Source organism: Bacillus sp. GC_Bacil_1 (genome assembly GCF_026540675.1).
Taxonomy (GTDB): Bacteria; Bacillota; Bacilli; order Bacillales; family Bacillaceae_G; genus Bacillus_A; species Bacillus_A cereus.
Window position 1 is genome coordinate 1 of record NZ_JALNUG010000007.1, and the last position, 115,343, is coordinate 115,343.

Consider the following 115,343-nt stretch of genomic DNA (forward strand, 5'->3'; position numbering starts at 1 on the left):
AAAATAAGGAGGGGAAATCCCCTCCTTATTGCGCTTTAATTTTTTCAAGAAGCCCTTCATCAAAAGTACCGTTTTTCAGCATTTCGATTTCCAATTTGTATGGTGGCTTCTTATCTTTTTTATCTTCCCCTACATACGGTGTTTCAAGAATTTTTGGTACATGCATTAACTGTGGATGATGTACAATGTGATGCAACGCTTTATACCCAATGTGACCAAATCCGATGTTTTCATGACGGTCTTTTCCTGCTCCGCGTACATTTTTACTATCATTAATATGAAGTACTTGTAAACGATCTATACCAACGATCTTATCAAATTCGTTTAATACACCGTCAAAGTCATTTACAATATCATATCCTGCATCGTGCGTATGACACGTATCAAAGCATACAGATAGCTTTTCATTATATTTTACGCCATCAATGATTTTTGCAATTTCTTCAAAGCTACGACCACATTCTGTTCCTTTTCCTGCCATCGTCTCTAACGCAATGTTAACCGTCTGTTCTGGCGTTAGTACTTCATTAAGCCCTTTAATAATTTGTTGAATACCAGCATCTGCTCCAGCCCCAACGTGCGCTCCTGGGTGAAGAACAATTTGTTTCGCTACACCTAATGCCGATGTTCTTTCAATTTCCATACGAAGGAAGTCTACACCTAATTGGAATGTTTCTGGCTTCGTCGTATTCCCAACATTAATAATATACGGCGCATGGACGATAATTTCCTCAATACCATTCAGCTCCATATGTTTTCTTCCTGCTTCTATGTTCAATTCTTCAATTGGTTTTCTTCGTGTATTTTGCGGTGCACCTGTATAAATCATAAACGTTGTTGCACCGTATGAAACAGCCTCTTCACTTGCTGCTAATAACATGTTCTTACCACTCATGGAAACATGAGATCCAATCTTTAACATACAATCACCTCTTCAATATACAATAGATATAATGATAGCATAATTTGTAGAAATATGTAGTGAATTGTTTGTTCACAAAAGACGCACTACACAAATTTATATGAGTATTTAAACAGACTATACTCTTCATTTAAATTAGCGGGATTAAAAAAAGATAAGGGAAACCCCTTATCTTTTTTTATTGCTATATTTTCTCTTCACTTTGTCACGTTCTGTTGCAAGTTTACGTTTATAGTTTGGTTTTACTTTTTTCGGTTTTTTAATAACTTTCGTTGCCATAACATCAAGTTCGTCATTTGGTTTTTTACGGCTCTTACGACGACGACGCTCACCTAAATCCGCCCACTCATCTCCGCGTAAATCTACATGTTTAAACTCGATATGACGTTGTTTTTCTAAGCTATCTAATGCTTCTTCGTTTGCTGGATCATAAATCGTCACTGCAATACCAGAATGCCCCGCACGTGCTGTTCTTCCAACGCGGTGAACGAAGAAATCTAAATCTGATGGTAGCTCATAGTTAATAACATGGCTAATTCCTTCAATATCAATACCACGTGCTGCTAAATCAGTCGCAACAATATATTGGAATTCAAGGTCACGAATTTGTTTCATCATTTTTTTACGATCACGTGGTGATAAATCCCCGTGAATTCGTCCAACTTTTAAGCCGCGTTCCATTAATCCATCAGCAACTTGATCTGCCATTTTTTTCGTATTCGTGAAAACAACTGCTAAATACGGTTTAAATTGAAGTAGCATTTTATTCACTAAATCAATTTTATTACGATGTTTAGAAGGCACTAAATAGTGTTCAATGTTTCCAGCTGCAACTTGTTTTGGATTGATATGAATATGCTCTGGATTCTCCATATATTTCTTCAGAAACGGTTTTAGTTTTTGAGGAATTGTTGCAGAGAAAACTAGCATTTGCAAGTTTTTAGGCATGCGTGCTGCAATTTTATCTACATCGTGAATGAATCCCATATCAAGCATTAAGTCAGCTTCATCGACAATAATCGTATTTGCTTTATGAACAAATAATGCTTGTTCTTCTACTAAGTCTTTAATACGTCCTGGTGTCCCGACTACGATATGAGGTTGTTTTTTCAACTTTTCAATTGAACGTTGTTTATCAGTTCCACCAATTAAACAACGCGCTGTAATCATTTGATCTTCCGCACAGAATTTTGTTAATTTCACAATCTCTTCGTAAATTTGTTGTGCTAACTCACGAGTAGGTGCTGTAATAACAAGTTGTACTTCTTCACGGCTTGCATTAATTCTGTTCAATGTAGGAAGTAAGTATGCATGTGTTTTCCCAGAACCTGTTTGGGATTGTCCAATTACACTTACACCTTTTTTCACGACCGGGAAAATTTTCTGCTGAATTCCTGTCGGCTCTGTAAAGCGTAGTTCACGAACTGCATCTATTAAAAATGGTTTAAAATCATACTGTGTAAAAGTTTGTTGTGTCATAAGTTACACCTTCTTTCTAAATTTCTACTGCGCGCACAAATCAGTCAAGTCTACATTATATCGAAATCTACAAGTAAAATCCATCTTTAGTTTAGGTTTTCCCTTCAAAAACTAACCTTCTTCCCCCTTATTGCATATTGTATGTGTATATACCTAACTGAAGAAAGGAGGATTTCTCACATGTTTCCAAAATCCCCCACAAGACAAATGTATCCAAATCAAGGGCAGCAACCTTATACACCATATCCAATTCCACAACTACCACCGATGGCACAAAAAAAGAAAGGGTTCCTTGCTAAACTCTTTAAAAAACACGATCCAACCGAACCTTACATGCAAATGGTTCCGCCTTATCGACAAATGGAAGGACCGCCACCAATGATGCACCAGCACCAGCACCAGCACCAGCAACCGCCACCTCAATATCGGCAACAATATCAACCCCAATATCAACAGCAATACCCACAGCAGTACTCACAGCAGTACTCACAGCAATATCAACCATACATGCAGCAGCATCCAGAGCAAATGATTCCCCCTCAAATGTACGAATCAAACGAAACGCGCGGCGGTGCAACAACTACAGCAGCATCCAGTAGCGGCATCGGCAGTTTTTTTGTGAATTTAATTTCGAATCCAACTAATATGATAAACAATATAGAAAAAGTATCCCAAGTCGTTCAATCTGTAAGCCCTGTCGTCGAACAGTACGGCCCTATTATGCGTAACCTACCAAGCATTGTTAAAATCCTCACCTCTGGAAAAAGTACGGAAGAAGATTCAACTAAAAATCAGGCTGAAGACATAACAGAAAAGGTTGAGGTAGCAACTCCACCTCCTCCACAAAAAAAAAGAAAAAGAAAAAAAATAGTGATTGAGCCAGTCATAGAAAAAGAATTACGAGAGGAGCCTGTTCAAAAAACAGCAACAAAACCAAAACTATATGTGTAACAATCCTTTGTTTTCTATCCACTCCTCCTTTATAATGTAAAAGACTATGCACAAAAGTATCCCTTGTTTAGAAGGAGAGGATTACTCATATGAAAATTGTTAAAATTTCCCCTCGTGGTTATTGCTACGGTGTTGTCGATGCAATGGTAATTGCACGTAACGCCGCATTAGATAAATCATTGCCGAGACCCATTTATATTTTAGGTATGATTGTTCACAATAAACATGTTACAGACGCTTTCGAAGAAGATGGAATCATCACATTAGACGGTCCAAGTCGCTTAGAAATTTTAGATAAAATTGATTCTGGTACTGTTATTTTCACTGCACACGGTGTTTCTCCAGAAGTTAAACAACGCGCAAAAGAAAAAGGTTTAACAACAATTGATGCCACTTGTCCAGATGTTACCAAGACACATGACCTTATCGAAGCTAAGAAAGCGGAAGGGTATCATGTCATTTATATCGGTAAAAAAAATCATCCAGAGCCAGAAGGCGCAGTTGGTATTGCACCTGACATCGTTCACCTTATCGAAAAAGCCGATGATTTAAAAACATTAGAAATCCCAACAGATAAAATTTTAGTAACGAATCAAACAACGATGAGTCAATGGGATGTTCAACATTTAATGGAGGACATTCAAAAAAAATTCCCAACAGCAGAATTCCATAAAGAAATTTGTTTAGCAACTCAAGTTCGCCAAGAAGCTGTCGCTAAACAAGCTGATGTTGCAGACTTAACAATTGTTGTCGGTGATCCGAAAAGTAACAACTCAAACCGTTTAGCACAAGTGTCACAAGAAATTGCTGGTACGAAAGCATACCGCGTTGCAGACGTAAGTGAGATTAAATTAGAGTGGCTACAAGGTGTAGAAAACGTAGCTGTTACAGCAGGTGCTTCTACTCCAACTCCAATTACAAAAGAAGTTATCGCTTTCTTAGATCAATATAACCCAATGAATCCCGCTACATGGGAGAGAGTTCGAAAAGTACCGTTACAAAAAATATTACCTCGTGTAAAAGTGAAAAAAGAACAATAATAAAAACCGTTGCCTATATGAGCAACGGTTTTTATTTTTCTTATACAAATGTAAATGGATCTGTATGTAATTGCGAAGCATGAATGTGTACATTGAGTTTCTTTGCATCCACTTTTTCTTGTAATTGCTTTTGCACACCTTGCTTCATTACTTTTTCAACGTTATGTCCTGGGTCAACTATATTTAAACCGAGCATCATCGCATCATGAGCAACATGATAATACATGTCACCTGTTACATATACATCTGCTCCTTTAAATTTAGCTTGATTGATGTATTTGTTACCATCACCACCAAGTACAGCTACTTTGCGCACTTTATCATCTAATTTCCCAACAACTCGTGCACCCTTTACATCTAATGATTGCTTTACATGTTCTGCAAACTGTCCAAGTGTCATTTCTTCTTTTAAGCATCCTATTTTCCCAAGCCCTAATGTTTCGCCTTTGTTATCAAGTGGATACACATCATACGCTACTTCTTCATATGGATGTGCCGTTACCATTGCTTTAATCACTTTTCGTTGTAGTGAAACTGGAATAATCGTTTCGATCCGCACTTCTTCTACGCGCTCTAACTGTCCAGTTTCCCCTACATAAGGATTTGTCCCCTCTTGAGGTACAAACGTACCTGTACCCTCGCTACTAAACGTACAGTGGCTATAATTGCCGATATGACCAGCACCTGCGTCTCCTAATGCTTTTCGTACTTCCTCTGCATGAGTTACTGGCACAAACACAACAACTTTTTTCATTTCTTCTGCATATGTCGGTGCCAAAACTTCTGTATTTTGCAACCCCAACGCCTCAGCAAGTAAATCATTTACCCCGCCCTTGGCAACATCCACATTTGTATGCGCTGCATAAATGGCAATATCATTTTTAATACACGTTTCAATAATTCTTCCGTACGCTTTATCTGTATGAATCGCTTTTAACGGATTAAAAATTAAAGGATGATGCGCGATAATGACATTCGCCCCTAATTGAATCGCTTCCTCCACAACTTCCTCCGTTACATCTAATGCAATTAATACGTGTTGTACAGATTTATTAAGCGCTCCAATCTGCAGACCAATTTTATCTCCTTCCATCGCCAGATGCTTCGGATACATACTTTCAAATAAAGAAATAATTTCATGGCCGTTTGGAATTTTACTCATGATAAAATCTCCCCTATCATTTTCATTTTCGCTTCTACTTCTGCACGTTTCGCTTTTGTTTCTTCAGAATTAGCCGCACGTTCTAACTGTTTTAAAATATTTTGGAAGTTTTTCAATTCCCCTTCCCATTTTTCAACGAAAGCTTCACTTTTTTCTTTTATTAAAAATGGCCCCATAAACAATCCCGCTTGTTTATTTTCCGAGTAAGGTGCTTCGACATTTCCTCGCTCTCCTACTAAAATCTCATAAATTTTCCCATCTTCTTTTACGATTTTTTCATGGATAAGCTCCCAACCATTTTCAACAAACCATTCACGAATATGATGTGCTGCAATATTCGGCTGTAAAATTAAACGTGTTACACCTTCTAATTTTTCTTTACCACTTTCTAAAATGTCACGAATTAACGCTCCGCCCATTCCAGCAACCGTAATTACATCTACTTCTCCTGGCGCTATAACAGCTAATCCATTCCCTTTACGCACATCTACTTTATCTTGCAAGCCACTTTCAGCTACAGTTGCTTGTGCAGAGCGAAACGGTCCATCTACAACCTCTCCAGCAACTGCTTTTGTAGCAATATTATTTATAATTGTATAACACGGTAAATACGCATGATCCGATCCAATATCAGCAACTGTAGATCCTACCGGTATTTCACGCACAACTTCTTCTAATCGTTTTGAAAGCCTTACTTCATTCATGTATTTCCATTACTCCTTCTCTTGTCAGTCTGTCTCCATGATAATGAATTTATAGTAGTTGTTGCAAGCCTATAACAACAATTCACTTCTCTATCATTCATCGTATTTTAGAAAATATAGAAAAACAAGCCCTTTGCATAAGCAAAAGACTTGTCATACGGAACTTTATTTTTTCTTCGATAACCAATCAGCTACTTTAGTGGCTTGATCAGCTGGAACTATATTAGCAGGCATATTGCCCTTTCCTTTCGAAAGAATTTCTTTAATTTCATCCTTTGAAAGTTTCCCACCAATTTTTTGTAAGTTAGGTCCTACTGCCCCTTGTAACTGATCACCGTGGCAGCTCGTACAGCTTTGCTTCACAATATCCTCTGGTTTTGATGCTGTTTGTGCTGGCTTCCCGCCATTTTTTGCATCAGCTAACTCTTTAGATTTATTTAGCCCCTGAAATGAAAATACAAACATAACGATAATACCCAATGCTGCAATAAGAGCGAACGGAATCAGCGGATTACGTTTCATATCTCTTCTCCCCCCTCTATACCCCTAAATAGTTAGATGATTCAGTCATTTCCATTGTACTTGAAAACGCTCTATCAGAAAAGAGAAAACTACTACTTGTTAAAAATATTCCATAAATTCAGTTTATTGTTTTTTATTGTCATATAGCTTATTATTTCGATAATTATTAACGTTTCTCATCATATTTTTCGCTTTTCTACATATATTTTTGTATAGAATAAACAAAATTAATCGAAAAATCGAAAAATGAGCATTTGCAAATCAAAAGACAATTCTGTAAAATAAATTACAAGAAATTGTAATCGTTGCCGATAGCTAAATTTTAACAAAAATTAACAAAATAAAAAAGTTTACTTCACAAAGGTGAAGTAAACTTAAAAAATAACCTATTCTAAGAAATCCTTAAGACGCTTACTACGACTTGGATGTCTTAATTTGCGAAGTGCTTTTGCTTCAATTTGACGGATACGCTCTCTCGTTACGCCGAATACTTTCCCAACTTCTTCAAGCGTACGAGTTCGTCCATCATCTAAACCGAAACGAAGACGCAGAACATTTTCTTCACGATCTGTTAGTGTATCTAACACATCTTCTAATTGTTCTTTTAGCAATTCATAGGCTGCATGGTCCGCAGGCGATGTTGCTTCTTGGTCTTCAATAAAGTCACCTAAATGGGAGTCATCTTCTTCACCAATTGGTGTTTCAAGAGAAACTGGCTCCTGTGCAATTTTTAAGATTTCACGTACTTTTTCTGGAGCAAGATCCATTTCTTCACCAATCTCTTCAGGAGACGGTTCGCGACCTAAATCTTGTAATAATTGACGTTGTACACGAATTAACTTATTAATCGTTTCAACCATATGAACTGGAATACGAATTGTTCGCGCTTGGTCCGCAATCGCACGTGTAATAGCTTGGCGAATCCACCAAGTTGCATACGTACTAAATTTGAAACCTTTACGATAATCGAACTTTTCAACAGCTTTAATTAGACCCATATTACCTTCTTGAATTAAGTCTAAGAAAAGCATACCACGGCCTACGTAGCGCTTTGCAATACTTACTACAAGACGTAAGTTTGCTTCTGCAAGACGACGTTTCGCTTCTTCATCGCCTTCTTCAATACGCGTTGCAAGTCGAATTTCTTCTTCTGCAGATAGTAAGTCTACACGACCAATTTCTTTTAAATACATACGAACAGGATCGTTGATTTTAACCCCAGGTGGTACACTTAAATCATTGAGGTCAAACTCTTCTTCTGTTTTTGTAATTTGGCGATTATTAGGGCCTTCTTCGTTGTCATTATCACCAACTAAGTCAATGCCTTGTTCACCTAAATATTCATAGTATTCATCCATTTGATCGGATTCAATTTCAAATCCATTCATGCGTTCTGCAATCTCTTCATATGTAAGAACGCCACGTTTTTTTCCGAGCTCAGTGAGTTGTTCTTTCACTTGCTCAAGGGTCATTTCAGTTTCAATTTGTTTAGAACGAGCTGGTTTGTCAGCCATCTGTTCCCCTCCTTACGCGAGATACAAACATTCATTATACTAAAACTTTATCAAAAAAGCTATTTTCTCGCTTTTTGATTTTGTAAATATGCTACATAATATTTAGCAGCCTCTACAGGATCTGTTTTTTCCATTTGTTTCACTTTAAAGATGATCTCCATCTTTTCAAGTTTTTCCTGATGCCGTCTAAGCGTCTCCAAATGGCCTTGCAACACTTCTTCTGTGTATTCTGGATTAATAAATTCATCCGTCGAAATATCAGTGATAATATTTTTCAACTTTTCATCAGAGAGCCAACTTAAAAATGTTCCGACTGAAGGTTCATTTCCCTTTTCATAATATGCGTATAGTTCATATAAAATCCCTTTATGTTCTTCTGTATGAAAATCTTCTATATGGGATTCCATACGAACAGCTACTTCTGCACTTTGCAACATATGGTAAATAATTTCTCTTTCCGCTCTTTCAAAACCTGTTAACTTCGGTTTTGTTTGAACGACTTGAGACGGTTTAGCAACCTGCTTTATTTGTTTTTGCTGTACCTTTTGTTCTTTGCGATATTGGTGCAATTGATTCAAAAGTGTTTCCATTGAATACGAAAATTCTTGCGATAATGACTTCAAATATGACTCTGCCTGCATCGCATCTTGTAACAACGATAACTCTTTTAAAACACTTTTCACATATTCTTCTTTGCCAGACTCATCTTGCAAATTTTTCCCTAAACGCAAATAATTTATTTTAAAACCAACAAAACTCACACTTGATTTCACAAGATTTTCAAAAGCGGTAGTCCCATATTGTTGCACATATTCATCAGGATCAAGCTTATCTGGCAAGGATGTGACTTTCACTTGGCAACCAACTTTTAGCAATAATTGCCCTGCTTTCATCGTCGCTTCTCGCCCTGCTTTATCACCATCATAGCAAAGAACAACAGTTTCAACGTTACGTCGCAGAAGTTTTGCTTGTTCTTCAGTTAAAGCTGTTCCCATTGTCGCAACAGCTTCTTCCACACCACTTTTTACCGCAGCTAGTACATCGGCATATCCTTCAAAAAGAACCACTTGCCCACGCTTTCTAATAAACGGTCTTGCTTGGTGGAAGTTATACAACAATTTACTTTTGTGAAAAATCGGTGTTTCAGGGCTATTTAAATATTTCGGAGTGTCATCTCCTAACGCCCTTCCACTAAACGCTATCACCTTACCTTGTAACGTATAGATCGGGAACATAACTCTTCCACGGAAGCGATCGTAATGACTACCATCCTTCTCACTTCTTATTAGAAGGCCAGCTTGTTCCATACTAGACAGCGATAAACCTCTTTTTTGTAAAATTTTCGTCGCTGCATCCCAAGCAGGTGATGCATAACCAATTTCAAACTTCTCAATCATCTCTTTCGTAATACCACGGTTTAATAAATATGAAAGTGCTTCATTTCCCTCTTCCGTATTTACTAATAAATGATGATAATACTTTTTCAATAATTCATGAGCTTGTTGCATGATGACAGTGTCATCAGATATGTCTTCTTGTTGTCCTTGTCCTGATGTGTACTCTGCAACCGCAATTCCATTTCTTTCGCCTAGCTTTTGAACAGCCTCGGTAAAAGCCAGTCCTTCCATTTTCATTAGAAAGGAAAATACATTTCCACCTTCTCCACATCCGAAGCAATGAAAAATTTGCTTATCAGATGAAACAGAGAATGAAGGAGAATTCTCACCATGAAATGGACAAAGGCCGAAATAGTTACGCCCCTGTTTTCTAAGTTGAACGTATTCACCAATGACTTCTACAATATCGGATGATGTCCGAATCTGTTCAACAACTTCTTCGGGAATTCTGTTCCCCATAACTCCATCTCCGTGTCGTATTTTGTATTCGATATAAATTAAAAAATTCCTTTATAATTCGACAATATTTTTCTAAACTTGTTAGAAAGTGTTGCCGATTACATTGTATAAACGATTTTGAACCTTTCCTATAGGTCCTTTATCTGCATAAATCGCATATACATACTTGCTATATAAAATTGTATACATTTGCTCATCTGTTACAAATGTATCTCTTAGAAACAATACATATACACCTTTTTACAAGAAGAGTAGCAAGCCACATATACTGTTTGATCTTGAGATCTGTAACTTTTCCATGTTGATCCATATAACAATCAACTCCATTTTGTTCAGTATCTACAATGATCCAATTGCCTTGCTATTTCCTTAAAGGATGAGCATATGATGCGACAAACAAAATTCCGACATGAAATTCCGCTCCAACTTGCACAATTTCAGCCTTCACGGGATATACATCTACACCAACTAATATGTTGTTGATGTTTTGCATATTTCTGTATTCTACATCCCTTCTGTGAATCCTTCCATAATGTGCGTTTTCTTGTATAGATTTTGTCGATTTAACGTAATTACATGTCTTTTTCGTAAATCCTATCCCTAGTTTATTCTGAAAAATTAAAGTCTAAACGTAAAATATAGGTTTTTATCACAATTTTTTATTATAATATATTTTCTTCAACTACGCTACATATCCCTTTATTTTTTCAGCTTACATTTCAGGATGACAAACTCACACCTTGAATATACTAAAAGACAAAGGAGTATAAGTATAACCATTACACTACAATCTATTACAAAATCCATAGGTATCATATTTCACACGAGCGAAAAAAGCACATTCACCTTTGGTAAATGTGCTAAAACATTTTTTGGTTTTGCACTGCATTCACAATAATATTTGCTGTTTCTTCAATCGCTTTATTCGATACATCGATTACTTGGCAATTTATTTTACTAATTACTTCCTCAAAGTGATCAATTTCTTCTTGAATACGATTAATATTTGCATATGTTGCTCCATCACTTAATCCAAGTGATTTTAATCGTTCTTTTCGAATATGATTTAACTTATCTGGCGTAATTTTCAAACCGAAACATTTTTCTTTTGCCACTTGATATAGTTCTTCAGGTGGGTCAACTTCTGGCACGAGTGGTACATTCGCAACTTTCAAGCGTTTGTTATGAGCTAAATATTGGGAAAGTGGTGTTTTTGATGTACGCGAAACACCAATCAACACGATATCTGCTTTTAAGATACCTCGTGCATCTCTGCCGTCATCATACTTCACAGCAAATTCAATCGCTTCAATCTTTTTAAAGTATTCTTCATCTAACCTACGGACAACACCTGGCTCATATCTCGGCACTTGCCCCGTAATTTCTTCAATTTGATCAATAAGAGGGCCGATAATATCGTATGCCTCTACCCCTTCTTTTGCAGCCTCTGTTACTAAATACTGGCGCATATCAGGCTTAACTAACGTAAAACATATAAGTGCTTGATTACTCTTAGCAATCGAAATCACTTCTTTTAATGTCCCTGTATCTTCTACATACGGTACACGTCTAATATCAGGAGCAAACGGGAATTGCCCCATTGCTGCTCGAACAACCAAATCAGCCGTTTCCCCTACAGAGTCAGATACGACATATACGATTTTATTATCCATTACATTACCTCACTTTAAACAAATTACACTTATTCGTTATTTACTAAATTTACAAACGCACGTGTAATATTTGTTTTTGTAATTCGCCCAATCACTTCTAAACCTTGTTTCGTATCTTTTACAACTGGCATTGCATCAATCTGTCTTTCTATTAATTCCATCGCAATATCATATAAAGAATCCTCTCTACGACACATCGCAATGTTTGGCATCCTTGTCATGATAATATTAACCGGAAGAGAGGTTAAATCCTGCTTTCCTAAGCTCGCTCTTAATAAATCTTTACGAGACACAACACCAACTAATAGAGTCATCTGATCTACAACGAACAATGTACCAACGTCCTCTAAAAACATCGTACAAATTGCATCGTATACGGAAACATTTTTATCAATTACAACCGGTCTAGATTGATAATCTTGTACTTTAATTTTCTTAACAGCTTCAGATAATAGCTGCCCCCCAGTTTTACCCGTATAAAAATAACCTACGCGTGGACGTGCTTCTAAATAACCAGCCATCGTTAAAATTGCTAAGTCTGGTCTTAGCGTCGCACGTGTTAGACCCAATTGCGCTGCAATTGATTCCCCTGTAATAGGACCGTGATCTTTTACAATCTGAATGATATGTTCTTGCCGTTTATTCAGCTCTATGATAATCACCACCTTTAATGCACAACGAAAAAAGTTATACTATCTCTTAAATATTATATACTAAATATGCTATTCGAAAAAGAAAGTATGTAAAAAGGACCGTATACGGCCCAAAATTATATTTGAAACTTATCAAGTTGTTCTAAAAAACGTCTTGATTTCAAATAAATTCCGCAATATTCATCATAATATGTATTCAATACTAAACGCATTTGTTTTTTTGTGCTATCCTTTACCGATACATTTCCGAGCCTATGTAAATCGAAATGGAAGAAAAGACGTAATAATTTATGAACAGCTTCTCCTACCGGTATACGATATGGGTCTTGCTCTGCATGACGTGAGCACAGAAAACCGCCTTCCCTTACGGAGAAGGCGACAAAGTCTGTTTCTTGATGACAAATCGCACATGTATCAAAGTACGGGCGCATCCCTAATACCGGAAGCATTTTCGTTTGATAAATTAATGATAATACTTCTGGATCAACACCCTCACACATATAATGCAACGTTTGATATAACATTTCAAATAAATACGGATTATGTTTTTTATCTTCTGTTGCTTTATCAGTTAACTCAACAATAAATGATGCATAAGCAGTTAAAAATATATCCTCGCGAATTTCTTTCATAGTTGAAATAATCTCGCCTTGTTGCAATGTTCCAAGCCCAGATCCCATTTGAATAAGAAAATGGCCATGTGTCATTAATTGCGACACAGATGCTAATCGGCTTTTCGGTTTTTTTGCCCCTCTTGCCATTGCACTTACCTTACCAAGTTCTCTTGAGAATATTGTAACAATCTTGTTCGTTTCTCCGTAATCTGTCGTACGGATAACGATGCCCTCAACTTTTTGAAACATGTTCGTCACCATCCAAGGTTTGAACAAAACGGGTCAAGAAATTGGAGAGTCTAGATGCGCTAGCTCCTCTTCATGTTGATCCATCTCATCGTTTACGTCTTTTTCCATTTCTTTCAAAAGCAAGTACGTTTCAATGCTTCCTGTTTTGGAGAAAAACTTCCAGGTAAAATCTAGCATAAGAATCCACCTTTCTCAATAAGCGTAGCCTATAAACCAATTTCCTTTGTTGTTATTAAATTGACCCATTTTGTCCATTTTCATGTGAGAAAAATTTTTCCTAATTTATCAAAGTTCATAAAAACCAATAATCAGTGGATGAACCAACCATCCACTGATTACAACTTTACTCTATTTTAGTACTCATCCTCGCGGAAACCTAGGTCACGAAGCTGAGACATTTTATTACGCCAATCTTTTTGCACTTTTACCCATACTTCTAAAAATACTTTAGAACCAAGTAGCGCTTCAATATCAAAACGAGCTCGCTTACCAACTTCTTTTAACATTTTTCCTTGTTTTCCGATGATGATTCCTTTTTGTGATGCACGTTCAACAACAATCGTTGCATTTATATAAACTGCCCCGCCCTCACGCTTTTGAATCGCATCGATAACAACAGCCACAGAATGCGGCACTTCTTCACGTGTTAAATGTAGTACTTTCTCACGAATAAGCTCTGCAATAATAAATCTCTCCGGATGATCCGTTACTTGATTCTCTGGATAGTATTGTGGTCCTTCTGGTAAATACTTTTTAATTGTTCCAATTAAAGCGTCCACATTATTACCGTCTAACGCAGAAATTGGTACAATCTCTGCAAACTCATGTAGTTTACGATATTGATCAATTAACTCTAGTAATTGCTCTGGATGAAGTTGGTCAATTTTATTAATGACTAAAAATACTGGTTGTTTCGTTTCTTTTAATTTCTCAATGATGAATTCCTCACCACGACCAAATCCTTCAACTGCATTAACCATAAACAGAACAATATCAACTTCTTTTAATGTCGTTTGCGCCATCTTTACCATGAAGTCGCCTAATTTATGTTTAGGTTTATGTATTCCTGGTGTATCAATGAAAATAACTTGTGCATCATTTTCTGTATATACACCTTGAATTTTATTACGAGTCGTTTGTGGCTTATCACTCATAATAGCAATTTTCTGGCCGATAATACGGTTTAAAAATGTAGATTTTCCAACATTCGGTCTGCCAATAATAGAGACAAAACCTGATTTATAACCTTTTCTATTCATGTAAATCCTCCGCTAAAAATGCTCCTGGTAACAATTCTCCGACTGTCGTCTCTTGAACGTCACCATGTAAGTTTGATAAGTATACTTTCGTATCCTGTTTACATAATTCTACCATAACTTGTCGACATGCTCCACAAGGAGGTACTGGGCGCTTTGTATCTGCTACAACCGCAATGGCTACAAATTCTTTATCTCCTTCAGAAACCGCCTTAAATAAAGCTGTTCTTTCAGCACAATTACATAAGCCATATGATGCATTCTCAACATTACATCCACGATATACTTTTCCACCGCGCGTTAATAATGCTGCACCTACTTGAAATTTAGAATATGGTACGTACGCTTGTTTACGCGCTTCGATTGCTTCTAGAATTAATTGTTTACTATTCATATTCCCGCATCCTTCCTGTTCACAGCTATGAAGAGATACACTCTCTCATTAAAGGCCCTTACAGCACTTCCAAAGCTTAATAAAAGCTTCGGAATGCAACTATACCATATACGGTAAAAAGATAATAGCACCAATTATAACAGCTATAATTGCAAACAATAAAACCGCTCCTGCCGCAACATCCTTTGCAATTTTTGCAAACGGATGAATATCGGCAGTCGCTAAATCTACCGTTTTTTCCACAGCCGTATTTACCATCTCTAAACTCATTACACTCCCTATTACAATAAGTAATATCATCCACTCTATTTTCGTAATATGGAAATAAAAGCCGCAGCATATAACAATGACTGCGGCTAAATAATGGATTTTCATATTTCGTTCATGACGAAAACAAAAGAATATACCAGCTATAGCATATCCAAAACTATCTATAAGTTTTCCTTTTTTCATCGTCCTAATCCAAAAGCTTCTAAAATTTCTTTTTGTCTTCCGAACATTTCTTTTTCATCTTCTTCTGTCATGTGATCATAACCAAGTAAATGTAAAAAGCCATGTAACGCCAAAAATCCAAGTTCACGATCGAAAGAATGTCCGTACTCTTCAGCTTGCTCTTTCGCTCTTGGAATAGAGATAATAAGATCCCCTAACATGCGCGGCATCTCTGCACCAACAATCTCCATTTCTCCTTCTCCCATCTCTTCCATGGCAAAGGATATTACATCTGTAGGTTGATCTTTATCTCGGTAATCACGATTAATTTCTCTAATGCGCTCATTATCTACAAATGTCACCGATACCTCCGCACCATCCTCGATATTTTCCATTTGAGCTGCTTTTTCTAACACTTCACGAATTAAACTCATATACTCTTCTTTTACTTCTTCTGTTTCATCAATAAAATCAATTAACAAACTCATTCTTTCTCCTTTTCTTCCGGAGGTTCCGGATATGTAATACGCGAATGGAAAATACCATTTAACGTTTCACACAACGTTTTTCCAACGATTTGTAGTTCCTTAAACGTCAAATCACATTCACTAAATTGACCGTCTTGCAGTCGATCTTTAATAATACTTTGCACCAAATTATTAATTTGTTCTGGCGTTGGGTGATTCATAGAACGTACCGCAGCTTCTACACTATCAGCAATACCAACAATTGCCGATTCTTTCGAAGTTGCTTTTGAACCTGGATAACGGAACATCTCTTCTGTATATTTTTCTTTATCTTCTTTAATAGCTTTATAATAAAAATATTTCAGTAACGTCGTACCGTGATGTTGCCCAGCGATATCAATAATTTCTTGTGGAATATGATATTCTTCGAGCATTCTTACTCCATCCGTTACGTGAGCAATTATAATATCTTTACTCGTTACAGGATCTAATTTATCATGCGGGTTTTTAATTCCCATTTGGTTTTCAATAAAGAATTGCGGTTGTACTGTTTTTCCTACATCATGATAATATGCCCCTACACGCGCTAATACACCATTTGCCCCAACTGCTTCACAAGCAGCCTCAGAAAGATTCGCTACCATTACACTATGATGATATGTCCCTGGCGCTTCTAACAAAATTCTGCGTAAAAGCGGATGATTTGGACTTGATAGTTCCATAAGCTTCATACTTGATACGATTCCAAGTCCACTTTCTAAATATGGTAAAATCCCCATAGCCAAAACGGATGATATAATCCCTGAAAGTGAAGCCATTAATAATTGCGTACCAATTTCAAGAGGCGAAAAATTCCCATTACGTAATAATAAGAGCGCCGCTAATACGACTACATTTAATACAGAAACGAGTATACCAGCTTGTAAAATCATTGTACGACGATTTTTTTCTCGCAAGAAAATACTAACCGATAATGAACTTAACAATACGTAAATCCCTACACTATAATTTAATGTACTCGTTACTCCTTCATTAAACATAATACTTCCGCATACAGAAAAAATCATACTCGTTAAAAAGACAAATCGATCACCAATCATTAGTTTTACAAGTATTGTTCCCATCGCAACTGGGACAACATATGCAATCCCTGCGTATTCAAGTTTTTGAAACAAACTAATGATTTTCATTAAGACGATTGTGATAGACAAAATTGTAATATACGCTAAAACATACGGTCTATCTTCTCTTTTTCTCTTTAAAAATAATTCAAATTGTTTATGCATAAAGTATAGTAATACACCAATGAGTACCGCTAATCCAACATAAGGTTGAAAGCCGTTCCCTTTTTCTAACAAACCAACTAATTTCAACTGATTATACACATCACTTGAAATCGTTTCACCTTCTCTAACAAGAACTTGTCCTTGAAGAATATAAACAGGTGGAACTAAATCTTCCTCTGCTTTTCTCTTCTCTTTCGTTAAGATCGGGTCATAAAAATAGTTCGCTGAAATTGCATATCTTCCTAGCGCCTTAATTGATTCTTTTAAACCATTATCAACATTAACACTATTCATCTCACTTACATATCGTTCTTTCGCATCTTTCAATTCGTCCATTTTAATATGCTCAGTCATGATACTATTAATCGCTGTGACCGCAGCATCTTTCGCTAATACTAATTGGCTCGAATCTGCATTAATCAAATTTAGTAAGTTTGAATCAGATAATTCTTTCGTTAAGTCAGCGGGTAGTTTCTTTTTTAACTTATCCACTTTCTCAGCATCAGTCATCTTTTTTTGATCATCCGGTCCAACAGCTTTAATCTCTTGCACCACTTCATCCACTTTAGCAAAGACGTCATTCACAATATCAACTTTGTTTTGTTTATACTCACTTTTATATGTATATTGATCTTCAACTTTTGTAGCGGCTTCTTTTTTCTTTTTATCCGTTGTAACTTTATCTTCAATTTTTATAGGAGAATGGATTGTCTTTTTCGCAATAGAATACATATTAACATCTAATTGTTCTGGTTTTACATTATTCATAAGCGCAAAAAACAGCACTGCTCCTAACACAACGTAAGAAATCCAACTTAGTTTTTTCGAATGTTGTAAATTACGAAACCACTTAGAAATTTCTTGAGATCTTGACATGATTTCAATACCTTCTCCTCTCCAGAAATAAAGTGAAACTATTTATAGCTTTCATTTCTTCTACCCAACGATACTTTGAGGCAACATTTTACACACCAGTACCTATAGTTTATTTTCCTTATCTTTCATGATAGTAAAAAATATGACATTCGCCAACCTTATCATACAAAAAGAAATGATCCTGACAAATAGGATCATTCCATTTTATCATATGCCTCAATAATACGTTGCACCAATGGATGTCTCACAACGTCCGTTTGTTCTAATGTAATAAATGACAGACCTGATACACCAGATAAAATATTAGCAGCTATAGATAGCCCTGATTTTACCCCTTTTGGCAAGTCTACTTGTGAAGGGTCCCCTGTAATAACCATTTTAGAGCTAAAACCTAATCTTGTTAAAAACATTTTTATTTGAGCACCCGTTGTATTTTGAGCCTCATCTAAAATAACAAATGAATCATCAAGCGTACGCCCCCTCATATAAGCAAGCGGAGCTATTTCAATTACTCCTCGCTCCATCATACGCTGCGTATATTCTTGTCCAAGAATATCATGTAAGGCATCATATAATGGACGTAAGTATGGATCTACCTTCTCTTTCAAATCCCCTGGTAAAAAACCTAAATTTTCTCCAGCTTCTACAGCAGGTCTTGTTAAAATAATTTTCTTTACATATCCTTGTTTTAAAGCTCTCACAGCCATTACTACAGCTAAGTATGTTTTTCCAGTTCCTGCAGGCCCTATCCCAAAGACAATATCATTCTTCTTCATCGCATGAATATATCTTCTTTGCCCCATTGTTTTTACACGAATGGATTTACCTTTTGCAGTCTTGAAAATTTCTTCTTCATATAACTCTTCAAATTGAGCAATTTTCCCTTGTTGCGCGAGCTGAATTGCATACGCAACATCTCTCTCTGAAATTGATATACTTTTACGAATTACAACAAGTAATTGCTGTAAGATTTTTTCTACGAGTGTCACCGTTTCAACTGCTCCAGATACATGAACAGTTTCTCCTCTAGTTACGATCGATACATTCAGTTCTCGTTCAATTACTTTTAAATGTGCATCATTGACTCCAAAAAGAGCGATTGCTTCGTTAGTATTTTCCAATTGTTGGTTCATTTCTACTAATTGTTCTGCCATTACTCAGTCTCCTTGAATATCGGATTCGGATATTGGTTGTGGCTCTGCAATATTTTCAACCACAGTATAATGCAATGTGACTTTTAGTTGATCCGCCTCAACCTCTTTACTCAAAATCTTATCACTTACAATCATAGCATGTTCATCCAATTTTTTCTTTAGTTCTTTTTCGGCCATCTCCTTCGCTACTTTCAGCGCTTGCTTTTCTGTATATTCTCGATTCGCTTCTTCCTCTTCTCTCACAACATCTTTTTCATATGCAATCGGCAGTGTAAAACCAAATAATTTCACATCATGCTTTACACTTTCAGTACGAGAGCGTTTATACTTATCATGCTGAAATCCCCATATTTTTATTTTCGTATCCCCGAATTTAAGAAAATGTTCATTGTATACATTACCAGTATACACTTGGAATTGCGTCTTTAGCGGAACATCTACCTTAGATGTATACCACGTTTCGCCATACACAATACCTTTCGCTGAAACAATCGTCGGACTTTCCTCATTACCATATATTCCCGATACGAGAATCTGCCCTTTTTCTACATGATCATTCTTCAGTACAACCGGCTTTCCAACTTCTACAAACGTTTTTGTAATAATCGCTTCTTTTTTTGCTACTAAATTTTGCGGCCTTTGTTCCTTTTCTTTTTTTGGTTCGTTTTTTTCAACAATTTTAAAATGATACGTCGTTCCTCTTACTTCTAGTCCCGCCCAAGTAATGGCATTAATATTATCTGTCAAATGGCGTTGTACATCTTCTACATTCGGCATTTGAAATTGTAGTTTCCCTTTTTTAATACCCATTTTATCCAATTCTTTCATCAATATATATTCTGTTTCGGGTTTTGCTCCTGTAATTTCAATTTTCCAAACCATATTTGACATTGCAATCACGCCAAAAAAGAAAATTAAAAACCCAATTAAAAATCCACTATTTTTAATTAAACGCTTATTCCAAAAAGGAAAACCATAACGTCCAATAAAATATAATTTACATTCATTTTTTCTATAAATTGGTTTTATTTTTTTCACATCGCGTAACAACATACAAAAAACTAACGTTTCATCAGCTATTTTCTTAACATCCCAAACTAACAAATTCCTCCGTACACATTCATTAACAAACCGTTCCGCTCCTCTACCTTCAATCCGCACTTTTACATATCCAAGCCACTTTATAAACCATTTATTTTTCATTTACCACCTTCACTGCCTTTCTAAAAGTAGATATACTACTTTTTATTTGAAGCATTAAAATAGCTCGTACTAAAATGAAACAAATTAAAACTGTAATCGGTCTCTATCAACGAAACTTTTACAGGATAAAGAAGAAAAACTTCACAAATGGAAGTTTCACTTCAATCACCTTTTTTTTCATTTTCTAAAAATGTTACTTGCTCAATTATCCCTTCGAGCAAAAGCTCTTCTGGAAGAATCGTTTTAATAACAAAGGATTGTCCTTTAATTAGTAATTGACCATGTTTTAAAAGCAATCGCACTTCTTTATCTGAAAACACTAATAGCCCCCGATGATTTTCTATATAAATATGTATTTGCCCAACAAGAGTAATCCGAGGCAGATCCATTAATACATCCACTGGTAGGTCTACTTGTTTTGTTAACCAATTTTTCATTTGTTCTAATTTCTTCATCTCGAAAGACCCCCTCCTCATCCCATATATATGTATTTCTTCACAAGTGCCTATCGTGTTATAACGACTTCACTAACATAACTATATTCTGTAAGAGTTCATCTCATGTTAATTAAAACAGTCGCTATATGAAATCATATTTATCAAGACAATGATGGATCAGAGAATGCTACCCATAATAATAGAAGTATTAATACAAGAATATGCGCCCTCAGGGGATATCAGTACAAGTTAAATTAAGAAATTGAGTCTAGCAAGAAGTTGGAAACTTGAAAAAACCTGTTACAATTCGTTCTGGACGTGACATACTGACCATAGAATAAGTAGTTGTCATTCATTAGACAAATGAGATAAAATCCGAAAAAGGAAATTGCTCCACTCTGAATTTTGCGGTGTAAGTAAGAATATTTTATAGGTGGTTGTTATATGAATTTCAAAAAAATATTAGGATTCATTAAAAAACAAAAAAATGAATTAATAAGCGAGGAAATACGAAAGGAAATTGGATTTAGTCAAGAAATTTTGAATGTTATAAAACAAGTTACTAACAGCAGCATCCAGCCCTTTTATGCAACTGATTCAAAATCTAAAATAGCCGGAGTCTCTTTCGTTACCTTTGAGGATTCTGCTGAACAGCAAGTTATAAAACTTCAATCTGAGGTTCAGAAACTTGGATACTTAGCTTTTATTTGCGAAAGAAGTTTTAGTCAAGGAAGTAAGAGTGAGTGTAGAATTGCAATTACACAAGGAAATGACCAATTTGATATCCTTACAATCCAACAAACAAATGGCGTTAATTACGAAGTTAGCAATATAGATGTTATTTTTAAACTAAGAAAATGGAATGATCGCTATCCTTTTATCATAATCGGTGCCGATCATGACTGGGTTGATGCCATTTTTAGCGCGTTACCTACAGACGAAGAAATGCAATCTTTCGCGCAAGAAATGTATGAATTTTGTCCAGATATAGTGGAACAAGGAACAGAAAGCATTGAGGAGTTAGTCGAAGAAATTAAGAAAACGAAAAAGCTTTTTTTATGGTGGGATTAATCATAACTAAGGCCGTTACCTTTTTTTACATACCAGAGGCGTTTCTATCACTTACAGAAACGCTTTTTAAGCAATATAGCGTTTTTCCTTAATAAGAACAATAAAAAAACGTCTCATACGAAATGAGACGTTTTTTTATGCTAATAGCTGGATAACCAACTTATTCACAAGTGATCCGTCTGTTTTACCTTTTACTTTCGGCATAACAGCAGTCATCACCTTACCCATATCTGCTTTAGAAGTCGCACCAACTTCAGAAATAACTTGCTTGATTACATCAACTAGTTCTTCTTCAGTTAATTGCTCTGGCAAATATGCGCTTAAAATCTGAATTTCACTTTGCAGTTTATTAACAAGGTCTTCACGACCAGCTTTTTTAAATTCAAGGAGGGAGTCCTTATACTGTTTTACTTCACGAGCTAAAACTGTTACTTCCTCTTCTTCAGTAAGAGTATGTTGCAGTTTAATACCTTCATTTTGTAAAGCAGCCTTAACCATACGAATAACGGTTAATTTTTCTTTTTGTTTATTCTTCATCGCTTGTTTCATATCATCGTTTAAACGACCGAGAAGACTCATAACTTACACCCTCTCTTAGAATTTACGCTTTCTTGCCGCTTCAGATTTCTTCTTACGTTTTACACTTGGTTTTTCATAAAACTCGCGCTTTCTTGCTTCAGCAAGTGTACCAGTTTTAGAAACCGATCTTTTAAAACGGCGAAGTGCATCCTCCAAAGACTCGTTTTTACGAACGACTGTTTTTGACATTCTCTTTCCCTCCCTCCGAAACATCACACTTACATACTAACTTCAGCATGCAAAAAGAAACACTTCTTCAGCATGTCTTTTACGATTATAATACATTTTATCACTTCAGGTCAACTATTTGGCAGAATAAAAGAAGAATAGAAGCATTTCCTTTTCAAAAGTTATACAAATAGCTAGTATCCTTCTTTCATGAAGACAACTATATTTTTATCATTTCAACTTTTTTCATACAGGGATGCACGAAACGCCTCCCCACCTTCTAGTACTTAACCGCTTCAAATAAAGAAAGCATGCAAACCGTTTCCGGTTGCACGCTCTTTTTTATGCGCTTGCTGATTCATTTTTCACATCATCTTCAAGAACACGAACAAATTGCGCTTCGTTATATGGATAGCCAGCTTTCGTAATTTTCACTTTCACTAGCTTACCAATTAATTCTTCTGATCCTTCAAATACAATTTTCAAGTAGTTATCTGTATACCCTACATATAACCCTTCACGGTCGCCGTCTTTAAATTGCTCTTCTGGAATAATTTCAAGCACTTCACCTTCAAACGCTGATGCATATTCTTTCGCTAATTGATTAGATAGCTCAATTAAACGATGAACACGATCGTTCTTCACATCTTCAGGAACTTGATCTTCCATGCGTGCTGCAGGTGTTCCTGTACGTTTTGAATAAGGGAACACGTGTAACTCAGAGAAGCGGTTCTCTTTAATGAAATTGTATGTTTCCATGAATTCTTCTTCTGTTTCACCTGGGAAACCAACGATTACGTCAGATGTAATCGCAAGGCCTGGTAACGCTTCTTTCAAACGATCTAAACGCTCTTGGAAGAATTCCATCGTATATTTACGACGCATACGTTTTAATACAGTATTAGAACCAGATTGCAACGGAATATGCAAGTGACGTACAACTACTTCAGATTTATCTAACACTTCAATTACTTCATCTGAAATTTGACTCGCTTCAATAGAAGAAATACGAAGACGTTTTAATCCGCCTACTTCCGCTTCCATATCACGAAGTAATCCAGCTAAGTTATAATCTTTTATATCTTCGCCGTATCCACCTGTATGAATACCCGTTAATACGATTTCTTTATAGCCTGCATCCACTAATTGTTGTGCTTGTTTAATAACCTCTTTTCCATCACGAGAACGCATTAAACCACGCGCCCAAGGAATGATACAGAATGTACAGAAGTTATTGCAACCCTCTTGTATTTTTAAAGACGCACGTGTACGATCCGTGAAATAAGGTACATCAAGTTCTTCGTACACACGTGTTTTCATAATATTGCGGACAGCATTAATTGGTTGACGCTCTTTACGGAATTCTTCGATGTAACCTAACATCTTTTCACGATCCTGTGTACCAACTACAATATCTACACCTGGAATCGCCATAATTTCAGCTGGAGATGTTTGTGCATAACATCCCGTTACGCAAATAACTGCATCTGGATTTTGACGCACAGCACGTCTGATTACTTGACGGCTTTTTTTGTCCCCAGTATTCGTTACTGTACATGTGTTAATAACATATACATCAGCTTTCTTTTCATATTCTGTTCTTTCATAACCACCTTGTTTAAACAATTGCCAAATGGCTTCTGTTTCATAGTGGTTTACTTTACAACCTAACGTATGGAACGCAACAGTTGACATTGATCATCACCCCATCAATTCAAAATGATACGAAGCAGCACTTAACGCGTATAACGGCGCCGTTTCTGTTCTTAAAATTCTTGGTCCTAAACTACATGGTACAAATTTATGTTCACGAAGCGCTGTAATCTCTTCCTCAGCTAAACCGCCTTCTGGGCCAAATACAATCAATAGCTTTTGACCTGGTTTCATTGTCGTTAAAGCTTTCGCAAAATTAGATTTCTCGCCTTGTTTCGCTTCCTCTTCGTAAGCAACAAGACAAACATCATACTCACCACTCATTGTAAGCAGTTGCTTAAATGATGCCGGAGCATGTACTTCCGGAATTTCACTTCTATGTGATTGTTCCGCAGCTTCTTTCACAATTTTTCTTAAACGCTCAACTTTTTTATCAGCTTTTTTCGCATCCCATTTTACGATAGAGCGAGATGCTTGAAATGGTAAGAATGCAGCTGCCCCAAGCTCAGTTCCTTTTTGAAAAATCAACTCTAGCTTGTCTCCTTTTGGCAGTCCACTTGCAATCGTCACGAAAACAGGAAGTTCACTTGACGCCTCTACCCATTCTACAATAGCCGTATTAATAAATTCACTGGTAATTTCATCAATTGAACATACTGCTGTTTTTCCGTTTACACAGCAATAAATTTGATCGCCAGCTGTCATACGCATTACTCTCGCAATGTGATGTACATCATCACCTACAATGCGAATCTTTGCTTCACTTACATGTTTTTCTTCTACAAAATAACGTTGCATATAATCACCTTAGTAGAGTTTCGTTCCTTTCGTAAGTCAACACTTACGAAAAGAACGAAACATTATCATTTTTCATATAACAAACGGCAAGTCCCTCACCTTATAGTGAGAGACTCCCCTTTTCATTATAGACTAAAATCTATATTACGCATTTCGTGCAATAATTGCTACCCAATCTTCCATTCGTAACACTTCTTCAATTGTAAATCCAGCTTGTTCTAACGCCTCAGAAATTACTTTTTCCTTCGCAGCAATAATGCCCGATGTAATAAATAATCCACCTGACTTCACAACTCTCGCTGCATCTTCAGGGAATAAAAGAATAATTTCTGCTAATAAGTTAGCTACGATTAAATCAACAGGACCTTCAATACCTTCTAAAAGACTATTTTGCCCAACAGACACGATATCATCTGTTTTATTTAAACGCACATTCATTTCTGCACTTTCAACTGCAACCGGATCTAAATCATATGCTTGAACAGAAGACGCACCTAATTTTGCCGCTGCAATACTAAGCACACCAGAACCTGTTCCTACATCAATGATAGTGTCACCTGGCTGTACTGTTTTTTCTAAAGCACGAATACACATCGTTGTTGTTGGATGAGTTCCTGTACCAAACGCCATACCTGGGTCTAATTCAATGATTTTTTCATCAGGAGAAGATGGTGTATATTCTTCCCACGTCGGTACGATTGTGAATGTATCAGAAATTTGTACTGGATGGTAATATTTTTTCCAAGCAGTAGCCCAATCTTCTTCATTGACTTCGTTAACGGTAATATTTCCAGTACCAATTTCAATGTCGTAAGATGGAAGCACATCAATAGATGATTTTACACCTGCAATCGTTTCATGTAAAGAATCCGTTTGCGGGAAATATGCTTTTATTAATACACCTTCCGCCGGATATTCATCTGGATTCAATGCATAAATTTCACCATATTGTTGCTCGCGCTCTTTCGTTAACTCCGCTGGATCCTCAATCGCAACTCCGCTAGCACCAGCTTCATGTAAAATATGAGAGACAGCTTCTACTGCTTCTTCTGTTGTATGAATACTAATTTCTGACCATTTCACAATTTACCAACTCCATTTTTTATTTCCATTATTCCCCTTTGAAAGCACGTTTAAGCTTTCCGAATAAACTATCATCCTGCTCTTCTTGTCCTGCAAATTCACGTAATAAATCTTTTTGCTGTGAAGTCAATTTCGTCGGTACAACAACACGAACGACTACATATTGATCTCCTTGGCCGTATCCACGTACGTTCGGAGCACCTTTTCCTTTTAAGCGGAATTCTGTTCCAGTTTGTGTTCCTGCTGGAATTTTCAGCTTCACTTTACCATGAACAGTAGGAACTTCCACTTCATCACCAAGCGCCATTTGCGCAAATGTTAATGGCATTTCGCAAATAATGTGATCTCCTTCACGCTCGAAGAATTCATGATTTCTTACATGAACGACAACATATAAGTCTCCTGCTGGTCCGCCATTTACGCCGGCTTCACCTTTTCCAGACACACGAATTTGTTGACCATTATCGATACCCGCTGGAATTTTAACATTGATTTTTTTACGCTTACGAACTTTACCTGAACCGTGACATGTCGTACATTTTTCTTTAATAATTTGTCCAGTTCCTGAACAATGACCACAAGCTTGACGGTTTACGATACGACCAAACGGTGTGTTTTGTTCTACACTCACTTGACCAGAGCCTGAACAATGTTTACATGTTTCTTTTGAAGTTCCTGGTTTTGCTCCACTACCTTTACAAGTATCACATGGATCTTCTACTGGAATTTCCACATTTAATTCCTTACCAAAAATAGCTTCTTCAAAATCTAAAGTGACTTGATATTGTAAGTCAGCACCTTGGCGCGGAGCATTTGGATCACGACGTCTGCCGCCGCCACCGCCAAAGAAAGAACTAAATATATCTTCAAAACCGAAGCCACCGCCGAAGTCTCCTCCGCCGCCAAATCCACCGAATCCTTGATTTGCACCAGCATGACCAAATTGATCGTACTGCGCACGCTTTTGATCATCACTTAACACTTCGTATGCTTCTTGTACTTCTTTAAACTTTTCAATTGCATTTTCTTCTTTGCTTACGTCTGGATGGTATTTTTTAGCCAAACGACGATACGCTTTTTTTATTTCATCTGTTGAAGCGCCCTTGCTAAGTCCAAGGACCTCATAATAGTCTCGTTTACTCATAAATTTACAACCCCCGAATCTTTCACATAAACGTAATTTTAACACCGAAAGAAAGTGCTTTGCAACAAAGTTTCCTCACTTACAGTATGCAAAGCGAAAAACTTAAGATCCTCACACATCGCTTCTCATTCGTGAAAAAAGCCAAAGTCAAGGCACGCTTGACTTTGACTTTTTGTCATCTTACTTATTATGTTTACAGTTGAATTACTTGTCTTCTTTTACTTCTTCAAACTCAGCGTCAACTACATTGTCTTTCTTCGTGCCAGCGTCTTGTGCACCTTGCGCACCTTCTGCTTGACCAGCAGCTGCTTGAGCTTGCTCGTATAATTTAACAGTTAATTGTTGTACGATTTCTTGTAAAGCATCTTTTTTCGCACGAATTTCTTCAAGCTCGTTTTTCTCAATTGCAGCTTGTAATGCTTCTTTCGCTTCTGTTGCTTTTGCAACTTCAGCTGCATCTACTTTACCTTCTAAATCTTTTACAACTTTGTCTGTTTGGAATACAAGTTGGTCAGCTTCGTTACGAAGTTCAACTTCTTCCTTACGTTTTTGGTCAGCGTCAGCATTTGCTTCCGCTTCTTGTACCATACGTTCTACTTCTTCATCAGAAAGACCTGAAGAAGATTGGATTGTAATAGCTTGCTCTTTGCTTGTTCCTAAGTCTTTCGCACGTACGTTAACGATACCGTTCGCATCAATATCGAATGTTACTTCGATTTGTGGAATACCACGTGGTGCTGGTGGAAGGTCAGTTAATTGGAAACGACCTAACGTTTTGTTGTCAGCTGACATTGGACGCTCACCTTGTAATACGTGAATGTCTACTGCTGGTTGATTATCAGCAGCTGTCGAGAATACTTGTGACTTACTTGTTGGAATTGTAGTGTTACGCTCGATTAATTTCGTGAACACGCCCCCCATAGTTTCAATACCTAAAGAAAGTGGAGTTACGTCTAATAATAGAACGCCTTCTACATCACCAGTAAGTACGCCACCTTGAACTGCAGCACCTAATGCTACAACTTCATCAGGGTTTACACCTTTATATGGCTCTTTACCAGTTTCACGTTTAATAGCTTCTTGTACAGCTGGGATACGAGTAGATCCACCAACAAGAATAACTTTATCTAATTCGCTTGGAGCAAAACCAGCGTCTTTTAATGCACGACGAGTTGGCTCTAATGTTCTTTCAACAAGACCTGCTGAAAGCTCTTCGAATTTCGCTCTTGTTAACGTTAATTCTAGGTGTAATGGACCAGCAGCTCCAGCACTAATGAATGGTAATGAAATTTGAGTTTGTGTTACACCAGAAAGATCTTTTTTCGCTTTTTCAGCTGCATCTTTCAAGCGTTGAAGCGCCATTTTATCTTGGCTTAAATCAATGTTATTTTCTTTTTTGAACTCAGCTACTAAGTGATCGATGATAACTTGGTCAAAGTCATCGCCACCAAGACGGTTGTCACCAGCAGTTGAAATAACTTCGAATGTGCCGTCTGCTAACTCAAGGATAGATACGTCAAATGTACCGCCACCTAAGTCATATACTAAGATTTTTTGTTCTTCGTCTTGTTTTTCTAAACCGTAAGCAAGTGCTGCTGCTGTTGGCTCGTTAATGATACGCTCAACTTCTAAACCAGCGATACGACCAGCATCTTTCGTTGCTTGACGCTCTGCATCGTTGAAGTATGCAGGTACTGTAATAACAGCTTTCGTTACTGTTTCACCTAAGTATGCTTCAGCAGAAGCTTTTAAGTTTTGTAAAATGATTGCAGAAATTTCTTGAGGTGTATAATCTTTACCTTCAACTTCTACTTTGTAGTCTGTACCCATATGACGTTTAACAGACATGATTGTATTTGGGTTTGTAATTGCTTGGCGCTTTGCAACTTCCCCAACTTGACGTTCTTCATTTTTGAAAGCTACAACAGAAGGTGTTGTACGGTTTCCTTCTGGATTTGGGATAACCTTTGGTTCTCCACCTTCCATAACAGCTACACAAGAGTTTGTTGTACCTAAGTCAATACCGATAATTTTACTCATGGCGAATCCTCCTAGTTTTATGTAAATTATTGATTTACTTTTACCATTGATGGGCGAATCACACGGTCTTTTAATTTATAACCTTTTTGGAATTCTTCCACAACCGCGTTTGATTCAAATTCACTATCTTCCACTTGCATAATAGCTTGGTGTTCATTAGGATCAAACTGTTTACCAACAGCTTCAATCACTTCCACACCTTCTTTAGTCAGCGCTTCTAACAATTGACGATGCACCATTTCCATGCCTTGTAACAAGGATTTCGTTTGCTCATCAGTCGCTTCCACTTGCATTGCTCTTTCAAAATTATCAAGAGCTGGCAAGATGTCTGAAACTAGACTTTGTGCTCTATATTTTTCAGCAGCCTGTTTATCCATTTGGACACGGCGCTTATAATTTTCAAAATCAGCTTGTAGACGTAATGTGCGACCTTCCGTTTCCGTTAGTTTCGCTTGTAACTCATCTACTTTTTCTTGTAAAAGAGCAGCCTCACTTTTTTCTTCTACAGTTTCTTCACTGTTTTCTGGCGTGACAGCTTCTTCAACTTGCGCTTCTTTTACTTCTTCTACCACTTGTTCGTTACGCTCTTCCACAATATTCACCTCCTTAAAAGGTATTAGGTATCATGCATAGCATGATTACCTAAGCATTATATATTACACACAGCAATGAAAATTTCATCACTTGAGCGAATGTATTACTCTCATTTACTTTTTAAGTCCATCAGTAAATTGTCTCGTAAATAACTGTAACAAACTAATTACACGAGAATATTGCATTCTCGTAGGACCTAAAATAGCAATTGTTCCAAGTTGCTCTTCGCCGATCGAATATGTTGCAGAAATTAAACTGCAATCCTCCATAGCCGTCGAAGTGTTTTCCCTACCAATTTTCACTTGAATCCCGACTTGTTTATGACGCAAAATGTCATAAAATTCGGCTTCATTATCAATCATGGTAAGCAAAGATCTAACCTTTTGAATGTCATGGAACTCTGGCTGCGAAAGCATATTTGCTTTTCCTCCAAAGTATATCTTTTCCGATAACGGAACTTGAAATGTACCATCTAACATTTTTATTGCACTATCGTAATTATGAACATACCCACGTAAAACTGTAACAATCTCCTTAAAGATTTTATTATGAAGTTCTTCCATCGGTACGCCAGATAGCTTTTCATTTAAAACATTAACCATTTTTTCTAAATCTGATAAATCAACAGATTCCGGAACGGTAATCGTTTTACTTTGTACATGCCCTGTATCAGTTACAATAATAGCGACTGCAGTTTGACGATCAAGCGGCACAATTTGTACATTTTTAAGTTTATTTGTACTTAACTTCGGTCCAAGAACAATGGCCGTATAATTCGTAAGTTCTGATAAAATTTGAGCAGATTGCTGTGCAATTTTTTCCGCTTCAAAAATTCTTTCAGCAAATAAATCTTTAATTTGTACAATTTCAGCGTTCGGTAAGTTTTGCGGCGCTAAAAGATGGTCTACATAAAATCGGTAGCCTTTCTCAGAAGGAACACGTCCAGAAGAACTGTGCGTTTTTTCAATAAAACCTAATTCTTCTAAGTCCGCCATTTCATTTCGAATAGTAGCTGAACTAAATGTAATTTCATCTTTTTTAGCCAACGTTCTAGACCCAACAGGCTGCGCTGATCCAATAAAGTCATCAATAATTGTTTGTAAAATTAAGAGCTGACGTTCCGTAAGCATCTCATCATCACCTCTGTTAGCACTCTTTGTCTTTGAGTGCTAAATCTATTAATAACTTACCAAAATTGACATTCAATTGTCAACGGAAACGTCACGAAATAATGAAACTTTTTCACGCCTATGGAACATTTAATTAGTCAATCAAAAATGATTGGAATACTTCATTCCCTAATAATTTTCCTTTTCGCGTTAAACGCACATGTCCATTTTCCTCTTCAAGTAATCCTTGTTCTTGATTGCTTTGTAACTGCTTCGCGAAAACTTGATCCATCTCCACATTAAATTTATTGCGGAATGCCGTTTTAGAAACACCTTTTGTTTTTCGAAGTCCTAAGAACAGTTCTTCTTCCATTCTTTCTTTCTCCGTCACCTTATGAACATCTAAATACGGAAATCCTGTTTCATCAATTTTATTAAAATATTGCTTCAGCGGCCCTACATTTTGAATACGTTCCCCATTCACATAACTATGAGCTCCAGCTCCAAAGCCATAATACTCTTCATTATTCCAGTATGTGAGATTATGTCTACTTTTATTGTCACCTTTTGAGAAATTACTAATTTCATACTGGTTATAACCGTGTTTCTCCATTTCATACATTACCATTTCATACATTTTAGCTTCATGGTCTTCACCCGGAAGACGCAATTTCCCTTTATTCATTAAGTTATAAAACACTGTTTTAGGTTCCACAATTAATGAATATGCCGAGAAATGTTGTACACCAAGCGTAAAAGCAATGTCTAATGTTTCCTTCACATCTTCTATCGTTTGTCCTGGCAAAGCATAAATAATATCTACATTAATATTTTTAAAGCCTACTTCCTGAGCTTCTCGAATCGCTAGGAATGCATCTTCCCTCGTATGCTTGCGCCCGATTTTCTCAAGCAGTTCATCACGGAACGTTTGCACACCAAAACTAATTCGATTCACTCCACCTTCTAGTAGTACATTCAACTTCTCTTTCGGTAGATCTCCTGGATTCGCTTCAAATGTCAATTCACAATTCGGAGCAAACGGACGCAAATGACGATTAATAATCTCGAGTAATTTTTTTGTCTGTTCCATATTTAACGCTGTCGGAGTTCCACCGCCCACAAAAATCGTTTTCATACTATCAAACGGAACTTTTTGAACCGTATTTATTATTTCCTTCTCTAAATAATCTAAATATTGATCAACCGGTTGGCGTTCAATAAACACTTTATTAAAATCACAATAGTGACAAATGTGCTGACAAAACGGAATATGAATATATGCAGCTTGTACCAAATATAACTCCTACCTTTCTAAAAAGAAAACCTCCGCACTCCGGAGGATTCTCTACTTCTCTAACGTATTACGAATTTGTTCCATTCGCATTTTTCCCCAATCATACATCATTTCAACGATCGGTAAAAGTGACATGCCTAGTTCCGTCATATAATACTCAACACGAGGAGGAATTTCGGGATATACTGTTCGATCAACAATCCCATCTTCCATTAACTCTTTTAATTGGTTCGACAAAACTTTATGAGAAATGCTTGGGAATAACCGTTGTAATTCACTAAAACGATGAGGCCCTTCCACACCAAGATGCCACAGTATCACAACTTTCCACTTTCCATTAATAATAGAAAGCGTCAATTCCTTTTCACAATTAAAATTGCCATTTTGTATTTTATCTTGAATATCTTTTCGAATATTTTCGGACATTAACAATCTCCTAACTCTATATGAACTAAAAAGCTCTCTCATTATTGTAAATGAGAGCTGCTCAGATGTCTAAAAAGTAATTATACAGAAAAAAGAAGCCGCACAAACGACTTCTTTTTTATTTCAAATATTAGTTGTCATCCATTTTCAGTACAGCCATGAATGCCTCTTGTGGCACTTCTACAGAACCAACAGACTTCATACGTTTTTTACCTTCTTTTTGCTTATCAAGAAGTTTACGCTTACGAGAAATGTCACCGCCGTAACATTTTGCAAGTACGTTTTTACGCATCGCCTTAATTGTAGAACGTGCTACAACTTTATTTCCGATAGTCGCCTGAATTGGTACTTCGAACTGTTGTCTCGGAATTAATTCTTTTAATTTCTCTACAATTACTTTACCACGGTCATACGCTGAATCACGGTGTACGATAAATGATAAAGCATCCACTTGTTCATTATTTAAAAGAATATCCATTTTCACAAGTTTAGATGGTTTATAACCAATTAACTCGTAGTCAAATGATGCATACCCTTTCGTATTTGATTTCAATTGATCGAAGAAGTCATATACGATTTCTGATAACGGGATTTCATATGTTAATGTAACACGCGTTTCATCTAAATATTGCATATCAATAAACGTTCCACGTTTACCTTGGCAAATTTCCATTACAGCTCCAACATAGTCATTCGGAACCATAATTGAAGCCTTCACAAACGGCTCTTCTACACGATCGATAGACTGTGGATCTGGCATATTAGATGGATTATCAACAATAACATCTTCACCGTTTGTTAAATAAACTTTATAAATAACGCTTGGCGCTGTTGTAATTAAGTCAATCTTAAATTCACGTTCAATACGTTCTTGAATGATTTCCATGTGAAGAAGTCCTAAGAATCCACAACGGAAACCAAATCCTAACGCTTGAGATGTTTCTGGTTCAAACTCAAGAGCAGAATCGTTTAACTCTAATTTTTCTAACGCATCACGTAAATCGTTATAACGAGCAGAATCAATTGGATACAGCCCACAGAATACCATCGGGTTTAATTTACGGTAACCTGGTAACGCCTCTGCAGCTGGACGTTTCGCATGTGTAATCGTATCACCAACACGTGTATCACCTACGTTTTTAATAGATGCTGCTAAGAAACCTACATCACCTACTGTTAACTCGTCACGTTGCGTAGTTTTCGGTGTAAATACACCTACTTCTGTTACTTCAAATTCTTTACCCGTTGCCATCATACGTACTTTATCGCCAACTTTTACCGTTCCATTTACAACACGGATATAAGCAATTACACCACGGTACGGATCATATAAAGAGTCGAAAATCATACATTGTAACGGCTCTTCTGAATCACCTGCCGGAGCTGGTACTTTTTCAACAATTTGTTCTAAAATTTCTTCAATACCAATTCCAGCTTTCGCAGAAGCAAGTACCGCTTCTGATGCATCTAAACCAATTACATCTTCTACCTCTTGACGTACACGTTCTGGATCCGCACTTGGTAAGTCGATTTTATTGATAACTGGTAAAATTTCTAAGTTGTTATCGAGCGCTAAGTATACGTTCGCTAACGTTTGAGCTTCAATACCTTGCGCTGCATCTACTACAAGAATCGCGCCTTCACAAGCCGCTAAACTACGAGATACTTCGTACGTAAAGTCGACGTGTCCTGGTGTATCAATTAAATGAAGAATATACTCTTCACCATCTTTTGCTTTATAGTTTAATTGAACTGCGTTTAATTTGATTGTAATACCACGCTCACGCTCTAAATCCATAGAGTCAAGCAACTGAGCTTTCATTTCGCGTTGTGTTAACGCATTTGTTTTCTCTAAAATACGGTCTGCTAACGTTGATTTTCCGTGGTCAATATGAGCAATAATAGAGAAATTACGAATTTTGGACTGTCTTTTTGCTCTTTCTTCTTTGTTCATCTATGTTCTCAACTCCTAATAGTCTCGCCAATATACACTAGCACTGATTATATCAATAGAGCAACAAAGATTCAATGAAAACTCGTGCTGCTTACGATACAAATCATTCTATCTATATCTTATGCGAATAAACCATAAGAGACAAACCCTTTTCAAATTTTAAAACGGTTGTCTTACAAATCAGTAAAACAACCATCTCCCATGCTACTCTTAGCTAAAAATCCCCTTTATTTTCCCAACAACTATATCCGTTCCGAACTTCGTCATTTCATAAGCTACACTTGCTACCGCCATCCCAATTCCTTCTACAACATTAAAACTTCTTAAACGTTCTAATTGTTGTTGTTTTTCTGAAGCTGAAAACGAACTACCCAAAATTTCTGATTCAGCACCTGTACTCTCTGTCCCTGTCATATGAGCTATTTGTTCATACGACAATTGCCGATAACCTTTCATACTTTTCAAACCATGATTAGCAAGTGACACTCCTGCTATCATCATAAGTAAACATAAAGCTACACTACATATACACAAAAGCGCAAAACGACTCAAACTATTATCATCTTTCTCCCTCAATGTGTATACGCTCCCGTATTATCTTGATCAATTTGATGATGCAGCGCTGCATTTAAACCACTCGCTATTACATTCGCCATATCCTCAATAAAAGTATCTACTTCTTTTGGGGTCACCATTAAGTTATGACCAAGGGGCGATAGCACTTCATAAATCAACCTTCTTTTTTCTTCTTCTTCTAACGTACCAACAGCACCTAAAAACATATTTCGGCTCTTTTCATCTGGCATATCTTCTTCTGTTAATTTTTTCTTTTCTCCAAATGAAAATCCCGCTGGTAACAAAGATCTTGAAGGTTTGTTTCCTTCTTTCATCTCTCGACCAAAATGTTTCAAAATAAAATCAATTGTATCACTTGTAATCGAAACGGCATCGACCACAGTCGGAACACCAATTGCGATAACAGGGATACCTAATGTCTCTTTACTTAGTTCCTTACGTTTATTCCCAACCCCTGATCCAGGATGGATTCCAGTATCAGAAATTTGTATCGTGCTATTTACTCGTTCAATAGAACGGGCAGCTAATGCGTCAATCGCAATTACAAAGTCTGGATTTGTCTTCTCAATAATCCCATAAATAACATCGCTCGTTTCGATGCCTGTAATCCCCATTACCCCCGGCCGAATTGCACTAACAGGCCTGAATCCTTCTTCTACACTTTCAGGCTGCAATTGAAACAAATGTCTCGTTACTAATACATTTTCTACAACTATTGGCCCAAGAGCATCCGGTGTTACATTCCAATTCCCAAGGCCTACAATTAAACAGCTCGCTTCTTTGGTAACACCAACCTCTTCTAAGAAATAAGAAAATTCTTTTGCAAAAATACGCTCCACTTTTTGTTGAAGTTCTGTATCTTGCTGACGTATACCTTGTACTTCAAGCGTTAAATAATTTCCAGGTTTTTTACCCATCGCTTCAGAGGCAGCTTCATCAATTGTTACTTTTGTAATTATAGTACCTTCTTCTTCCCTCTCTTTTACAATTACCCCCTGTACCCCTTTTTGTTCTTCTTGGCTTTCTTGCAACATTTGATGAGCTTCTACAGCAAGGTCAGTTCTAACGCTATATTTACTTAAATCCAATGGTTCTTTCATCGTATCTCCTCCGTAATTCATAGTAAATATCGTTAGATTTCCCAAAGTTATATAAGGTCATTCTTTCCTTTACGTGAAATTTCATGGATATACTATTGCAATTCTCTTCACCGTTTGATAGAATATCACTTGTTCTATGTAAGAATCGAGTCATTCGATTGCACCAGGGAGGTGAAAAGTATGGCAAACATCAAATCTGCTATCAAACGCGCTAAACTTAGCGAAGAGCGTCGTGCACATAACGCTTCTATCAAGTCTGACATGCGTTCTGCTGTTAAAACTGTAGAAGCTTTAGTTACTAATAACGATCTTGAAAATGCTAAAGAAGCTTTCAAAACTGCTTCTAAAAAACTTGACAAAGCAGCTCGTAAAGGTCTTATCCACCAAAACGCTGCATCTCGTCAAAAATCTCGCTTAGCGAAACAAGTAAACGCGTAAGGCGTTTAAAAAACGATCCATTTGGATCGTTTTTTTATATACAAAAAAAGTTCATGCACTAGGTACATGAACTTTTTTTGTGTCATCACATATGATTTAATCGCATTAAGAAAAACTCGAGCACAAGTTTCTTATCCATCTTTCCCGTCTTCATACTATAATCAGCTTCCGCTAATTCTATAATCACTTTTTTTAATTCTTCAAAAGAGAAAAATTTCGTTTGATTCATCGCCAATTTTACACGATACGGATGTACACCAATATGAGATGCAATTTGATTTTGCCCATAACCACGTTGCTGTAACTCTTTCACTTGATACAACAAACGGAATTGACTCACTAATAACGCAAGCAATTTAATCGGTTCTTCCTGCTGCGTAAATAATCCATCCAAAATTTGCATTGCACCTGCAATATCTTTTTTCACCACTTTTTCTGTCAAAGCAAATACATTTTGCTCAACTGATTTTGGCACAAGCTCTGCAACAAGTTTCGTCGTAATCTCTCCGCCCATACCAACGTATAACGTTAACTTGTCCATTTCCTTCGCCAACATCGTTACATTACTTCCCACAAGCTCTAGCAACAAACTAACAGCCGCGTTATCAATGTGCACATGCACTTCATCTGCACGAGCAATAATCCACTTCTGAACATCCTGCACTTGCATCGCATTCGCTTCTACTACATCTGCTGTTTTCTTTAATAGTTTTGTAATTTTTTTTCGCTCATCAAGTTTTTCGTAAGGCGCAACAAAAACAAGAATAGAAAATGGAGAAGGTTCACCAATGTATTCTTCTAAAATTTTTATATTTTGCTCTAACTTTTCTTTTTGCGAAGTCAGAAATAGCGGTGATTTTATTAACAGTACTTTCCGTTCTCCAAAGAAAGGAAGCGTACGCGCATCCTCAACCACATCTTCTAAATATGCTTCTTCCAAATCGTATGTCACAACATTAAACTCTCGATCTTCTTCTTCAAGTGCTTCTGTCGTAATAAGCTTTATCGTTTCATTTATAAAAAAAGCTTCCGTTCCATATAGTAAATATAACGAAGCAAACTGTTTCTTTTTAATTTTTTTATGTATATCACTCATACTTTTTCCTACTCCCTAACTTGGCAATATATATTTATACTAATGCCCTAGCTTTTGTTTTACAAGTACAAAGGAACAGGCTTTATAACCCGTTCCTTTATTTATATTAAACGCCACGCAATAAGCCCCGGGTTTCTTATTGGTGTGCGGTAATCACCTTCCCTTTATTATTCACAATAAAAATTCGAGTATAAGTGCCAACTGTTAACATGCTTGGAAACAAAAAACTCACGTTACTTCATGATCTAAAAGTAACAAAAAAGCTCATTTTCTCTTCATATGGAAATTGTAGATTTTTTTCTGACAATATTTTATACTAAAGTGGAATGTTGGGGAGGGATTCTAAATGAATGATTTTGAACAAAACGTTCAAAGTAAACGCAATGACGCTATTGATTCAGGGGTAGGATTTATCGTCTCATTTGGTTTTTTCGCAACACTTTTCATCATTGCAACTGTTATTAAATTTATCGGTTCTTAAAGACTGCCACTTCATGGCAGTCTTCTCTTTTTCATCTATTATGTGTTTTATCATATGTGATTTTACTTTTAAAGGTTCCATTTTCCCCTTTAAAAACATAGGAAATAGCACCTTGCTTGTCCGTGCGCCATATCACACTCCCCATCTTCTCCAAACGCTCTATCACTTCTTTATGTGGGTGTCCATATCTATTCTGCTTACCAACAGATATAATCGCTACACGGGGCTGTATAACGTTCAAAAAAGCCTCTATAGATGACGTGTTACTTCCATGATGAGCAACTTTTAAAACATCTACTCGCAAATCTGGATACGCAGATACTAAAAACTGCTCTCCTTCTTCTTCTAAATCGCCTGTAAATAGCCACGTCAATCCTCCAAATTTTGCCCATATTACAATTGAAGCATTATTTTCACTTTTTTCTTTTCCTTTTGGAGCTAAAACGAAAAATTCAGCTTCATTTACACTCCAACTTTCCCCTTCCCCCACTTCAGTTATTTTCATTTCCTTTTCTAATGCCTGTTTCTTTACTACTTTTTCTAATACTGCATCTTTTCCCTTCCGGCCAAACACAACTTCTTTTACAGGTATATATGATAATAATTCTTGCGCAGCACCTATATGATCTGCATCTCCATGCGTTACGATTAATTTATTAATTGTTTTAATACCTTCTTTTTGTAAATAGGGTATTAAAACATCATTTCCAACAGAAAATTCATGCTTTTTTTGTTGCCACTCTTCCTTATTGACACGAAGCGTTCCACCTGTATCAATAAGATAAACCCCTTTATCATACGGAAGGCGAATTAATATTGCATCACCTTGTCCAACATCAATAAATGTTACACTTCCACTTCCTCTAAAATATGGATATACATAATGACACGTGCTAATAAAAAGAAATATACTCACAACTATACAAACCATTTTTTTCGGCGCTCTCCTTTCCCAAACCATCAATATACTGACAATACTCGCGCAATATACAGCTACAAGATTGAAGGACGTTTTCCCGAAAATAAGCTGGTTAAATGGTAAACTTTCACAATAACTTAGAAAAACATTAGACATACTCAAGCCTATTGATAACACATCCGCAAATCCTTTTGCGAGAAACGGGACAATTGGCATACACAGTAAAATAATAATGCTACATGGTAATACAATGATAGATAAAAACGGAACGTATAAAAGATTGAGGAAAATGCTATATGGAGAAAAATAACCAAAGTGATATAACAAAATCGGAGTACTAACGAGCTGTGAAATGATAGAAATATAAATAGAATTTCGGATTACTCCGTTGCTACTCACTAACAATAACGGAGCAGACAAAAGTAAAGCGAAGCTACCTACAAAAGAAAACTGAAATCCAATATTAAAAACAAGATAAGGGTCATATATAAGCATACATATAGCTGTTACACTTAAAGCATCTAAACTAGATAAACGAATCGAGCACATAAAAGCAATCAACGTCAAAACTCCTGTTATAGAAGCCCTTATAACAGAGGGTGACGCCCCTGCTAAAACCATATACAAAGGAATACAAATGATAAGGCAAATTGTTGCTACCTCCCTCGTCGCACCACTTCTTAGCAAAATAAAATATACTATCACCATTAACAATACAATGTGCGAACCTGAAATTGCTAACAAATGTACAAGACCAAACTGTTGATATTGCTCTTCCACTTCAAACGTCATTTGTTGTCTATCACCAAATAGTAACGCATTCATAAAAGCACCTGATTGCTCTGGAAACATCTCTGTAACTTTCGAGATTACTTGTTGCCTCAAAAGGAGAATCCGTTGCATGAGCGACAGTGATGTTTTATAGCATTCAGAAATATATGTAGCCTCAAATGTGAAATGAATATATTGCTTGTATAAATAATCACGGTAATTAAAACCATGAAAATTCCGAGCTGTTTGCGGTTCTTTCCTCTCACCCTCGAATACACATGATATCCCTGCGTATAATTGTTGCATTTTTTCCTTTTCCAAGGCTGATTTTATTCTATAACTTAACTGCACTATATTTTTATTGTGATCTTCAAACTGAAAAGATAGGCGATCTCCATTAACAAGCGGTGTATTTTGTATAACCCCTCTTGTAACTCCATAGGACTCTCCTAGAGACTTATTCCACCCTTGAACATAGGAAGTGTATATAGCGCCACTAAAGCACACTACAATGCAAAAAAAGAAGGTTTTACGCGAAGTGCGATATAAACAGAAGAAAACATTTAAAAAGAGGCAAAAAACTATTAATAAAAGTGACGAGGAAAAGGCAATTGCAATCCCTATTATAAACGAGATTGCAACATACCCCCATTGTTCCTGCAACTTATACTCACTCCTTATAGCATCATTTTTGCTTTCGTGAATACATGCTGTAATTCTTCCATTGATAAATTATCTTTTTCTAAAGACGCAAATAATTCTTTTAACTCCGTATAACGTTTTTGCTCCTCTAATGCAGCGATATCATATTCTAGCGGAACGTGCTTCACTGTTACATTCGCTTGTTCAAATAACTCTATGGCGTATGGATGATTTTTATAATCCTGCGCATAATAAACCGCTGTAATACCACTTTGAATAATTGCCTTACAACATTGTAAACAAGGGAAATGCGTAACGTAAATTTCTGCTTCCTCTGTTTTCGCACCAAACTTGGCACATTGTAATAAAGCATTCATTTCGGCATGAATTGTCCGAACACAATGATTATCGATTACGTAACAACCATCATCTATACAATGTACGCCACCTTTAATCGAACCATTATATCCACCAGCAATAATTCGTTTATCGCGAACGATTGTCGCTCCTACCGCAAGCCTTGTACATGTACTACGTAACGATAGTAGATGGCTTTGCGTCATAAAATATTGATCCCATGAAATTCGTTCCATATTTTTCACCTACTTTTTTGTCTACTTGTAGTGTAGCGAAAGAAGAAAAACTTCGTCAATCTTTTACGGAATAATAATTTGATCTTTTATCTTTTCAAGAGACTTCGCACCAATCCCATCAATCTCTAATAAATCTTCTATTTTCTGAAACGGACCATGCTCTTCTCGATATTTCAAAATACTTTCTGCCTTTCGGGAGCCAATCCCTGTAATTTTTTCCAATTGCTCTTTCGCTGCTGTATTTATTCGAATCTTGCCATCTTCCTTAGAAGAAGTAAACATCCCTTGTTCTGACTCATTTTTACTCGGTATATAAAGAAGCATTTGATCTTGTACAATTTGTGCTAAATTCACTTTTTTCATATCTACTTCTGATAAAAAACCACCAGCCTTTTGAACCGCATCCTTTACGCGATCTCCTTCCTTCATTTCATATACCCCTTCTTTATTAACCGCTCCTTTCACATCAATTATAATTGTTCTTTTCTGTTCCTTTGTATCCGATATTTTCGGTTTACCCTTTTTTTCTATCTCCTTCTCTTGCACATTCATTGTAATAGGCGTTCGTTCTACACTCTGATTTGTTTTCCAAAAAACAAGAAAAAGTAAAGTTCCAATAATAGCTACTAAACCTAACCACTTTTTCGGAAAATCCCACATCATTTTACACCTCTAATCATAAATTTATAACATCATTCATATTGTTTAGGAGAAAGCTGTTACGAAGGAGGGATGAAACTTTGAACATAGGAATTATAGGGACAGGAAACATGGGGAATATACTAATCGATGCATTTTTAGAAACCCGTGCTGTCAAACCTTCGTGCCTTACAATCATTAATCGGACGCCTGCCAAAGCATATCATATAAAAGAAAAATACCCTTCTGTTCATATAGCAAAAACAATCCCGGAAGTAATCGAACAATCACAACTTATTTTTATTTGCGTTAAGCCGATAGATATATACCCTATCCTAAAAAAATACGCTGAACATTTTTCTGATGAAACGTGCTTAGTTTCTATTACAAGTCCAATATCTCCATCACAATTAGAGACTCTCGTACCGTGCCACGTCGCACGTATCATTCCAAGTATCACAAATCGCGCCCTCTCTGGCGCCTCACTATTTACATTTGGAGATAATTGCTCTGAAGAATGGCAACAAAAACTACTTCGTCTATTCAAAAATATTTCTACACCTCTTGTAATAGAAGAAGATATAACACGTGTTTCATCTGATATAGCAAGTTGCGGTCCTGCTTTCTTTAGTTATTTACTACAATGCTTCATTAACGCTGCTGTAGATAAAACAAATATTACACACGAAGAGGCTACTACTTTAGTAAGTGAAATGGTCGTGGGGATGGGGAAATTACTTGAAAAAGAAATCTTCACATTACCTACCTTACAAGAAAAGGTTTGCGTGAAAGGCGGCGTTACCGGGGAAGGCATTCGGGTTTTAGAAGAACACGTTGGAGATATGTTCCATAAGTTAATCGAGCGAACACATGAAAAATTTGATGAAGATTTAGAATGCGTTGATCAGCAATTCAATAAACACACATAATAAATACGTCATTTTCATTCCAAATCCTTTTTATAAATACTTACTTTTTTACAATACATTTTCACTTCAACTACTATTCCCACACTTTACGCATACGATCTTCAGATTATGCTAGAACTAAAAATACATCTTCTTTATAAAACAAAAGCAACCTTCTCGGTTGCTTTTGTTTTATTTGTTTTATCCGTTTTTCTTCGCCATGAAGAAAATACGCTCTGTTTGTTCTGTAACTTCAAGTCGCTCAAAATCACCTGTTACACGAAGAACTGTAAAACCTGCTTCTTCAAGCCATTTCGTTAACTCTTCCACTTGATATGCACGTTGCACGTGACATTCGTCAAACCGATGGTACACATCTTCTTCCGGATCTTGAACAAAGAATGTCAAATCATGCTCTACACTATTTGATTCTTCACCAGGGAAGCAATTCCAAATAAGAGATATTTCTTCTCCATTCACTGTATACGTTTCATTTTGAAATACATGATGTATTTTATATAAAGAATGTACATCAAATAAAAACAAACCATCTTGACGCAAATGGTGAAACACTCTTCTAAATGTTTCTTGTACTCCATCTTCTTGCAATACATAATTTAATGAATCACAAAAAATCGTTACACAGTCAAACTCACCCGGAACATCAAGCTCGCGCATATCTTGTTGGTAAAAAGGAATAAAATGCCCTTCTCCGCCTAGTTTTTGCTGAGCGACTGTTAACATTTCTTCTGAAAGATCGACACCTATTAAATCGTAACCCTTTTGCACAAGCGGCAGGGTTACATTACCTGTACCGCATGCTACATCAAGAATTTTTGCCTCTTTCATACCTGCCTGCTGTAAACTTTCCTCTGTAAATTCCACCCATTTATCATAAGGGACATCATTCATTAGTTCGTCGTACAACAATGCAAATTGTTCGTATTTCATTGTCCTAACTCTTCTGTAATATCTTCACGTGGCACATCGCCCCATAGACGCTCTAAATTATAGTGATTACGCTCATCTTTATGGAATACATGAGCAACTACATCTCCAAGATCAACTAATACCCAACGTGCTTCGTCAAACCCTTCCATACGTTGTACGTCGATTTGGAACTCATGTGCTTTTGATTTAATTTCACGTGCAATTGCTTGCACTTGTTTATCTGAATTTCCGTGACAAATAATGAAATAATCTGCAATTGGTGAAATACCTTGCATATTTAGGACAACCATATCTTCTGCTCTCTTATCATCAGCTGCTTTTGCCGCTAATACTAATAATTCTTTATCGTTCATTTACTCATTTCCTCCTTGATAACTGCATTGTATGTTTGGAATGTTAATGGATAAATCGTCTGATCTTTTTCCATTAAAAATTGAATTGTTCTTTTTAACGCAAATAATAGGGCTTGATTTATATCCGTATATGCGAGTTTACGAGCCTCTTCCACTCCTGGAAACTTTCGCCCAGGTTCAATGTAATCAGCTACATAAATCACTTTATCTAACATCGTCATATTCTCATGACCACTTGTATGATATGTAATAGCTTGCAAAATTTCAGAATCCGTAATGCCTACTTCTTTTTCTAGTAAGTATGCCCCAACAGGTGCATGCCATAACTCTTTGTTATAGCAAAGTAAATCTTTCGGCAAATCTTCACGTTTAATAATCTCTTCCATTTCTGAAATTGCTCTACATTTCGCATAATCATGGAATATAGCTGCCATCTCTGCTTTTTTCTCGTCCACACCGTATAACTTAGCAAGCTCAATCGCTGTCTCCATTACACCAATTGTGTGTATATAACGTTTTTCATGCATTTGTTGTTTGACAATATGCAGTGCATTCTCACGATTCATACAACCCATTCCTCTCGATATATACCTGTACTTTTTCAGGAAGTAAATATTTACACGTTTTCTTCTCTTTATATCTCTCACGTAATAAGGATGAAGAAACTGCAAATTCCGGAATTTCCACTGTAGTAATCTTATATGGTGTATGCAATGTATACCCAGGTCTTGCAACTCCAACAAACGTTACAAGATTAAGTAAAGCTTCAATGTTATACCACTTCGGTAAATATTCAACCATATCCCCACCAATAATAAAGTGAAACTGCACATCCGGATACTTCTTCGTCAATTGTAACATAGTGTCATACGTATAAGATGGGCCCTTCCTACTTAGCTCTTCTAAACAAATAGAAAAGTGTTCTTCTGCCTCAGTCGCGAGCTCTAACATATGTAAACGACTTTCTACACTTGTAATATTCCGCCCTTGTTTATGTGGCGGAATCTGGTTTGGCAAGAACCATACTTCTTCCAAGTTCAAAGCGTGATATACTTCATTTGCAATTAGCAAATGTCCATAGTGAGGCGGATCAAATGTACCGCCAATGATGCCAATTTTCCTCAAAAGAAACGCCCCTTCCTTTTATATACAGCAACTCTCCTTGGTTAGGAACGAAGAGAGTTGCTATTAATAAAAGTTCAATTGGTTTCGCTCTCTACATCATTACGCATCAGCGATAAAAAATAGCGCATGCTAATCTTTTTATCGAGGAAGCTTAATTTGTTTATTTTCTCTTGATTCTTTGTATAAAACGATTGTGCTTCCAATTACTTGAACGATTTCAGCACGTGCACCTTTTGCAAGTTCTTCCGCAACCTCACGGCGATCAAATTCACAGTTTTGTAATACGCTCACTTTAAATAGTTCACGAACTTCTAACGCTTCTCCAATTTGTTTTACCATATTTTCATTTACTCCGCCTTTTCCTACTTGAAAAATTGGTGTTAAATGATGTGCTTGTGCACGTAAAAATCTTTTTTGTTTTCCTGTTAACATATATGTTAGCCTCCAAGCTTTTCTATAACTAATTGTTTCATTCGATTAATATTTGGTACACGTCCTGTCCACATTTCAAATGCAAGTGCTCCTTGATAAACAAACATATCAATACCATTTTGAATGATTGCGCCTTGCTCTTTTGCCTCACATAAAATTTTCGTTTCAAATGGATTATAAATTATATCTGATACAATCGTTCCTTTTTTTAACGAACACATTTGTAATGGCGTATGTTCGACGTGTGGATGCATACCTATCGTTGTCGTCTGAATGATAATATCATAATTTCCTTGTTCTTCTGTCGCTTTTTCTAACGACAAAGCAACAGAATTAACATCGGCCGTACGTGCAGCAATAAGTTCTTTCGCCTTATCTACTGTACGATTGGCTACATCAATCTCTTTTACACCTACATCAGCAAGAGAAAAATAAATAGCTCGGCTAGCACCACCTGCACCAAGTAACAAAATACATTTCCCTTGAAGTGGTTCATTACTAATTGACTGCAGCGCTCGAACAAAACCAATTCCATCTGTGTTGTAGCCAATTAACCTTCCATTCTTATGAACCACTGTATTTACTGCACCGATTTTCCTTGCCAATGGATCAATCTCATCCAAATACTCCATGATAGCAACCTTGTGCGGAGTTGTTACATTAAATCCTGAAATACCTAATGCTTTTAAACCTCTTACTGCTTCCCCTAGCGCTTCCTCTTCAACAAGGAATGCATGATAATGGGCATCCATATTCAAGTGTTCAAATGCATCGTTATGCATAACGGGTGATAATGAATGTCCAATTGGATTTCCAATTACACCATATAATTGTTTCATAAATCCCTCTCCATATTAAATTAAAGATTTACGTAGTGAAACACTTACTCCTTTTGGTACGTGTGCAACAATTTTTGCGCCTGGTTCGTTCACAGTAACCCATCCTAATCCAGAGAATACAACATCCGTCTTTGGTTCACGAATATTAAATTCGTATTTCACTAACTCAGGCATATTTGCTAATTCTTCTGGCGTTGGCGGGCTTAGTAAATCTCCAGCATGATTTTTATATAATTCATCTGCTTTCTCAAGCTTTGTACGATGGATTGTTAAACGATTCGAGAAGTGACAAGTAAACGCACGACGACCACCACTTACATAATCAAAACGTGCCAATCCACTAAAGAATAACGTTTGTTCTTCATTTAATTGGAATACCATCGGCTTAATTTCTTTTGTTGGTGTAATAAGCTTTAAGCTTTGCTTCCCAACATAATGAGCCATTTGGTGGTGGTTAATAATACCTGGCGTATCATATAAAGAAGATTCTTCGTCTAATGGAATATCAATTAAATCCAGTGTTGTTCCTGGGAAATGAGATGTTGTAATTACATTTTCAGTCTCATCACTAAATTCTTTAATCATACGATTAATAAATGTCGATTTCCCTACATTCGTACATCCAACAACGTAAACATCTTTGCCGCCGCGATAATACTCAATAGCATCTGCTAGTTCAGCAATTCCTTGTCCCTTCGCTGCACTAATTAAAAAGACATCTTCTGGTTTTAATCCTAGCTGCTTTGCACTATAGCGCATCCAATGCTTTACTTTATCATGTTTTACTGACTTTGGAATTAAATCAGCTTTATTTCCAACAAGTAATACTTTATTATTCCCTACGAAACGATGTAAGCCAGGTAACCAGCTACCATTAAAATCAAAAATATCTACAATTTTGACTACTAATGCATCTGATTTTCCAATTCCATTTAAAATGCGTAGGAAGTCATCATCTGTTAACGATACATCTTGAATTTCATTGTAATGCTTCAAGCGAAAACAACGTTGACAAATGACTTGTTCTTTTTCTAAAGATGAGGCAGGAGCATACCCCACTTCGTTTTTATTTTCTGTTTGAATTTCTACACCGCAACCAATACATTTAATTGTTTCAGTCAAACTTTATTCCTCCCAGTTAATTAAACCTTTTTTCTTCATATTTTTCATGATTCTTCGTTCAATTTTCCGATTAAAGCGCGTCACTAATCCGTCCGTTTGTGCTACCGGTACAACTAAAATTGTATGAAGCCCTACTCGGTTTCCACCAAGCACATCAGTCAGTAACTGATCTCCAATTACTACAACTTCCTCTGCCTGCAGATGCATCTCTTGTATCGCACGCTTAAACGCTCGAACAAATGGTTTACGTGCACTATGAATAAATGGAATACCTAATGGGTCAGCAAAATCTTTTACACGTTGCTCATTATTATTTGAAACAACCGTTACTTGGATGCCTTGCTCTTTCATTTTTAAGAACCATTCTTCAAGTTGCGGGGTTGCATTTGGACGATCCCATTCAATTAAAGTGTTATCTAAATCAGTAATAACACCTTTAATCCCACGTTTTTTTAAATCTTCTGGTTGAACATGATATACATTTTTCACGTATTCATTTGGTAAAAATAGTTTCAATTTCTTTCACCTCTTTGAGGATTTTTCATAAAATTTTTCGACAACATTTTTCGATATATAACCTGTGGATAAAATTGTACACATTTTCCACATTAATTTTTCAGTTAATTTGGAATTTACTAACAAACTATACACACTTTATCCACCTAGGTATGTGGATAACCACTCGTTTGTGACTGTCATATTTTTTTGGTACATTAAATGCATCAACGAATCAATCCTTATATTATTAGGAGGTGACTCACCTTGAAAACAAAACATATGGAACAGTTATCCACTGAGTTACTCACTGAGTCTTATTATAAAGCAAAAGAACTAAAATTAAATCCCGACTTCATTTTACTTATAAAACAAGAAATCATTAGACGCTCATTAGAGGACAAGCTTGTCAAATCTTCTTGATTATATATAAAGTGAAAGTTTAATCAGCCCGTACCAATCAAACAGTTACAGGATACATTATTGAATGCCCTGTAAAAAGAGCCATCCTACGATGGCTCTCGAATAAACAAGTACTCCCATCTAGGGGATTTCATCATTAAGTATCTTTGCCCATAACTCTTACTTACGGTTATAAAAGCGTTTCTTTATTTATGAGCTAATCGAGTAGCTATTTTTTCACCAAGACGCAGCTCTTGCCCACTCTTTAATTCCTGCACTACTTCTATCATATCTTTTTCAAACAATAACACAACTGTTGAACCAAATGTAAAGTATGCCATTTCTTCACCTTTTTGAACAGTGTCTCTCTCATGCAAAAGCTCAATACTATTAACAAACATGGCCCCTACTTTTACAAGAGCCATATGTTCGCCATCACTGCTTACTTCTGTAACAGAACGATAATTTTTTGACAACGGTTCTTTCCCATATTCCATACCAGCTGCATTTACCGGATACGATTTTCTACCGAGTGCAAATCTTTCAGTCACAGAACCAGAAAGCGGACTATGAATGCGATGATAGTGACTTGGACTCAAATAAATTACCATATATGTACCGCCTGCATATCGCGTTGCACGTTCCTCATTACCTAGCATATCCACAATTGAATAGCGCTTTCCTTTAATATCAAATGTTTTTGTATCCTCAATAGGACCATAATCTGCAAAAACACCATCAACAGGACTAACAATACTCGATGCATCTGTATCAATACTACGCTTTCCTTCTTTTAGCTTACGCGTAAATAATTCATGCAACGTTCTATATTCCTTCAAACCCTTTTCCATCTCATCTTGATTAATTTGAAAAACTTTCGCATACGATGGAATAATGATAGAGCTCAAACGAGATTGTGCAAATTTACGTAATATATAAGAAGTAAAGCGACCATTTGTAAGTTCTATCATAAGTCGATATAATGTACGTCGCAAATTGCGAAACCCCCTAATCAGTCTATAACTTTAGTTTTCCCTTATTTTCTTTCTATATCATACGTAAAATTGGTTCTTATTCCCACATATCATATAAAGCAGCCTTATTATACATACAGAAAACTAAGTATGGTATTATTCTTAAATTATTTAGCACCTTCTAATATTACAGATAGAATCCGTCATTTTCAACAGTGAACATGTATTTCTTCTTAGCATAACGCGTTTTCTTTTCTTATTTACAATAAGAAAAGCAGCCTATTTTAAAATATGGCTGCTTCTAATACACTTTACTCTTTCGCTTTTTTCTCTTTCTCTGCCCTTACAAACTCGTGGAACATTTTCATTAAAGCACGCTTTTCGATCCGTGATACGTAACTTCTAGAAATGCCAAGCGCCTTAGCGATTTCCCGCTGTGTTTTCTCCTTATCTAGCCCAAGTCCAAAACGTTTCACAATCACTTCTTTTTCTCTTTCGTCTAAAATATCGATATACTCTTTAATTTTTTCTAACTCCATACTAAGCTGAATCATATCAATTACATCTTCAGACTCTGATTTTAATATATCAATAAGCGATATTTCATTGCCCTCTTTATCTTGCCCGATCGGATCATGAAGTGAAACATCTTTTTTCGTTTTCTTTAGTACACGTAAATGCATCAAAATTTCATTTTCAATACAGCGTGCTGCATACGTCGCAAGCTTCGTTCCCTTTCCTGCAGAATAGCTCTCGATCGCTTTAATGAGCCCGATCGTACCAATTGAAATTAAATCTTCTGCATCTTCTCCTGTGTTCTCAAATTTTTTAACGATATGAGCTACAAGCCGTAAATTATGTTCAATTAAAAGATTTCTCGCTTGAGCATCACCTTGCTCCATTAACTCTAAGTACTTTCTCTCATCATCTGATGATAACGGCTGCGGAAACGCATTATTTTTCACATAAGAAACAAAGACAAACACTTCTCGAACCATATATCCAATTGCGGCGAATAGACTCAAACCTTTCACCTCCGCCAAAATAGTGGTCTTTATTATGTGTATGTGGGCTTGAGGTTGTTTGTGTCTGTACAGTTTATTTATAAAACTCAACACTTCCAACATTTAAAATATTTTATTGTTATATTATAATTATATAAAATTGTTATTTATATATGAATATGCTATTAAAGGGGAAACTATTCATGCTTACATTAGATCGATTATTAAATGTAACAATTTATTTAGGGGTATTTTTACTTTTCATTTCGTTCATTACTTTTGTTATTAAGAGAGGGCCTGATTTATTATTTTTTCAATTTGGAATTTCTTTGTTTTTTGGAGCTCAAATTATAATTGGAATGAAATTTTTTCATAATTATGGTTTCTCCTTTCACTCAAAACTAGAACTACTTATCTTTATTTTCTATGTAATTGGATTTATTACATGTATACTACTGTTCTTTAACTTTCAAAATCCGTATCGAATTTTTTTATTAATTTGTAGTTTTTTATTTTTAACTGGATCCAATTATTACTTTAAAGAAACATTAAATTTTAGTAAAAAAACTCCAAAGCAACATAAAACTTTTTTAAGTACACAAGAAGACTCTTTTCCAAAAGAAGTCCGTAAATTTTCAGAGGATTACAATAACATAATAAGGAATGATTTTTATGAAATACCGATGATTCCTACTGAATTACAGATTACAAGCAAAAAACATTCTTCCCATAGTACATCTTTCTTAGTTGAACTTTATAATAGCGAGAATGAAATTACTGATGACTCTGTACAATTAACTCCATCAGACCGTTTTTATATACTGTTAAATACACAAAAAACAAAAATATCAAAAATAGTATATGAAGGGCAAAATTTTTTCACATTAACAGTCACACTAAAGGCTCTTAATTTACAGCAAGAACCAGAAATTCATAATATGTTTTTAGAAATAGATAAACGTAGAGCGATGAATCTTCTTAATTTTGAAATTAAAGCCCATACTAAAGAATGGAAAGTAACATTTAAAAGTGATAATTCTTCTTCCAATCTTCCTATCACATTTAATTTTGAAAAACGAACAGGCAAATTATAAAAATAAAAAGAGTTATTTTCTTTGAAAAATAACTCTTTTTACTTTACTTACTCCAAATCTTTCTCCCAGTTTGGGCATCAATATAACGAATTTCCCGACTACAATCAAAAGGTTCTTTATGTTTTTCATCTGTCGTTTGTTTGTACAGTAGTTTGTATTTCGTTTCCTCTGCATCATGATCTACAAACCATTCTAATTTAACTCGGATAGCCTCTCTGTATATTTCTAACGCTTTTTCTTTTGTTACTTTTGGTGTTGTTTCATATGCAAGTAATTCTTTTATAAAGTTGCCAGACTCTCCAGAGTAGTGCATCACAGCACCATTTTCTGCATTGATGTTGATCATAATATATTTCCGCTCTACATGAATGTCATTTACATAGATTGAAAAGGAAAACCTCTCTATCCCCTCTTCCTCCTCATAATTATCCCAAAGTTGAACATACTTTGTCGCATCTGGGATAATATGCTCTAAAAATTGAAGTGCCTTGCTTAAACATTGCTCTCTCGATAAGATTGTTTTCCTTTTTTTCTCATCCTTCCACATAAAAAAAGAAAGCAATTGATTTGTTTCTTTATCTAGAGTAATTACAACGAATTCATCATGTTTCAACATTGGAAAATGTTTTTTATAAAACTCATCCATTGAATATGAATCCTTCTCTTCTATTTCTTTTTGTAATTCTTCTTTTAATACAAATTTTATCCGGACTTCATCCTCATCTACTTTTTCATCTATTTTGACAAACTTCTCCTTGTCCCAATCAAATAAATCAAACACATCTTTTTTTTGACTACTCTTTAGCGGTTTATCAACAAGTACTGTAGAAGGTAATTTATAGTGTTCTGGCCCATATAAATCTTTACCTGTACTTGCATCAATAAACGCATGACTAGGCTCTGGTTCATATACAAGATGGTACCCTTTTACTTCTTCCCCGTTTTCATACTCACATGAAGAGTATGTTAAATCTACAAATACAAGTCTCATATCTTGTCTAGCTTTCAAATTTTCTAAAACGATATTCTCCCCAACAATTTCACTTGGCCATAACGGTTTTTTCTCTATGGCTTTTTGTCCATTGTAATGAAAATGCACAACATTATCTGAAGGGTGCACTCGCACAACACACCCAGTATTCGGCAATGGATAGCTATTCACTTCTTGCATATAATTTACTTCTTTCCAACCGCGCCTGTCGCCCTTAACCGTTACATATGTATAGAATTCATATCCTTCTTTTGTATATTTTTTTAAGAATGTATTTGCAACCTCTCTTGCTTTATTCTCCTCTATCGCTCCCTTATCACTCGAAAAAGAATTTCCATCATCTATCCTAAATTCAATTAAATTACCAGTATGTCTATTTAATGTAATTTGTATCTGTTTCTCCTCATCATCTTTATGTCCCCACCATAATAGATGATACGGGTCATCAACCCCTTCTTGATCATCTACAACAAGCCTATATTCATCTGGAATTTCAATAATATGAGCTACGTGCTCTTTTCTTTCTTTATCTTTTTGATTCACCATGCCCTCTCCTTTGTTACAATTTAAGGTAATTATAACAAAGAAAACCAAAACTTATTAACAAAAAAAGACTAGAGATATCTCTAGTCTTCTACTTCGTCTCACGATGTAACGTTACTCGCTTTAATCGTGGACAATATTTTTTTAGTTCGATGCGTTCTGGATTGTTTCGTTTATTTTTTTTAGAAATATAATTACGATCACCGCACTCCGTACAAGCTAATGTAATATTTACACGCATAGGTAATTCTCCTTTCTTTCAAAGATCGCAAACTAAAACGTAATGATTACGATTTATATATTATAAAACTTCATTCTATTTGTCAATTGCAAAAACAAGAAGATTCTATTTAGAATCCCCTTGTTTTTATAGTTAAATAAATTTTATTAAAACGATTCGTATGTAACAAACTCACTAATTGGCTTTCGATATCCTCTTGGACGAACTTTAGTCGTATCACTTTTCCCTATCGTAATCATTAAAACAGGTATTACATGCTCTGGCATATTTAATTCACTTTGTACTGCTTTTTCATCGAAACCAATCATTGGACATGTATCATATCCATAATATTTAGCTGCGTACATAAAAGTCATCGCACTTAACGAAGCATTTCTAATCGCTTCATCCTCCATGAAACGCTCTCCTTTCCCTTCATATAAACCTTTCGTTTGTCTAATGGTATCTTCATATTCGCATTCATCAATCATTTTTAAAACTTTCATACCGAAGTAAATATTTTCAACATTTTGGTATGCTCTTTTATCACCACAAACGAGCACTACCGCTGATGCACTCGATACTTTATATTGACCGAACGCTAATTCTTTTAATCTTTCTTTTCGCTCTTGATCACGAATTACAACATAATGTGTGTGCTGCAAATTATAGCAAGATGGAGAAAGCTTAGTTAACTCAAATATTTTTTTAAAATCCTCATCAGGGATTTCTATACCTTGTATAAATTTCATTGCAGAACGTCTAGCAATTGCTAATTCTTCAAAGTTCACCATATATCCTCCTTAATAACTATAAATTTAAATATACATTAATTTATACAAATAGATAAAACAAATGAAAACACTTTAAATCCGAATAATAATTATGATTAACAGTAAAAAAGACAAAAAGCTGAAACAATTAGTTCATACGAAATTCACACGAATCTATTACTATAGAAATTGTACATAGTGAACTTATTAACAATCACGTTTATTTATATAGAATCTTACTCGAAAGGAGTTGAAAGTATGAAAACTAAATATCGCTTTATGATCTCATCATTTGTCGCTTGTGCTTATATGATTTGGTATTTAGTATAATAACAACCTCACTTGTAAATAGGAAAAGGTGTGTATATAAATGGAATATAATCAATCAACAGTTAACTACTGGAAAGCTTTTGTATTACCATATACATTTGCTTTAGAAGAGTTAAAAACTAAATTTGAAATTATGAACCGGGAAGCTCAATTTTTAGAGGATTACAACCCGTTTGAACATATAAAAACAAGACTAAAACAACCTGAAAGTATTATTAAAAAGCTTGAACGTAAAAATTTATTACCGACAGTTGAAAATGCCCAAACGCATTTACAAGATATTATTGGTATTCGTATTACATGTTGCTTCGTAGAAGATATTTATCATTTAAAAGAAGTCATTCAAAAGCGTGAAGATATGGAAATCATAGAGGTAAAAGATTATATCGCTAATCCAAAGGGAAACGGTTATAAAAGTTTACACATGATTATTAAATATCCTTTATCACTGAATTCTGGTACAAAAGATGTATTTGCAGAAATTCAGTTACGTACACTGGCAATGGACTTTTGGGCAAGTTTAGAACACAAACTTTATTATAAATATGAAGGGAAAATACCGGAGTATTTAAAAGATGAACTACATGATGCAGCAATGAAAGCTGAAGATCTTGATAATAAAATGGCCACAATTCGTCAAGATATTGATGATATTGAGGCATGCTCAAATCAAATTATGCTACCACTATAAAAAAAGGTTCTCGCCAATGAGAACCTTTTTTGTACCATTTTTTAGAAGTGCGACTCCCACACTTATTAAAGTTTCACGTTATTTTTTCTCTATCGTGCGAACCTCTTCAATCTTCCATTTCTCATCTTCTTTTCCAAGAGCGTACTGTACTTTCTTTTGAAGAGTGACACTATCGTCTACTTCCTTTTCTTTCGTTTCAACAATAACATACCCTACTTTACTAGCTTTCATATCTATATGTTCCAATTCAATCTTCTTATTTCCCTTTTGAAATGCGGCTTCTTTTTGTGTTTTTAAGTCTTCAGCACTAGGCATCTTCTTTGAAAATAACTCCATATGTTCTGCAAGATTTTTTTCATTCGTCGTTCGCACAAATGTAGTAATAACATCTTGAATAGATTTCTCTTCTTCTTTTGTTATTTGTACCTTTTCCTCAGTTTTTTTAGTAGTAAATTTTTGTTCTACGTTATTCTCTTCTTGTTGACATCCAACTAGTAATACTACAAATACTAGAAGGAATCTTAATTTCCTAAATATTTTTTCCATATTCCCAACTCCTAAAAAGAAAAGTGAGGCATTTCGCCTCACTTTCGCTCTTAATTAACGTCTTCCTTTATTCGGATCGCCACCGCCAACAATATCAAAGACACGTTTCGCTATATTTGTATTCTCTTGAACGCCTGAGAATAAGTATTTACCTGGACCAAATGCATACACGTTCACATCTTCCCCTGTATGTCCACCAGTTGTCCAGCCTGTAACCGAGCGCTTATTGAAAATATCTTCAATTGCATTATCAATCTTTGTTACATCTTTTGACGGAGCTATATCATTTACAGCTTGAATTTCTTCTGGAGTTAATTGTAAATCAATATACTTTTTCAATGTTTCTTCTACATTTGCACCTTTTGCAATCTCATTTGCCATAAAGTCTGGTGTGCGTTTTGCAGCTTTAATTGGATCTACTTTAAAGTTATACTCGCCATTGGCCCCTAAAGATAATCCACCTGTAGCGTGGTCTGCCGTTGCAACAACTAACGTATTTTTATCTTTTTCCGCAAACTCAATCGCTGCTTTGAAAGCTTTTTCGAAGTCTTCCATTTCACTCATTGCACCAACGATATCATTATCATGTCCAGCCCAGTCGATTTGACTTCCTTCCACCATTAAGAAGAAACCATTTTTATTTTTGTTCAAACGCTCAATTGCTGCATTAGTCATTTCTTCTAATGAAGGTGTTTTATCATTACGGTCAATCATTTTATCTAATCCACCTGGTGCAAATAAACCAAGAATTTGATCATTTTTATCATTTAACAATTGATCTCGATCCGTTACATAGCTATAACCAGATTTCTTAAACTCTTCTGTAAGATTACGATCTTTTCTAACAAAGTTCTTTACGCCGCCGCCAAGCATAACATCTACTTTATGCTTCCCTTTAATTTTCTCATCAAAATAATCATTTGCAATTGCGTCCATATTTTTACGGCTAATGTCATGCGCACCGAAAGCAGCTGGTGTTGCATGTGTAATTTCAGAAGTTGCAACAAGTCCCGTTGATTTCCCTTTTTCTTTCGCTTGCTCAAGAACCGTTTTCACTTCCGCTTTATCATTATCAACTGCAATTGCAGCATTATATGTTTTAATCCCTGCTGACATAGCTGTTGCTGCTGATGCAGAGTCTGTAATATTTTCATGCTCATCTTCTGGGTATGTTTTTTGTGTTCCTACAAGATGCTTATCAAATTCTGTAGATTCCATTTCAAAGGTTTTTGGATTATCTTTCATATAACGGTGAGCCGTCATATATGAAGGGCCCATACCATCCCCAATTAATACGATAACATTTTTAATCTTTGCATTGCTTCCGTTCTCATCTGCATTAACCTCACTAGAACGAGTAAAATTCCATGTTGCTACCGAAGTAACTGCTAATGATGCCACAACTGCAAATGGCCATGCTTTTTTCACAAACTTTTTCACTGTCTTGTCCCCCTAATTAGGTTATTCATTTCCCACTATCAAATTTAATGGAAGACTATTAAGAGAAAATTAGCTGTATGTAAATTTTTTGTTAACTTATGTAAATATCAGTTATAATTTGTATAACTTTGTCTCTTCGTATCAGCCATCCTGCCCTTTACAATTTAAATATAAACAGGTTGGATTTCATTTAACGTAAATCTCTTTTTTTTACATTTTGACTCTATTTTTATGAAATTAAATAGAAATGCGGTGAGCCTTTATGAAAATAGTAAAGCTAAATGAGTCTTTTATTTTTGAATTACTTAATCTTTGCAAATCTGTTGGATGGTTACACGATGAAATTTTTATGAAAAAGCAATTCAAAATGTATCTTTCTATCGGCACACTTGTAGGTTATATTCATGAAAACAAACTCATTGCGACTGGAGGAGTATTTCCTTTTACAAGTAACTTCACTTCCATTGGTATGTTAATCGTTCACCCTAATTTTCAAGGACGAGGAATAGGGCGCATGTTGCTAAATCATTGCTTGGAACAAATTCATCCAAAACAACCAATTGCACTTATTGCGACAAAAGCTGGCGAACCTCTATACACATCATGTGGATTTCAAACAGCAACAACAATTCATCGTTTTGAAAAGCAAACTACTAAGACGTATCCTTCTCACTTACAACAAGTACGAGAAGAAGACCTTATATCTCTTACTTCTCTTGATCAAATTGCAACTGGTGTGAATCGTTCTCTACTTTACTCTTTGCTATTACCAAGGGCCATACACGCTTTTAAAATTGAAAGAAATAACCGTATAGAAGCTTTTTCATTATGCATACAAAAGGGCAATATATTATGTATCCATCCACTTATCGCCAAGCAAGAAGAAGATGCTATTCAATTATTAAAAAAGATATGTGAATGTTGGAATGGTATAGTACGAATTGATGTCCCACATTCACAATTTATATTTCGTAAATTTCTTCAAACAGAAAATTTCCAAGAAACGCTCCTTTCACCTCTTATGATAAAAAATGGTAGCCAACTTCCTGGAAATCGTAATATGCTATTTGCTATGATAGATACAGCGTTATGTTAGAAAGGAGACACCTAATTGAAGCGATTTAGCTATTTCATGGTAGGTTGTCTTACTCTTACACTATTAGTAGGATGTAGTGCAGCAGAAAAGCCAGTAGAACAAGTAAAGCAAGTGAAAAATACAATTACAGCTAAACTAGCTACCGAGGAAAAAATGGTAGAAATAGATGGTCAAACCATTTACTTTAAAAAGATTGGTAATGAAAAACCACCTTTACTTATGATTCATGGCTTTGGAGGGTCATCAGATGGTTTTCAAAAGATTTACTCCGATTTAGCAAAAGATCATACAATTATTTCTGTAGATGCTTTAGGATTCGGGCGCTCATCTAAGCCAATGGATTTTTATTATTCTTTTCCAACTCATGCAAATTTGTATTATAAATTAATGAAAAAACTAGGGTATGATTCATTCGCAATACTGGGGCATTCCATGGGGGGAGAAATTTCTCTAAATTTAACATATTTATATCCTGAAGCAGTTACTCACCTTATTTTAACTGATGCTACAGGTGGTCCTCATACATTCGTTACTAAACAAGGCTCACCAAAACCACAATTGCCGACTGATTTAAATGCCGTTTCTTCTATTACTGATTATGATGAGAGCAAAGTGAAATTCAAACGTAACGATGAAGAGCATTATAACAAAATGAAACTATGGCCTAGACGTCTTAAAATTAATGCGAATGAAATGAAACAGCCGACTTTAATTATATGGGGCAGAAATGATAGTAGCGTTTCTTGGAAAGAAGGAGAAACGTATCATCAATTCTTAAAAAATAGCACTTTGCATATTATTGAAAAAGGTTATCATGCACCATTTCGCCAAGAACCACAAGAATTTGTCGGGTATGTACAAGACTTCTTTAAGAACAATCCGATCAAAGTTGAAAAATAACATAAACGGGTATCTCATTTTGAGATACCCGTTTTCATATATTAAGCAGCTTGCTTTTGGCGTTTTTGAGTTTTTGATCCTAATACTTTCGGGATAACAAAGCCATCCATTCCAAATTTCCCAGCGTTCATACCGGCAACAAGAACAAACATAGATAAGATAACCATCTCAGGGTTCACACCAATTGACCCACTAAACATATAGGAAAAGTTCATTACAAGACCAAAAAAGACCGCTGTTTTTGTTAAACAGCCTACAATTAAACCAATTCCTACTAAAATTTCTCCCCATGTTACAAGTGTATTAAACAAATCTACATTTGGAATTGCAAATTCTTGTAAGAATGATGCCCACCAAGATTGAACAGCCGGTTGTGCACCTTTAGATTTTTCAATTGCGCCTTGCAAATAACCTGTTGCATCGAATCCTTTTCCTTGTAGTTTACCGATTCCAGCCATTAACCATGTGTAACCAAGATATACTCGAATTACTGCTAATACAAAAGAAACTGCTTTGTTTTCTCTTAAAAATTGAATAACCATATCTTCCTCCTAAAGTTGTAATTAAGCTAGTTACAGATAATATAATAACATTAGTTACTTATTTTTCAAACGTTAATTATGAATAATCTGTGACATGCGTATGAAACATTAAAAACTAACGTTTATATAGTAACTTTTATTACCTGTAAAAACTTGAACATATCATACCACAAGTGATAACCATTTTCATTGAAAAAAACGTAAAAAAAATGTGAGTTAAATGTGAAACACGTTTATTCGAATATAGAATAAACGTGTTTCACACTAATTATAGAATCGAAATGTATGTGTCTCCTCATCAATTAAACTCGCTTCTTGAAACGCTTCTTCTAACGTTTTCCCATGGTTAATAACCCCATAAAATAAGCGTATAGTAAACATAAGTGCTGCATTTCCATCTACATAATCAATCGATCCAATATATGATTTCGCACCACTATGTAAAAAAGATTTTGCAAGTTTTTGCTCCCCTAATGTGCACCCGCTATTTACAATATGTGTATTATGCAATTTTGCATATTTATAAATTTCTGCTTTACCAAAATACCCTCTCGGTTCATCTTGTTCATATACTTCTTCGCCTAACTCTTCCATGACAAACTTCCCTTCTTCACCATGAAAGCAAAAAATAATATAATTAATATCGTTAAATAAGTTCTTTCCAGAAAGAACTTCCACAAAATCTTTCGGTCTACCAATCCAATATGTCACAACTCTTGCACCAAAATACTCAAGAGATGCTCGTATTGATTGCGCCTCTAAATCCGAATTAAAACCAACTACTAATGCAATATTCAACAAACAACCTCCATCCTATAATCAGCCCTTATCAATCAGACTTTTATGGGATAAATCCATTTCATATATACCTGTTTCTTTCAAAAAATCTGATCTAGTTAAAACGACTTTCTGTAAATATTGCCTATATGCTGTAATTGTTCCATCGTGAGATACAATGCAAATTCTTTCCGCACCCAGTTCATAACACCAAAGAAGAAATTCATCTACTATTTGCTGAAAACTATTCTCTGAAATAGTGTTTATACCTTCCTTCCATAACTGATTATTTGAGCTTTTCTCTATCGAAAAATGCGGAAATAACTTTGTTATCATTTCCTGATCTACTATATAATCGCACGGTAATGTTTTCGCTCCTTCTCGATAAGGAAAAATACGCGGAGATACATATGGATGGACTATTTTTTGACAAGCTACTTTCGCACTCCATATTGTCGCCGTTTGTAAAGTTCTAAGTGTAGGACTAACAATTAATATATCCGTTTCTTGTAATGATACATCACGTTGAAGTAATTTAGCTTGAGCCTTTCCTACTCTCGTCAATGGTGGGTCAAACACTTGTAAACTTTCTGTTAAATCCGTTGTATGTTCACCTTCACCATGCCGAACAAAAACGATTTTCATATTCAGTCTCCTCTTACTATAAAATCCTCACACATATTTCTTCCCTATTGCATTCTTTATTCCTGCTGTATAAAAACCGATATGTAAAAAATGTTTGACACGAAGGTTTGTAAAATATTACAACATTACAATATTACATGTAAAATACTTTTTACACCGAAAGGAGAATTACATATATGAAATGGATAATTGTCTTTATTGGAATGATTATATGGGGATATATAAACGGCTTCTTTAGTAGTGATAAAACTGCTAATCCTTGGATTACAGATGATGAACGTGAAACAAAAAGCAATTACGGCAAGCTGGTCCGGTGTTTTTATGTTTTGTACCATTAGCCTCTTAAATAAATGGTTAGGTTTAAGCACAAATGATAAATCACCGTACTTACCAGACCCTATCGCAGCTATTTTAAAGGCAAATGTAGAGTTACAAGTTTTACTCATGCTATTTGTTATGTATGGAATATTTTACTTACATTATCGAAGAAAATTAAGTGCCTAACTTCTAACTCATGATTATCCTCCTAAATGGTTATAGTAATCATGACAAAATGAAAGGAGAGATATAAACATGAGTAACTCGAATGAATTTTTAGATACACTACATGAAAAACAAGCAAAAGATGAACAAAATAGAAAGCGCCAAGGGAACGGAAACCCAGCGAAAAAAAAGCCAAATAAAACACATAAATAACAGTAAAAGACTGCCTAAAACAATCTTTTAGGCAGTTTTTTATTCTTCTTTCACCGAGATAACATTTTCCCAATTCCATTTCTCATAATACCACTCTGGTATATCTACATTTTCAATCCACTTTTTTTCATGTTTTCCATCACTATGAGCTATCCATATATTAGCTTTCTTACGATCTGAACGTATCCATATTAATTGATTGCTCTTCTTCATGAAAATTGGATGATAATCGCCTTGCTTATTAGATGACTTTGTAATTTGATATTGTTTATCGCTTGTGCTATTTATCTCATATAAAGATGGGAATGGCCTTTTTTCTGGCAGAGTTTCAAACCCTCCCTCTTTTGCTCGTGAAACGATAATTACATTATCGTTCTTCCATGTAAAATCCCAATCCACATATCCTTTCGGCGTAAATATTTGCTGCTGGAGTGCTGGCAGTTCTTTTATTTTTAAATGTTTATTCTCTAATGCAACTCTCCCGCTTCCTTCAATATAAGCCAATATGTTTTTTGATGGCGCCCATTTGAACCATTCTGTATTTAATAGCATTTGATCTACTATTTCAAACCGACTACCATCTGCTCGAACTAAGCAAAGCGTATTACTATCAGCTGACCATGAAGCTGTCGGTACCGCTAAAAATGAAATCCACTTTTGATCTGGTGACCACTTAAAGCCACTTGCTACTAGCGCTAGAAAATCATCATGTTCATTTGGCAATGCATACAAATGCTTCATTTTGTGAGGATTCATATGTGCATCTTTTTGCACTTCATATAGCTGAGCCCCTGTCCATCCTGTTGGAAGTAAGTGCGCTTCAGAGGATACAAGAAAGTTCTTTCCATCAGGATACCATGCATAATCACCCACACCAGCCGATACATTTTCAAAATCTGCATTCTTTTTTTCTACATCAAATGTATTCAATGTACCTGTAAATATAAATGCAATTATATTTTCTGTTGGTGACCATTGATAATTCGATGCTTCTGAGTGAAACGGCGTAACTTTCTTTCCATCTTTCAGCCGATATAACTCAAGAATATTTTGTTTCTCCCCTTTTACATATGCCAGCCATTCTCCATCATGTGACCACTTTGGCCCTGTTATGTTCTCTCCTTTTGTAAGTTGTTTTTCTTTCCCATCAACTTTAATCCAAAGGTTATGATGACGAATAAAAGCAACTTTCACACTATTATTTTCTGCGCTAGTAATAGCGATAGAATATAAAAACATAAACAAAACTACACTACCACTTACTATTAGCCTTTTCATACCATCACTCCATTTCCCTCATAGCATTCCTCACTTTCTTCCTACAATATGTGAAAAATATCGATTCGACATAATCAGAAAAAATTTCCCAAGAAACTTTCAATTCATAGAGGATTGGTATGAATTATGTCGAAAGTATAGTTTAGCCAACATTTATATTTATAAGTTCTAACTAAAATGTAAGATTTTATTTCTGAATATTAGCACTTTTTATTAGGGGGAGTATCAATGAAAAAAACTACATCTACACTATTAAGCATGGCGCTTGTCTTTTCTAGTTTTGGAGCTTTAAGCACTCATGCTGAATCACTACAAAAGGAGAAGCAATTTAGTCCACAATTAAAAACAACGATTGAACAGTGGGGAGAACATAAAATTGCTCAAAATGTTGAAACGAAAACAACAAAAGAAATATCAGTAATTGTAGAATTGCAACATGCACCTCTCGCTGCTCAAAGTAATATTCAGCATGCTCCAGATTTACAAAATAGTAATGCGCAGTCTTATCATGCTGAGCTAAAAAAAGCACAAGAAGATACGACTAAGAAAATAAAAGAAAAAGCACCTGGTGCAAAAATTAAAGAAGTGTATAATACGTTATTTTCCGGATTCTCTATTTCAGTTCCTGGAGATCAAATTACCTCTCTTGCCTCTTTACCTGAAGTAAAAGCAGTCTATCCGAACTTAACATATAAATTGCATGAAACATCAAAAAGTACTATTAACGAAGAAGCACCAAATATCGGTGGACCGACAATTGGTGCACCTGAAGCGTGGAATTTAAAAGATCCATCTGGCAAACCGCTTGATGGAAAAGGCATGAAAGTAGCCATTATCGACTCTGGCGTAGACTATACACACCCTGACTTAAAGGCAAATTATATCGGTGGATATGACACGGTTGATGAAGATAGCGATCCAATGGATGGTAACGTACATGGTACTCATGTAGCTGGAATTATTGCGGGTAATGGAAAAATTAAAGGCGTTGCTCCAAACGCTTCTATTCTAGCCTATCGTGTAATGAATGACGGTGGAACTGGTACAACAGATGATATTATCCAAGGGATTGAGCGAGCGATTCAAGATGGTGCAGATGTGTTAAACCTCTCCCTTGGGCAGGATTTAAATGTACCTGATCAGCCTGTAACATTAACGTTAGAACGAGCAGCGAAACTTGGTGTTACTACTGTCGTTTCAAATGGAAATGACGGACCAAAACCTTGGTCTGTTGATGCTCCCGGTAACGCAAGTAGTGTCATTTCTGTTGGAGCATCTACGGTTTCTATCCCGTTTCCAACATTCCAAGTAGCTGGTTCCAGCAAAACATATCAAGGGTTACCGTTATCAAAATCCGATTTTCCAATAGGAAATGATTCCCCTCTTGTATACGTTGGTTATGGCAATCCAAGTGATTATGTAAAACAAGATGTGAAAGGGAAATTCGCACTTATTTTACAAGGTACTTCTAGTACATTAGTAAAAGCAGAACAAGCGAAGCAAGCTGGGGCACTTGGTGTGTTATTAATCTCTAGCGAAAAAGAAATTAATATGATGCCGGAATATTTTTCACGTGAACATCTAGCTGTCCCAGTAATGCAATTATCAAATACAAATGGGGAAGAATTAAAAACTTTAATTACAAAACGAAAGAAAAATATAAAAATTGGACAACCAAAGCAAACAGAACTTATCGGTAACTTTAGTTCAAGAGGACCATCACAAGGAAGTTGGCTAATAAAGCCTGATGTTGTTGCACCTGGAGTACAAATTACTAGTACAGTACCGCGAGGCGGCTATGAATCGCATAACGGAACAAGTATGGCTGCTCCGCAAGTAGCTGGAGCGGTTGCCCTCTTGCGTCAAATGCATCCTGATTGGACGACAGAACAATTGAAAGCGGCTCTTGCTAACAATGCAAAAACATTACATGATGTCAATGAAAATACATACCCTGTTATGGCACAAGGATCAGGTTTAATTAACATTCCGAAAGCAGCTCAAACAAATGTATTAGTAAAACCTAACAATGTCAGCTTTGGTCTTATTAAGCCAAATAGCGGAAAAGTAAAACTGACGCAAAATGTTACATTACAAAACCTTTCTAGTAAAAAGAAAAGTTTTTCAACTCGTGTGGAGTTACTAGATGCAAACACAAACACAAAAGTAAAAGCTTCTGTCCCTTCATCGATTAGCATTCAACCGAATAGTAGTACCGAAAAACCATTTACTATCACTGTAGATAGCTCACTACCACAAGGTGTGTATACTGGAAATGTATATGTAAAAGAACAAGGGGCAAAAGAAGAAATTCGAATTCCATTCACATTTAGTATCGATCCTAAAAATTATAAACGTATCGATGGACTTGAAATTATTAATTCTACTTTTAGCCCAAATGGCGACCACGTACTAGATGATAATCTCATCAACTACTATTTAGTTGCGCCTGTGGATGATGTAACATTGCATGCAAATTTAGTTACGAAAGAACGTGTAACGTATCAAGGGATTATCCATCAAGCTAAAAATGCAACTCCTGGATACAAACCTTTCAAATGGAATGGTACAAAAACCGATGGAACTCCTTTAGCTGACGGGCTATATCAAATCGAAGCAGTTGCTTCTAATTCTGGCGGAGAAACAAAACAAACAGCTGCTGTATTTCTTGATCGAACTGCACCTAAGTTAACATACGAAGTTGACCAAGAAAATCTCGTAATTAGAGGAAAAGTTGATGATATTCTACTAGATTGGATGTAAGAATCTGGTTGGATAGCACCTGGTATTCCAGTGAGAATGCAATATGAAATTAACGGAAATGGTGTATGGGACCAGGCATTCCTGAACCCTTGGGAGAAAAGCTATGACATTTATTTCGATCGCACTCAATTACAAGAAGGGAAAAATACTATTCACATTGTAGCAACTGATGCAGCTGGCAATACCTCTAATTTAACTGTTAATTTAGAAGTGAAATAAAGTGAAACTTTAATCAGTAGAGATTTCGTTCATCCCCACTGATTATTAGCCTTCACCAATCGGGAGTTACGGGCAGTTAATCTCCCATCTCACTTCTTTGCTCCAACCGAATTTTGAGGTAGGAATTTTACTGCTCATTAACACGGGATAAAAAATTTTTGTTGACAATTTTTTTAATATAGTTTTATAATACAAAACATAGTTTAGTTGAACGAATTATATATCGGCTTTGAAGGAATACTAGTAGCGACTTATATCACTGTCTCAGAGAACTGATGGTTGGTGCGAATCAGTACATATACAAGCGTGAATTACAATTCTGGAGCTTCTTTCCCGTAATGCTTTTTATGCATGAAGAGAAAGACGGATCTTTCCGTTATCGTAAAGTGAGTGGTAAACAATTAGTTGTTTACAAATAGGGTGGTACCGCGATTTTTATCGTCCCTATCGGATTTTCCGATAGGGACTTTTTTGCGTCCATCCTCTTACACAATTTCATATATACGCGTTGAAAGAATCGCAGTAGTATCTTATATCCCTGTTACAGAGAGCTAATGGTCGGTGGAAATTAGCACATATATAAGTATGAATTACAATTCTGGAGCTTCTTTTTCGTAGTGCTTTTATGCATGAAGGAAAAGACGGAATTTTTCCGTTATCATTAATTGAGATGTAAGTATATTTTCACTTACAAATAGGGTGGTACCGCGATTCTTTCGCCCCTATCGGATTTTCCGATAGGGGCTTTTTCTATTTCTCACAGAAACAGATGTTAAATAATTCCGAATCTTATGATAAAATTTTATAAGCGCTTACAAATAATGAAGGGAGGTGATACAAGCTATACGAAATCGATATTCAATTTTATAGAAAAAAAGGAGGATGTCTAAATGACAAAGAAAACAGAAATTCCATCGCATTTAAAAACATTCGTATCCACACAACATTATGATCAATACACACCGGTGAATCACGCTGTGTGGCGTTACATTATGAGACAAAATCATAGCTTCTTAAAAGACGTTGCTCATCCAGCCTATGTGAACGGACTACAATCATCTGGTATTAATATAGATGCAATTCCAAAAGTAGAAGAAATGAATGAGTGTTTGGCACCAAGTGGCTGGGGCGCTGTAACGATTGACGGACTTATTCCCGGCGTAGCATTCTTCGATTTTCAAGGACACGGATTACTACCGATCGCAACAGATATTCGGAAAGTAGAAAATATCGAGTACACACCAGCTCCAGATATCGTACACGAAGCCGCAGGACACGCACCGATTTTACTTGATCCTACATATGCAAAATATGTGAAACGTTTTGGGCAAATTGGTGCAAAAGCTTTCTCTACAAAAGAAGAACATGATGCATTTGAAGCTGTTCGTACATTAACGATAGTGAAAGAAAGCCCTACTTCTACTCCTGATGAAGTTAAGGCTGCTGAAAATGCTGTAATTGAAAAACAAAACTTAGTTTCTGGTTTATCAGAAGCTGAACAAATTTCACGTCTTTTCTGGTGGACAGTAGAATATGGATTGATCGGAAATATAGATGATCCAAAGATATATGGTGCTGGTCTCCTTTCTTCTGTTGGCGAAAGCAAACATTGCTTAACAGACGCTGTAGAAAAGGTTCCATTTTCTATCGAAGCATGTATAGGGACAACTTATGACGTAACAAAAATGCAACCACAACTATTTGTTTGTGAATCCTTTGAAGAATTAACAGATGCGCTTGAAACATTTTCTAAAACAATGGCCTTTAAAACAGGTGGAAAAGAAGGTTTAGAAAAAGCAATTCGCTCTGAGAACTATGCAACAGCTGAGCTAAATAGTGGATTACAAATTACAGGTACATTTAGCGAGACAATTGAAAACGATGCAGGTGAATTAATTTACATGCGAACAAATTCGCCAACGGCATTAGCGCTTCATAATAAACAGTTAGCAAATCATTCTACTTCTGTACACAGTGACGGATTTGGAACACCGATTGGATTACTCACTGAAAATATTGCATTAGAAAATTGTACAGACGAACAACTACAATCATTAGGAATTACAATTGGAACTATCGCTGAGTTTACTTTTGCAAGTGGTATTCATGTAAAAGGAACAGTAACAGATATTGTAAAAAACGATAAGAAAATTGCTCTTATTTCCTTTATCGATTGCACAGTTACTTATAACGCCCGCGTTTTATTTGATGCTTCATGGGGCGCATTTGATATGGCTGTTGGCTCACAAATCACTTCAGTATTCCCAGGTGCCGCAGATGCCGCAGCATTTTTCCCAATGGATGAAGAAGTTCACGAAATTCCTGCTCCACTTGTACTGAATGAACTTGAACGTATGTATCAAACAGTTCGAGATATTCGAAGTGAGGGGATTTTACACGACGCGCATATCGATCAATTAGTAGCAATTCAAGAAGTATTAAATAAATTTTATGCGAAAGAATGGTTGCTGCGCCTTGAAGTATTAGAGTTACTTTTAGAGCATAACAAAGGGCATGAAACATCGGCAGCATTACTACATCAACTTTCTACTTTCACAACTGACGAAGCTGTAACACGCCTTATTAACAATGGTCTTGCGTTACTTCCAGTAAAGGATGTGAAAAATGATGCTAAGATTAACTGAAGAACAAGTTCACGAAGAATTATTGAAGGTAGATAAATGGATGGTAAAAGATGAGAAATGGATTGAACGAAAATATATGTTTTCCGACTACTTAAAAGGAGTCGAATTTGTCTCTGAAGCCGCCAAACTATCAGAAGAACATAATCACCATCCATTTATCCTTATCCAGTATAAAGCAGTTATTATTACTTTGTCATCTTGGAATGCAAAAGGTTTAACGAAACTAGATTTTGAGCTTGCAAAACAATTTGATGAACTATTTTTACAAAACGAAAAAGCAATTATAAGAAAATAAAAGGAGAAGCCTTTTTAGGCTTCTCCTTTTATTTTGAAATGGATACAATGTCCAAATGGATCCTCGACTTGTAATATTCCATCTTTGTACGTAGCAATCTTGCCAATATTTTTTAAGCTTTCACATACTTGCTCTTTTTGTTTTTCATTCGCTAGTACAACTGTGAAATATTTCAAACCAACAGAACCTGGCATTTGCGGTGGTACCCCTTCACCTTGCCATGTATTTAAACCGATATGATGATGATAACCACCTGCAGATACGAACAATGCTCCATTACGAGCTGGAATCGTTACTTCAAAACCAAGACCATCAACATAGAAACGTTTCGCTTCCTCTAAATCAGCTACATGAAAATGAATATGCCCCATCACAGTACCAGCTGGAAAGCCATTCCATGTACTTCCTTGCTGTAATAATTCTTCACCAGCTAACGGGTTACTAACAAATGGGAGTTCTCCATTCTCATCACGCCAAACTTCTTTTTGTCGATCATGATAAATTTCAATCCCGTTTCCATCTGGATCAGCTAAATAAAGAGCTTCACTAAAGTAATGATCGGCTCCGCCATGTAGTGGATATACCATCTCTACAAGATGACGAAGAACATTCGCTAAATCCTGTCTACTTGGTAATAAAATTGCGTAATGATATAACCCTGTTCTTCCTCTTTGCTTCGGAAAAGCTTCTTTCTTTTCTTCAATGATAAGAAGTGGTTCATCATTTTCATTCCCAAATGTAACGACTGCTTCTTCTTCTCTTAGCACCTTCATACTTAGTACTTCCGTATAAAACTCTAGTGATTTCTTTACATTAGATACGTATAAATGAACAACATCAAGTGTTGTATCGGGATGAAGTTGAAAACTCATCTTGTTAGCCCCCCATTTAAATTAGTTCTTCTTTGACATTTTTTCTTTTAAGAAATTATCTACAAAACCATCAGCTTTTGCAATAAATAAGTATGCACCCATTGCTAATAATGCAAGTTCTAATTCGAAACCAGGATTTTTTCCATCTCCCAATAAACCAGCTGACCATTTCACTTTTACGATTGCTCCAACCATAACAAGTGCAAATAATAATCCAATATATCTTACACCTAAACCTAGAATTAATAATAGACCTCCAACTAATTCAAACGTTGCTACACCGTATGCAAGTCCTCCTGGTAAACCAATACTTGTAAACCATCCTGCAATATTGTCAATTCCTGATTGGAATTTTGTTAAACCGTGCATAAAGAATGTTACCCCTAACACGATACGAATAATTAAGTTACCAATATGTTGATTCATTTCATTCTCTCCTTTATAGTTTCCTTATACAAAACTTTTATTTACATTACAAAACATACACTAATTTTTTTTATTCGTCAATTCATTTTCACTGGGAAAAAATATATTTTTTTTGCTATGATACAAATAGTTGTTTACAAAAAGGAGCTTGATTTTATGAATATTGGTTCTGCAATACGTGAAATTCGTCAACGTAGAGGCATAACAATTGCACAAATTTGCGAGGGAACAGGTCTTTCTAAAGGATTTATGAGTCAGGTTGAAAATAATAAAACATCACCATCTATCTCAACTTTAGAAACGATCTCCAATTTTTTAAACGTTCCCCTTCCCTATTTATTGTTAGAGCAAAAAGATCGATTAAAAATTGTCAAAAAAGAAGAACGGAAATACAGTGTATACGGCAAAGATGAGCAAAGAATTGAACATGTTGCGGAGCAAGGGGGCCTTCGCCTATCTTTAGTAGAAATCCCTACTGGATTCCCGAAAGAAAACTCACCAAATGCCCATGAAGGGGAAGAATGTCACCTTGTATTACGCGGAAAACTAGAAGTTCAGCACGGTGAAGATATTGCAATTGTAGAAGAAGGTGATTCTTTCTCATGGAATGCATGCGTTCCTCATATTGTTCGTAATATAGGAGAAGAAACTGCATTATTACTCATCTCGAGTTATGCGGAAAATCGAAAACGTGTTTATTAAATAATAAAAAAAGAAGCCTGTTAAACAGGCTTCTTTTTTATCCCCTTATAATCCCATAACTTGTCCCAACTAGTACAGTCTTTTCATGCTGATTGCGATAAACTGACTCGATTGAAACTTTTTTATAGCCTTCCATTTGCTCAACATTTGTTAAAGTTAGTTCACAAGTGATCGTATCTCCTGTGAAAACTGGTCTAATAAACTCACTTACTAATTCTCTTGCTATGTAATGTAACTCTTCTCCCACTTTCGTCCCAATGCTAGCAGTCAATAAACCATGAACCATTAATCTTCCATTTTCATCGTATTCCACATGGTGTCTACCTTTATCACCGGTAATATTTGCAAATTCAAAAACTTCTTCCTCAGTAAATCTTCTTTCATATTTAAATACATCCCCAGCTTTTACACTCATTTTTATCCCCCTAATAATAAACAGAATTTTCTTTTATTTTATCATAAAACGAGCCTCAATCCATTCTCTATTATCAAAAGTCTCAAAATTACCTCGCTATACTTTTTTACTTTCCATTCATTTATCGGTGACCATCTCTTTTCGCGACTTGGTATCCATAATACGCACATGTTCCATTTCTCGATAGCTCTCTAACTTCAAATCCACAACTTCTATAAAAATCAAAATTGTTCGCTGATGTATGCGCAAACCAATCACCGTGGGGAAGTTTTTGCAGGCAAAGAGCTACAAGCTTCTTACCTAATCCCTTCCCTCTATATTCACACTTCACAACTAAATTTACTATGTTCGCAATCATAATTCCATCAGAAATGACTCTAACCATCGCAACCATCTCTTCCTCATCCCAAATTGTGAAAGCCCATGTTGAATTTTCGAATGCTATCGTAAATTTTTCAATTTGCCAAGAAGGGATATTATCATTACTCCAACCGGCATCTTCAAACAAAGCTTTAATTGCATATGCTGGTACGCTACTCGTTCCCTCACGAATAATAAGTCCATTATGATAAATGTACATGTAACCCCTCCCTTTATTTTCATATACCATTCTTCAAAAAATGCAATTTACCTTTAAAAAAGTAATTTTTTCATCCAACACGCTTAATAGAATAAACTAGAACATCGATTCCATGAAATGACGTTGTTTTCTCATAGCTGAGCCCGGTTTTTCTAGCAACAAATATTGAGGCGGGATGATTCGGATTAATAAGAGAAATTAATTTATTCATTCGTAATGCTTGGAAACCGTAGTCACGAAATGCTGCCGCCGCTTCTTTTGCATACCCTTTTCCCCAATACTGAGGAAGTAACCAATAACCAATTTCAATTTCCTCTTTTCCATCTATCTTCTGCTTTACCAGCCCTGCATGACCAATTCTTGTTCCCGTTTCCTTTTCAATCAATACAAATAAACCGAGACCGTTTTTATAGCTAGGAATCACCCATTCCTCCAGACTTTTTTTACACTGCATATATGTTTTTAACGTCCCATTTCCAATATAACGCATTACCTTCTCGTTCCCCCATAGTGAAGCGTAGAACTGTAAATCATCCATTGTATATTTGCGAATTTGTAAACGTTCTGTATGAAACATGCTGGCACTCCTTTCCACTAATTTTTTCTTCATTTCACGATCACGTTTTGTGTGTATACGAAATGTTACTATTTATTATAAAGTGAAACTTTAATCAGTGGGAAATTTTGTTCATCCCCACTGATTATTAGCCTTCACCAACTAGGCGTTTACGGGCAGTGGATCTCCCGTCTAACTTCTTTGCTTTAGCCGAATTTTTAGGCGGGAGTCTTACTGCCTGGAAAATAGCGGGATAAATGAACCAACGATAAAATACAGAATATTCATTCTTAATAACTAAAAAAAGCAGTAGACAAATATTGTCCACTGCATCCATATCATAACTAGCATAAAGAAAACTACAATTGAGGGGGGTGTAGGATTTTCAAATATACTAGATACTTATCCCGTTCTAACGGGCGGTAAACTTTCCAATTGTTTCAAGTGAAAAGTTTACCGCACATAAGAACTTCCTTCGTTCGTTAAGATAGTATTGCTAAATAATCATATACACGCTTAGATTTCTCTCCACCCATTCGTGCATGTTGAAGAAGAGAAATACCATGAGGACCAGATGCACGCAATGCTTCTGGTTGAGCTACTAAAATAGCTTGTACAACTTCTAATTCACCAAGCATAGCTGCTGCAAAAATATCCATCCGAGCACCCTTTTCTAGTAAATAAAGAACAATATCTTTACGACCTACATGTGCCGATGCGCCTAACGCACTTTCCCAATCTGATCCACCCCAATTATAAGAGGCGTGAAGTAAGCTTGGTGATTCAACCAATAGCTCTTGTACTTTCTCTAAATCCCCGTGAGCTGCCATAACAAATTCTCTTACTAATTCAGTGGTAATACGCTCTTCTGTTTGCATCGCTCTTCTCCCCTTCTAGAAATTCGTTTCGGTGTAAAAAACGGTTTGTCATTTCCTTGAAAAATATCTACATCTATGCCAAATACATGTTGAAACATTTCATGGCATAGTACTTCTTCTGGTATACCATCATACTGAATCTTTCCTCGCTTTAATACGAGTAAACGATCGCTATATTGAGCAGCTTGGTTAATGTCATGTAAAACCATTATAATTGTCATTCCAAACTCCTCATTTAATCGTTTCACAAGTTCCATTACTTCCAACTGGTGAACGATATCTAAAAAGGTTGTTGGTTCATCCAATAATAAGACATTTGTACGTTGCGCTAGCGTCATCGCAATCCAAGCACGTTGCCGTTCCCCTCCTGATAAAGAATGTAAAAGACGATATTCATACCCTTCAAGATTTGTAACAGACAATGCCCAATCAACAATTTCTTCATCTTCTTTATTTAAGCGGCTACTCCATGATTTATGTGGACCTCTTCCGAACTCAATTAGTTCTTTCACTGTCAAATCTAATTGATGATCATGCATTTGTGGTAACATCGCTAATTGCTTCGCTACATCAGCACTCTTCATCATATGAATATTTTTCCCATCTAAAATGATGTCCCCTTCGCTTTGTTTCAGTAGCCTTGCTATTAAACGAAGCAAAGTAGATTTTCCCGATCCATTCGGACCAATTAAACTAACGATTTCTCCAGCCTTAATATGTACATTCATATTTTGCATTTGAAATCTTTCAGAGTGTGCATAAAACACTTTGTTAACGGAAATCACGTTGTTTTCCTCCTCTATGAATTAAATATAAGAAGAAAGGACCACCTAAGAAGGACAGTAAAATACCAACAGGCAATTCGATTGGGTCAAACCAACTTCGAGCTATTGCATCCGCAAAAACAAGTAATACCCCGCCGCCAAGGCATGATAAAGGTAGCAAATATCTATAATCATTTCCAACTAATAAACGTAGCATATGTGGTACGACAAGACCGACAAATCCAATAAGACCAGACACACTTACCGCAATTCCAGCTAATAATGTACTTACTACGATTAAATAAAACCGACTTTTTTCCACATTATGTCCTAATAGTTTTGCCATTTCATCTCCAAGCATTAACACTCGAATATGCTTAATACCAAAGAAAGCTAATATAATGGCGAATATTGCATAATAAATAATCATGTTTAAATGTGCCCAACTTACACCACCAATGCCGCCCGCTAGCCACGGTAACACGGATTGTACTTTGTCACTATGTAATAACATTAAAGCTGACGTTGCTGCACCAATTAATGCATTGATTGACACTCCTACTAAGACAATTCTTGAAGGTGGTGCCCCTTTTTGCCATGATAAAGCATAAATAACCATCGCTGTTATGAAAGCTCCTAAAAACGCCCCTAGTGGTAAAAAAGCTAGATGTTGTGGGAATAAAATCATGATGACAATTGCTACAAGGCCTGCTCCAGATGAAACCCCGATAATACCAGGATCTGCAAGAGGGTTTCTCATAACCCCTTGCAGCAGTGTACCAGATGCAGCTAAACATGTTCCTACTATAAACCCAACGAGAACTCTCGGTATGCGAAGATCCCATACAATTCGATGAACTGTCGAACCTTCATCTTGTATACCTGTTAGAATGTCTCGTACAGAAAAAGATAAACTTCCTGCGAAAAGTCCGTAAAAGAGGCCTAGAATTGTTAATCCAACTAAAGTAACTGCTATTATCCATCTTTTTTTCGCAAAAGGATGTTCCTTTTCTCTTACTACTTCACTACTTTCCATACGTATCATTTCCTTACATCTTGTATACTTTTATACATAAAGTCCATTGCTTCTGTAACTTTTGTCCCAGGATTAGATCCAAATAAATCAGGTGGCAAAATAACTACGCGGTTTTGTTTTACTGCATCTAAATTTTTCCACGCTTCATTTTTCATCATTTCGCCTTCGAATGCTTTTTTCACACTTTTTGGATCTCCGTGTGTAATTAAATAAATGACATCTGGATTCGCCTCAATAATACGTTCTACACTTAGCTGTGCATATTGCGGATATTCTTTCGTTTCTGGAAAATCAGAAGCAATATTTTTCCCGCCTGTTTTTTCTAAAACATCACCTGATAAAGATGTTGGTAATGCCGCTAAATAAGTACCTGGTGCGCCATACACTAGCAATGCTTTCACATCGCTCTTTTTCTCATATTTCTTCATTTGATCATTGATTTTTTGATTAAGTTCTTTTGCTTTATCTTCTTTCTTCATTACCGTTCCATATAATTCAATATTCTTTTGAATATCTTGTACAGAATTCGCAGAAGAAATGATTACTTTCGTTCCCTGTCCTTCAACCGTTGGCACATTCTTTTGGAATCCATTGTTAGCAACAAGTACATCGGGCTTTAAACTAGCAATTTGCTCAAAGTTCGGTTGATGTGCATTCCCGATTACTTTTGCTTTCTTTAACTCCTCTGGAAGAGTTAATTTCGTATCCGGACGACCTACTACTTTTCCACCTAAAGCATGAATAATATCCATGTCTCCCATACTTAATGTTGCAAAACTTTCTGGTACTTTATCGAATGTTACCTTTCTCCCTGACAGGTCGGTAATTTCGATTTTTTCTTTTCCTTTTTCTGTTTTGGTTGCAGACGCTTTTTCGTCCTCTTTGGCACTGCAACCTATTAACAAGAAAAAAATAGATAAAAACGCTGTAAATAGCGTAATAGATTTTTTCATTCCTTCACCTCTAATTGATAATGATAATCATTAACTACTATTCTACTTTAATTGATAAGGATTATCATTGTCAACATGAAACGCATACATTTTTCTACAAAAAACAAAAAGCGCGACAAAAAGATTCTTTCTTTTCGCCGTGCTCTAGTTAACAATATTATTCACATTCATTTTCCTCTAACTGGTCACGCATCACTTTCACACGCTGAAAGAAAAAGAACGATAAACTTAAAAATATAACGATGCTCCCCATCATAACAAAAAATTGGATTGTCTCTTTTGCTCCATCCGGAATCAACAAGCCAACCATTAACAATGTACTTACAGCGAGAAGAATTTGTCCGAACCTAGTATAATCTTCTATTTTCCTTTGTAATTCTTTCATTATATTCTCACTCCTCCATTTCACTTTATCATATTCTATGAAACTGAAAGACCAGTAAATACAGCCATTCTGGGAGATGTTTTCCAACAAAAAAAGAGCCGCTTTACTGCGGCTCTTTTTTAATCATTATTCACCTTTATATGCTTCCATATAAATTTCTTTCAGCTCTGAAATAAGCGGTAACTTTGGATTAGCAGTTGTACATTGATCTTCAAAAGCTCTTTCTGCTAATACTCCAACAACCTCTTCAAATTGCTCTTTATCTACCCCTTGTCCGGCAATACTCATATTAATATTTAAGCTTTTTCCAAGCTCAATAATTGCTTTGACGAGTGATTCCACACCTTCTGCTACTGAGCTTGCTGGAAGCCCGAGCATTCTCGCAATATGTGCATAGCGTTCATCTGCTACAAAGTGCTCATATTTTGGGAACAATGCGTGTTTTCTTGGCTTAATAGCATTATAGCGGACTACATGCGGCATAAGAATTGCATTTGCACGTCCGTGCGGAATATGGAATTCTGGACCAATTTTATGTGCTAAGCTGTGATTAATACCTAGAAAAGCATTTGCAAATGCCATCCCTGCAATTGCAGAAGCGTTATGCATTTTTTCCCGTGCTTCTTCATCATTTCCATCTTTATATGCTCTCGGTAAATATTTGAATACGAGATCAATAGCTTTTAATGCTAATCCATCTGTATAGTCATTTGCCATAACAGACACATACGCCTCAATTGCATGTGTTAAAACATCCATACCAGTATCTGCTGTTACATGTGGTGGTACTGTCATTACAAATTGCGGATCAACAATTGCTACATCTGGTGTTAATTCATAATCTGCGAGCGGATACTTTATATTATTTTTCTTATCTGTAATAACCGCAAATGGTGTCACTTCTGATCCTGTTCCTGATGTTGTTGGAATCGCAACAAACTGCGCCTTATTTCCTAATTCCGGATATTTACATGTACGTTTTCTTATATCTAAAAACTTCTGTTTAATGCCATAGAATGTCGTTTCTGGATGCTCATAGAATAACCACATTCCTTTTGCTGCATCCATAGCTGAACCACCACCAAGTGCGATAATTACATCTGGCTTAAAGCTTCTCATCATTTCCGCACCTTTAAAGACAGTTTCATCTGATGGATCTGGTTCGACCTCAAAGAAAACTTCAATTTTCACATCATTTGCATGCTTGTTTAAATAGTGCGTGACTGTATCCACATAGCCATGTTCAACCATTCCAGGATCCGTTACAATAAATGCACGTGAAATGTTAGGCATATTTGCTAAATACGCTGTAGCATGTTTTTCAAAATAAATTTTTGGCGGCAATTTGAACCACTGCATATTCTTTTTTCTATTTGCCAGCCTTTTTATATTTAATAAATGAGTCGCTGTTACATTTTGGGAAACTGAATTTTTTCCGTAAGAACCACAACCAAGTGTAAGTGATGGAATAAATCCGTTATATATATCCCCTATTCCACCTTGTGATGAAGGTGCATTTACAATGAGACGGCAAGCTTTCATACGTAATCCAAATTGCTTTTGCACTTCTTTATTTGTAGAATGAATAACTGCTGAATGTCCTAAACCACCGAGGTTCAACATTTCTTCGCAATATGTAAATCCTTTTTCTAATGAATTCGCCTTCACACAGGCTAATACTGGGCTCAGTTTCTCACGAGATAACGGGTATGCTGCTCCGATACCTTGAATTTCAGCTACAAGCATTTTTGTATGTTCAGGAACAGTAATCCCAACTAATTCGGCAATATACTGTGCTGATTTTCCTACAATATCACTATTTACTGCACATGTATTTTCATTTATAACGAGCTTTTCTAATTTTTTTCTTTCTTCTTCTGTTACAAAGTAACAATTGTTTTCGATCATTTCTGTTTTAACATCATCATAGATTTCTTTATCGACAATGATTGCTTGTTCCGATGCACAAATCATACCGTTATCAAATGTTTTCGATAAAATTAAATCATTAACAGCTCGTTTTACATGTGCTGATTTTTCTATATAACACGGTACATTACCAGGACCTACACCTAGTGCTGGTTTTCCAGTAGAGTAAGCTGATTTCACCATACCAGCGCCTCCAGTTGCTAGAACGAGTGCCACACCCTCATGGTTCATTAATTGTTTTGTCGCTTCGACAGACGGTCTTTCAATCCATTGAATACAATGTTTTGGTGCACCAGCTTTCATTGCTGCATCATATACGGTTTTCGCTGCTGCCACCGAACAATTTTGTGCAGAAGGATGAAATGCGAAAATAATTGGATTTCTCGTTTTTATCGCAATCAAAGCTTTAAACATTGTTGTCGACGTTGGATTCGTTACTGGTGTTACCCCAGCTACTACACCGACAGGTTCTGCAATTTCTATTATTTCTTCATGAGGATCTTCGTGAATAATTCCTACCGTTTTATCTTGCTTTATACTATGCCAAATATATTCAGTGGCAAAAATATTTTTAATGCATTTGTCTTCATAGACACCACGGCCTGTTTCTTCAACAGCCAATTTTGCAAGTGGCATATGTTGATCAACACCTGCTAATGCCATTTCATGAACAATGTTGTCAATCTGCTCTTGTGTAAAACTTTCTAATGCTTGTAAAGCTTGTTGACCGTTATTTACTAACGTATCAATCATCTCTTTTACCTCTTGCATTTCATTTACAACTTTCTCTTTGACTACCATGTAAATTTCCTCCTATTCTGTTATCACGGTCTTTATAAGTCCCTACAGGTCATAATAAGTCCCGATTAGCGAAAAAAAATAGAGTTACCGTCCTACATGAATCCCATCGTTTGTGAAATATTTCACAAGTTTACTCGTGAATAACATTTCATGAATTCAATATACATGAAATCATTTCATTTGTGTATGTCTAATTTGTGAAATGTTTCACAAATTAACATAATAAAAAATGCACTGCTCCACATTAGCAGTGCATTTTTTATTACGCTAGCGCTTGTGCTAAATCTTCAATTAAATCTTCACCATCTTCAATACCGACAGAAATACGAATTAATGTATCTGTAATTCCTAATTCTTTACGGCGATCTGCTGGGATTGATGCATGTGTCATTTGAGATGGGATAGAAATTAAACTTTCTACTGCTCCTAAGCTTTCAGCAAGTGTAAAGTATTGCAGTTTCTCAAGTACTTTATTTAATGTTTCTTCACTATCTACATCAAACGAAATAATAGCACCAAATCCATTTGCTTGTTCTGTTGCTAATTGGTGGTTTTGATGTGATTCAAGACCTGGGTAATATACTTTATTTACTTTTGGATGATTATTTAAGAATTCAGCAATAGCGCGTGAATTCGTTTCATGTTCTTCCATACGAATTCCTAATGTTTTTAAACCGCGAAGTAGTAAGAAGCTATCTTGTGGTCCAAGAATACCTCCTGTTGAGTTTTGTACAAAGTGAAGGTCTTCTGCTAGTTGTGGGCTATTTACCACTACTAGACCTGCAACTACGTCACTATGACCTCCTAAATATTTCGTTGCACTATGAAGTACAATGTCTGCTCCTAAAGAAATCGGCGACTGCCAATATGGCGTCATGAATGTATTATCAATAATTGTTAATAAATCTTTCTCTTTAGCAAGAGTAGATATTTTCTTAATATCAGTAATTTTTAGTAATGGGTTCGTTGGTGTTTCCACATAGATCGCTTTCGTATTTGGACGAATTGCTTCTACAACTTCCTCTAAGTTTGTTGTGTCTACAAATGTATGTTCAATACCGAAGCGGTTTAATACTTTCGTAATAACACGATACGTTCCACCATAAACATCATCTGTTAAAATAACGTGGTCACCTTTTGAGAACAACATAATTGTCGCTGTAATAGCAGCCATTCCAGAACCGAATGCAAATCCAGCATGACCATTTTCTAATACAGCAATCATTTCTTCTAAAGCTGCACGTGTTGGGTTACCTGTACGTGAATATTCATATCCTTGATGCTTACCAACCGCTTCTTGTTTGTACGTACTTGTTTGATAGATCGGTACGTTTACAGATCCAGTTGAAGGTTCTCCTATGCGAATACCATGAATTAACTTTGTCTTTGCTCTCATTTTTTATTCCCATCCTTTGTATATGTCTTTACTTAAATAGCGCTCACTACTATCAGGAAAAATGGTTACAATATTTGTACCTGGTGCTGCCTTCTCTGCCTCAAGTAAGCTCGCATGAAATGCTGCTCCTGAAGAGCTCCCAACGAGAAGTCCTTCTTTTTGCGCTAATTCTTTCACTCGTAAAAATGCATTTCGATCAGAAATCGTATGAATTTCATCAAAATAAGATGTCTTCAAAAATGGCGGGATAAATTCCAGTCCAATTCCTTCGGTCTCATGTGAACCAGCCTTACCACCATTTAAAATAGATCCTTCTGGCTCTACGATAACTGTTTTAATATCTATATTTTTTTCTTTCAAATAAGATGCAGTCCCCATAAACGTACCGCCAGTTCCTGCTCCAGCAACAAATATGTTAATCTCTCCATTCAGTGCATCCCAAAGTTCAGGACCTAGTGTTTTGAAATAAGCACGCGGGTTTGCTTCATTCGCAAACTGACTTGGAGAGTATGAATTCGGTATTTCATTTACTAATTCTTTTGCTTTTGCAATTGCACCGGTCATTCCTTGCTCAGTCGGTGTATGCACGACCGTTGCACCTAGTGCTTTCATTAATTCTTGTTTTTCAATACTAAATTTCTCTGGTACACAAACGATAACACGTAAATCATGTTCTAATGCTGCAAGTGCCAGTCCAATACCAGTATTCCCAGCAGTCGGTTCAATAATTGTTCCACCTTGGGTAACAAGCCCTTTTTCTAGCGCATCTTCGATTAATTCTCTTCCTAAACGATCCTTAACGCTTCCGCCTGGGTTATAAAATTCAAGCTTTGCAAATAAGCGGACCCCTTTCGGAAGTGAAAAACGAGTAATTTCTACAATTGGTGTATGACCAATTAACTCATGAACTCCACGATATACATTCATCGTGTTCTCCCCCTTGTTTGCCAATAAAGAAAAGGCAACTGTATGTATTTTCTTTATATGAGACAGTTGCCTTTTTGTTACATTACTTTAACTCTTCTAACACTTTTACGATAAAGTTTGTAGAATGAAGAGCTGCTTGATCTAAAAACTGATCAAATGAAACATTTGATTCTTTACCAGCAATATCAGAAAGTGCGCGAATGATAACAAACGGAACTTCATATTGGTGGCATACTTGTGCGACAGCTGCTGCTTCCATTTCTACCGCATAAAGATTTTCAAATTTATCACGGATGGCTGCAACGCGGTTCGGATCACTCATAAATGAATCGCCTGTTGCAATCATGCCTTTTACAACTTGAATATTTTCTTCAGTTTGCATACATTTCTCAGCTAATGCAACTAACGCCTCATCAGCTTTAAATCCAGGCGGCATTCCTGGTACTTGACCATATTCATAGTTAAATGCTGTTACATCTACGTCATGGTGACGAACTTCAGTGGAAATAACTACATCACCAACGTTTAGAGAATGATGGAATCCACCAGCTGAACCAGTATTAATTACTTTTTCAGGCTTATATTTTTCTAATAAAATTGTCGTTGACATCGCTGCATTTACTTTACCAATACCAGACTTTAACAAGATTACTTCATGTCCTGCTAATAGCCCTTTCGTAAATTCACAACCTGCAACCGTTTCTGTTTCTGCTTGTTCTAATTTGTCACGTAAAATACGTACTTCTTCTTCCATTGCTCCAATTACAGCAATTCTCAATCTAATCCCTCTTTCTATTGCTTAGTTGCCTCCATTACCCAAACGAAATGATTTAATCTCGTAAACGTTACATGGAAGCCATTGTTTTCAAAAATAGTCTGCATAACTGGAATACGTGTATAGTATTCCGTTTGCAAATCGTTTGCTAACTGGTGAAAACCTCTTTGTTTTGCTGTTTCAACAGTTTTATCATATGCATCTTGATCTGCAAATATCGTATCAGAAAACACTATTTTACCACCTTTGTTTAGCAATTGACTATACTTCGCAACCGCTACATTTTTTTCATCATCTGTTAAATGATGAAATGCATAGGTGCTTACAATGGTATCAATTGAATTTGGGACTTCAAACGAAAGAAAATCACCTTCTGTAATCGAAAATTCTTTTGGCAATTTCTCTTTTGCAATCATACGCATTTCACGCGACGGTTCTATACCGTAAACTGTGCGGCCAGCAAGTAATAATTTATTTGTTAAATTACCTGTACCGACACCAAATTCTAATACATTACCAAATGACTTGTTAACTACATCCTCTAGAATATCCTCATAATGGGCGAAAACTTCTTTATATTGTATATCTTCGCCTTGTACGAATGAGTCGTACGTATGAGCCCACTCATCAAATAAACCATTAAATTCTGTGCCCATAAAAATTCCCCTTTTTCTTATCGGTTTTATCAGTATGATATTCCCTCTTTCTAAAAATGTCAATTGAAATGTACATGGTATTTCCTTCTTTTCTTTGTTACACTATAGTTGATTACATAGGAGAGGGGCCGTCTTCATGTCATTTACCTTTGAAATGTTAGAAGATAAAGTAGAATTTTTTGAAGCGGGAGACTTAGCTTCTTTAGAACGAAAAATTAGTGAACAAATCGATAATAATAAAGCACTTATGCTTGAAGTTCATCACATCTCACATCAAATGGTTATGGATCCTGAAAGCAAAAGACCGTATTATAGCGCGGTTGTTCATTTTAAATTAAAGAAATTGCGTTAACTAAAAAAGAGAAGCTCCTAAGGAGCTTCTCTTTTTTAGTTTAGAGTTTGAACAAGTACTGGTTTCCAGCCCTCATTGTCTACCCAATCAATATTTACGTAATATCTTTTTCCACTTTGCTTATCTTGAACGTCACCATAAGCTTTACTCTTTCCAGTTTTGTCTCTTCCAACAAAATGGAATACTAATTGCTCCTTCGGTACTTCAATACCTGCAGCAATTGCACTTTGCATCTCATTCCAATCTGATGACCCCTGTTTAAACGTCATCGCTGGTGATGAACCTTGTTCTGTTCCTACAGCTTTCCAAGAAGGTTTTGTATAAGCCTCTTTTGCCTTGGATACAGTTTTTTCAGCTGATACTTTCTCGTTAGCTTTCGCTTCTTCTTCAGCTTTTTTCTTTTCTTCCTCAGCCTTTAACTTCTCTTCTTCAGCTTTTTGCTTAGCTTCTGCTTGCTCTTTTTCTTTTTCTTTTTTCTTAGCAGATTCTTTATCTTCTGATTTTCCAGCTTTCTCATTCTTTGTTGTTTGTTGAGAGACTTTCTTATCAGTAGAAGATGCTTGCTCTTTCGTACTAGGAACGAACAATTGATATGCTACAATAGCTACTAATAGTAATACAATAGCGATTGCAATATTTAAAACACCGTTTTGACGACGTTTTTGTTGTTTCTGTTGGAATCTTGATCCTCCTGCCATTCTCCAAACCTCCATGCAGTTTTTCCTAATTGCTATTGTAACATTAAATCTAGAAAGGTTGAACATTTACAATGATATTTTCATGAAATGAAAACAATTCACTATAAATTGCAAGATTACTTTTCATTCTCCAATTGATAGATTGCTCCTACCATATCTTTAAAAATAGGTGTTACTTTATTCACTTTGTTATCAGTCTCTAGATCAACAACAACTAAAGCATATCTTGGATTCTCATACGGAAAATAACCTGCAAACCAGCGATTCACCCTCGTCCCTTTCCCTGTTTGCGCTGTCCCGGATTTTCCAGCGACACTGAGCGGTAACGAGCGGAATGCCGTTCCTGTTCCTTTCTCCCTTGTTACAACGCCTCTTAATAACTCTTGTAATGTTTTCACTGTTTCATACGAAAGCTGTTTTCCATGTAACGTATGGTTCTCAAATGTAAAAAAATCCGCTCCATTTTTATATACTATTTTTTCAACAGCTTTCACTTCCATCTTTTCTCCATTCCTCGCAATCGTCGCCATCATATTAGCAATTGCTAGAGGTGATATACGTACATCTTTCTGTCCAATCGCTGTTTGCTCTACCGCTTTTTTACTATTTTTGTTTTCTTCATTCCCCCAAATAGTAGTGCCTTTTTCTTCTGGCATTTGCTCGAAATGAGGTGTATGAAATACAGAACCTTTCCATCCGACCTTTTCATTTGCTCCTAAAGCTGCTACGTATGTTTCTAGCACCGTCCTATCCTTTTGTAATAGCTCGTTACCTAACTCGGAAAATGTCCTGTTACAGCTCCTAGCAAAGCTCTCTTTGAAGTTAAGTGTACCCATCATAACTTGTGGGTCGTTTTCACCATATAAATCTTTATTACAATTAAATGTCCGATTAAACAAATTTACTTTTTGATCAATGACTGCAGCTGCAACTACTGTTTTAAAAACAGAGCCTGGAAAATGCGGCGTTAACATTTGATTTTCAAGTGTAGTCTTATATAAATTCTTATCTCTTACTTGTAAAGACGGCTTACTGACCATCGCTAATATTTCATTTGTCTTTACATCAAGTAATACTAATCCCCCCTTCTTTATTTCATTTGCTTCAATCACTTCTTCTGCTTTTTGCTGCAACCCTTTATGTAAAGTAGTTTGAATCCTAACTGGGTAAAATGGATTTCCTGGTGAAGTATATTTCGCTTGCTTTCCGAAAATTGGTTCTCCTTGCCGATCTACTTGATACAATACTTTTGCCTCTCCATCAGTCAATAAAAATTCATCAAAAGATTGCTGTAATCCTGAAATACCTATCGGCGTTTGTTTTGAAATTTTTTTCACTTCTCCATATCGCTTTTGAAATTCTCTTTCGTTCTCCCCTACATCACCAATTAAATGATTTATCTCCCCAGTTTGTTTTAATCGCACTTCAGCTGCTACAATACCTAATACATGTAATTGATTCACCTTCTCCATCTGCTCTCGTGTCACTCGAAATGGAGCAGTTTCCCCTTGCAGTATAAATGCATTTTTTTTATTTTTCATTTGTCTTCTGATCTCTTGTCTCGACACACCAATGATATGCGCGATTTTCTCTAACATGTCATTTTTTATTTGTAAAAATGGAAAAACAATTAAAACAGGATACTTTTCCTCACCTATTTCTTTACCACTACGATCTATAAACTGCCCACGTCCATCGTCTACTGCAATGGATTGCGTACGTTGCGTAACACTTTTTTCAATTAAATTTATTTTGCGATCAGTAAATGATTCTGTATCTATAATTTGGATTTGAATTAAACGACAAAGCAATAAAAACATAATGCCCATAAAACAAATTAAAACAATTGTAATTCTCCGTTTTATTTTCATAAAAAAACACCTCGTCTATTATAGTTTGGACGGAGTGTTTCATCTTTTATACAAATAAAAAAATCACTCGTTTTTACACGAGTGATTTTTTTATTATTTTACAGAGACAATCTCTACTTGCATTTCTCCGCCTGGTGTTTGGATTGTTACTTTCTCACCAATTTGCTTACCTAATAAGCTTTTTGCGATTGGAGAATCGTTAGAAATTCTTCCTTCAAATGGATCAGCTTCCGCACTACCTACGATTGTGTACGCTTCTTCATCTCCATTTGGTAATTCTTTAAATGTTACTGTTTTACCTAATGTAACAACAGTAGATACTTCGCCATTATCTTTAATGATAACTGCGTTACGAATCATATTTTCTAATTGTGTAATACGTCCTTCTACGAACGCTTGCTCATCTTTTGCTGCATCGTACTCAGAGTTCTCAGAAAGGTCCCCGAAGCTACGTGCGATTTTAATACGTTCCACTACTTCTTTACGTCTTACTGTTTTTAATTGCTCAAGTTCGTTCTCTAGTTTTTGCTTACCCTCTTGCGTCATAGGGTATGTTTTTTCTGTTGACATATTTTCCACTCCTTTTATATACCAATCCCCCGAAAAAAAGAGGAGTTCCATATGAAAACTCCTCCGCTTCCATTGTTAGCGGAGGTTTCTAGTACCCTTGCACTAGCGGAGTTGTCACATACAACCCCGTATTTCCAATTCTTCTTTATATAAAGAAGATATGTATGGAAAGTTGATATAAATATGCCCTCACCTATATATAGATGAGGTTGCATGTTTCATTGTATTCGATGGGAAGGGAAAAAATCCCTTCCTACCGTATATCTTTTACTATGCTATTACAAATTTACTTTTTGTTCAAGAATTGTTGCAATTTTTGTCACCATAATATCAATTGCAACATGGTTTTGTCCACCTTCAGGGATAATAATATCCGCAAACTTCTTAGAAGGCTCAATAAATTGATTGTGCATTGGACGTACAACAGTTACGTACTGATCAATAACTGAATCCATCGTACGACCGCGCTCTTTAATATCACGCTGCATGCGGCGCAGAATACGAAGGTCAGCATCTGTATCAACAAATAACTTAATGTCCATCAACTCACAAAGACGTGGGTCTTCTAAAATAAGAATTCCTTCTAAAATAATTACATCTTTCGGCTCAACTGGAATAATTTCTTCTGAACGCGTATGCAATGTATAGTCATATACAGGCTTATCAATTTGCTCATATGCAAGCAACTGCTGCAAATGTTCAATTAACAGATCATTATCAAACGCAAGCGGATGATCATAATTTGTTTTTAAACGCTCTTCCATTGGTAAATGGCTTTGATCTTTGTAATAATAATCTTGCTCCAAGATTAAAATGGAATGACCTTTAAAATGGTCAAAAATCGCTTTCGTTACACTTGTTTTTCCTGATCCTGAACCACCAGCGATTCCAATTACAACAGGCTTATTCGTCCCCATTCGACTACCACTCTTTCTTATTGAAGTATGCTTTTGCGCATCATATTATTCACATACACTGGTTGATCCACTTTGAATTTCACGATTTGCAACGGATGTCTCGCTGCATCTAATTCGTTTCCATCCTCATCCCAAATTTTCTCCACCGTCTGCGTAAAGTTTTCTATTTCTGGTCCAAAGAACTCCACTTCATGTCCTGGTTTGAAATGATTACGTTGCTCAAGCGTTACGATGCCCGTTTCTTCATTATAATCTAACACTAAACCAGCAAAATCATACGTTGTTTTCTTACTATGATTTCCAAACATTTGCTCTTGATGTCCTGGAACCCCTTCAAAGAATGCAGGAGCTGTATCACGATTTGCACATTTATCAAGCTCATCTAACCATTCTTGTTTAAACTCAAAGTTATCCGGATCCGCACAATAAGCATCAATTACTTTACGATATACAGTTGCTACAGTCGCTACGTAATGGATTGATTTCATACGTCCTTCTACCTTTAAACTATCGATTCCAATTTCAATCATTTTCGGAATTGATAAAATTAAATTTAAATCTTTTGGACTCATCGCAAAGTGAGCATCTTCTTCTTGGAATAGAGGAAGCTCTTTTGCATCTTTATGTTGTGATACTGTTTGAACTAAATCATAATCCCAGCGGCAAGATTGGCAACAACCGCCACGATTAGAGTCACGCGCTGTCATATGGTTACTTAGTGTACATCTTCCTGAATATGCGATACACATTGCACCATGGACGAATGCTTCAATTTCAATATCCACTTTGTCTTTAATTTCTTTCATTTCTTCATAGCTTGCTTCACGAGCTAATACAAGACGATGTAAACCTTCTTCTTTCCAATACTGTGCTGCTTTCCAGTTGGATAGTGATTGCTGTGTGCTTAAATGCACCTCAACAGAAGGCGCTACACGTTTACACGTCTCAATGATAAGCGGATCAGCAACGATAATTCCCGTTACGCCAGCTTTTTCAATCCCTTTTAAATATTCCTCTAGCCCGTCCATATTTTCATTATGTGCGAAAATATTTGTTGTTACATATATTTTCGCTCCATATTTCTTTGCAAATTCAACGCCTTCTGCCATATCTTCCAGCGTAAAGTTACCTGCATTCGAACGAAGACCAAATTCTTGTCCACCTAAATATACAGCATCTGCCCCATAATGGATAGCTACTTTTAATTTTTCTAAGTTACCCGCAGGGATTAACAGTTCAGGTTTCTTCACAATAACGCGCTTGCCATCGATCACTCGTGAAATTTCTTGTACAGTCATTTCCTACACCCTCCTCGTTTAGTAAACCGTTTCTTTAAAGAAGAATCCTGTGTCTAACGGACGATTTACTGGTTGCATTTCTTCTATTTCTTTATATAGAGCATCTTTCACGTCATAATACGCATCACGATCTTCTACGCATAAATCAATTGCTTGACGATATTTCTTCGTTACTTCAATAATGTATTCAGAACTTTTTAGTACACCATCGATTTTTAAGCTGTCAACTTCAGCTTTGATTAGTTCCTCTAATTCATCGATGAAACAAATATCGTTCGGACTCATAATATGAGTACCATTTTCATCTTCATAGATTGGATATTTATTATTACGCTCTGGGTCATATAAGAACATATTCTCTTCATATTTTTTCTTTTCAACGTCAAGATTACGTCCTTGATACTCAAAGTAGTTTCCTACTAATGAACGCTTCGATTGGAACATACAAGTCATACCGTGAATTTGTACTTCTAGTTCCACTTCAGCATTTTCTTTTAAATCAACAATTTCATCTAAGCTCAGCTCACGAGCTAATACAGCACGCTTCGCTCCTCTTTGGCCCCAGTAATTACAAGTGAACCAATTCGTTGCTGTCGTTTCTGTATTCCAGTGCAACTGCATATTTGGCGCTACTTCGCGAACAGCCATTAATACTGCTGGATCTCCGAAAACAATTGCATCTACATTTACTTCATTTAAAAATGAAACGTAATCTGTTAATTCTTCTACTTTATCGTTGTGGAACATAGCGTTCATTGCTACGTATACTTTCACACCATTTTCATGCGCAATCTTCACAGTTTGTTTTACATCTTCACGTGAAAACTCCCCTGCTAAACGTAAACCAAACTTTTGCTCACCGATCATTACCGCATCTGCTCCTGCTTTCGCAAGAAGTTCGATATCCGCCACCGCTCTTGGCGTTACTAACAATTCAGGTTTCTTCATACCTTGGTCACCCTCTCTTTTTACTAACAGCTACTCCATCACCAATTGGGAAAATCGTTGTATCATATCCTTCATGGTTCATAAGCCACTCATTGTACGTCTTAATACGACGGATTAAACCACGTGTACGTCTGTTTTCAATCTTCTCTTTTGTCGTTACAAGACCATGGTACATAACATTATCTGAAATAATTACGCCACCAGGATTTAATAACGGTTCATATAAGTCAAAAAAGCGACGATACTGTCCTTTTGCTGCATCAATAAAAATAACGTCAAATGTCCCGTGTTCTTTTACTTGTTCACCTGTCTCTAACGCATCACCGTAAATAACTGAAATACGATCTGTTACTGGGGAACGTTCTATATATTCAAGTGCTTTTTCATATCGCTCACGATTGCGCTCAACTGTCACAATACGTGAATTTGGAATAGCTTGCATCATACGAATACTAGAATAACCGATTGCTGTTCCAAGTTCTAAAATGCTTTTCGGTCCAATTAAACGTAAAAATTGCAGCATAAATTCCATTCCAAGTCGATCCATAATCGGCACATGATTTTCTGTTGCATATTCTTCCATTTCAAGAATTAATTTATCTTTCGGATCAATAAATGATAATAGGTACTCGTTAACTGCATCCTCCATAAATGGTCCTCCTTATTTACATGGAGAAGTGCCTCTATGACGTCTTTTCCCACATAGAATGCAATAAAAATACAAGCCAGCTTTACCCTTAGCTTGTACGTCCCGTTTTGATATTAAAAACGATTCTTCTGCCAGTTTTTAACCCGATATATTTTACCACAAAAAAGAGGGATGTGCGACTTTTTTCGCTATCCCTCCCCATTTCACTGTTTTTTCGTAATGTATTTTTGCTTTAATGCATTATGCTCTTCTAATGTTTTCGCATAGTACACTTCACCACTTGGTGCAGCTAAGAAATAATAATAATCTGTTTGCGCAGGTTCTAACGCAGCTTCCACTGAATGTTTACCAGAGTTTGCGATCGGCCCTACCGGCAATCCCTTTACAACATACGTATTGTACGGTGAGTTGACCTTTAAGTCTTCGTATAATACACGTTGTTTATGCTTTCCAAGTGCATATAATACCGTTGGATCCGTTTGAAGCGGCATACCTTTTGCTAAACGATTATAAAAGACACTAGCGATCTTTTGACGATCTGTAAAACCAGTTGCCTCTTCTTCAATAAGTGAAGATAATGTTAAAAGCTGATGAACATCCCAGTTCTTCGCTTTCATTTTCGCCTCATTTTGAACAATGATTGCATTTGTTTTCTCAAGCATCGGAATTACAATTTCTTCTAACGTTGTATCTTTCTTATAAAACGAATACGTTGCAGGATATAAATAACCTTCTAATGGGTATTTAATATTACTATCAAAGATTTTATCCGTTAATAACTTCGGATACTTTTGCTGCATTTTTTGAATAAATGCTTTATCGTTTAATTGATGCGTAACATCATCTTTATTCCACTTTAGTTCTGTCGCAATCGTTTCTGCAATTTCAGTTACTTGCGCCCCTTCTTTAATCGTCACTTTATAAAGAGCTGGACGATGCACGTTGCCAGATGACATTTGTTCGATCACATCTTCAGCATTCATTGAAGGGTTTAATAAATATGTACCTGCTTGTAAACTTTTCGATTTAGCCTTTGTATAAAAACTAAAAACTGTACCGTTTTTTACAGCGCCTTTTTCTTCTAAAATTTCTCCAATTTTACTTGTAGATGATCCTTTCGGAATTTCTACTTCAATCTCTTTTTTATTCCCGCTATCAACTGGTCCTAATGCGGATGAAATATACGCATAGACTGAACCACAAACTAAAAGCAGTGCAATAATCGAAAATAAAAAGATGCGTCTACGCTTCTTTTTCACTTGATTCTCTATCAAAACATTTCCTCCTTACTTAATTGTAGACCGTATGTACACCTTTCTATACAGCACGATGTAAAAACGCAACAAATTCACTTATCTTTTTTTAATAGACACTTTATTTTTCTACAATCCGTCTCATTATACTACAAAGACTTACACAGTTTCGACAAAAAATCTTTCATTTTACATATAAATACAAAAAAAGATGGACTGTATGTCGTCCATCTTTTCAGTACTTATTATTCAGCTTCTTGCTCATCAGCAAGAGTGTTGAACATTTCTTGTACCATTTCCCACTCTTCTTCAGATTCGATTGGAAGTAAGCTTCCGCCCTCTTCTTCATTTTGCTCATAAGCCATTGCATCATAAATTGGGTCTCCATCTTCGTCTACTTCACCGATTGGAGAGAAGACTACATATGATTTTTTACCAAATTTTTCAGCATCAAAAGTGAAAATAATTTCACATAAATGTTCGTTACCTTTTTCGTCTACAATTGTAATTTGATTTTCTTCCATTTTGGTCACCTCTTATTTACTATCTAAAAATCCTTGTAAGATTACGACTGCAGCCATCTTATCGATTACTTGTTTTCGCTTCTTACGACTTACATCAGCTGAAATGAGTAGACGTTCCGCTGCCATCGTTGACAAACGCTCGTCCCACATTACAACGTCTAATTGTAACAGCTCTCGTAGGTTTTCTGCAAATTGTTGGCACGCTTCACCACGTGGGCCAATTGTACCATTCATATTTTTAGGTAAACCTACTACTATTTTATCCACATTGTACTGCTTTACTAACTCAGAAATACGATCAAAACCAAAGTGACCTCGTTCTTCGTTAATCTTAATTGTTTCTAATCCTTGTGCTGTCCAGCCCATTTCGTCGCTAATTGCAACTCCGACTGTTTTTGTACCTACATCTAAACCTAATATCCGCATAAACTACTCCTCACGATGATGTTTCAAGTAAGACTTCACAAGCTCTTCAATAATCTCATCACGTTCAAGCTTGCGAACGATGCTACGTGCATCTTTATGGCGAGGTATGTATGCTGGGTCTCCACTTAATAAATAACCGACGATTTGGTTAATCGGATTATAGCCTTTTTCTTGAAGTGCATCATACACAGTTAAAAGTACATCATTTACATGGACACTCTGTTTTTCATCTTGAATGCTAAACTTCATTGTTTTATCAAAACCGTCCATTTCAAGCACCTCACTTATATAGTAAGTATAGGGAGAAGAACTTCTCCTCTCCCTACCATTGTACACTACTATCTCTTTATTTTGAAACAGATTTAACGTACTCTTGTACAAATGCTAAAGCTTCTTCGACTTGAGCTGGGTTTTTACCGCCTGCTTGTGCCATATCAGGACGGCCACCACCGCCACCGCCGCAACGAGAAGCTACTTCTTTCACAAGTTTACCAGCATGGTAACCTTGGCCAATTAAGTCTTTCGTTACACCTGCTAGGATATTTACTTTATCGTCATTAACAGACACTAATACAACAACTGCCGACTCTAATTTATTTTTTAGATCATCCATCATCGTACGTAAGTTGTTCATATCTGCGACATTTACTTTCGCTGCTAATACATTCACACCATCAACTGTCATTACAGAATCAGTTAAGTTTCCAGCTTCGATATTGCTTAATTTCGCAGCAAGAGATTCGTTTTCTTTTTGCAGTTGTTTTACTTCGGCAAATAGACCATCAACTCTTGTTAAAATATCTTTCGGATTTGTTTTCATTTTTCCTGCTGCTTCTTTTAATAAACCTACTTGATCGTTCATTAATTCGTATGCAGACTTACCAGTTACTGCTTCAATACGACGAGTTCCTGCACCGATACCAGACTCAGCAACGATTTTGAAAATACCGATAGAAGCTGTATTATCAACGTGACAACCACCACAAAGCTCTAAGCTGTAATCGCCAACTTGTACAACGCGTACAACATCACCGTATTTTTCACCGAATAATGCCATTGCGCCCATTTCTTTCGCTTCTTCGATTGCTTTTTGAGAAATCTCAACATCAATACTTTCCCAAATTTTCTCGTTTACCATACGCTCAATTTTTTCTAATTCGTCAGCTTGTACTTGACCGAAGTGAGAGAAGTCAAAGCGTAAACGTTCAGAAGTTACAAGAGAACCTGCTTGGTTAACGTGTGTTCCAAGTACATCTTTTAATGCTTGGTGTAGTAAGTGAGTTGCTGTATGATTTTTCACAACGCTACTACGGTTTTTCGTATCGATAATAGCTTTCACAGCCGCATCTTTCGTTAATGTACCTTCTTCAACAACAACTTTGTGTAAGTTTTGACCATTTGGTGCTTTTTGCACGTCTTTTACAAGAACTTTCACGCCATCAGCAAGAAGGTAACCACGGTCTGCAATTTGTCCACCGCTCTCAGCATAGAATGGTGTTACATCAAGCATTAATTGTCCTTCTTCACCAGCTTGTAAGCTATCTGTGTATTCGCCGTTTTTCACAAGTGCAACAACGTTACTTTCTGTTGCAACTGTACCGTAACCAACGAACTCACTCGCTACTTTAACTTCTCCAAGTACACCGCCTTGAACTTGCATTGAGTCAACGTCTTGACGAGCAGCACGTGCACGCTCACGTTGTTTTTCCATTTCATTTTCGAAGCCTTCTTGGTCAACTGTCATACCAGCTTCTTCTGCATATTCTTCTGTTAATTCGATTGGGAAACCGTATGTGTCATATAGACGGAACGCATCTACTCCAGAAATAACAGTTGTTTTTTCTTCTTTTGCTTTTGTAATAACTTCAGCTAAAATTGCTTCACCATCATGAAGTGTTTCATGGAAACGCTCTTCTTCGTTTTTCACAACTTTCGCAATGAAATCTTTCTTTTCAAGTACTTCTGGATAGAAGTCTTTCATTACTTCTCCAACAACCGGTACTAATTCAAACATGAATGGACGGTTAATGTTTAATTTCTTCGAATAACGAACAGCGCGGCGTAATAAACGACGTAATACATAACCACGGCCTTCGTTAGAAGGAAGAGCACCGTCACCAACAGCAAATGTTACTGTACGGATATGGTCAGCAATTACTTTAAACGCCATATCTTTTTCTAAATCGCCATTACGATATTTCTCACCAGAAATTGATTCTGTTGCACCAATCATCGGCATGAATAGATCTGTATCAAAGTTCGTAGGCACATCTTGAACGATAGATGTCATACGTTCTAGACCCATCCCTGTATCAATGTTTTTCTTAGGAAGTGGTGTATATGAACCATCTGGATTATGATTAAATTGAGAGAATACAAGGTTCCATACTTCTAAGTAACGCTCGTTTTCTCCACCTGGATATAATTCTGGGTCACTAAAGTCATTACCGTAAGCTTCTCCGCGGTCATAGAAAATCTCTGTATTCGGTCCACTTGGTCCTTCACCGATATCCCAGAAGTTTTCTTCTAAGCGGATAATACGCTCTTTTGGAACGCCCATTTTCTCATTCCAAATTGTGAATGCTTCTTCATCTTCTGGATGGATTGTAACTGATAGTAATTCTTTATCGAATCCGATCCATTTGTCGCTCGTTAAGAATTCCCAAGCCCATGTAATTGCTTCTTCTTTGAAGTAATCACCAATTGAGAAGTTTCCTAACATTTCAAAGAATGTATGGTGACGAGCTGTTTTCCCTACGTTTTCAATATCGTTTGTACGAATTGATTTTTGAGCATTTGTAATACGTGGATTTTGTGGGATTACACGTCCATCAAAATATTTTTTTAATGTTGCTACACCACTATTAATCCATAGAAGAGATGGATCTTCATGCGGAACTAGTGATGCACTAGGTTCTACTGCATGTCCTTTTTCTTGGAAAAAGTCTAAAAACATTTGACGAATTTGTGCGCCTGTTAGTTGTTTCATTGTATTTTCCTCCTTAAATATAAAAAACTCCCGTCCCTATAAAAGGGACGAGAGTTAACTCGCGATACCACCCTAATTATGAATTGATTACAATAACAATCAATTCATCACCTCATGGTGCCGTAACGTGGCAAGACGGCAGTGATTAGCTGCTCTCAGGATTAGCTTTCTGTTACCCTTCATTTAAAGCTTCTTTCAGCCATATGGAAGCTTCTCTCTATAAATGGACTGTAACGTACTTGTTCCGTCATTGATTTAATGTATTATATGACTAAATATAATAGAATTCTCTTAAGTTTGTCAATGTAGATAATCATTTATATTGTATTAATCGCTTATTAATCATAGGTATTCTACTATTCATTCTTAACAGCCTTTTCATATATTATGCGTTTATTAATAAATTGGAATCTCCTTACAATAATTATTTATAAAAATTTCTAAATATTACTTTTTTTCTATAATTAAATTATTGTTAATAAAATAAAGGAGCGATCACAATGACAACCTTACTTAACAAAGCTAAAAACATATTAGCGACTGACGAAACGATATTATTTTACGCAGCATGTTCATTAGACATATTTATTTATCGTTCCGTCGCAAGGCCAGGATTGCTAATTTTAACGAACAAAAGGCTATTCTTTTACGGGCCAGATGTAAGTAAGAATCCAATATTTGAAGAGTACTCTTTCGCAAAAATTTCTAATCTAAAAGAACAAAAGCGTCTTTTCAACAATCAAATTGTATTTATGTATGATAACGAATGGAAAAAAATAAAACATATTCAAACAAATGATGTGAGCTCCCTCGTTCAAAAGATACACGAGCAGCTTTCTAAATAAATATATGATTAGCCCTCTATTTCTTACATAGAGGGCTTCTATACTTACACATTTTCTTTTTTCAAGAGAGGTCTCACATGAACAATGACAGTACGAATAACTGCTAAAATCGGAACCGATATTAGTAATCCTACAATACCAGCTACTTCCCCTCCAACAAGTAATGCAAGCATAATAATAACAGGATGCATACGAAGTGACTTACCAACAATGTAAGGCGATAAAATGTTACTTTCCACAAATTGCAAAATAGCAATCGTAATCCCCGCCTTAATAAGTAAACTCGTTGATACTGTTGCTGCAATCATTAACGTCGGGATCGCTCCTAAAATAGGACCAAAGTACGGGATTATATCCGTTACCCCAATAATAATGCCAAGCAATAATGGATATTTCATACCGATAAACCAAAAAGAAAGAGCTGATACTCCCCCTAATACTAAACAAACAAATAACTGTCCTCGAATATAACTTCCAAGTGACTTATCAATTTCTTTCGCAAGCATTTGCCCCGTACCTCGCCATTTACTTGGGACTAGTTTCCAAAAGATATGATAAAACTCACCATAATCTTTTAATATGTAAAATACAATGAACGGTATTAAGAAAATAATGAGCAATGAATCGAGTACACCACGAGCTGTACTCATCACTTTATTTAAAAGCGCTTGAATCTTCGTTTCCACACCCACAAAAAGTTGTTTCACCTTTTCATGAATGAACGAAGGGAAATTCGCTGTTTGTTCTGTAACGCCATCCATCCACGAATCGTACATCTTTGTAAACTGCGGAAATTGTTCATTAATCTCTTGTAACTGTTTAATAACGACTGGTGTTCCTTTATAAATCCCATAACCAATTCCGCCGAAGAAAAGGATATAAATGAGCAAAATGGCAAGTGTACGGGGCATCCCTTCCTTATGAATTTTTTCAATTAAAGGGTGCAATAAATACGCAATAAAACAGGCGATAAGAAACGGCGTAATTGCTACTTTAAATACAAAAATAATCGGTGCCCATAGTGGCTTAATTTTTAAAAAGACGAGCAAACAAAGAAAAACAAGTAACAATAATCCTAAACGATATATCCAAATGATTTTAAGATTCTTCACATGAAAAACCTCCTCCACCTTTATTTTGAAAATAAATGGGTTAGGTTATGTGTGAAACTTTTAAAATCTTTTCATACGGACCATACTGTTTTTTAAAGACGTACATATAAATAACATAACAAGGACAACCACCCCTGAGAATACAGCATGAAATAATGTAATCAGGAGGGCTAATTATGGTTTTGTTTATGCTTGGATTATCAGCAATTTTTATGATTCTTGAATGGATTTGTATCGGCTTTGGTATTTGGAAGGGGTTCTTTATTCGTTCCTCACGTAAAGAAAAAGCGAAGCAATTATGGCAGTATGGAATACTTGGCGTTGGCTGTTACGGTTTATCTTATCTTTTCTCAGAAATTGGACTTTTTTATTTGCATATGAGTGCATAAAAAAACTCCCTTGTCTATAAGGGAGTTTTTCACTTTATCGAAATGATTATAAGTAAGACTTAATCATCTTACGTGCTTTTTTCATATTGCGTTTTGAAAATACATCTTGCTTACGAGCATATTGATATGCTGCAGCTCCAACACCTAATGCGATTAATGAATTGCGTAGATTCAAAGTAAATCCCCCTTTTCGTTATCCGATCGTTCTTTCATTCTCATCAAATAAATCATCAAGAGAGCTTAATGAACCATCTTCCTCAACTTGATGCGTATGGATTTTCCCCTTTGAAACCGATAATTCGATATAACAATTCCAGCAATAAAATTGGTTGACACCTATTTTTCCAATGTCTTTCCCTTTGCAATTTGGACAAATGAACATATGGCTTTCATCTCCTTACAGTCTCCCAGATTCTATTCGCCATTATGTCCAAACCGCATTCATTTATACATTGCTGGAGCCTTTCAACGCTATGCGTTTGAAAGTTTCACTATATAATTTCACCTTGTTACATGAAATCATACGGTGAAATGTTTTCCACGTCCATTTCCTCGCCATTAACTGTGACCATCTGTACTTCTCCTTGTGATTCCTGCAAGCGACTAGCTAAAGTTGTTTGACGCATTGCATCATCAAGGCGATTTACACCAGATTGGAAAGCTACTTCCTCCCCGCAAATAATAAGGAACTTCTTACTTCTTGTAATGCCCGTGTAAATTAAATTACGGCGTAACATACGGTTGTAACTTTTCACAATCGGCATAATAACAATCGGAAATTCACTACCTTGTGATTTATGAATCGAACAACAATATGCATGTGTAATTTGATTTAAATCCGGCTTTGTATACGTTACCTCAATTCCATCAAATGAAACGATAATCATATCTTGTTGCTCAACGTTTTCTTTCGCATAAAACACCGAAACAATTTCTCCGATATCCCCATTAAACACTTGGCTCTCCGGCTGATTAACGAGTTGCAGTACTTTATCGCCTCTTCGGTATACAACATCACCGTACTGGATTTCTTTACTCTTTTCCCTTTTCGGGTTAAATACTTGTTGCAGCGCTTCGTTTAATACATTAATACCAGCAGGCCCGCGGTACATCGGTGCTAATACTTGAACATCCCTTGCACTAAAGCCTTTTGTTTTAGCGTTTTCGCAAACTTTTTTCACAACCTCAACAATTTGAGCCCCTGTACAGCTGATAAACGAACGATCTTTTTTATTTTGCGCTAAATCTGGTGGGAGTGTGCCGTCTTTGATCGCATGGGCAAGTTGAATAACAGATGAGCCTTCTGCTTGACGATAAATTTCAGTAAGCTTCACTGTCGGAACTGCACCTGCATTTAATAAATCTTTTAATACTTGTCCAGGTCCTACAGATGGCAACTGATCTTCATCACCTACAACGATAACTTGAATATTCGTTGGTAGCGACTTAAATAGCTGATTTGCGAGCCAAATATCAACCATTGAAAATTCATCGATAATAAGGAGCTTACCTTGGACAGGATCCGTTTCATTACGCTGGAAAGATCCTTCTGGCGTCCAGCCAAGCAAACGGTGAATTGTGCAAGCTGGAAGTCCTGTCGATTCACTCATCCGCTTCGCTGCTCTTCCTGTTGGAGCTGTTAATAGTATTGGAAATGGATTATCATCACTGTATTCATTCGGATTTAACGATAATCCGTGAAGTGACGCATACATTTCAACAATCCCTTTAATAACGGTTGTTTTTCCTGTTCCTGGTCCACCTGTTAATAACATCATCGGTTTATGAAGTGCCGTTTGAATCGCTTCTTGCTGAAATGGTGCATATTGTACATTCAACTGTTCTTCAATTTCACCTAATGTTTTTAACACTTCTGCTTCAGGAAATGAAGGTGTTTCCTCTTGATTCATCAATCGACGAATAGACTTTACAACACCTTTTTCAGAGTAGAATAAAGTTGCTAAATACACTCGTTCTTCTTCTATGATGACTTTCCCTTCACTTTGCATCGTTTCAATACAACCTATAATATCTTCTTCAGTCACTCTTCCTTCTTGATTGTTTAAAAGTGACATCGTTTCTCTTACAAGTTGATCTTTCCTCATATAAACGTGACCAAGTTGCAATGAGACATTCTCTAATGTGTAAAAACATCCCGCTCGTACACGGTCGTCGTGATTACCCGATATCCCTAACGCACGCCCTATATCATCCGCTCGTCCAAAACCAATCCCGTCCACTTCTTCAATAAGTTGATACGGATTATTACGAATCACTTCTAATGTCATCTCTTTATATTGCTGGTAAATCTTAATAGAAAGTTTCGTTCCAAAACCGTAACCATTTAAAAAGCTCATTACTTTCTCTAATCCTTGATGTTCAACAATTGTCTCATATATTTCCTGAGCCTTTTGTTTGTTAACAACACCATTTAACGCCTCAGGGTCATCCATAATTTTAGAAATAGCATGTTCCCCGAGATGATCCACAATTTTTTCCGCTGTACGCTTTCCTATCCCTTTAAATAAATCACTCGCTAAATATTGCACCATACCTGCTTTTGTTTGCGGCAATTCTTTTTTAAATGTTTCAACCATATATTGTTTTCCATACTTTGGATGGTCCTTAAAGTGACCTGTCAATGTAAACACTTCATCTTCATGCATGCGGGGAAAATGACCGTTTATCATTACTTTCTTTTCGTCATACGTTTCATTCGTTTCAATGACTTTCATACTGACAACGGAATAGAGGTTTTCTTCGTTGTGGAAAATGGTATGAAGAACTTGCGCTTTTATAAATTTTTTCTCTTCCTCAAACAAATCCATTGCATGTTGATTTCCCATCTTTCCTCTCCTTTCCGATATTTTCACTTTAATGAGCAGTACATCCCCCACCTTTTTAGATGAGGGATAACTACCCATTAAACTATATTTTTATCTTATTCAGCTTCTTGCTCTAATAAACGAACGCCATTACCAGCTAAAAAGTGATCTGGCTGAATTTCAGTTGCTTTCTTAAATAAAGCGAGAGCTTTCTCGTTATTTTCTTCAAATACGTAAGCAACACCTAAATTGTAATACGCATCTGCATGCTCTTCATCCATTTCTAATACCTTTTCAAAATAAGGTTTCGCCTCTTGAATATGTTCTAGTCGCGCAAAGCAAAGTCCGCACTGGAATACAGCTTCTACATCGTTTTCATCTAATTCTGTTGCTCTTTGTAAGAATGGTAGTGCAAGACGATCATTTCCAAGCTGTACATGTGTAATACCTAACATAAATGTTACATCAGCTGATTGTAATCCAGCTTGCATTGCTTGTTCGAATACAACTTTCGCCTCAGTAAATTGCTCTTGGCCATAATATACGTTTCCTAAGCCATAATAAGCAGCTGCAGATTTATCATCTAACTCTAATGCACGTTTATAAAATAAAATCGCTCGCTCACTATCTCCTAATACGTCTAATAAATTTGCAAAATTAATGTATCCAAGCGCATCTTTCGGATTTTCTTCAATTGCTTCTGTAAAATTTTTAGCTGCTTCTTCCCAATTTCCTTCTTGCATATATTGAATACCTGTTTCAAGTTTGTTTGACATGTCCTTCACCTCTACAACAAATTATAACAAAGAATGTATTTTCCAAGCGAACGAAAATTCGCTTTATGTAAAAGAAACCTCTAACCGCTAATCGGCAGAGGCTTCTCATTTATCCTAAATAATCCAATTTCTTACCACTACGGTATACTTCATCAATTGTAGCACCGCCTAAGCACTCATCTCCATCATAGAAAACGACTGCTTGTCCTGGTGTAATTGCACGAATTGGCTCATCACAAAGAATACGAACTGTATTTTCATCAACGATTTGAACCGTTACTTTATTGTCTTCTTGACGATAACGGAATTTCGCCGTGCACTTAAATTCTGTTTCTTTTTCTTTGTTACTTACCCATCCTACATTCGTAGCAATAACTTCATCACCATATAGAAGTTCGTTATGGAATCCTTGATCAACATATAAAATGTTTTCTTTTAGATTTTTTCCAACAGCAAACCATGGATCACCATTACCACCAATTCCAAGACCATGACGTTGTCCAATTGTATAATACATTAAACCGTCATGCTTCCCTTTCACTTCACCAGATAATGTTTGCATTACACCTGGTTGTGCTGGTAAGTAGTTACTTAAGAAATCTTTAAAGTTACGCTCACCAATGAAGCAAATACCTGTACTATCTTTTTTCGCCGCTGTCGCTAAGCCAGCTTCTTTCGCCATTTCACGAATTTGTGGTTTCTTCAGTTCACCTAACGGGAACATTGTTTTTGATAATTGCTCTTGGCTTAATTGATTTAAGAAGTATGTTTGATCTTTATTGTCATCAACGCCGCGAAGCATTTTATATTCGCCGTCCATATAAGCAACGCGTGCATAATGACCTGTTGCTACATAATCGGCACCAAGCGCAATTGCATGCTCTAAAAATGCTTTAAATTTAATTTCTTTATTACACATTACATCTGGGTTTGGTGTACGACCAGCTCGGTACTCATCTAAGAAGTACGTAAATACTTTATCCCAGTATTGTTTTTCAAAGTTTACTGCATAATACGGAATACCAATTTGGTTACACACTTCAATTACATCATTGTAATCTTCTGTTGCTGTGCAGACACCATTCTCATCTGTATCATCCCAGTTTTTCATAAAAATTCCGATTACATCATAACCTTGCTCTTTTAATAAAAGTGCTGCTACAGATGAATCGACGCCACCGGACATTCCGATGACAACGCGTGTTTCGTGAGGTAGTTTGTTCATCATGTCACCTCCCATGCTAATTTTGTGTTAATCGCTTCACGATTTTCACTGTTTCGTACGCCGCTTTTTCAATTTGCTCTTTCGTATTTCCAAGCCCAAAACTAAAGCGTACGGATGAACGTATTTGATCGGAGTCTTTTCCAAACATCGCTACTAATACATGTGATGGATCAATCGAACCAGCTGTACAAGCAGAACCACTTGATACTGCAATGCCAGCTAGGTCTAAGTTCACAAGAAACGGTTCAATGTTCATTCCTGTAAAACTTACATTAAGTACATGCGGTAAGCGATGTTCTAAGTTTCCGTTTACCTCGAAAGTAATGCCTTCATTTTTGAAGACAGATACCATTATATCTTTAAACTCTTCATATTGGGCATTTTTTTGCTCACGAGTTTTTTCAGCTATAAGAATTGCATGCTGAAGCCCAGCAATACTAGGCACATTTTCCGTACCAGCACGGCGTTTTCTTTCTTGCTCTCCGCCTATTAATAACGGCTCAAATTTCACATTTGCACCAGCGAATAAGAACCCTACACCTTTTGGCCCATTAATTTTATGAGCTGAAATTGATAATAAATCAATACCAAACTCTTTCACATTAATTTCTACTAAACCGTAAGCTTGTACCGCATCTGTATGGAAATAAGCTTGATGCTCTTTTAGCAGCTTTCCTATTTCCACAATTGGTTGCATTGTCCCTACTTCATTATTCCCAAACATAATAGATACAAGAATCGTCTCTTCTGTTAATGCCTTTTGTATGTCAGAAACTTGAATGCGTCCTGTTTCATCGACAGGTAAATATGTCACTTCAAACCCTTCACGCTCTAACAATTCGCACGTATGCAAAATCGCATGATGTTCAATTTGCGTCGTTATTATGTGGTTACCTTTATGACGGTTCGCACGTGCTACACCTATAAGCGATAAATTATCAGCTTCTGTACCACCGCTCGTAAATATAATTTCATTCGGATTCGCATGAATGCTGCGTGCACACACTCGTCTCGCCTCATCTACTGTGTGACGAGTTTGACGTCCATAAAAGTGAATACTAGACGGGTTCCCGAATATTTCTGTCATATATGGAATCATCTTTTCGACCACTTCTGGGTGAGTCGGAGATGTCGCAGCATGATCTAAGTAAATGCGTTCCATTAAATCTCCTTCTTTCCAAATCGTTTCACAAGGAATTAAATGTAAAACATATAGCCCCCGTGATTTTCTTCCTCATAACGTACTAAATCTTCTAACGTTGTACTATCTAACACTTCTTGCACGGCATCACGAACACGCATCCATAACTGGCGCTGTGCTGGCTCTTCTTCTTCTATCATTTCTACAACACTAATCGGTCCCTCTAATACACGGATTACATCCCCAGCTGTAATGTTAGCCGGTTGATCAGATAATACATATCCGCCATATGCCCCGCGCGTACTCTTTACAAGACGAGCGTTACGAAGTGGTGAAATTAATTGCTCTAAGTAATGCTCGGATAAGTCATGCGCCTGCGCAATTGATTTTAATGAAATTGGACCTTCACCAAACTTTTTTGCAAGATCAATCATAATTGTTAAGCCATAGCGGCCTTTTGTTGAAATCTTCATCTATTTTGCACCTCTTTTCAAATTTTCACTTCTATTGGTTATATCTTATTTATAAAAAGAACACAATTTAAAATCCTATGAAATTATAGCATAATATAGTATTATAAGAAATTTCAACTTGTGTATCAAAATGATAACATAAAATCACATTGAAAAACTCGGAAATTATTACAATTGAAAGAAAAATGAAAATATTATTCTTCATTTTTCCCATAAAACAGCATCCTATTTCAAATTTCGTAGAAAAAAATGATACGATAGAACGAGATTATATATTAAGGGAGACGGTCTAAATGAAACAACCACTCGCACATCGAATGCGCCCTACTAATATTCAAGAAATTATTGGGCAACAACATTTAGTTGGTGAAGGAAAGATTTTATGGCGAATGGTCCAAGCAAATCATTTTCAATCTATGATTTTATACGGTCCTCCAGGTACAGGAAAAACATCCATTGCCAGTGCAATTGCAGGAAGTACCGGTACCCCGTTTCGTCTATTAAACGCTGTTACTCACAATAAAAAAGATATGGAAGTTGTCGTACAAGAAGCAAAGATGCATCGACACCTCGTTTTAATTTTAGATGAAGTTCACCGTCTAGATAAAGCAAAGCAAGACTTTCTATTACCTCACTTAGAAAGCGGACTTCTTACTTTAATTGGTGCAACGACAAGTAATCCATTCCATGCAATAAACTCGGCTATTCGAAGCAGGTGTCAAATTTTCGAATTACACGCACTAACAGAAGATGATATTTTAATTGGGTTAAAAAGAGCTTTAGAAGATAAAGAAAAAGGCCTTGGAGAATATGCTGTAACGGTAACAGATGAAGCACTACATCATTTTGCAAATGCCTCTGGTGGTGATATGCGTTCCGCTTATAACGCACTTGAACTTGCTGTATTATCTAGCTTTACTACAGACGATCAAGCGGCTGAAATCACACTCGAGATTGCGGAAGAATGCTTACAAAAGAAGAGCTTCGTTCACGACAAAGGCGGCGATGCTCATTATGACGTATTATCAGCATTTCAAAAATCAGTGCGCGGAAGTGATGTAAATGCAGCGCTCCATTATTTAGCACGCCTTATTGAAGCAGGTGATTTACAAAGTATTGGCAGACGCCTTCTTATTATGGCTTATGAAGATATTGGACTTGCTAGCCCACAAGCTGGACCGCGTATACTAGCTGCAATTGAATCAGCTGAACGAGTTGGATTCCCAGAAGCACGCATCCCACTTGCAAATGCCGTTATAGAACTATGCTTATCACCAAAATCAAATTCAGCTTATAAAGCACTTGATGCTGCATTACACGATTTACGCAACGGTCAAACAGGTGACATTCCAAGCCATTTAAAAGATAGTCATTACAAAGGCGCAGAATCACTCGGAAGAGGCATTGGATATTTATATCCACACGACCATCCAAATGGCTGGGTAAGGCAACAATACTTACCTGATAAAATAAAAAACAAGCAATATTATAAACCGAAAACGACAGGGAAATTTGAGCAAGCACTTTCTACTGTTTATGAAAGATTACAAACTTCGAATAAAACGAAAAATAAAGGGTAACATAAACGAAAACGTCACCATTATGGAGGCTTCGCTTATGAAAACACGTCAAGATGCATGGACAAAAGAAGATGATCTCCTTTTAGCAGAAACTGTTTTGCGACATATTCGCAGCGGAAGTACACAAATAAAAGCGTTTGATGAAGTCGGCGATACGTTGAACCGGACTTCAGCAGCTTGCGGCTTTAGATGGAATGCTGAAGTAAGGCCGAATTACGAAGATGCTGTGCAGCTTGCGAAGAAACAACGTAAAGAATTAAAGCGCTCTGAAGCTAAAATAGAAAAAAATCAGTTCACGAAAACGAAACAACTCGTAATCGATGCTGAGTTTTCTGAAGATATTACGCCAAGTAAACAAGAACTTACGATGCAAAATGTCATCTCATTTTTGCAAAACTTGGAGCATAATAACCCTTCACTCGCAAAGTTGCAAACTGAAAATGATGTATTACAAGCTCAGCTCACTTCTCTGCAAAAAACGAATCATGAACTTGAAACGAAATTAGCGGTACTCACAAAAAAACAACAAGCAATCGAAGAAGATTACGCGATGCTTGTTCGAATTATGGATCGTGCTCGAAAACTTGTTTCGGTCGAAGAACAAGAAGAACAGATTGCTCCCATTTTCAAGACAGATCAAAATGGAAATTTAGATATTATATATTCTGCAGAGAATTAAAAATAAGGATGTCACTTTTTTGACTAAGTGACATCCTTGTTTGTTTTCGGAAAACCATATATATACATGTCGGTAAATGAAATTATATTAACGGTTTTTCAAATATATCTATCACAACTTGCAATATATCAACGATTCAACAAAGGATATCGATTTAACGACAAAGATTGACAATAACATTCCTCCTTGTCATACAAGGAAACTTCTAAAACATATTGGATAATTTTTACTAAAATGTTATTATAACCATATACCTTTAAAGGGAGATGGTTGCTATTCCATTAATAATCTTCAAAATAACTCTTGGCCTTCTCGTCCTGACTTTAGCTCTTTTCACCATTAACAGTCTAAAAAAGACATCCGCCTATAAATCAGATAAATATGATTATTACTTACTAACCTTACTTACATTTGAACTAGTAGTGATGCAAATATCCATATTTCTTTAATACATATAAAAAAGCATATATCCAAAATGGATATATGCTTTTCTTTTATTCTTGCCCTACACGTTTCACTTCTACATTTTTAATACGTTCACGTACAACGTGACTTGCCATAATTAAGCCTGCCACAGATGGTACGAATGCATTTGATGAAGGCGGTAATTTCGCTTTACGAATTTTTGCATTCTCGTCTGGTACGATTTCTTTACGTACTTCTTCACGAATTACGATTGGGTTTTCGTCAGAGAAGACAACTTTTACACCTTTTTTAATACCCTCTTTACGAAGCTTCGTACGAATTACTTTCGCAATTGGATCTGTATGTGTTTTAGAAATGTCCGCAATACGGAAACGAGTTGGGTCCATTTTATTTGCTGCACCCATACATGAGATAATTTTAATTTTACGACGTAAACATTGTTTAATTAAATGGATTTTGAACGTAATCGTATCAGATGCATCCACTACGAAATCTAAACCGTGTTTAAAGAACTCTTCATATGTTTCATCTGTATAAAACATTTCTAATCCAATTACTTCACATTCCGGATTAATGTCTGCAATACGCTCTTTCATTAATTCTACTTTTGAACGTCCTACAGTAGATACTAAAGCGTGAATTTGACGGTTTACGTTTGTAATATCTACAACGTCTTTATCAACTAATACGAGACGTCCTACTCCAGAACGCGCTAACGCTTCAGCTGAAAATGAACCTACGCCGCCAATTCCTAAAATACCGACTGTACTATTTTTTAATATTTCAAGTCCTTCTTTACCGAAGGCTAATTCATTACGTGAAAATTGATGTAACATTCAGCTCTACACTCCTATTACAAAAATGGTCTACCATGTATTCTAGCGTTTTTCCGACTATTTGTATAGAAAAAGTTATAGAATTCCTAAAAATACATATTTCGATAATGAAAACATAGTGTAAACCGGGATTTTGTTTCTTCTTTTAATTATCCATTAAAAAAGTCTAGATGGTTATAGTATAACCATCTAGACCCTATTCTTACTTTTCTTCTTTTAAGCTTAATTTTAAGTTTAACTCTTCAAGCTGTGCTTCTGCAACTGGGCTTGGAGCTTCTGTTAATAAGCAGCTTGCGCTTGCTGTTTTTGGGAATGCAATTGTATCACGAAGGTTCGTACGGCCTGCAAGTAACATAACAAGACGATCTAAACCTAATGCGATTCCGCCGTGTGGTGGTGTACCGTATTCGAATGCTTCTAATAAGAATCCGAATTGCTCTTGCGCTTCTTCTTGTGAGAATCCAAGTGCTTTGAACATTTTTTCTTGTACGTCACGCTCGTAAATACGAAGTGATCCACCACCAAGCTCATAACCGTTTAATACAAGGTCATATGCTTGTGCACGTGCTTTTTCTGGCGCTGTTTCTAGTAGCTCAACGTCTTCACGGAATGGCATTGTGAATGGGTGATGAGCTGCGAAATAACGATTTGCATCTTCATCGTACTCAAGAAGTGGCCAATCAGTTACCCATAGGAAGTTAAATTTACTTTCATCAATTAACTCAAGCTCTTTACCTAGACGTAAACGAAGTGCGCCTAAGCTATCTGCAACAACGCTCTTCTTATCTGCTACGAATAGTAATAAGTCGCCAGCAGTAGCTTCTAATGTACTCATTAACACGTTTGCATCTTCTTCACCGAAGAATTTCGCAATCGGTCCTTTTAAGCCGTCTTCTTCAACTTTAAGCCAAGCTAGACCTTTTGCACCGTATACTTTCACGAATTCAGTTAATGCATCGATGTCTTTACGAGAGTATTTACTTGCAGCACCTTTTGCATTAATTGCTTTTACTTGTCCGCCGCTTTCTACAGCACTTGTAAACACTTTAAAGCCACAACCTGCTGCAAACTCAGATAAGTCTGTTAGTTCCATTTCAAAGCGTGTATCTGGCTTATCAGAACCGTAGCGAGCCATTGCATCAGCATATTTCATACGAGGGAATGGTGCACTAACTTCTACACCTTTTGCATCCTTCATAACTTTCGTCATCATACGCTCCATCATTTCTAAAATCTCATCTTGTGTTAAGAATGAAGCTTCAATATCGATTTGCGTGAATTCTGGTTGACGATCTGCACGTAAATCTTCGTCACGGAAACAACGTGCTACTTGATAGTAACGCTCAAATCCGCCGACCATAAGAAGCTGTTTAAATAACTGTGGTGACTGTGGTAATGCATAGAATTCACCGTCATGTACACGACTTGGTACTAAATAGTCACGAGCTCCTTCTGGCGTACTTTTCGTTAAAATTGGTGTTTCTACTTCTAAGAACTCTTCTGTATCTAAGAAGTTACGAATTGTTTTTGTTACGTCGTGACGCATTTTGAATGTGTTGAACATTACAGGACGACGTAAGTCTAAATAACGATATTTTAAACGCACATCTTCTGATGCATCTGTATCATCAGCAATAATAATTGGTGTTGTTTTCGCTGCATTTAGTACATTTACTTTTGTTGCTTGTACTTCAATACGACCAGTTGCCATATTGTCATTAATTGCGCCTTCACCACGTTCAACAACTGTACCTTCTATGTGTAATACGTATTCGCTACGAATTGTTTCTGCTACTTCTAACGCTTCTTTTGATGTTTCTGGGTTAAATACAACTTGTACGATACCTGTACGGTCACGTAAATCGATAAAGATTAATCCACCTAAGTCACGGCGTTTTTGTACCCAACCTTTTAATTGAACTGTTTGTCCAACAGCTTCTACTGTTACTTTTCCACATGCATGTGTTCTTTCAGCCACTGTAAGTTCCCCCTATATTAATTTCTCTGCTACGTATGAAGCAAATACATCTAACGCTACTTCTTCTTGTTCACCTGTTGCCATATCTTTTAAGTTAATGATGCCTTTATCTAGCTCATCTTCTCCTAATACAGCTACAAATTTCGCCTTTAGACGATCTGCTGATTTAAATTGTGCTTTCATTTTGCGATCTAAATAATCTTTTTCAACCGACAATCCAGCTTTACGAAGATCGAATGCCACTTTTGCAGCATGGTCTTTCGCTTTTTCACCAAGCGCTACAACGTAACAATCAATGCTATGTTCAAGTGGTAATTCAATGTTTTCAGCTTTTAGCGCCATAATTAAACGTTCAATACTCATTGCAAAACCGATACCTGGCATTTCTGGTCCACCGATTTCTTGTACAAGTCCGTTATAACGGCCACCACCGCTTAATGTAGTGATCGCACCGAAACCTTCTGCCTCACTCATAATTTCAAAAACAGTATGTTGATAGTAGTCTAAACCACGCACTAAGTTCGGATCTTTTTCAAATGGAACATCCATCATCGTTAATAGTTCTTGTACTTTGTCGTAGTATACTGCTGAATCTTCGTTTAAGTATTCTGTAATAGATGGAGCTGTTGCCATTAATTCATGGTTACGGTCCTTCTTACAGTCTAAAATTCGAAGTGGGTTCTTTTCTAAGCGAGATTGACAGTCAGAGCAGAATTCGCCGATACGTGGCTCAAAGTGTGCGATTAATGCATCACGGTGTGCTTGACGACTCGCTGCGTCACCTAAACTGTTTAATACAACTTTAATATTTTTTAAGCCCATGCCGCGGTAAAATTCAACAGCAAGTGCAATTACTTCTGCATCAATTGCAGGGTCATTACTGCCGATTGCTTCGATACCGAATTGTACGAATTGACGATAGCGACCTGCTTGTGGTCTTTCATAACGGAACATTTGACCGATATAGTATAATTTCGTTGGTTGTGTTGCATCACCAAACATTTTATTTTCAACGTAAGAACGTACAACAGGTGCAGTACCTTCTGGACGTAATGTTAAGCTACGCTCTCCACGATCTTGGAATGAGTACATTTCTTTTTGTACGATATCTGTCGTATCACCAACACCGCGTAAAAATAGCTCAGTGTGCTCAAAAATTGGTGTACGAATTTCTTTATAATTGTAACGACGGCAAATTTCGCGTGCTTGCCCTTCGATATACTGCCATAACTCAACAGTGCCTGGAAGAATATCTTGCGTTCCGCGTGGGATTTGAATAGACATATTCAGTTCCTCCTCAAATTGTTTTAATCTTAATAAAAATAAAAAAACTCCCGCCTCTACTGTTTAAACAGTAGGGACGAGAGTATTATACCCGTGGTGCCACCCTAATTGAAGCACGTATGCTTCCACTTTTTTAATAACGCTTAAATATGCGTTCATCCCTACTAAGCATATATGCCGTTCAAGTTGAAACCTCTAGAGTGTCATTCAATCAGTCATCATGCAGAAATGTTTTCAGCCTAAGACATTCCTTCTCTTTCCATGTGTATCTCATTTACTCTTCTCTATCAACGGTTATATTCATATGTAAATATAAAATTACTATACGTTTGTTAAGTAGGATTGTCAAGTGCTCTAAGAACGTTCAATCTGCTTCTTTAAACGCTTTACATCTTGAAGAGAAATCCCAAACTCGGAAGCAAGCTCCATTGAAGTATTATTTTGCTCTTTTGAAATAAAATCATGAAAATTCACGTTAAACAGTTGATTTGCACCATTTGTAACAGAATGCCCTTTTTCATTCATACGCATACGTATATCCCTCACATTCAATATGGATGTTTTACTTTTTATTGTTCCATATTGATGAGAGAGTTATACATAACCGAAACTGCTATTGATTCCAAATAAATGAACAAAACATACAACAATGTATAAAAAAGAGAGGATTATATAACCCTCTCTTTTTTATCAACACTATTTACTTTCTACAATTAAGGTCACCGGACCATCATTGATTAAAGAAACGTCCATCATTGCTCCGAACTTCCCTGTTTCCACATGCAATCCTTGTTTGCGAACTTCTTCATTAAAGAAATCGTATAAACGCTCTGCGTAGTCAGGTTTCGCAGCATCCATAAAGTTTGGACGTCTTCCCTTGCGACAATCTCCGTATAATGTAAATTGCGAAATAGATAGAACTTGTCCTTCTACATCAAGTACAGAATGATTCATCTTTCCGCTCTCATCTTCAAAAATACGTAAGTTTGCAACTTTTTCCGCAATATAAGTTGCATCTTTTTCTGTATCTTCATGCGTAATGCCAACTAGTAATGTTAAACCGAACGGAATTTGTCCTACGATCTCACCGTCTACTGTGACAGACGCTTTCTTTGATCGTTGTAAAACAACTCTCATCTTTCTACACTCCCTATTAATGCATCATGCGTCGTACTGCATAAATTTCTGGAACGCGTTTAATGCGTTCTACTACTTTTTTCAAGTGTTGTAAGTTACGAATCGAGATTGACATATTAATTGTTGCCATTTTATTACGGTCACTTCTACCAGAAACAGCTGAAATATACGTTTTCGTCTCTGTAACAGCTTGCAGTACTTCATTTAATAAACCACGGCGATCGTAACCCGAAATTTCAATATCAACGTTATACTCAATTTCTTTTTCAGGGCTACCTTCCCACTCTACTTCTAATAAACGTTCTACAGCTTCTTCTGTATGAACGTTTACACAATCACGGCGGTGAATCGATACACCTCGGCCTTTCGTAATATATCCAACGATATCATCGCCTGGAACTGGGTTACAGCATTTCGATAAACGGATTAATAAATTATCAGCACCGCTTACCTTTACACCAGAATCCCATTTTCGAATTTTCATCGGTTTACGAACTTCTTTAACTTCAACAATTTCTTCTTCTTCGCGTTGTTTGCGGAACTTGTCCGTTAGTCGCGTAACAATTTGCGAAGCTGTAATTCCGCTATATCCAACTGCTGCAAACATATCTTCTTCATTTGCAAAGTTAAATTTCTCAGCGACGCGTTTTAAGTTATCAGGCGCTAATACTTCTTTCATCTCATACTCTAGACCACGTACTTCCTTTTCAACAAGTTCACGACCTTTTTCAATATTTTCGTCTCTACGTTGTTTCTTAAAGAATTGACGAATTTTATTTTTCGCATGAGATGTTTGAGCAAGTTTTACCCAATCTTGACTTGGGCCATATGAATGTTTCGACGTTAAAATTTCAATGATGTCGCCTGTTTTTAATTTATAATCCAACGTCACCATTTTACCGTTTACTTTTGCACCAATTGTTTTATTCCCAATTTCCGAATGGACACGATACGCGAAATCAATCGGAACCGATCCAAGTGGTAATTCCATTACATCGCCTTTCGGTGTAAAGACGAATACCATGTCAGAAAATAAATCAATTTTTAATGACTCCATAAATTCTTCTGCATTAGAAGCTTCATTTTGCCATTCTAGTATTTGACGGAACCATGTGAGTTTCTTCTCTAATGTACCTGTTGTTTCTGCTGTTTTTCCTTCTTTGTACGCCCAGTGTGCCGCGATCCCGAATTCTGCAATTTCGTGCATTTCTTTCGTACGAATTTGCACTTCAAGTGGATCACCTTTTGGTCCAATTACAGTCGTATGAAGAGATTGATATAGATTTGCTTTTGGCATTGCAATATAATCTTTAAAACGACCTGGCATCGGCTTCCAGCACGTATGAATAATTCCAAGCACCGCATAACAATCTTTAATACTATTTACAACGACACGTACAGCTAATAAATCGTAAATTTCATTGAACTGCTTATTTTGCAGTGCCATTTTACGATAAATACTGTAAATATGTTTCGGTCTTCCAGAAATCTCAGGTTGAATTGCAACTTCTTTTAATTTCTCACGAATACCAGTCATTACTTCGTCTAAGTATTCTTCACGTTCTGCACGTTTACGCTTCATTAAATTTACAATACGATAATATTGTTGGGGATTTAAATAGCGAAGTGACGTATCCTCTAGCTCCCATTTAATAGTACTAATTCCGAGTCTATGTGCTAAAGGTGCAAAGATTTCTAACGTTTCATTCGCTATGCGACGCTGCTTCTCTTGAGGCAAATGTTTCAATGTACGCATGTTATGAAGACGATCAGCTAGTTTAATTAAAATAACTCGAATGTCTTGAGCCATTGCAATAAACATTTTGCGATGGTTTTCTGCTTGTTGTTGTTCGTGAGATTTATATTTAATCTTCCCAAGCTTTGTAACACCATCAACAAGCATAGCAATTTCTTTGTTAAATTCCCGTTCAATATCTTCTAACGTAATCTCTGTATCTTCCACTACATCATGTAAGAAACCTGCTGATACCGTAGCTGGATCCATGTGTAAATCAACTAAAATACCTGCAACTTGAATCGGATGAATAATATACGGTTCACCCGATTTTCTATATTGTTCGCTATGCGCATCACGTGCATATTCATAAGCACGTGCCACTAGCTCAATATCTTCATCCGCTAAATATTGACTTGCTTTCTCGAGTACCTGTTCAGCTGTTAGTACCTGCTCATTTGCCATCGAATCACCTTTTATTGAAAATTGACTTTATCTTTATTTAATAGAATAAATTATATTCTATCATTATAACCCAATGATTGTGAATTGTGAAAAGGAAAAGATTTTACTGACATTTCACCATGATTTTTTGTTCAATTATACAAAAGTACCCGCTCCTCTCCAAGAGATTCACGGGTACTTTTTATCACCGTAGTTTTACCTATATAGTGATTAGTATTTTTCTAATACTAATACATCGTAACCATCTAACATTTTACGACCATCTAAGTAAGTAAGCTCTACTAAGAATGCAATCCCTGCTACAACTCCGCCTAGCTCTTCAACTAACTTAATTGTCGCTTCGATTGTTCCACCTGTAGCTAATAGATCATCTGTAATTAATACGCGTTGACCTGGCTTAATTGCATCTTTATGGATTGTTAAAACATCTTTACCATATTCTTTACCGTAGTCAACTGTAATTACTTCACGTGGTAATTTTCCTAATTTACGAACTGGCGCAAATCCTACTTCTAACGCATAAGAAACTGGGCAACCGATAATGAAACCACGAGCTTCTGGTCCTACTACAACATCGATATCTCTTTCTTTTGCGTACTCAACGATTGCATCTGTTGCTGCTTTGTATGCTTTACCGTCATTCATTAAAGGTGTAATGTCTTTAAACACAATACCTTCTTTCGGATAATCCGGTACAATTGCGATATGTTGCTTGAAATCCATATTTCTGAATCCTCCTCAGATCTAAAAGGTTTGTAAATACAAATCCTTTACCCTAACTGTTCTACTT

120 protein-coding genes, 2 pseudogenes and 4 other annotated features (1 of these 126 running past the window's edge) are annotated in these 115,343 nt (G+C 36.3%); of the genes and pseudogenes, 22 read left to right on the forward strand and 100 right to left on the reverse strand.

The genetic code is table 11. The annotated features are described in order from the left end of the window. Window positions 1–25 precede the first annotated feature (25 nt). Window positions 26–922: a deoxyribonuclease IV gene (locus tag OXT04_RS12460; protein WP_000912471.1), complete on the reverse strand. Its 897-nt coding sequence runs from the start codon at window positions 920–922 to the stop codon at window positions 26–28. A gap of 168 nt (window positions 923–1,090) precedes the next feature. Further along, complete coding sequence (locus tag OXT04_RS12465; RefSeq protein WP_000194023.1) at window positions 1,091–2,401, reverse strand: DEAD/DEAH box helicase; 1,311 nt, start codon at window positions 2,399–2,401, stop codon at window positions 1,091–1,093. Window positions 2,402–2,581: 180 nt separating this feature from the next. On the opposite strand from OXT04_RS12465, the gene vrrA reads away from it, so the two are divergent. Together vrrA and OXT04_RS12475 are read left to right on the forward strand one after the other, a co-directional pair. Further along, a complete protein-coding gene (gene vrrA, locus OXT04_RS12470; protein ID WP_098205487.1) occupies window positions 2,582–3,352 on the forward strand; it encodes a VrrA/YqfQ family protein in 771 nt (256 codons plus the stop codon). Between the two features lie 89 nt (window positions 3,353–3,441). Next, window positions 3,442–4,392 (forward strand): 4-hydroxy-3-methylbut-2-enyl diphosphate reductase, encoded by a 951-nt coding sequence (locus OXT04_RS12475; protein ID WP_267415043.1) that lies wholly within the window; start codon window positions 3,442–3,444, stop codon window positions 4,390–4,392. A 40-nt stretch (window positions 4,393–4,432) separates the two neighbouring features. Here OXT04_RS12475 and OXT04_RS12480 read toward each other — a convergent pair whose 3' ends face one another. From OXT04_RS12480 to yqfC, 18 genes are all read right to left on the reverse strand, one after another. After that, window positions 4,433–5,554: a Nif3-like dinuclear metal center hexameric protein gene (locus OXT04_RS12480; protein WP_000036247.1), complete on the reverse strand. Its 1,122-nt coding sequence runs from the start codon at window positions 5,552–5,554 to the stop codon at window positions 4,433–4,435. Further along, window positions 5,551–6,258, reverse strand: a complete 708-nt coding sequence (locus OXT04_RS12485) for a tRNA (adenine(22)-N(1))-methyltransferase (RefSeq protein WP_001006801.1) — start codon at window positions 6,256–6,258, stop codon at window positions 5,551–5,553. Before OXT04_RS12485 ends, OXT04_RS12480 begins: the two co-directional genes overlap by 4 nt. 165 nt (window positions 6,259–6,423) lie before the next feature. Then, entirely contained in the window at window positions 6,424–6,780 is a 357-nt protein-coding gene (gene cccA / locus OXT04_RS12490) for a cytochrome c550 (RefSeq protein ID WP_000828142.1), read from the reverse strand. A 386-nt stretch (window positions 6,781–7,166) separates the two neighbouring features. After that, entirely contained in the window at window positions 7,167–8,294 is a 1,128-nt protein-coding gene (rpoD, locus tag OXT04_RS12495) for an RNA polymerase sigma factor RpoD (protein WP_000764066.1), read from the reverse strand. Between the two features lie 59 nt (window positions 8,295–8,353). Further along, on the reverse strand, window positions 8,354–10,150 hold the full coding sequence (dnaG, locus tag OXT04_RS12500; RefSeq protein WP_000528221.1) for a DNA primase: 1,797 nt from the start codon (window positions 10,148–10,150) through the stop codon (window positions 8,354–8,356). An 81-nt stretch (window positions 10,151–10,231) separates the two neighbouring features. Further along, window positions 10,232–10,375 carry a hypothetical protein gene (locus tag OXT04_RS12505; protein WP_000479733.1) on the reverse strand — a complete coding sequence of 48 codons (144 nt, stop codon included), beginning with the start codon at window positions 10,373–10,375 and terminating at the stop codon, window positions 10,232–10,234. A gap of 635 nt (window positions 10,376–11,010) precedes the next feature. Beyond that, window positions 11,011–11,823, reverse strand: coding sequence for a pyruvate, water dikinase regulatory protein (locus OXT04_RS12510; RefSeq protein WP_000368944.1), 813 nt, complete (start codon window positions 11,821–11,823; stop codon window positions 11,011–11,013). 29 nt (window positions 11,824–11,852) lie between these two features. Further along, window positions 11,853–12,485 carry a transcriptional regulator CcpN gene (gene ccpN, locus OXT04_RS12515; protein WP_000583756.1) on the reverse strand — a complete coding sequence of 211 codons (633 nt, stop codon included), beginning with the start codon at window positions 12,483–12,485 and terminating at the stop codon, window positions 11,853–11,855. A 107-nt stretch (window positions 12,486–12,592) separates the two neighbouring features. Then, window positions 12,593–13,339, reverse strand: coding sequence for a DNA repair protein RecO (gene recO, locus OXT04_RS12520; RefSeq protein ID WP_000487009.1), 747 nt, complete (start codon window positions 13,337–13,339; stop codon window positions 12,593–12,595). Window positions 13,340–13,372: 33 nt separating this feature from the next. After that, window positions 13,373–13,516 (reverse strand): YqzL family protein, encoded by a 144-nt coding sequence (locus OXT04_RS12525; protein ID WP_000883924.1) that lies wholly within the window; start codon window positions 13,514–13,516, stop codon window positions 13,373–13,375. A gap of 176 nt (window positions 13,517–13,692) precedes the next feature. Next, complete coding sequence (era, locus tag OXT04_RS12530) at window positions 13,693–14,598, reverse strand: GTPase Era (protein WP_001080230.1); 906 nt, start codon at window positions 14,596–14,598, stop codon at window positions 13,693–13,695. Further along, window positions 14,591–14,989: a cytidine deaminase gene (locus tag OXT04_RS12535; RefSeq protein WP_001086285.1), complete on the reverse strand. Its 399-nt coding sequence runs from the start codon at window positions 14,987–14,989 to the stop codon at window positions 14,591–14,593. The genes era and OXT04_RS12535 overlap by 8 nt, the downstream gene beginning before the upstream one ends. A gap of 99 nt (window positions 14,990–15,088) precedes the next feature. Further along, on the reverse strand, window positions 15,089–15,442 hold the full coding sequence (locus OXT04_RS12540) for a diacylglycerol kinase family protein (RefSeq protein ID WP_000715464.1): 354 nt from the start codon (window positions 15,440–15,442) through the stop codon (window positions 15,089–15,091). Continuing rightward, entirely contained in the window at window positions 15,439–15,909 is a 471-nt protein-coding gene (gene ybeY / locus OXT04_RS12545) for an rRNA maturation RNase YbeY (protein WP_000054684.1), read from the reverse strand. Before ybeY ends, OXT04_RS12540 begins: the two co-directional genes overlap by 4 nt. Next, window positions 15,906–18,050, reverse strand: coding sequence for an HD family phosphohydrolase (locus OXT04_RS12550; protein WP_000091513.1), 2,145 nt, complete (start codon window positions 18,048–18,050; stop codon window positions 15,906–15,908). The genes ybeY and OXT04_RS12550 overlap by 4 nt, the downstream gene beginning before the upstream one ends. Window positions 18,051–18,244: 194 nt before the next feature. Next, window positions 18,245–19,204, reverse strand: a complete 960-nt coding sequence (locus tag OXT04_RS12555; protein ID WP_000840520.1) for a PhoH family protein — start codon at window positions 19,202–19,204, stop codon at window positions 18,245–18,247. A 3-nt stretch (window positions 19,205–19,207) separates the two neighbouring features. Further along, complete coding sequence (gene yqfD / locus OXT04_RS12560) at window positions 19,208–20,407, reverse strand: sporulation protein YqfD (protein WP_000792498.1); 1,200 nt, start codon at window positions 20,405–20,407, stop codon at window positions 19,208–19,210. Between the two features lie 161 nt (window positions 20,408–20,568). Further along, on the reverse strand, window positions 20,569–20,862 hold the full coding sequence (gene yqfC / locus OXT04_RS12565) for a sporulation protein YqfC (protein WP_000732269.1): 294 nt from the start codon (window positions 20,860–20,862) through the stop codon (window positions 20,569–20,571). Window positions 20,863–21,288: 426 nt separating this feature from the next. On the opposite strand from yqfC, the gene OXT04_RS12570 reads away from it, so the two are divergent. Further along, window positions 21,289–21,915: a DUF4253 domain-containing protein gene (locus OXT04_RS12570; RefSeq protein ID WP_001009615.1), complete on the forward strand. Its 627-nt coding sequence runs from the start codon at window positions 21,289–21,291 to the stop codon at window positions 21,913–21,915. Window positions 21,916–22,050: 135 nt separating this feature from the next. Here the strand turns inward: OXT04_RS12570 and OXT04_RS12575 are convergent, their stop codons facing one another. The 14 genes from OXT04_RS12575 to gpr all read right to left on the reverse strand — a co-directional run bounded on the left by OXT04_RS12575 (window position 22,051) and on the right by gpr (window position 36,433). Continuing rightward, window positions 22,051–22,494: a GatB/YqeY domain-containing protein gene (locus OXT04_RS12575; RefSeq protein ID WP_000054582.1), complete on the reverse strand. Its 444-nt coding sequence runs from the start codon at window positions 22,492–22,494 to the stop codon at window positions 22,051–22,053. 15 nt (window positions 22,495–22,509) lie between these two features. Beyond that, entirely contained in the window at window positions 22,510–22,683 is a 174-nt protein-coding gene (gene rpsU, locus OXT04_RS12580; protein ID WP_000048061.1) for a 30S ribosomal protein S21, read from the reverse strand. Window positions 22,684–23,004: 321 nt separating this feature from the next. Further along, window positions 23,005–24,357: a tRNA (N(6)-L-threonylcarbamoyladenosine(37)-C(2))-methylthiotransferase MtaB gene (gene mtaB / locus OXT04_RS12585; RefSeq protein ID WP_078401053.1), complete on the reverse strand. Its 1,353-nt coding sequence runs from the start codon at window positions 24,355–24,357 to the stop codon at window positions 23,005–23,007. Window positions 24,358–24,363: 6 nt separating this feature from the next. Further along, entirely contained in the window at window positions 24,364–25,113 is a 750-nt protein-coding gene (locus OXT04_RS12590; protein ID WP_001190142.1) for a 16S rRNA (uracil(1498)-N(3))-methyltransferase, read from the reverse strand. A 144-nt stretch (window positions 25,114–25,257) separates the two neighbouring features. Then, window positions 25,258–26,196 (reverse strand): 50S ribosomal protein L11 methyltransferase, encoded by a 939-nt coding sequence (gene prmA / locus OXT04_RS12595; protein ID WP_000872103.1) that lies wholly within the window; start codon window positions 26,194–26,196, stop codon window positions 25,258–25,260. A 28-nt stretch (window positions 26,197–26,224) separates the two neighbouring features. Continuing rightward, on the reverse strand, window positions 26,225–27,340 hold the full coding sequence (dnaJ, locus tag OXT04_RS12600) for a chaperone protein DnaJ (RefSeq protein WP_000043947.1): 1,116 nt from the start codon (window positions 27,338–27,340) through the stop codon (window positions 26,225–26,227). A gap of 204 nt (window positions 27,341–27,544) precedes the next feature. Then, window positions 27,545–29,380, reverse strand: coding sequence for a chaperone protein DnaK (dnaK, locus tag OXT04_RS12605; protein ID WP_000034701.1), 1,836 nt, complete (start codon window positions 29,378–29,380; stop codon window positions 27,545–27,547). A gap of 26 nt (window positions 29,381–29,406) precedes the next feature. Then, window positions 29,407–29,973: a nucleotide exchange factor GrpE gene (grpE, locus tag OXT04_RS12610; RefSeq protein WP_000392711.1), complete on the reverse strand. Its 567-nt coding sequence runs from the start codon at window positions 29,971–29,973 to the stop codon at window positions 29,407–29,409. A 114-nt stretch (window positions 29,974–30,087) separates the two neighbouring features. Then, window positions 30,088–31,104, reverse strand: coding sequence for a heat-inducible transcriptional repressor HrcA (gene hrcA, locus OXT04_RS12615; protein ID WP_000954942.1), 1,017 nt, complete (start codon window positions 31,102–31,104; stop codon window positions 30,088–30,090). Window positions 31,105–31,237: 133 nt separating this feature from the next. Further along, window positions 31,238–32,377 carry a radical SAM family heme chaperone HemW gene (gene hemW, locus OXT04_RS12620; RefSeq protein WP_098835520.1) on the reverse strand — a complete coding sequence of 380 codons (1,140 nt, stop codon included), beginning with the start codon at window positions 32,375–32,377 and terminating at the stop codon, window positions 31,238–31,240. A 51-nt stretch (window positions 32,378–32,428) separates the two neighbouring features. Continuing rightward, complete coding sequence (locus tag OXT04_RS12625; protein WP_258131326.1) at window positions 32,429–32,803, reverse strand: winged helix-turn-helix transcriptional regulator; 375 nt, start codon at window positions 32,801–32,803, stop codon at window positions 32,429–32,431. Between the two features lie 130 nt (window positions 32,804–32,933). After that, window positions 32,934–34,757, reverse strand: coding sequence for an elongation factor 4 (gene lepA, locus OXT04_RS12630; RefSeq protein ID WP_001030948.1), 1,824 nt, complete (start codon window positions 34,755–34,757; stop codon window positions 32,934–32,936). A 210-nt stretch (window positions 34,758–34,967) separates the two neighbouring features. Next, a complete protein-coding gene (locus tag OXT04_RS12635; RefSeq protein ID WP_001207094.1) occupies window positions 34,968–35,333 on the reverse strand; it encodes a YqxA family protein in 366 nt (121 codons plus the stop codon). Beyond that, entirely contained in the window at window positions 35,330–36,433 is a 1,104-nt protein-coding gene (gene gpr, locus OXT04_RS12640) for a GPR endopeptidase (protein ID WP_075719071.1), read from the reverse strand. Before gpr ends, OXT04_RS12635 begins: the two co-directional genes overlap by 4 nt. Window positions 36,434–36,613: 180 nt before the next feature. Here gpr and rpsT point away from each other — a divergent pair, with 180 nt between their 5' ends. Further along, window positions 36,614–36,871, forward strand: coding sequence for a 30S ribosomal protein S20 (gene rpsT, locus OXT04_RS12645; protein ID WP_001274012.1), 258 nt, complete (start codon window positions 36,614–36,616; stop codon window positions 36,869–36,871). Window positions 36,872–36,956: 85 nt separating this feature from the next. On the opposite strand, the gene holA is transcribed toward rpsT, so the two are convergent. Further along, window positions 36,957–37,967 (reverse strand): DNA polymerase III subunit delta, encoded by a 1,011-nt coding sequence (gene holA, locus OXT04_RS12650; RefSeq protein ID WP_001279933.1) that lies wholly within the window; start codon window positions 37,965–37,967, stop codon window positions 36,957–36,959. Between the two features lie 346 nt (window positions 37,968–38,313). Between holA and OXT04_RS12655 the strand changes: the two genes are divergently transcribed. Then, window positions 38,314–38,448: a YqzM family protein gene (locus tag OXT04_RS12655; RefSeq protein ID WP_000997609.1), complete on the forward strand. Its 135-nt coding sequence runs from the start codon at window positions 38,314–38,316 to the stop codon at window positions 38,446–38,448. Between the two features lie 31 nt (window positions 38,449–38,479). Here the strand turns inward: OXT04_RS12655 and OXT04_RS12660 are convergent, their stop codons facing one another. The 3 genes from OXT04_RS12660 to OXT04_RS12670 all read right to left on the reverse strand — a co-directional run bounded on the left by OXT04_RS12660 (window position 38,480) and on the right by OXT04_RS12670 (window position 42,036). Then, complete coding sequence (locus OXT04_RS12660; RefSeq protein WP_267415095.1) at window positions 38,480–40,801, reverse strand: DNA internalization-related competence protein ComEC/Rec2; 2,322 nt, start codon at window positions 40,799–40,801, stop codon at window positions 38,480–38,482. Window positions 40,802–40,815: 14 nt separating this feature from the next. Continuing rightward, the gene (locus tag OXT04_RS12665; protein ID WP_000439773.1) at window positions 40,816–41,373 is read right to left on the reverse strand and encodes a ComE operon protein 2; all 558 of its coding nucleotides are present in this window, start codon (window positions 41,371–41,373) and stop codon (window positions 40,816–40,818) included. Between the two features lie 63 nt (window positions 41,374–41,436). Next, window positions 41,437–42,036 carry a helix-hairpin-helix domain-containing protein gene (locus OXT04_RS12670; RefSeq protein ID WP_000989936.1) on the reverse strand — a complete coding sequence of 200 codons (600 nt, stop codon included), beginning with the start codon at window positions 42,034–42,036 and terminating at the stop codon, window positions 41,437–41,439. A 77-nt stretch (window positions 42,037–42,113) separates the two neighbouring features. On the opposite strand from OXT04_RS12670, the gene comER reads away from it, so the two are divergent. Continuing rightward, window positions 42,114–42,941 (forward strand): late competence protein ComER, encoded by an 828-nt coding sequence (comER, locus tag OXT04_RS12675; protein ID WP_001020554.1) that lies wholly within the window; start codon window positions 42,114–42,116, stop codon window positions 42,939–42,941. 180 nt (window positions 42,942–43,121) lie between these two features. Here comER and OXT04_RS12680 read toward each other — a convergent pair whose 3' ends face one another. The 8 genes from OXT04_RS12680 to OXT04_RS12715 form a co-directional block, all read right to left on the reverse strand. Further along, the gene (locus OXT04_RS12680) at window positions 43,122–43,871 is read right to left on the reverse strand and encodes a class I SAM-dependent methyltransferase (protein WP_000873074.1); all 750 of its coding nucleotides are present in this window, start codon (window positions 43,869–43,871) and stop codon (window positions 43,122–43,124) included. After that, on the reverse strand, window positions 43,868–44,224 hold the full coding sequence (rsfS, locus tag OXT04_RS12685; protein WP_000998193.1) for a ribosome silencing factor: 357 nt from the start codon (window positions 44,222–44,224) through the stop codon (window positions 43,868–43,870). The genes OXT04_RS12680 and rsfS overlap by 4 nt, the downstream gene beginning before the upstream one ends. Next, on the reverse strand, window positions 44,221–44,790 hold the full coding sequence (gene yqeK, locus OXT04_RS12690) for a bis(5'-nucleosyl)-tetraphosphatase (symmetrical) YqeK (protein ID WP_075719079.1): 570 nt from the start codon (window positions 44,788–44,790) through the stop codon (window positions 44,221–44,223). Before yqeK ends, rsfS begins: the two co-directional genes overlap by 4 nt. Continuing rightward, window positions 44,780–45,349, reverse strand: a complete 570-nt coding sequence (gene nadD / locus OXT04_RS12695) for a nicotinate-nucleotide adenylyltransferase (protein ID WP_001226048.1) — start codon at window positions 45,347–45,349, stop codon at window positions 44,780–44,782. The genes yqeK and nadD overlap by 11 nt, the downstream gene beginning before the upstream one ends. Window positions 45,350–45,487: 138 nt before the next feature. Next, window positions 45,488–45,781, reverse strand: a complete 294-nt coding sequence (yhbY, locus tag OXT04_RS12700; RefSeq protein WP_000955227.1) for a ribosome assembly RNA-binding protein YhbY — start codon at window positions 45,779–45,781, stop codon at window positions 45,488–45,490. Between the two features lie 5 nt (window positions 45,782–45,786). Next, a complete protein-coding gene (gene aroE, locus OXT04_RS12705) occupies window positions 45,787–46,620 on the reverse strand; it encodes a shikimate dehydrogenase (RefSeq protein ID WP_267415102.1) in 834 nt (277 codons plus the stop codon). A gap of 15 nt (window positions 46,621–46,635) precedes the next feature. Continuing rightward, window positions 46,636–47,742, reverse strand: coding sequence for a ribosome biogenesis GTPase YqeH (gene yqeH / locus OXT04_RS12710; RefSeq protein WP_000140799.1), 1,107 nt, complete (start codon window positions 47,740–47,742; stop codon window positions 46,636–46,638). A 3-nt stretch (window positions 47,743–47,745) separates the two neighbouring features. Beyond that, window positions 47,746–48,258, reverse strand: a complete 513-nt coding sequence (locus OXT04_RS12715) for a YqeG family HAD IIIA-type phosphatase (RefSeq protein WP_000765307.1) — start codon at window positions 48,256–48,258, stop codon at window positions 47,746–47,748. A 246-nt stretch (window positions 48,259–48,504) separates the two neighbouring features. Here OXT04_RS12715 and sda point away from each other — a divergent pair, with 246 nt between their 5' ends. Next, a complete protein-coding gene (sda, locus tag OXT04_RS12720) occupies window positions 48,505–48,660 on the forward strand; it encodes a sporulation histidine kinase inhibitor Sda (protein ID WP_000850094.1) in 156 nt (51 codons plus the stop codon). 185 nt (window positions 48,661–48,845) lie between these two features. On the opposite strand, the gene OXT04_RS12725 is transcribed toward sda, so the two are convergent. Both OXT04_RS12725 and sigK read right to left on the reverse strand, forming a co-directional pair. Beyond that, the gene (locus OXT04_RS12725; RefSeq protein ID WP_001255005.1) at window positions 48,846–49,634 is read right to left on the reverse strand and encodes a phosphatidylserine decarboxylase; all 789 of its coding nucleotides are present in this window, start codon (window positions 49,632–49,634) and stop codon (window positions 48,846–48,848) included. A 290-nt stretch (window positions 49,635–49,924) separates the two neighbouring features. Then, window positions 49,925–50,638: an RNA polymerase sporulation sigma factor SigK gene (gene sigK / locus OXT04_RS12730; protein WP_000051382.1), complete on the reverse strand. Its 714-nt coding sequence runs from the start codon at window positions 50,636–50,638 to the stop codon at window positions 49,925–49,927. 152 nt (window positions 50,639–50,790) lie between these two features. On the opposite strand from sigK, the gene OXT04_RS12735 reads away from it, so the two are divergent. Then, window positions 50,791–51,711 carry a hypothetical protein gene (locus OXT04_RS12735; RefSeq protein WP_088022816.1) on the forward strand — a complete coding sequence of 307 codons (921 nt, stop codon included), beginning with the start codon at window positions 50,791–50,793 and terminating at the stop codon, window positions 51,709–51,711. Window positions 51,712–51,754: 43 nt separating this feature from the next. Here OXT04_RS12735 and OXT04_RS12740 read toward each other — a convergent pair whose 3' ends face one another. From OXT04_RS12740 to OXT04_RS12750, 3 genes are all read right to left on the reverse strand, one after another. After that, window positions 51,755–53,248 (reverse strand): YcdB/YcdC domain-containing protein, encoded by a 1,494-nt coding sequence (locus OXT04_RS12740; RefSeq protein ID WP_267415106.1) that lies wholly within the window; start codon window positions 53,246–53,248, stop codon window positions 51,755–51,757. An 88-nt stretch (window positions 53,249–53,336) separates the two neighbouring features. Further along, entirely contained in the window at window positions 53,337–53,486 is a 150-nt protein-coding gene (gene rpmG, locus OXT04_RS12745) for a 50S ribosomal protein L33 (protein ID WP_001265617.1), read from the reverse strand. 146 nt (window positions 53,487–53,632) lie between these two features. Continuing rightward, window positions 53,633–54,259 carry a nitroreductase family protein gene (locus OXT04_RS12750; RefSeq protein ID WP_000245980.1) on the reverse strand — a complete coding sequence of 209 codons (627 nt, stop codon included), beginning with the start codon at window positions 54,257–54,259 and terminating at the stop codon, window positions 53,633–53,635. Between the two features lie 349 nt (window positions 54,260–54,608). On the opposite strand from OXT04_RS12750, the gene OXT04_RS12755 reads away from it, so the two are divergent. Beyond that, complete coding sequence (locus OXT04_RS12755; RefSeq protein ID WP_000456213.1) at window positions 54,609–55,259, forward strand: GTP pyrophosphokinase; 651 nt, start codon at window positions 54,609–54,611, stop codon at window positions 55,257–55,259. 78 nt (window positions 55,260–55,337) lie between these two features. Here OXT04_RS12755 and OXT04_RS12760 read toward each other — a convergent pair whose 3' ends face one another. Together OXT04_RS12760 and OXT04_RS12765 are read right to left on the reverse strand one after the other, a co-directional pair. After that, window positions 55,338–55,805, reverse strand: coding sequence for a hypothetical protein (locus tag OXT04_RS12760; RefSeq protein WP_053563631.1), 468 nt, complete (start codon window positions 55,803–55,805; stop codon window positions 55,338–55,340). A 54-nt stretch (window positions 55,806–55,859) separates the two neighbouring features. Then, window positions 55,860–57,245 carry an alkaline phosphatase gene (locus tag OXT04_RS12765; RefSeq protein ID WP_267415113.1) on the reverse strand — a complete coding sequence of 462 codons (1,386 nt, stop codon included), beginning with the start codon at window positions 57,243–57,245 and terminating at the stop codon, window positions 55,860–55,862. Window positions 57,246–57,507: 262 nt separating this feature from the next. Between OXT04_RS12765 and OXT04_RS12770 the strand changes: the two genes are divergently transcribed. Next, window positions 57,508–58,341 carry a GNAT family N-acetyltransferase gene (locus OXT04_RS12770; protein WP_267415115.1) on the forward strand — a complete coding sequence of 278 codons (834 nt, stop codon included), beginning with the start codon at window positions 57,508–57,510 and terminating at the stop codon, window positions 58,339–58,341. A gap of 15 nt (window positions 58,342–58,356) precedes the next feature. Further along, a complete protein-coding gene (locus tag OXT04_RS12775) occupies window positions 58,357–59,241 on the forward strand; it encodes an alpha/beta fold hydrolase (RefSeq protein ID WP_000819813.1) in 885 nt (294 codons plus the stop codon). A 41-nt stretch (window positions 59,242–59,282) separates the two neighbouring features. Here the strand turns inward: OXT04_RS12775 and OXT04_RS12780 are convergent, their stop codons facing one another. From OXT04_RS12780 to OXT04_RS12790, 3 genes are all read right to left on the reverse strand, one after another. Then, on the reverse strand, window positions 59,283–59,783 hold the full coding sequence (locus OXT04_RS12780) for a DoxX family protein (RefSeq protein WP_000236608.1): 501 nt from the start codon (window positions 59,781–59,783) through the stop codon (window positions 59,283–59,285). 264 nt (window positions 59,784–60,047) lie between these two features. Next, window positions 60,048–60,584, reverse strand: a complete 537-nt coding sequence (locus OXT04_RS12785; RefSeq protein ID WP_025118463.1) for a hypothetical protein — start codon at window positions 60,582–60,584, stop codon at window positions 60,048–60,050. Between the two features lie 18 nt (window positions 60,585–60,602). Further along, window positions 60,603–61,205, reverse strand: a complete 603-nt coding sequence (locus OXT04_RS12790; protein WP_053563628.1) for a phosphoglycerate mutase family protein — start codon at window positions 61,203–61,205, stop codon at window positions 60,603–60,605. Between the two features lie 176 nt (window positions 61,206–61,381). On the opposite strand from OXT04_RS12790, the pseudogene OXT04_RS12795 reads away from it, so the two are divergent. Together OXT04_RS12795 and OXT04_RS12800 are read left to right on the forward strand one after the other, a co-directional pair. Beyond that, window positions 61,382–61,709: pseudogene (locus OXT04_RS12795) on the forward strand (phosphoglycerate mutase). A gap of 69 nt (window positions 61,710–61,778) precedes the next feature. Next, window positions 61,779–61,901: a DUF4023 domain-containing protein gene (locus OXT04_RS12800; protein WP_000071866.1), complete on the forward strand. Its 123-nt coding sequence runs from the start codon at window positions 61,779–61,781 to the stop codon at window positions 61,899–61,901. Window positions 61,902–61,940: 39 nt separating this feature from the next. Here the strand turns inward: OXT04_RS12800 and OXT04_RS12805 are convergent, their stop codons facing one another. Further along, on the reverse strand, window positions 61,941–63,179 hold the full coding sequence (locus OXT04_RS12805; RefSeq protein ID WP_267415126.1) for a TolB family protein: 1,239 nt from the start codon (window positions 63,177–63,179) through the stop codon (window positions 61,941–61,943). 228 nt (window positions 63,180–63,407) lie between these two features. On the opposite strand from OXT04_RS12805, the pseudogene OXT04_RS29730 reads away from it, so the two are divergent. The 3 genes and pseudogenes from OXT04_RS29730 to OXT04_RS12835 all read left to right on the forward strand — a co-directional run bounded on the left by OXT04_RS29730 (window position 63,408) and on the right by OXT04_RS12835 (window position 69,101). Beyond that, window positions 63,408–66,161, forward strand: a pseudogene (locus OXT04_RS29730) (S8 family serine peptidase). A 220-nt stretch (window positions 66,162–66,381) separates the two neighbouring features. Next, window positions 66,382–66,610 (forward strand) — a binding site (T-box leader). Window positions 66,611–66,660: 50 nt separating this feature from the next. Then, window positions 66,661–66,888, forward strand: a binding site (T-box leader). 163 nt (window positions 66,889–67,051) lie between these two features. After that, on the forward strand, window positions 67,052–68,806 hold the full coding sequence (locus OXT04_RS12830; RefSeq protein ID WP_098250897.1) for an aromatic amino acid hydroxylase: 1,755 nt from the start codon (window positions 67,052–67,054) through the stop codon (window positions 68,804–68,806). Next, window positions 68,787–69,101 carry a 4a-hydroxytetrahydrobiopterin dehydratase gene (locus OXT04_RS12835; protein ID WP_000979553.1) on the forward strand — a complete coding sequence of 105 codons (315 nt, stop codon included), beginning with the start codon at window positions 68,787–68,789 and terminating at the stop codon, window positions 69,099–69,101. The genes OXT04_RS12830 and OXT04_RS12835 overlap by 20 nt, the downstream gene beginning before the upstream one ends. Window positions 69,102–69,115: 14 nt before the next feature. On the opposite strand, the gene OXT04_RS12840 is transcribed toward OXT04_RS12835, so the two are convergent. Both OXT04_RS12840 and OXT04_RS12845 read right to left on the reverse strand, forming a co-directional pair. After that, complete coding sequence (locus tag OXT04_RS12840; protein ID WP_000009848.1) at window positions 69,116–69,973, reverse strand: VOC family protein; 858 nt, start codon at window positions 69,971–69,973, stop codon at window positions 69,116–69,118. A 21-nt stretch (window positions 69,974–69,994) separates the two neighbouring features. Beyond that, entirely contained in the window at window positions 69,995–70,399 is a 405-nt protein-coding gene (locus OXT04_RS12845; RefSeq protein ID WP_097821484.1) for a DoxX family protein, read from the reverse strand. A 156-nt stretch (window positions 70,400–70,555) separates the two neighbouring features. Between OXT04_RS12845 and OXT04_RS12850 the strand changes: the two genes are divergently transcribed. Continuing rightward, window positions 70,556–71,101, forward strand: coding sequence for a helix-turn-helix domain-containing protein (locus OXT04_RS12850; RefSeq protein ID WP_001020693.1), 546 nt, complete (start codon window positions 70,556–70,558; stop codon window positions 71,099–71,101). Between the two features lie 37 nt (window positions 71,102–71,138). Here OXT04_RS12850 and OXT04_RS12855 read toward each other — a convergent pair whose 3' ends face one another. The 13 genes from OXT04_RS12855 to OXT04_RS12915 all read right to left on the reverse strand — a co-directional run bounded on the left by OXT04_RS12855 (window position 71,139) and on the right by OXT04_RS12915 (window position 83,152). Continuing rightward, a complete protein-coding gene (locus OXT04_RS12855; RefSeq protein WP_000111564.1) occupies window positions 71,139–71,516 on the reverse strand; it encodes a hotdog family protein in 378 nt (125 codons plus the stop codon). 121 nt (window positions 71,517–71,637) lie between these two features. Beyond that, window positions 71,638–72,096 (reverse strand): GNAT family N-acetyltransferase, encoded by a 459-nt coding sequence (locus OXT04_RS12860; protein ID WP_000276127.1) that lies wholly within the window; start codon window positions 72,094–72,096, stop codon window positions 71,638–71,640. A gap of 70 nt (window positions 72,097–72,166) precedes the next feature. Further along, window positions 72,167–72,706: a GNAT family N-acetyltransferase gene (locus OXT04_RS12865; RefSeq protein ID WP_002024815.1), complete on the reverse strand. Its 540-nt coding sequence runs from the start codon at window positions 72,704–72,706 to the stop codon at window positions 72,167–72,169. A 428-nt stretch (window positions 72,707–73,134) separates the two neighbouring features. Then, entirely contained in the window at window positions 73,135–73,530 is a 396-nt protein-coding gene (locus OXT04_RS12870; RefSeq protein ID WP_001192767.1) for an ankyrin repeat domain-containing protein, read from the reverse strand. Beyond that, window positions 73,497–74,315 carry an ABC transporter ATP-binding protein gene (locus OXT04_RS12875; RefSeq protein WP_000626528.1) on the reverse strand — a complete coding sequence of 273 codons (819 nt, stop codon included), beginning with the start codon at window positions 74,313–74,315 and terminating at the stop codon, window positions 73,497–73,499. Before OXT04_RS12875 ends, OXT04_RS12870 begins: the two co-directional genes overlap by 34 nt. Further along, window positions 74,302–75,330: a FecCD family ABC transporter permease gene (locus OXT04_RS12880; RefSeq protein ID WP_267415145.1), complete on the reverse strand. Its 1,029-nt coding sequence runs from the start codon at window positions 75,328–75,330 to the stop codon at window positions 74,302–74,304. Before OXT04_RS12880 ends, OXT04_RS12875 begins: the two co-directional genes overlap by 14 nt. A 5-nt stretch (window positions 75,331–75,335) precedes the next feature. After that, window positions 75,336–76,283, reverse strand: coding sequence for an ABC transporter substrate-binding protein (locus OXT04_RS12885; protein ID WP_000748441.1), 948 nt, complete (start codon window positions 76,281–76,283; stop codon window positions 75,336–75,338). A 157-nt stretch (window positions 76,284–76,440) separates the two neighbouring features. Continuing rightward, window positions 76,441–76,668, reverse strand: coding sequence for a YrhC family protein (locus tag OXT04_RS12890; protein ID WP_267415148.1), 228 nt, complete (start codon window positions 76,666–76,668; stop codon window positions 76,441–76,443). A gap of 126 nt (window positions 76,669–76,794) precedes the next feature. Beyond that, window positions 76,795–79,398 carry a bifunctional acetaldehyde-CoA/alcohol dehydrogenase gene (adhE, locus tag OXT04_RS12895; RefSeq protein ID WP_000260463.1) on the reverse strand — a complete coding sequence of 868 codons (2,604 nt, stop codon included), beginning with the start codon at window positions 79,396–79,398 and terminating at the stop codon, window positions 76,795–76,797. A 262-nt stretch (window positions 79,399–79,660) separates the two neighbouring features. Next, window positions 79,661–80,794 (reverse strand): bifunctional cystathionine gamma-lyase/homocysteine desulfhydrase, encoded by a 1,134-nt coding sequence (locus OXT04_RS12900; RefSeq protein WP_267415151.1) that lies wholly within the window; start codon window positions 80,792–80,794, stop codon window positions 79,661–79,663. Window positions 80,795–80,797: 3 nt separating this feature from the next. Then, entirely contained in the window at window positions 80,798–81,721 is a 924-nt protein-coding gene (locus tag OXT04_RS12905) for an O-acetylserine dependent cystathionine beta-synthase (protein WP_001103877.1), read from the reverse strand. Between the two features lie 82 nt (window positions 81,722–81,803). Then, complete coding sequence (gene mtnN, locus OXT04_RS12910) at window positions 81,804–82,499, reverse strand: 5'-methylthioadenosine/S-adenosylhomocysteine nucleosidase (RefSeq protein WP_001217027.1); 696 nt, start codon at window positions 82,497–82,499, stop codon at window positions 81,804–81,806. A gap of 14 nt (window positions 82,500–82,513) precedes the next feature. Beyond that, window positions 82,514–83,152 (reverse strand): class I SAM-dependent DNA methyltransferase, encoded by a 639-nt coding sequence (locus OXT04_RS12915; protein WP_267415160.1) that lies wholly within the window; start codon window positions 83,150–83,152, stop codon window positions 82,514–82,516. 136 nt (window positions 83,153–83,288) lie between these two features. Here OXT04_RS12915 and OXT04_RS12920 point away from each other — a divergent pair, with 136 nt between their 5' ends. Beyond that, entirely contained in the window at window positions 83,289–83,504 is a 216-nt protein-coding gene (locus OXT04_RS12920) for a YrzA family protein (protein ID WP_000010984.1), read from the forward strand. A gap of 35 nt (window positions 83,505–83,539) precedes the next feature. Here OXT04_RS12920 and OXT04_RS12925 read toward each other — a convergent pair whose 3' ends face one another. The 12 genes from OXT04_RS12925 to alaS form a co-directional block, all read right to left on the reverse strand. Further along, window positions 83,540–84,202 (reverse strand): YrrS family protein, encoded by a 663-nt coding sequence (locus OXT04_RS12925; RefSeq protein ID WP_000897094.1) that lies wholly within the window; start codon window positions 84,200–84,202, stop codon window positions 83,540–83,542. Between the two features lie 116 nt (window positions 84,203–84,318). Further along, window positions 84,319–86,073 (reverse strand): peptidoglycan D,D-transpeptidase FtsI family protein, encoded by a 1,755-nt coding sequence (locus tag OXT04_RS12930; RefSeq protein ID WP_000695142.1) that lies wholly within the window; start codon window positions 86,071–86,073, stop codon window positions 84,319–84,321. Window positions 86,074–86,166: 93 nt separating this feature from the next. Further along, on the reverse strand, window positions 86,167–86,643 hold the full coding sequence (gene greA / locus OXT04_RS12935) for a transcription elongation factor GreA (protein WP_014894880.1): 477 nt from the start codon (window positions 86,641–86,643) through the stop codon (window positions 86,167–86,169). A gap of 278 nt (window positions 86,644–86,921) precedes the next feature. Continuing rightward, window positions 86,922–87,560 carry a uridine kinase gene (gene udk / locus OXT04_RS12940; protein ID WP_000537080.1) on the reverse strand — a complete coding sequence of 213 codons (639 nt, stop codon included), beginning with the start codon at window positions 87,558–87,560 and terminating at the stop codon, window positions 86,922–86,924. A gap of 17 nt (window positions 87,561–87,577) precedes the next feature. Further along, window positions 87,578–88,858: a peptidase U32 family protein gene (locus OXT04_RS12945; protein WP_000217961.1), complete on the reverse strand. Its 1,281-nt coding sequence runs from the start codon at window positions 88,856–88,858 to the stop codon at window positions 87,578–87,580. An 18-nt stretch (window positions 88,859–88,876) separates the two neighbouring features. After that, window positions 88,877–89,806 carry a peptidase U32 family protein gene (locus tag OXT04_RS12950; protein WP_267415166.1) on the reverse strand — a complete coding sequence of 310 codons (930 nt, stop codon included), beginning with the start codon at window positions 89,804–89,806 and terminating at the stop codon, window positions 88,877–88,879. 7 nt (window positions 89,807–89,813) lie between these two features. After that, window positions 89,814–90,455: an O-methyltransferase gene (locus OXT04_RS12955; RefSeq protein ID WP_000389102.1), complete on the reverse strand. Its 642-nt coding sequence runs from the start codon at window positions 90,453–90,455 to the stop codon at window positions 89,814–89,816. Between the two features lie 203 nt (window positions 90,456–90,658). Next, a complete protein-coding gene (gene mltG / locus OXT04_RS12960) occupies window positions 90,659–91,729 on the reverse strand; it encodes an endolytic transglycosylase MltG (RefSeq protein WP_025117783.1) in 1,071 nt (356 codons plus the stop codon). Window positions 91,730–91,953: 224 nt separating this feature from the next. After that, the gene (locus tag OXT04_RS12965) at window positions 91,954–92,232 is read right to left on the reverse strand and encodes a DUF1292 domain-containing protein (protein ID WP_000392245.1); all 279 of its coding nucleotides are present in this window, start codon (window positions 92,230–92,232) and stop codon (window positions 91,954–91,956) included. A 12-nt stretch (window positions 92,233–92,244) separates the two neighbouring features. Further along, complete coding sequence (gene ruvX / locus OXT04_RS12970) at window positions 92,245–92,658, reverse strand: Holliday junction resolvase RuvX (protein ID WP_001221193.1); 414 nt, start codon at window positions 92,656–92,658, stop codon at window positions 92,245–92,247. Window positions 92,659–92,661: 3 nt separating this feature from the next. Then, window positions 92,662–92,928 (reverse strand): IreB family regulatory phosphoprotein, encoded by a 267-nt coding sequence (locus tag OXT04_RS12975; RefSeq protein ID WP_000348591.1) that lies wholly within the window; start codon window positions 92,926–92,928, stop codon window positions 92,662–92,664. Window positions 92,929–93,004: 76 nt separating this feature from the next. After that, complete coding sequence (alaS, locus tag OXT04_RS12980) at window positions 93,005–95,647, reverse strand: alanine--tRNA ligase (protein ID WP_071713644.1); 2,643 nt, start codon at window positions 95,645–95,647, stop codon at window positions 93,005–93,007. 40 nt (window positions 95,648–95,687) lie between these two features. Further along, window positions 95,688–95,907: a binding site (T-box leader), on the reverse strand. Window positions 95,908–96,147: 240 nt separating this feature from the next. On the opposite strand from alaS, the gene OXT04_RS12985 reads away from it, so the two are divergent. Further along, window positions 96,148–96,492, forward strand: a complete 345-nt coding sequence (locus OXT04_RS12985) for a PH domain-containing protein (protein WP_000209466.1) — start codon at window positions 96,148–96,150, stop codon at window positions 96,490–96,492. Between the two features lie 44 nt (window positions 96,493–96,536). Here the strand turns inward: OXT04_RS12985 and OXT04_RS12990 are convergent, their stop codons facing one another. Further along, entirely contained in the window at window positions 96,537–97,604 is a 1,068-nt protein-coding gene (locus OXT04_RS12990; RefSeq protein WP_000793129.1) for an AI-2E family transporter, read from the reverse strand. 176 nt (window positions 97,605–97,780) lie between these two features. Here OXT04_RS12990 and OXT04_RS12995 point away from each other — a divergent pair, with 176 nt between their 5' ends. Continuing rightward, window positions 97,781–97,993, forward strand: coding sequence for a hypothetical protein (locus OXT04_RS12995; RefSeq protein ID WP_267415179.1), 213 nt, complete (start codon window positions 97,781–97,783; stop codon window positions 97,991–97,993). A 46-nt stretch (window positions 97,994–98,039) separates the two neighbouring features. Here the strand turns inward: OXT04_RS12995 and OXT04_RS13000 are convergent, their stop codons facing one another. The 7 genes from OXT04_RS13000 to cymR all read right to left on the reverse strand — a co-directional run bounded on the left by OXT04_RS13000 (window position 98,040) and on the right by cymR (window position 104,433). Continuing rightward, entirely contained in the window at window positions 98,040–98,168 is a 129-nt protein-coding gene (locus OXT04_RS13000) for a YrzQ family protein (RefSeq protein WP_001053553.1), read from the reverse strand. An 18-nt stretch (window positions 98,169–98,186) separates the two neighbouring features. Then, on the reverse strand, window positions 98,187–98,375 hold the full coding sequence (locus OXT04_RS13005; protein ID WP_000469281.1) for a hypothetical protein: 189 nt from the start codon (window positions 98,373–98,375) through the stop codon (window positions 98,187–98,189). Window positions 98,376–98,502: 127 nt separating this feature from the next. Then, on the reverse strand, window positions 98,503–100,839 hold the full coding sequence (gene recD2 / locus OXT04_RS13010) for an SF1B family DNA helicase RecD2 (RefSeq protein WP_000528080.1): 2,337 nt from the start codon (window positions 100,837–100,839) through the stop codon (window positions 98,503–98,505). A gap of 95 nt (window positions 100,840–100,934) precedes the next feature. Further along, the gene (locus OXT04_RS13015) at window positions 100,935–101,594 is read right to left on the reverse strand and encodes a tetratricopeptide repeat protein (protein ID WP_000066411.1); all 660 of its coding nucleotides are present in this window, start codon (window positions 101,592–101,594) and stop codon (window positions 100,935–100,937) included. A gap of 109 nt (window positions 101,595–101,703) precedes the next feature. Then, a complete protein-coding gene (mnmA, locus tag OXT04_RS13020; protein WP_001038010.1) occupies window positions 101,704–102,819 on the reverse strand; it encodes a tRNA 2-thiouridine(34) synthase MnmA in 1,116 nt (371 codons plus the stop codon). Window positions 102,820–102,835: 16 nt separating this feature from the next. Further along, window positions 102,836–103,981 carry a cysteine desulfurase family protein gene (locus OXT04_RS13025; protein ID WP_267415184.1) on the reverse strand — a complete coding sequence of 382 codons (1,146 nt, stop codon included), beginning with the start codon at window positions 103,979–103,981 and terminating at the stop codon, window positions 102,836–102,838. Between the two features lie 35 nt (window positions 103,982–104,016). Beyond that, the gene (cymR, locus tag OXT04_RS13030; RefSeq protein WP_000704116.1) at window positions 104,017–104,433 is read right to left on the reverse strand and encodes a cysteine metabolism transcriptional regulator CymR; all 417 of its coding nucleotides are present in this window, start codon (window positions 104,431–104,433) and stop codon (window positions 104,017–104,019) included. A gap of 293 nt (window positions 104,434–104,726) precedes the next feature. Here cymR and OXT04_RS13035 point away from each other — a divergent pair, with 293 nt between their 5' ends. Together OXT04_RS13035 and OXT04_RS13040 are read left to right on the forward strand one after the other, a co-directional pair. Next, on the forward strand, window positions 104,727–106,013 hold the full coding sequence (locus OXT04_RS13035; protein WP_098533077.1) for a replication-associated recombination protein A: 1,287 nt from the start codon (window positions 104,727–104,729) through the stop codon (window positions 106,011–106,013). A 37-nt stretch (window positions 106,014–106,050) separates the two neighbouring features. Continuing rightward, on the forward strand, window positions 106,051–106,692 hold the full coding sequence (locus OXT04_RS13040) for an RsfA family transcriptional regulator (protein WP_000857722.1): 642 nt from the start codon (window positions 106,051–106,053) through the stop codon (window positions 106,690–106,692). Between the two features lie 494 nt (window positions 106,693–107,186). On the opposite strand, the gene OXT04_RS13045 is transcribed toward OXT04_RS13040, so the two are convergent. From OXT04_RS13045 to recJ, 8 genes are all read right to left on the reverse strand, one after another. After that, window positions 107,187–107,954 (reverse strand): tRNA threonylcarbamoyladenosine dehydratase, encoded by a 768-nt coding sequence (locus tag OXT04_RS13045; protein ID WP_000903182.1) that lies wholly within the window; start codon window positions 107,952–107,954, stop codon window positions 107,187–107,189. A gap of 202 nt (window positions 107,955–108,156) precedes the next feature. Beyond that, entirely contained in the window at window positions 108,157–109,932 is a 1,776-nt protein-coding gene (gene aspS, locus OXT04_RS13050; protein ID WP_090977013.1) for an aspartate--tRNA ligase, read from the reverse strand. A 12-nt stretch (window positions 109,933–109,944) separates the two neighbouring features. Next, window positions 109,945–111,216, reverse strand: coding sequence for a histidine--tRNA ligase (gene hisS / locus OXT04_RS13055; RefSeq protein WP_000027079.1), 1,272 nt, complete (start codon window positions 111,214–111,216; stop codon window positions 109,945–109,947). A 69-nt stretch (window positions 111,217–111,285) separates the two neighbouring features. Then, window positions 111,286–111,516 (reverse strand) — a binding site (T-box leader). A 54-nt stretch (window positions 111,517–111,570) separates the two neighbouring features. Next, the gene (locus tag OXT04_RS13060; RefSeq protein ID WP_001242605.1) at window positions 111,571–111,747 is read right to left on the reverse strand and encodes a hypothetical protein; all 177 of its coding nucleotides are present in this window, start codon (window positions 111,745–111,747) and stop codon (window positions 111,571–111,573) included. Between the two features lie 165 nt (window positions 111,748–111,912). After that, a complete protein-coding gene (locus OXT04_RS13065) occupies window positions 111,913–112,353 on the reverse strand; it encodes a D-tyrosyl-tRNA(Tyr) deacylase (RefSeq protein ID WP_098250903.1) in 441 nt (146 codons plus the stop codon). Between the two features lie 16 nt (window positions 112,354–112,369). Continuing rightward, complete coding sequence (gene relA / locus OXT04_RS13070) at window positions 112,370–114,553, reverse strand: GTP diphosphokinase (RefSeq protein ID WP_001262795.1); 2,184 nt, start codon at window positions 114,551–114,553, stop codon at window positions 112,370–112,372. A gap of 210 nt (window positions 114,554–114,763) precedes the next feature. Next, a complete protein-coding gene (locus OXT04_RS13075) occupies window positions 114,764–115,276 on the reverse strand; it encodes an adenine phosphoribosyltransferase (protein WP_000346215.1) in 513 nt (170 codons plus the stop codon). 47 nt (window positions 115,277–115,323) lie between these two features. Beyond that, a protein-coding gene (recJ, locus tag OXT04_RS13080) for a single-stranded-DNA-specific exonuclease RecJ (protein ID WP_000941225.1) crosses the window boundary here: on the reverse strand, window positions 115,324–115,343 show its final stretch. Its footprint extends 2,320 nt past the window's final position; only the last 20 of its 2,340 coding nucleotides appear in the window; its start codon lies beyond the right edge, outside the window; it ends in the stop codon at window positions 115,324–115,326.

What these genes read in the sequence shown, in the direction of transcription:
- OXT04_RS12460 (WP_000912471.1), bottom strand. Translation starts at nt 922, where the DNA reads ATGTTAAAGATTGGATCTCATGTTTCCATGAGTGGTAAGAACATGTTA.
- OXT04_RS12465 (WP_000194023.1), bottom strand. Translation starts at nt 2,401, where the DNA reads ATGACACAACAAACTTTTACACAGTATGATTTTAAACCATTTTTAATA.
- vrrA (WP_098205487.1), top strand. Translation starts at nt 2,582, where the DNA reads ATGTTTCCAAAATCCCCCACAAGACAAATGTATCCAAATCAAGGGCAG.
- OXT04_RS12475 (WP_267415043.1), top strand. Translation starts at nt 3,442, where the DNA reads ATGAAAATTGTTAAAATTTCCCCTCGTGGTTATTGCTACGGTGTTGTC.
- OXT04_RS12480 (WP_000036247.1), bottom strand. Translation starts at nt 5,554, where the DNA reads ATGAGTAAAATTCCAAACGGCCATGAAATTATTTCTTTATTTGAAAGT.
- OXT04_RS12485 (WP_001006801.1), bottom strand. Translation starts at nt 6,258, where the DNA reads ATGAATGAAGTAAGGCTTTCAAAACGATTAGAAGAAGTTGTGCGTGAA.
- cccA (WP_000828142.1), bottom strand. Translation starts at nt 6,780, where the DNA reads ATGAAACGTAATCCGCTGATTCCGTTCGCTCTTATTGCAGCATTGGGT.
- rpoD (WP_000764066.1), bottom strand. Translation starts at nt 8,294, where the DNA reads ATGGCTGACAAACCAGCTCGTTCTAAACAAATTGAAACTGAAATGACC.
- dnaG (WP_000528221.1), bottom strand. Translation starts at nt 10,150, where the DNA reads ATGGGGAACAGAATTCCCGAAGAAGTTGTTGAACAGATTCGGACATCA.
- OXT04_RS12510 (WP_000368944.1), bottom strand. Translation starts at nt 11,823, where the DNA reads ATGGATAATAAAATCGTATATGTCGTATCTGACTCTGTAGGGGAAACG.
- recO (WP_000487009.1), bottom strand. Translation starts at nt 13,339, where the DNA reads ATGTTTCAAAAAGTTGAGGGCATCGTTATCCGTACGACAGATTACGGA.
- OXT04_RS12525 (WP_000883924.1), bottom strand. Translation starts at nt 13,516, where the DNA reads ATGCTAGATTTTACCTGGAAGTTTTTCTCCAAAACAGGAAGCATTGAA.
- era (WP_001080230.1), bottom strand. Translation starts at nt 14,598, where the DNA reads ATGAATAGAAAAGGTTATAAATCAGGTTTTGTCTCTATTATTGGCAGA.
- OXT04_RS12535 (WP_001086285.1), bottom strand. Translation starts at nt 14,989, where the DNA reads ATGAATAGTAAACAATTAATTCTAGAAGCAATCGAAGCGCGTAAACAA.
- OXT04_RS12540 (WP_000715464.1), bottom strand. Translation starts at nt 15,442, where the DNA reads ATGAAAAAAGGAAAACTTATAGATAGTTTTGGATATGCTATAGCTGGT.
- ybeY (WP_000054684.1), bottom strand. Translation starts at nt 15,909, where the DNA reads ATGAGTTTGTTAATTGATTTTATTGATGAAACAGAAGAAGTAAAAGAA.
- OXT04_RS12550 (WP_000091513.1), bottom strand. Translation starts at nt 18,050, where the DNA reads ATGTCAAGATCTCAAGAAATTTCTAAGTGGTTTCGTAATTTACAACAT.
- OXT04_RS12555 (WP_000840520.1), bottom strand. Translation starts at nt 19,204, where the DNA reads ATGGCAGAACAATTAGTAGAAATGAACCAACAATTGGAAAATACTAAC.
- yqfD (WP_000792498.1), bottom strand. Translation starts at nt 20,407, where the DNA reads ATGAAAAATAAATGGTTTATAAAGTGGCTTGGATATGTAAAAGTGCGG.
- yqfC (WP_000732269.1), bottom strand. Translation starts at nt 20,862, where the DNA reads ATGAAGAAATTAGAACAAATGAAAAATTGGTTAACAAAACAAGTAGAC.
- OXT04_RS12570 (WP_001009615.1), top strand. Translation starts at nt 21,289, where the DNA reads ATGAATTTCAAAAAAATATTAGGATTCATTAAAAAACAAAAAAATGAA.
- OXT04_RS12575 (WP_000054582.1), bottom strand. Translation starts at nt 22,494, where the DNA reads ATGAGTCTTCTCGGTCGTTTAAACGATGATATGAAACAAGCGATGAAG.
- rpsU (WP_000048061.1), bottom strand. Translation starts at nt 22,683, where the DNA reads ATGTCAAAAACAGTCGTTCGTAAAAACGAGTCTTTGGAGGATGCACTT.
- mtaB (WP_078401053.1), bottom strand. Translation starts at nt 24,357, where the DNA reads ATGTCAACTGTTGCGTTCCATACGTTAGGTTGTAAAGTAAACCACTAT.
- OXT04_RS12590 (WP_001190142.1), bottom strand. Translation starts at nt 25,113, where the DNA reads ATGCAACGTTATTTTGTAGAAGAAAAACATGTAAGTGAAGCAAAGATT.
- dnaJ (WP_000043947.1), bottom strand. Translation starts at nt 27,340, where the DNA reads ATGAGTAAACGAGACTATTATGAGGTCCTTGGACTTAGCAAGGGCGCT.
- dnaK (WP_000034701.1), bottom strand. Translation starts at nt 29,380, where the DNA reads ATGAGTAAAATTATCGGTATTGACTTAGGTACAACAAACTCTTGTGTA.
- hrcA (WP_000954942.1), bottom strand. Translation starts at nt 31,104, where the DNA reads ATGCTTACGGAACGTCAGCTCTTAATTTTACAAACAATTATTGATGAC.
- OXT04_RS12625 (WP_258131326.1), bottom strand. Translation starts at nt 32,803, where the DNA reads ATGTCCGAAAATATTCGAAAAGATATTCAAGATAAAATACAAAATGGC.
- lepA (WP_001030948.1), bottom strand. Translation starts at nt 34,757, where the DNA reads ATGAACAAAGAAGAAAGAGCAAAAAGACAGTCCAAAATTCGTAATTTC.
- gpr (WP_075719071.1), bottom strand. Translation starts at nt 36,433, where the DNA reads ATGAAAGAACCATTGGATTTAAGTAAATATAGCGTTAGAACTGACCTT.
- rpsT (WP_001274012.1), top strand. Translation starts at nt 36,614, where the DNA reads ATGGCAAACATCAAATCTGCTATCAAACGCGCTAAACTTAGCGAAGAG.
- holA (WP_001279933.1), bottom strand. Translation starts at nt 37,967, where the DNA reads ATGAGTGATATACATAAAAAAATTAAAAAGAAACAGTTTGCTTCGTTA.
- OXT04_RS12655 (WP_000997609.1), top strand. Translation starts at nt 38,314, where the DNA reads ATGAATGATTTTGAACAAAACGTTCAAAGTAAACGCAATGACGCTATT.
- OXT04_RS12665 (WP_000439773.1), bottom strand. Translation starts at nt 41,373, where the DNA reads ATGGAACGAATTTCATGGGATCAATATTTTATGACGCAAAGCCATCTA.
- OXT04_RS12670 (WP_000989936.1), bottom strand. Translation starts at nt 42,036, where the DNA reads ATGATGTGGGATTTTCCGAAAAAGTGGTTAGGTTTAGTAGCTATTATT.
- OXT04_RS12680 (WP_000873074.1), bottom strand. Translation starts at nt 43,871, where the DNA reads ATGAAATACGAACAATTTGCATTGTTGTACGACGAACTAATGAATGAT.
- rsfS (WP_000998193.1), bottom strand. Translation starts at nt 44,224, where the DNA reads ATGAACGATAAAGAATTATTAGTATTAGCGGCAAAAGCAGCTGATGAT.
- yqeK (WP_075719079.1), bottom strand. Translation starts at nt 44,790, where the DNA reads ATGAATCGTGAGAATGCACTGCATATTGTCAAACAACAAATGCATGAA.
- yhbY (WP_000955227.1), bottom strand. Translation starts at nt 45,781, where the DNA reads ATGTTAACAGGAAAACAAAAAAGATTTTTACGTGCACAAGCACATCAT.
- aroE (WP_267415102.1), bottom strand. Translation starts at nt 46,620, where the DNA reads ATGAAACAATTATATGGTGTAATTGGAAATCCAATTGGACATTCATTA.
- OXT04_RS12735 (WP_088022816.1), top strand. Translation starts at nt 50,791, where the DNA reads ATGAATATGCTATTAAAGGGGAAACTATTCATGCTTACATTAGATCGA.
- OXT04_RS12740 (WP_267415106.1), bottom strand. Translation starts at nt 53,248, where the DNA reads ATGGTGAATCAAAAAGATAAAGAAAGAAAAGAGCACGTAGCTCATATT.
- rpmG (WP_001265617.1), bottom strand. Translation starts at nt 53,486, where the DNA reads ATGCGTGTAAATATTACATTAGCTTGTACGGAGTGCGGTGATCGTAAT.
- OXT04_RS12750 (WP_000245980.1), bottom strand. Translation starts at nt 54,259, where the DNA reads ATGGTGAACTTTGAAGAATTAGCAATTGCTAGACGTTCTGCAATGAAA.
- OXT04_RS12755 (WP_000456213.1), top strand. Translation starts at nt 54,609, where the DNA reads ATGGAATATAATCAATCAACAGTTAACTACTGGAAAGCTTTTGTATTA.
- OXT04_RS12760 (WP_053563631.1), bottom strand. Translation starts at nt 55,805, where the DNA reads ATGGAAAAAATATTTAGGAAATTAAGATTCCTTCTAGTATTTGTAGTA.
- OXT04_RS12770 (WP_267415115.1), top strand. Translation starts at nt 57,508, where the DNA reads ATGAAAATAGTAAAGCTAAATGAGTCTTTTATTTTTGAATTACTTAAT.
- OXT04_RS12780 (WP_000236608.1), bottom strand. Translation starts at nt 59,783, where the DNA reads ATGGTTATTCAATTTTTAAGAGAAAACAAAGCAGTTTCTTTTGTATTA.
- OXT04_RS12790 (WP_053563628.1), bottom strand. Translation starts at nt 61,205, where the DNA reads ATGAAAATCGTTTTTGTTCGGCATGGTGAAGGTGAACATACAACGGAT.
- OXT04_RS12800 (WP_000071866.1), top strand. Translation starts at nt 61,779, where the DNA reads ATGAGTAACTCGAATGAATTTTTAGATACACTACATGAAAAACAAGCA.
- OXT04_RS12805 (WP_267415126.1), bottom strand. Translation starts at nt 63,179, where the DNA reads ATGAAAAGGCTAATAGTAAGTGGTAGTGTAGTTTTGTTTATGTTTTTA.
- OXT04_RS12830 (WP_098250897.1), top strand. Translation starts at nt 67,052, where the DNA reads ATGACAAAGAAAACAGAAATTCCATCGCATTTAAAAACATTCGTATCC.
- OXT04_RS12835 (WP_000979553.1), top strand. Translation starts at nt 68,787, where the DNA reads ATGATGCTAAGATTAACTGAAGAACAAGTTCACGAAGAATTATTGAAG.
- OXT04_RS12840 (WP_000009848.1), bottom strand. Translation starts at nt 69,973, where the DNA reads ATGAGTTTTCAACTTCATCCCGATACAACACTTGATGTTGTTCATTTA.
- OXT04_RS12845 (WP_097821484.1), bottom strand. Translation starts at nt 70,399, where the DNA reads ATGAATCAACATATTGGTAACTTAATTATTCGTATCGTGTTAGGGGTA.
- OXT04_RS12850 (WP_001020693.1), top strand. Translation starts at nt 70,556, where the DNA reads ATGAATATTGGTTCTGCAATACGTGAAATTCGTCAACGTAGAGGCATA.
- OXT04_RS12855 (WP_000111564.1), bottom strand. Translation starts at nt 71,516, where the DNA reads ATGAGTGTAAAAGCTGGGGATGTATTTAAATATGAAAGAAGATTTACT.
- OXT04_RS12860 (WP_000276127.1), bottom strand. Translation starts at nt 72,096, where the DNA reads ATGTACATTTATCATAATGGACTTATTATTCGTGAGGGAACGAGTAGC.
- OXT04_RS12865 (WP_002024815.1), bottom strand. Translation starts at nt 72,706, where the DNA reads ATGAAGAAAAAATTAGTGGAAAGGAGTGCCAGCATGTTTCATACAGAA.
- OXT04_RS12870 (WP_001192767.1), bottom strand. Translation starts at nt 73,530, where the DNA reads ATGCAAACAGAAGAGCGTATTACCACTGAATTAGTAAGAGAATTTGTT.
- OXT04_RS12880 (WP_267415145.1), bottom strand. Translation starts at nt 75,330, where the DNA reads ATGGAAAGTAGTGAAGTAGTAAGAGAAAAGGAACATCCTTTTGCGAAA.
- OXT04_RS12885 (WP_000748441.1), bottom strand. Translation starts at nt 76,283, where the DNA reads ATGAAAAAATCTATTACGCTATTTACAGCGTTTTTATCTATTTTTTTC.
- OXT04_RS12890 (WP_267415148.1), bottom strand. Translation starts at nt 76,668, where the DNA reads ATGAAAGAATTACAAAGGAAAATAGAAGATTATACTAGGTTCGGACAA.
- adhE (WP_000260463.1), bottom strand. Translation starts at nt 79,398, where the DNA reads ATGGTAGTCAAAGAGAAAGTTGTAAATGAAATGCAAGAGGTAAAAGAG.
- OXT04_RS12900 (WP_267415151.1), bottom strand. Translation starts at nt 80,794, where the DNA reads ATGAGAGCAAAGACAAAGTTAATTCATGGTATTCGCATAGGAGAACCT.
- OXT04_RS12905 (WP_001103877.1), bottom strand. Translation starts at nt 81,721, where the DNA reads ATGAATGTATATCGTGGAGTTCATGAGTTAATTGGTCATACACCAATT.
- OXT04_RS12915 (WP_267415160.1), bottom strand. Translation starts at nt 83,152, where the DNA reads ATGGGCACAGAATTTAATGGTTTATTTGATGAGTGGGCTCATACGTAC.
- OXT04_RS12920 (WP_000010984.1), top strand. Translation starts at nt 83,289, where the DNA reads ATGTCATTTACCTTTGAAATGTTAGAAGATAAAGTAGAATTTTTTGAA.
- OXT04_RS12925 (WP_000897094.1), bottom strand. Translation starts at nt 84,202, where the DNA reads ATGGCAGGAGGATCAAGATTCCAACAGAAACAACAAAAACGTCGTCAA.
- OXT04_RS12930 (WP_000695142.1), bottom strand. Translation starts at nt 86,073, where the DNA reads ATGAAAATAAAACGGAGAATTACAATTGTTTTAATTTGTTTTATGGGC.
- greA (WP_014894880.1), bottom strand. Translation starts at nt 86,643, where the DNA reads ATGTCAACAGAAAAAACATACCCTATGACGCAAGAGGGTAAGCAAAAA.
- udk (WP_000537080.1), bottom strand. Translation starts at nt 87,560, where the DNA reads ATGGGGACGAATAAGCCTGTTGTAATTGGAATCGCTGGTGGTTCAGGA.
- OXT04_RS12945 (WP_000217961.1), bottom strand. Translation starts at nt 88,858, where the DNA reads ATGACTGTACAAGAAATTTCACGAGTGATCGATGGCAAGCGCGTTATT.
- OXT04_RS12950 (WP_267415166.1), bottom strand. Translation starts at nt 89,806, where the DNA reads ATGAAGAAACCTGAATTGTTAGTAACGCCAAGAGCGGTGGCGGATATC.
- OXT04_RS12955 (WP_000389102.1), bottom strand. Translation starts at nt 90,455, where the DNA reads ATGGAGGATGCAGTTAACGAGTACCTATTATCATTTATTGATCCGAAA.
- OXT04_RS12965 (WP_000392245.1), bottom strand. Translation starts at nt 92,232, where the DNA reads ATGGAAGAAAATCAAATTACAATTGTAGACGAAAAAGGTAACGAACAT.
- ruvX (WP_001221193.1), bottom strand. Translation starts at nt 92,658, where the DNA reads ATGCGGATATTAGGTTTAGATGTAGGTACAAAAACAGTCGGAGTTGCA.
- OXT04_RS12975 (WP_000348591.1), bottom strand. Translation starts at nt 92,928, where the DNA reads ATGGACGGTTTTGATAAAACAATGAAGTTTAGCATTCAAGATGAAAAA.
- alaS (WP_071713644.1), bottom strand. Translation starts at nt 95,647, where the DNA reads ATGAAACAACTAACAGGCGCACAAATTCGTCAAATGTTTTTAGACTTT.
- OXT04_RS12985 (WP_000209466.1), top strand. Translation starts at nt 96,148, where the DNA reads ATGACAACCTTACTTAACAAAGCTAAAAACATATTAGCGACTGACGAA.
- OXT04_RS12995 (WP_267415179.1), top strand. Translation starts at nt 97,781, where the DNA reads ATGGTTTTGTTTATGCTTGGATTATCAGCAATTTTTATGATTCTTGAA.
- OXT04_RS13005 (WP_000469281.1), bottom strand. Translation starts at nt 98,375, where the DNA reads ATGTTCATTTGTCCAAATTGCAAAGGGAAAGACATTGGAAAAATAGGT.
- recD2 (WP_000528080.1), bottom strand. Translation starts at nt 100,839, where the DNA reads ATGGGAAATCAACATGCAATGGATTTGTTTGAGGAAGAGAAAAAATTT.
- OXT04_RS13015 (WP_000066411.1), bottom strand. Translation starts at nt 101,594, where the DNA reads ATGTCAAACAAACTTGAAACAGGTATTCAATATATGCAAGAAGGAAAT.
- mnmA (WP_001038010.1), bottom strand. Translation starts at nt 102,819, where the DNA reads ATGAACAAACTACCTCACGAAACACGCGTTGTCATCGGAATGTCCGGT.
- OXT04_RS13025 (WP_267415184.1), bottom strand. Translation starts at nt 103,981, where the DNA reads ATGGAACGCATTTACTTAGATCATGCTGCGACATCTCCGACTCACCCA.
- cymR (WP_000704116.1), bottom strand. Translation starts at nt 104,433, where the DNA reads ATGAAGATTTCAACAAAAGGCCGCTATGGCTTAACAATTATGATTGAT.
- OXT04_RS13035 (WP_098533077.1), top strand. Translation starts at nt 104,727, where the DNA reads ATGAAACAACCACTCGCACATCGAATGCGCCCTACTAATATTCAAGAA.
- OXT04_RS13040 (WP_000857722.1), top strand. Translation starts at nt 106,051, where the DNA reads ATGAAAACACGTCAAGATGCATGGACAAAAGAAGATGATCTCCTTTTA.
- OXT04_RS13045 (WP_000903182.1), bottom strand. Translation starts at nt 107,954, where the DNA reads ATGTTACATCAATTTTCACGTAATGAATTAGCCTTCGGTAAAGAAGGA.
- hisS (WP_000027079.1), bottom strand. Translation starts at nt 111,216, where the DNA reads ATGTCTATTCAAATCCCACGCGGAACGCAAGATATTCTTCCAGGCACT.
- OXT04_RS13060 (WP_001242605.1), bottom strand. Translation starts at nt 111,747, where the DNA reads ATGCGTATGAATGAAAAAGGGCATTCTGTTACAAATGGTGCAAATCAA.
- OXT04_RS13065 (WP_098250903.1), bottom strand. Translation starts at nt 112,353, where the DNA reads ATGAGAGTTGTTTTACAACGATCAAAGAAAGCGTCTGTCACAGTAGAC.
- relA (WP_001262795.1), bottom strand. Translation starts at nt 114,553, where the DNA reads ATGGCAAATGAGCAGGTACTAACAGCTGAACAGGTACTCGAGAAAGCA.
- OXT04_RS13075 (WP_000346215.1), bottom strand. Translation starts at nt 115,276, where the DNA reads ATGGATTTCAAGCAACATATCGCAATTGTACCGGATTATCCGAAAGAA.